This window comes from Pseudomonas sp. HN2-3 (assembly GCF_020691745.1).
GTDB lineage: Bacteria > Pseudomonadota > Gammaproteobacteria > Pseudomonadales > Pseudomonadaceae > Aquipseudomonas > Aquipseudomonas capeferrum.
Window position 1 is genome coordinate 4,836,147 of record NZ_CP085704.1, and the last position, 114,082, is coordinate 4,950,228.

The following is a 114,082-nucleotide window of genomic DNA, read 5'->3' on the forward strand; positions in this document are numbered from 1 at the left end:
CATGATCAGCAGCTCGCCGCAACCGGCCAACCTCGACTACCTCAATGCCTACACCGACCAGTTCACGCCGCTGTTCAAAGCCTTCCCCGAGTACTACTCGTCGTTTCAGATCAACGGCTTCAACGGTGTGCAGAGCGGCATCGGCGGCTTCCTGCTCAAGCCGTGGAACGAGCGCGAACGTACGCAGATGGAGCTGCTGCCGCTGGTGCAGGCCAAGCTTGAGGAAATCGGCGGCCTGCAGATCTTCGGCTTCAACCTGCCGTCGCTGCCCGGCACCGGTGAGGGCCTGCCGTTCCAGTTCGTGATCAACACCGCCGGGGATTATCCGGCACTGCTGGAAGTGGCCCAGCGCATCAAGGCGCGCGCCCAAGCGTCAGGCAAGTTCGCCTTCCTCGACATCGACTTGGCCTTCGACAAACCTGAGGTGGTGGTCGATATCGACCGCGCCAAAGCGGCGCAGATGGGGGTTTCGATGGACACCCTGGGCGGCACGCTGGCGACCTTGCTGGGCGAGGCGGAAATCAACCGTTTCACCCTGGAGGGCCGCAGCTACAAGGTGATTGCCCAGGTCGAGCGGCCGTACCGCGACAACCCCGGCTGGCTGAACAACTACTACGTGAAGAATGACCAGGGCCAGTTGCTGCCCCTGTCGACCCTGATTACCCTCAGCGACCGCGCCCGCCCGCGCCAGCTCAACCAGTTTCAGCAGTTGAACTCGGCGATCATCCAGGGCGTGCCCATGGTCAGCCTGGGCGAGGCCCTGCAGACCGTGCAGGCCATCGCCCGCGAAGAGGCCCCGGAAGGTTTTGCCTTCGATTATGCCGGGGTGGCACGCCAATACGTCCAGGAAGGCAGCGCCCTGTGGGTGACCTTCGGCCTGGCGCTGGCGATCATCTTCCTGGTGCTGGCCGCGCAATTCGAGAGCTTCCGTGACCCCTTGGTGATTCTGGTGACGGTGCCGTTGTCGATCTGCGGTGCGCTGCTGCCGCTGTTCCTAGGTATCTCCAGCATGAACATCTACACCCAGGTGGGGTTGGTGACCCTGATCGGGCTGATCAGCAAGCACGGTATTCTGATCGTCGAGTTCGCCAACCAGTTGCGCGAAGAAAAAGGCTTGAGCGTGCGCGAGGCGATCGAGGAAGCGGCAGCCATTCGCCTGCGGCCGGTGCTGATGACCACCGCGGCAATGGTGTTCGGCATGGTGCCGTTGATCCTGGCAACCGGTGCGGGGGCGGTGAGCCGGTTCGATATTGGGACGGTGATTGCGACCGGGATGTCGATCGGGACGCTGTTTACCTTGTTTGTGCTGCCTTGCATCTACACCTTGCTGGCACACAAGACGCAAGCCAAGGAAACATCGATCGCCTGAAGCGGCCCCACAAAAAAACCAGAGGCCCCGCGATACGGGGCCTCTGGCTTTTTACACTCAACCAGGGTTCAGCCGAACGGCCGCAACCCCTGACGCAAGCCGAACAGGAACAGCAACAGGTCCTGATCTGGCTTGGCCTGCGCTTGCTGCTTTGCCACCCGCGGCAATGCGCACTGGTCCGCCATCTCGGCCTTGCTGAACACCATCGGCTTCGGCTCTTCCCAGGCGGCCACCGCCACGGTGGTCACGGCCAACCCGGCGACCAGGAACAAAGCTCGAGCGATTTCTAGTTTCATTGCTCTAACCCTTTGACAACGCTGCCAAACGCCATCTGGTAAAAGTAGAGCAATGTTTTCCATTCCGCATCATTCAACGACGAGTGGCGGCGCAGCTGACGCAGGTCGTTACCGGCCGCACGCTGGCAGCTGATACGCCGCCGGCACTTCTCCAGGTCCAGCAGGGCGACTTCGACCCGCGCCTGTTCGCCCTCGCCGATGACCTTGATGAAGACATGCTTGCCATACAGGCAGCCGTGTTGCCAATGCCCCAGGTGCATGCGCGCCAGGTTATCGGCCAGGTCCTTGAGCATGCGCTCATGCACCACCTGCGGATAACGCTCGCGGGCACCCTCGGCATGCCAGGTGTCGAGTTCGATAAAGCCATCCAGCGCTTCGCTGACCAGCAGCGCCCGCCATTGATGATCGGCATCGCGCTCGGCACCACAAAAGACGATGCGCGGTACACGCACACCCAATTGCTCGAAGCTGTTGAGCGCATCGAGTTCACGCAATACGGTCGGCCGGCCAAAAGGGTGCAGCAAGCTGCGGTAGATGTGCCCGACCTGGCGCTTGGCATACAGCAGTTTGCCGCTGGCGTCGTTGAGGCGCTGCACGCCACTCTCGCCACCCCGCCGCTGGTTGGGTTCCTCGACCCACTCACCCTGCTGGCGCCAGTAAAAATCGAACCGCGATTCCCCGTTCCGGGCTACAGCCATCAAACACTACCCCTTGCGCAATACATAGACTCGCCACATGGCATAGAACGGCAGGAAGTCCAAGCGTTCCTGAATTCTGAAGCCGGCTGCCTTGAATTCTTCTTCGACCGTATCCGCTGGTAACACGAAACGGTTCTGGTAATTGTCCTGCTCAGTCTTGGCGCTACGGCGCTGCTCGAGCTTTTTCCGGCGCCAAGCCTTGAAGTTGCCATCAACCCACAGCGACAGGATCACACTATCACGGCTAACCCGTTGAAATTCCGAAAGAATCGTCTTTCTGTGGGCGGCTTCGCCAATGTGGTGGAACAACCGCATGCAAAAAATGCTGTCGACCGAATTGTCCGGCAGGTCGATGGCGAACGCTGACGTCTGCAAGGGCCGTACCCGTGCGACTACCTCTGGCGGTTGCGCGGCACAGGCTGTCTCGATCATCGCCTCGGAGTTGTCGGCACCGATGATCACCCGGTTGGGTTTTTCCGCCAGCAGCGGCCAGAAGCGCCCCGCACCGCAGGGCAGGTCCAGCACCAGGCCCGGCTCACCGGCCAAGGCCAGGGCGCGACGCGCCAACTGCTCGTCACGTTTGTGGGAAAGGCGACGTGCCAGGCCATCCTGATGCTTGAGAAAATATTCGCGCGCGTGTTCTTGGTCGTATTTTTCGGAAAATTCAAGCTTGATGGGGCTACGCATTGGGCATCTCCTGACTCCAGTACGCCCACTTTAGGAAAGCAAGCGTTGGAATCAGGTTATGCCAATGTGAAAAAAGTGTTAGTCCTTTCGGGAGGTATTACCAAACATTACCCAATGAGCGACGAAGGGTCACCCACCTCCACACTTTTGCTGAGGTCCACCTGGAAGCGGCAGCCGTGCGGCAAGGTCGATGTCAGGGTGACCCGCCAGCCCTGGTCGTCACAGATGCGCTGCACCAGTGACAGGCCCAAGCCCAGCCCTTCGCCCCGCCGTTCGGCGCCGCGCACGAAGGGTTTGAACATCGCCTCGCGCTGCTCTTCCGGAATGCCTACACCACTGTCTTCCACGCTGAACCCATTGGCTTCAAGGCTCAGGCGAATGTAACCGCTGTCGGTGTAGTGCGCGGCGTTACGCAGCAGGTTGCCCATCACCGACTGCAGGAAGGTAGCGTTGTACAGCACCGGGCTGGCGCTGACTCGACCATCGAAATAGAGGGTGAGCCCTTTCTGCTCGATGGTATCGCGCCACACGCCGGTGAGTTCGTCGGCCACCTCGCGCAGGGTTGCCTTCGAGGCCACGGCGCCCTCGTCGCGCTGGGCACGGGCCAGCATCAGGAAGGTCTTGACCAGTTCGCGCATCTCCTCGGTAGCCCGGGCGACCCGCTCGACCTGGCTGCGCGCACGCGGGTCCAGTGTCTGGTTTTCCATCAGCAGTTCGCACGACGTGGCCAGCACCATCAACGGCGTGCGCAGTTCGTGGCTGACGTCGCTGGTGAACAGCCGCTCGCGGGTCAAGGCATCGCGCAGACGGCCCAGCGTGTCGTCGAAGGCAACGGCCAACTGGCCGACTTCGTCTGCCGCATAATCGGGCGCCAAGGGCGGCGCCAGGCCGAGCAGCTGGTCACGATGGCGTACCTGACGCGCCAGGCGGATCACCGGCGCCATCACCCTGCGCGCCACCAGCCAGCCAAGGATGACGGCCAGCACCAGGCTGAGCAGAAAGCCCACGACCACCACAGCAAACAGCACGCGCTCGCGCTCTTCGAAATCGCTCTGATCCTGCAATAACACATAACGGCGACCGTCGACGATCTCGACCATCGCGTGGTACGACAGCTGATCGCGAAACACCTCATGGAAGCCGCTGTCGAGATGACGCAAGTCTTTGGGCAACTCGAAATCATCACGCCCGCCGCTGAAATAGAACAGCTGGTCAGGGCGCGGTCGATGGCTCCAGTCGCTCACACTGTCCATGCGCAACAGGCGCTGCAGGTCGCCCCCCAGCACCGTGGAAATCAGCCGCTCTTCAACCAGGTGCACGGTGGCGACGATGCCGAAGGCGAAGGCCCCGGCGACCAGCGCGCTCATTAACGCAAAGGCGATGATGATGCGCTGGGCAAGGCTTTGCTTAAACTCCATCGCGGCCCTCGGCGAGGCGATAGCCGACGCCATGGACGGTATGCAGCAGCGGTTTTTCGAACGGTTTGTCGATCACCTGGCGCAACTGGTGCACATGGCTGCGCAGGCTGTCGCTGTCTGGGCAGTCGTCGCCCCACAGGGCTTCTTCCAGTACCTCGCGACGCAGCACGTGCGGGCTTTTCTGCATCAGCACGGCAAGCAGCTTGAGGCCGACCGGGTTGAGCTTGAGCAGGCGCCCCTGACGCGTGACTTCGAGGGTGTCGAGGTCGTAGCTGAGGTCGGCGACCTGCAAGGTGCGGCGGCCTCCGCCCTGGGCGCGGCGCAGCACCGCTTCGATGCGGGCGGCCAGCTCCGACAGGGCAAAGGGCTTGAGCAGGTAATCGTCGGCCCCGGAGCGGAAGCCTTGCAGGCGGTCGTCCAGTTGATCGCGGGCGGTGAGCATGATCACCGGGGTGTCACGCCGGGCGTCTTCGCGCAGGCGCTTGCACAGGGTGTAGCCATCGATGCCGGGCAGCATGATGTCGAGCACGATCAGGTCGTAATGCTCGGTGGCCGCCAGGTGCAAACCTGACAGGCCGTCCTGGGCGCAGTCGACGGTGTAGCCTTTCATGCCCAGGTAATCAGCCAGGTTGGCAAGGATATCGCGGTTGTCTTCAACCAATAGAATGCGCATCGGGGTCTCCTGTGCGGCGCTTCGCTGTGGTGCGCGGCAGGCGCAGCTTAAGGCCAATGCCTGCACTGTGCCACCCCCAGGCGAAATTCGCCGCCGTTGACAGTTTTTTCACTGATCCTTCACGGACACAGGATAGCGGCCACTCGATAATGCCCGATCTTTTTTGCGCCCTGGAGTCGTCATGCACGAACGTAGCCGCCCTCGCCCGATCAACCTCTGGGTGTACCTGGGCATCCCGCTGGTGACGGCAGTGGCCTTGGTCCTGCTTGAGCTGACCTCGGTCGACATGGACGTGGCCAACCTGTTCTTCGACCCGGCCGCCGGGCAATTCATCGGGCGCCACAGCTACTGGCTGGAGAACGTGCTGCATGACGGGGTCAAGCAGGCGGTGATCCTGCTGGGCTTGCTGGCGTTGCTGACATTTGCCCTGAGTTTCTTCTGGAAACGCTTGTTTGGCTGGCGCCGAGAACTGGGCTGCCTGGTGCTGGCGTTGAGTTTGTCCACAGCGTTCGTCACACCGCTTAAAAAGGTCACCCAGGTACAGTGCCCGTGGAGCCTGAGCCAGTTCGGCGGCAAGGAAACCTACAGCAAGCTGCTGGAGGCGCGGCCCGCTACCGACAAGCCCGGGCTGTGCTGGCCAGGCGGGCATGCCGCGACCGGTTTTTGCCTGTTTGCGCTGTTCTTCGCGCTGCGCGACCGTCGCCCGCGCCTGGCCCGGGTGGCATTGGTGGTAGCAGTGGTGGCCGGTTCAGTGTTGTCGGTTGGGCGGATGATGCAGGGCGCCCACTTTCTGTCGCACAACGTGTGGACCGCGGTGTTCTGCTGGTTGATCGGGTTGGGCTCGTACTACCTGGTTCTGTATCGGCGGGGCATGGTCGAGGCGCCTGCCGCTGAGCGCCGCGTTGCCTGAGTGAGGGGCCGCAGAAGAACGAAAAAGCCCCGGCTCTCGCGAGCCGGGGCTTTTTCATGCTGCTAGGGGGTAAGGCTGGCTTACATCATGCCGCCCATGCCACCCATGCCGCCCATGTCTGGCATACCGCCGCCAGCTGGAGCGTCGCTCGGAGCATCAGCAATCATGGCTTCGGTGGTGATCATCAGACCGCCAATCGAAGCAGCAGCTTGCAGTGCCGAACGGGTGACCTTGGCTGGGTCCAGGATGCCCATCTCGATCATGTCGCCGTACTCACCGGTAGCAGCGTTGTAACCGAAGTTGCCCGAACCCTGCTTGACCTTGTCGGCCACAACGCTTGGCTCGTCGCCGGCGTTGGCAGTGATCTGACGCAGCGGCGATTCAACAGCGCGACGCAGCAGTGCGATACCGACGTTCTGGTCTTCGTTGTCACCTTTGAGGTCAACGATAGCGTTCAGAGCACGTACCAGGGCAACACCACCGCCAGGCACCACGCCTTCTTCAACGGCTGCACGGGTAGCGTGCAGGGCGTCTTCAACGCGTGCTTTCTTCTCTTTCATCTCGACTTCGGTGCCAGCACCGACCTTGATCACGGCAACACCGCCAGCCAGTTTGGCCAGACGCTCTTGCAGCTTCTCACGGTCGTAGTCCGAGGAAGTCTCTTCGATCTGGGCACGGATCTGCTTGACGCGTGCTTCGATCTCGGTGTCGGCGCCAGCGCCGTCGATGATGGTGGTGTTTTCCTTGGACAGGATGACGCGCTTGGCGTTACCCAGGTGCTCCAGGGTAGCGGTTTCCAGGGACAGGCCGATTTCTTCGGAGATGACCTGGCCGCCGGTCAGGACAGCGATGTCCTGCAGCATGGCCTTGCGACGGTCGCCGAAGCCCGGTGCCTTGACCGCAGCAACCTTGACGATGCCGCGCATGTTGTTGACTACCAGGGTAGCCAGCGCTTCGCCTTCAACGTCTTCTGCAACGATCAGCAGCGGACGGCCGGCTTTGGCAACGGCTTCCAGTACTGGCAGCAGCTCGCGGATGTTGGAGATCTTCTTGTCGACCAGCAGCAGCAGCGGGCCTTCCAGCTCGGCAACCATGGTGTCCGGCTTGTTGACGAAGTACGGCGACAGGTAGCCACGGTCGAACTGCATGCCTTCAACGACAGACAGTTCGTTTTCCAGGCCCGAGCCTTCTTCAACGGTGATCACGCCTTCTTTACCGACTTTTTCCATGGCTTCGGCGATGATTTCACCGATGGAGCTGTCGGAGTTGGCGGAGATGGTGCCTACCTGAGCGATGGCCTTGGAGTCGGCGCATGGCTTGGACAGGTTTTTCAGCTCGGCGACGACAGCGGCGGTAGCCTTGTCGATACCGCGCTTCAGGTCCATCGGGTTCATGCCGGCAGCGACGGCTTTCAGGCCTTCGTTGACGATGGACTGAGCCAGAACGGTAGCGGTGGTGGTGCCGTCACCGGCTGCATCGTTGGCCTTGGAAGCGACTTCCTTGACCAGCTGGGCGCCCATGTTCTCGAACGCGTCTTTCAGCTCGATCTCTTTGGCAACGGAAACGCCGTCCTTGGTGATGGTCGGTGCGCCGAAGCTCTTGGCCAGGACCACGTTGCGGCCTTTCGGGCCCAGGGTCGCTTTTACCGCGTCAGCCAGAACGTTGACACCAACCAGCATTTTCTTACGGGCGGAATCGCCGAATTTTACGTCTTTAGCAGCCATGATCGTTTAATCCTTGAAATGCTTTGGAATAACGGGAAGTCGGGGAAATCAGCCTTCGATAACGGCGAGAATCTCGTTCTCGGCCATTACCAGCAGGTCTTCGCCATCGACTTTCACGGTGTTGCTGCCCGAGTAAGGGCCGAAAACCACTTTGTCACCCACTTTCACGGCCAGCGCACGCACTTCGCCATTTTCCAGGATGCGACCGGTGCCGACGGCAACAATTTCGCCGCGGTTAGGTTTTTCAGCGGCCGAACCCGGCAGGACGATACCGCCAGCGGTTTTCGATTCTTCTTCGCTGCGACGGATGACTACGCGGTCATGCAGAGGACGAAGCTTCATTGTCGATCTCTCCCAAATTGTGGTTTTCATCGGCCGGTATCGACACCGGCGGGTTGATGCGGTCCGGCGTTGCCGGGGGTGGCCCGCGCAGGGCGGACCACCTGAGTCATGTCTGGTGTTGCCACCAGAAACCTTGCGGTGACCCATACATGAGGCCGCCATATGCAATTACAAGGCTTGATACGTAAAAATTTTCATCAAAGGCATAACGTGAAAACAACAGGGGCCGCGAAGCGGCCCCGGCAGGTTACTTGTCGCGACGCTCGTATTCGCCCTCGATCACATTCGGCCGGTGGCCGGCGTCACGAGGCGGCTGCGCCTGGAACGGATCGTCCTGAAACGCCCGCTGGCGCAGGGCCTGCTCCTCGGCACGCTGGCGCATCTTGCGCGCGGCCAGGTGACGGGTGAATGGCAACAGGCAAATCAGGCCCAGCACGTCACTGATGAAGCCCGGCAGCAACAGCAGGCCGCCACCCACCGCCATCATCAAACCCTGGAACATGTCCTCAGCGGGCAGTTCGCCGCGCTGCAGGCTTTCACGGGCACGCAGTGCGGTGGCCAGCCCGGCCACCCGCATAACCAGCACACCCAGCGCGGAACCGGCGATGATCAGCAGCAGTGCGGGGAAAAACCCGATCGCCGCGCTGACCTTGACGAAGACGAACAGCTCCAGCACAGGAAACAGCAAAAACAGCAGTAGAAAAGCACGCATCAAAGATTCCTCGACGGAAGAGAACCTCCCAATAAGACCTCAGATGGATGCGCAAGCTTCCAATTTCAACCCTCGACTTCAGCCGCAACCGGCCACTGGTCGGCGTGCGCCAGCAAAACCAGGGCTTCGCGCACTTGTGTCGGCGTATTGCATGGGCTCGGGAACGCCAGCCAATGGACCGCCTGGCCAATGCGCAGGTGCATGCCCTCGCTGTCGATACCGACCATGTGCGCAGGCACAGAGCGTGGCAGCTCGGTCAGTTGGACGTAGTGGGCAATGGCCTTGGCGTGATCGCTGTTCATATGCTCGATCATGCTCGCTTCGGCCTTGCCGGCGAATGGGTTGGCCAAGGTCACCTGGTCAAGCCAGTGGATGGCGCCAAAACCACCGATGTAGCGGTGACGCACCGGCTGCAACACCCAGAAGTCGAAGTCGTGGGCCTTGTGGTAGTTGCCGGCGTCGGGGAAGTAGCGGTAATAGCGCTCGGCGGCGGCTTCGATGGCAGCTTCGTCCACCAGCTTGTGCGCCTCGGCCATGACCGTCAGGCGGCCGACTGCCTGAACATCCTCTGCTTCACGTTCACCAACCAGCAGCGAGCACTTGGGGTCTTTTTGCAGGTTGTGGGTGTGTTGGGCAATGCGGCTGATAAGGATTAGCGGGTTGCCCTGTGCATCCAGGCAATACGGCACGACCGAGCCGAACGGGAAGCCGGGCATGGACTTGGAGTGGGTCGAGAGCACGCCGCGGTATTCCTTGAGCAGCAGTTCCCGGGCGGGGCGGATGGCATTGGTACTCACGAAGGGCGCTCCTGGCAGCGGACTGGATGGGTGACAAGATAAGCATTATCACCCGCCGCCGCCACAGGAGCCGCTGACGCCTACACGGATCGCGTCTTTACCAGGTCACGCCAAAGCCTGCGGTGTAACGGGTTTTGTCCAGGTCACTGTCACGTGTACCGCTGATGATGTCCTTCTCTGCCTTGAGGTTGAGCGAGGCCCATTCGGTGACCTTGTAGCGCAAGCCGATTTCGGCATCCAGCGAGTAGTTGGCCACGCTGCCCAGCGGCTTGGCGACTTCGCCATTGGTGAACAGCTGCACATTCTTGCCGATCAGGTAGCGGGTGTAGTCCCACTTGACCGCCGCGGCATAGAAGTTGTCCTTGGCGCCGTCCTGGTATTCGAAGTCGGTACGGTTGATCAGCGAACCCAGCGAGAACGCGCCCAGCTCGTCGTCCCAGAACTGGTAGCCCGGGCCGGTACCCACGGTGCGCTGGCGGGCCAGGTCCTCGATGCGGTCGCGCTTGTACTCCATGCGGCCCTGCCAGAACCACTTCTCGGTAATGAAGCGGTCAAGGGCGTACTCGGCACTCCAGTTGTCGGTGGTGGTGACGTCGTCCTTGGTCTCGCGGTTGTACTCGCCCTCGGCGTTGTGGCGCCAGCGGCCATGGCGGGCGGTGGTCTTGAAGCTGACGTCGTAGTCGTCGGTGTCATTCTCGGCACGCTTGTAGTCCAGGGCGACGTCGACGTTGCCTTTCCAGACCAGGTCCTCGACCACCGGCTTGGGCTTCATGATCTGCTCGATGCTGGCCAGGTCGACGGTCTTGGGCGCCTCGCCGTTGGCCAGGGTGACCTTGCCGGCTTCGGCGGCTTTCAACGACTTGGCCCGCTCACCGCTGTAGGCATCCTGCTTGACCAGCATTTCCTGGTCGCTTTCCAGGGTCTGGACTTCTTTCCAGTCCAGCGCGATAGACCCGCCATAGGGGGTCTCCAGCAGCAGCTTGCCGCCATCGAAGACTTTGATCTTGCCGCTCAGGCGGTCACCGTTCTTCATCCACACGGTGTCGGCAAACGCGGGCGCGGTGCACAGGGAGGCAGCTAACAGGCACAACAGGGATCTAGAATACATAGGCGGACTACGGGTTCGATTCGTCGAAAAAGCCGGGCATTATCCAGATACGGACAACCAGAGCAAGGAAAGACCGAGCACATGCCGTTGAGTTCAACTCGCATTTGCCTCGCCGCTGGTCCGGTTTCATCCACAAGCCACGGGGTCACTGATGTCTGAGGCATACGGGCACACACTGGAAACACCACAAGCCCGACGAACGGCGCTGTATTCGGTGCTCGGGCAAGTGCCCGCGGGCAAGGTGGTCAGCTACGGCCAGCTTGCCGAGCTAGCCGGCCTTGGCCGCGCGGCACGTTGGGTTGGGCGCACCCTCGGGCAACTGCCAGGCGATACCCGCCTGCCCTGGCACCGGGTACTCGGTGCGGGCGGGCGCCTGAGCCTGGCATTGGGCACGCCGTCAGGCGACGAACAACGGGCGCGGTTGCGCGCAGAAGGCGTGAATGTAACCAATAATCGTGTGGATATGACGCGCCATGGCTGGCGCCCGATGGAGCACAGCGGTTAGAGTGCGCGCTTTGTTTTCGAAAACTTGAGGCAGATGTTGGCCCATGCCCCGTAAAACCTGGCGCGCTGCGCTTGCTGCCTATGCCAGCCCGTCAACCCTGGTACTGCTGCTGCTCGGCTTTGCCGCCGGCCTGCCCTACATGCTGGTGTTCTCGACCCTTTCGGTATGGCTGCGCGAAGCCGGTGTGGCCCGTGAGACCATTGGTTACGCGAGCCTGATCGGCCTGGCCTATGCCTTCAAATGGGTCTGGTCGCCGCTGCTCGATCAATGGCGCCTGCCACTGCTTGGTGGCCTGGGGCGCCGCCGCTCATGGCTGCTGCTGTCCCAGGCGCTGGTGGTGGTCGGGTTGGTCGGCATGAGCCTGTGCGACCCGCAGCAACACCTGTCGTGGCTGATTGCCATGGCCGTTCTCGTGGCGTTTGCCTCGGCTACCCAGGACATCGCCGTCGATGCCTATCGCCTGGAAATTGCCGATGACCAGCGTCAGGCCGCCCTCGCCGCCAGCTACATGGCCGGCTACCGGGTAGCGGCCCTGCTGGCCACGGCAGGCGCGCTGTTCTTCGCCGAATGGTTCGGCTCCACCGGGTTCAGCTACCTGCACAAGGCCTGGGCCGGCACCTACATCATGTTCGCCCTGCTGATGCTGCCCGCGCTGTTCACCACCCTGGTCATGCGTGAACCCTCGGTGCCGCTGCGTACCCAGCTGTCGGCGGCGCGTTATGGCCTGGTCCACCAGCTGGCGTCGGTATTCGTGCTGATCTTGCTGTTGGTGTCGGTGCCTGCCAGCTTCACCCAACTGTTCAATACCGACTGGGCCAGCGTGATCTTCGGTGACGCCACCCCACTGGACCTGCTGCTGGAAGACCGCGCCTTCCTGCGCCTGATTCTGTACGTGCTGCTGACCTGGGCGTGCCTGTCGACCATGGGCCGTCGCGGCCTTGCCCCGGTGCTGACCCCGGTCAACGACTTCATTGCCCGCTACCGCTGGCAGGCCCTGCTGCTGCTGGGGCTGATCGCCACCTATCGCATGTCGGACACGGTCATGGGCGTGATGGCCAACGTGTTCTATATCGACATGGGCTTCACCAAGGACCAGATCGCCAGCGTCAGCAAGATCTTCGGCCTGATCATGACCTTGGTCGGTGCCGGTGTCGGCGGCCTGCTGATCGTGCGTTTCGGCATCATGCCGATCCTGTTCATCGGTGGCGTGGCCTCGGCGGCGACCAACATTCTGTTCCTGATGCTGGCCGACATGGGCCCGAACCTGGACATGCTGGTGGTCACCATCTCGCTGGACAACTTCAGCTCCGGCATGGCCACCTCGGCGTTCGTCGCCTACCTGTCTAGCCTGACCAACCTGAAGTTTTCGGCCACCCAGTACGCGCTGCTCAGCTCGATCATGCTGTTGCTGCCACGGCTGATCGGCGGCTACTCGGGGGTCATGGTGGAGAAGTTCGGTTACCACGACTTCTTCCTGATCACTGCCCTGCTGGGCGTGCCGACGCTGATTCTGATCGCCCTGCAGTGGCGTCAGGAAGCCGGGCCCGGCAAACCGGTGCCCGAGGAGAACCCAGCGGCCGAACGGCCCTGAGGGTACCTCGCCGCCTGTACCGGCCTCTTCGCGGGTGAACCCGCGCCCGCAGAGGCGGTACAGGCGACGAATGCTACTGGGCTACGGCGCCTTCCCCAGACCGCCCACCCACAACGAACCACAACGGCCAGAGCGCCAGCGCCCCCGCCACACTGGCCGCCAAGGCAAAGTGCAGCAAACTGGCACCCGCCCCGATCATCGCCATGACTGCCCCGCCCAGGCCCAGCAAGGCAATGGTGATCATCCCCAGCATGGCCGAGACCAGCCCTTTGCTCTGATCGCTGGCAAACAGCGTCATGCGGTACAGCACGGCGTTGGCCACCCCCAGCCCCAGGGCATACAGCGACATGCCGGCCACCACGCTGGTCACGCTTGGCCAGTACCAAGTCGCCAGCACCATCAGCGACAGGCCCGCCAGGTAGGGCCACAATGCGCCACGCACCAGGGCTGGCAGCGAGTAACGGTCGGCAATACGGTTGATGATCAGGTTGCCGAGAATCAGCCCGCCAAACACCGGCAGCTGCCATAGCGCATATTCCATCGTGCTCAACCCTTCGTCATGGATGAGCAGCACCGGCGACAGGCCGATCCAGCCAATCAAGGGCAGGCCGACCAAGCCCAGGGCGGCGCTACCGGCGACAAAGCGACGGTTGGCCAGCAGCTGGCCGTAGCCAGACAACAACGGCAGCAAATGGATCGGCGTAAAGGGCAGCCGCGAACCGTCGCGCCGCTCCACGCCCAGTGTTTCCGGCATCAACCGGTACAACAGCACCCAGGCCAGCACCGCACCGATGGCAAAGGCCACGAACAGCCAGCGCCAGTCCAGCCATTGCAGCAGCAAGGTGCCCACCAGGGGGCCGAGCAGCGGCGACAGCAGGGCAATGTTGGCCAGCAAGGCCATCATGCGTACTGCGTCGGCTTCGCTGAACGCCTCGTTCAAGGCCGGGTAGCTGACCGTGACGACAAAGCCCAGGCCAATGCCCTGCAACAGGCGCAGCAGGTTGAACAGGCCAATATCGTGCACCCAGAACGTCGCCAGGCACGCCACGCCGAAGAACACGCAACCGCCCAACAGCAGCGGGCGGCGGCCGTAGCGGTCGGCCAGGGGGCCAATCAACCACTGCAGCACCACGCCACCGAGCAGGTACAGGTTCAGGGCGTGGGGGATGTATTCGGGGCTGGCATCGAGGTCGCCGACCACCACGGGCATGGCCGGCATCACAGCATCGCTGGCCAGGTAGGTGAGCAACTCGAACAGGGCCAGGGTCAGGCCGAACAACAGGGCTCGGAGGGGGGTGATGTACAGCAGTGGTTTCATGGTGAATTTCAGCGGGAACAGGTGGGGTCAGCCTGTATGCCAGAAATGGCAGGGCTTGGCTGTGAACAAGTGTAATAGGCGCGGAAAAAGCTGGGGCCGCTGCACGCCCCAGCCTTGAAGCGTTGCTTACTGCGTGGCCGTCTCCTGCACCACACGAATCACCCGCTGCGGAAACGGAATGTCGATACCCTCGGCCTTCAACCGGTCACGGGCATGCTCGTTGAGCATGAACATCACATCCCAGTAGTCCGAGGTCTTGGTCCAGATGCGCAGCGACACGGTGATCGAGCTGTCGCCCAGCGTCGAAATCACTGCCTGCGGCGCCGGGTCGGCCAGCACACGTGGGTCCTGGGCCAGTTCCAGCAGCACATTACGCGCCTTTTGCAGGTCGGCGTCGTAATCCACGCCCACGTCGAATACCACCTTGCGGGTCGGCTGGCGGTTGGTGTTGGTGATGATGCCGTTGGACAAGCTGCCGTTGGGCATGATCACCGTCTTGTTGTCACCCGTGCGCAGCACGGTGTGGAAGATCTGAATGCTGTCCACGGTGCCACTGACACCCTGCGCCTCGATCCAGTCACCAATGCGGAACGGGCGGAACATCAAGATCAGCACGCCACCGGCGAAATTCGCCAGGCTGCCCTGCAAGGCCAGGCCGATGGCCAGGCCCGCGGCACCGATAGCGGCGACGAAGGAGGTGGTCTCGATGCCGATCATCGACGCCACGCTGACGAACAGCAGAATCTTCAGGATGATATTGGCCAGGGTGCTGATGAACCCCTGCAGCGCCAGGTCGGCGTTGCGCAGGCCGACCAGCTTGCCCAGGCGCGCGCTGAGCTTGTTGACGATCCACCAGCCGATGGCCAGGGTCAGCAACGCCAGGCACACCCGGCTGCCGTATTCCATGATCAAGGGGATCCAGGTCTGCGATTGGCGGACCAGCTGATCGACTTCAGCGTTCAAATCCATGTTCATCTCCTGATGCCGAACGGCATGTGCACGGTAAAACTGGCCGCGGGCATTTCCGCGGCCACGGCCCCCATGGACATCATTGCGCCATCGAGGTTCCTGGCAACGCCCCGATCAATCGCGGAAGTTGTTGAACTGCAGCGGCATGTCGAATTCCTTGGCGCGCAGGGCGGCGATCGCCTCTTGCAGGTCGTCACGCTTCTTGCCGGTGACACGCACCTGCTCACCCTGGATGGCGGCCTGAACCTTGAGCTTGGCATCCTTGATGTGAGCGACGATCTTCTTCGCCAGCTCCTTGTCGATGCCCTCGCGGAATTTGGCTTCCTGTTTCATTTCCTTGCCGGACGGGTAGGCGTCCTTGGTTTCCAGGCATTTGACGTCGATCTTGCGCTTGACCAGCGCACCGCGCAGGATCTCGATCATCGCCTCGAGCTGGAATTCGGCTTCGGCGGTCAGCAGCACGGTCTGGTCCTTGTCCTTGAACTCGAAGTTGCCCTTGCCCTTGAGGTCATAACGGCGGTCGAGTTCCTTGACGGCGTTGTCTACAGCGTTCTGCACTTCGTGCTTGTCCAGTTCCGATACCACGTCGAACGAAGGCATGGTTTTTCTCCAAAAATAAAAGCGCGCTCGGCCTGAAGATGGAGCACGCTGAGTTAGACGGTTAAAATGCGGACTCATTATAACGGGTTGCGAAACGCATATGAGCAGCACCTGGCATATTCTCGGCGCGGGTAGCCTGGGCAGCCTCTGGGCTTGCCGCCTGGCGCGCGCGGGCAAGGCGGTACGCTTGATCCTGCGCGACGCGCAACGACTGCAGGCCTATCAGCAGGTAGGCGGCCTGACGTTGCACGAACAGGACACCGCCAACCACTACGCGATCCCCGCCGAAACCGCCGAGGGCGACGGCCCGATCCACCGGCTGCTGGTGGCCTGCAAGGCGTATGACGCCGCACCGGCCATCGCGCGCCTGGCCCCCAGGCTGGCCGACGGCGCCGAGCTGGTGCTGCTGCAGAACGGCCTCGGCAGCCAGGACGAAGTCGCCGACCAGGTCCCCCATGCCCGTTGCATCTTCGCCTCCAGTACCGAAGGGGCTTTTCGCGAGGACGACTGGCAAGTGCGCTTCGCCGGCCATGGCTTCAACTGGCTGGGTGACCCGCTGACGCCGGCGCTCCCGGAATGGTTCGATGACCTGCACGACGCCGGCATCCCGGCCGAATGGACCGTGGATATCCTCACCCGCCTGTGGCGCAAGCTGGCGCTCAATTGCGCGATCAACCCGCTGACGGTGCTGCACGAGTGCCGCAACGGCGGCCTGCTGGAGCACCTGGGCGAAGTGACTGCCCTGTGCGACGAGCTGGCCGAACTGCTGCGTCGCTGTGGCCAACCCCAGGCTGCCGAGGACCTGGACGAAGAAGTGCAACGGGTGATCCTCGCCACCGCCGCCAACTACTCTTCCATGTATCAGGACGTGCGAGCCGGGCGGCGAACCGAGGTCCATTACCTGCTCGGCCACGCCTGCCGCGCTGCCGATCGCCATGGCCTGCAGCTACCGCAGCTGGAACGCCTGCACCGGCGCCTGGTCGATAACCTGCAGGCACGTGGCTTACCCAGCGCCTGACGCTGGCCCTTTCAACCGGAGACGGACATTGCCTTGCCCATGACCCTGCGCCAACGCCTGGAAAACCTCCCGGTCGGGCAAAAGCTGCTGGCGGCCCTGCTGGTGCTGTTGGTGACCATTCTGCTGGTGGCCAACCTGACCTTCATCAGCGCCGCCTACTGGATCACCCAGGAAAGCATGGCGCCGCAGGCCCTGCAGACCATCGGCCGGCTGGTGTCCAACCCACAGCTGGCGACCCGGGCAGGCGACACCCCGGAAACCGCCAGCGCCCTGCTCAAAGAGCTGGACAGCTACACGCCATTACGCGCGGCGGCGGTGTACGGCGGCGATGGCCGCATGCTGGCACAACTCCAGCACGGCGAACCGTTGGCACTGCCCAGGCGCTTTCGCGACATCGACGGCTGGCGCCTGATGGAGTTTCGCAGCACGCAGCTGATACGTATCCCGCGCGACGCCAACCCACCCGCACACCTGCTACTGGTGGCCAGCAGCGAACTGCCCACCGCCTTCTACACCGGCACGCTCAGCGCCAGCCTGGGCATCCTGGTGTTCAGTATCCTGCTGTGGATCGTCGTGGCCCGGCAAATCAAGCGCTTGATCACCCAGCCGATCAACCAGCTCGAAGAACTCAGCCGCCAGGTCACCCGCGAAGAGAGCTACGCCCTGCGTGCCCGGCGCGGCAACGACGACGAAATCGGCAGCCTGGCCGAGGCGTTCAATACCATGCTCTCGCGCATCGAAGCCCGCGAGCAGCAGCTCAAGCGCACCCGCGATGAATTCCAGACCGCCTATGACCAAGCCCAGGGCCTGGCCGAAGAAACGCGTCACACCAACCGCAAGCTGGAGCTGGAAGTCCAGGTGCGCAGCAAGATCGAGAAAAAGCTCACAGGCTTTCAGAATTACCTCAACAGCATCATCGACTCCATGCCCTCGGCCCTGATCGCCCTCGACGAGCAGCTCTACGTCACCCAGTGGAACCACGAGGCGACCGTGCTCTCCGGGACGCCGCTGGACGAGGCCCTGAACCAGCCGATCTTCATCGCCTTCGAGCCGCTCAAGCCGTTCTTGCCGCAGCTCAAGGAAACCGTGGAAAAACACCGGGTGGCGAAAATCGAGCGCGTCACCTGGCCCAAGGGCGATGAACTGCGCCACTACGCCCTGACCTTCTATCCACTGATGGGCGGTGGCGGCCGCGGGGTGGTGATCCGGATCGACGACATCACCCAGCGCCTGTCCCTGGAAGAGATGATGGTGCAGTCAGAGAAAATGCTCTCGGTAGGTGGCTTGGCCGCCGGCATGGCCCACGAGATCAACAACCCGCTGGGGGCCATTTTGCATAATGTGCAGAATATCCGTCGGCGCCTGTCACCGGAGTTACCGCGCAACCAGGAGCAGGCCGAAGAGCTGGGCATCGACCTGCCCACCGTCAACCGCTACCTGGACAGCCGCGAAGTACCGCAGCTGCTCGACGGGATTCAGCAGGCCGGTGCGCGGGCCGCCAAGATCGTCACCCACATGCTCAGTTTCAGCCGCCGCAGCAATCGCCAGCTGGCACCTTGCGACCTGCCGGCACTGATCGACCAGGCCTTGGAGATCGCCAGCAACGACTTCGACCTGGCCATCGGTTTCGACTTCAAGGGCCAGGCCATCGTGCGCCAGTTCGACCCACACCTCGGGCCGGTGCCGTGCACCGCCAACGAGCTGGAACAGGTGCTGCTCAACCTGCTGAAAAACGCTGCCCAGGCCATTCACCTGCGCCCGCAAGCCAGCGAGCCTGGGCGCATCACCCTGCGCACCCGGCTCAACCCGCCCTGGGCCGAAATCCAAGTCGAGGACAACGGCGTGGGCATGCCCGAAGCCGTGCGCAAGCGCACCTTCGAGCCGTTTTTCACCACCAAGGAGATCGGCCAGGGCACCGGCCTGGGCCTTTCGGTCTCGTATTTCATCATCACCAACAACCACAAGGGGCAGATGGAGGTGCAGTCCACGCCCGGCCAGGGCACGTGCTTCACCCTGCGCCTGCCCCTCGGCCAGCCGGCAGCGACGGCACCGAACACCACGGAGGCATGACATGGGCTACCGCCTGTCGAAGATCTACACCCGCACTGGCGACCAGGGCGAAACCGGCCTGGGCGACGGCCGTCGGGTGCCCAAGGACCACCCACGCATTGAAGCGATTGGCGAGGTGGACAGCCTCAACAGCCAGCTGGGGCTGCTGCTGGCAGGGCTAAATGAGCAAGGGCTGGCTGAGGTCAGCGAGGTACTGGCGCCTTGTCAGCACCGCTTGTTCGACCTCGGTGGCGAACTGGCGATGCCCAGTTACCAAGCCTTGAACCTGGCCGAAGTGCAGCGGCTGGAAGCGGCAATCGATGTATGGAACGAGGAGCTGGGGCCGCTGAAGAACTTCATCCTGCCCAGTGGCTCGGCCTTGGTGGCGCAGGCGCATGTGTGCCGTTGCCTGGCGCGCAGCGCAGAGCGCCGCTGCCAGCAGTTGAACGCAGTGGAACCACTGGAGGGGGTGGGGTTGGCGTATATCAATCGGCTGTCGGATCTATTGTTCGTGGCAGCGCGGATCATTGGCCGCCGGCAGGGGGTTGCCGAGGTGCTGTGGCAACCCGCAGAAAAGCCTCAAGGCTGAGAGCGCCAGGGCAGGGCAAGCCCACTCCCACAGGTACTGCGCGATCCTCGTGTGGGAGCGGGCTTGCCCCGCGAATGGGCCGCAAAGCGGCCCCAGTACTGGCGACTCAAATCTCAGGCCAGAACGCCCGAATCCCGGCAACGCCTTGCGCGCCGAATTCCCAAGCGCGCTCACGCTCACCCGGCCCGACACCACCCAGCAAGAACACCGGCCGGCTGAAGCCCGCAATCAACCGTTGCGCCTCATCCCAGCCCAGCGGCACGGCCTCAGGGTGCGTCTGCGTCGCCTGCACCGGTGACAGGGTGACGAAGTCGACCCCCATCTGTTCCGCCAGGGCCAGCTCTTCTGCACTGTGGCAGGACGCCGCCAACCAACGGTGCTCAGGGAATGGCCGCCCCTTGGCCGCATACTTGCGCAGCTGTGCGGCCGTCAGGTGCCAACCCGCAGACGGGAAATCGCCCAGCCACTCCAGCGGCCCCTTGAGCATCAGTTGGGCCTTGCCGCCACACAAGCCAACCGCATCCACCGCCACGTCGCGGTACTTGGGGTCGTACATGTCCGGCGCGCGCAACTGAATCAGGCGTATGCCGCTGGCGACCGCCTTCTGGATGCCCTTGAGCATCTCAGGCACTTCAAGGCCATCGGGGGTGATCAGATACTGGTCCGGCAGGCGCGCGGCGGCGACAATCGGCTTGTTGGCCTCGGGGAAGTCGTACTGCGGCAGTTCGCGGGGTGTTACCCAGGCCAACGGCTGGCCCTCGGCACCATGGGGCTCGCCGGTGAATGCCTCGACCTCGCGAACATCCAGCAACACCTGCTTGTCCGGGTAATCGTGGCTGACCTTGATCAGCGCCCGTGAACGGGTCACTTCGATACCCAGCTCCTCACGAAGCTCGCGGGCCAGCGCCGCTTCGACGCTCTCGCCCTCTTCCACCTTGCCGCCCGGGAATTCCCAAAGGCCGCCCTGGTGCTGGGTATCAGCTCGTCGCGCGATAAGAATGCGGCCATCGGCGCCGCGGATCACTGCGGCCACTACATGAATACGTTTCACCCTGCGCGCTCCGCCAGGCCAGCCTGTTGCCAAGCCTTGAAGGCCGGCCACTGGTAAATGGTCTCGATGTACGTTGCCGCCTCTGCAGGCACCTCAACGCGGTAGGTGCGCAAGCGCACAGCCACCGGGGCGAAGTAGGCGTCGGCCAAGGTCGGCTTGCCGAACAGGAACGGCCCACTGTCTTTGGCAACCAAGCGGCACTCGGACCACAGCGCGACGATACGGTCGATATCGACCTGCACGTCCAGCGGCACGTTCTCCAGGGCTTCATCACGGGCCAGGTCGAACGGCATCGCCCCGCGCAGGGCGAAGAAGCCACTGTGCATCTGCGCGCAGGCCGAACGGGCCTGAGCACGGGCAGCGACATCGGCAGGCCACAGCTGGGCCTCTGGGTGGCGTTCGTTGAGGTATTCGGCGATAGCCAGCGAGTCGGCGATCACACCGTGCTCGGTCTTGAGCAATGGCACCTTGCCGGTGGCCGAGTAAGCGAGCAGGCGTTGGCGGGTGTCGGGCTGGTTGAGTTTGATCAGGGTTTCTTCGTAGGCAACGCCAGCCAGCTCAAGGGCCAGGGCGCCGCGTAGCGACCAGGAGGAATGCAACTTGTCGCCGATGATCAGGTGGTAGCTCATGGTTCGGCTCCATTTGTCTGGGGTTATGGGGCCGCATGCGGCCCCACATGCATCAGGTGCGGTATTCGGCGTTGATCTTCACGTACTCGTGGGACAGGTCGGTGGTCCAGATGGTTTCGCTACACGCACCGCGGCCCAGCTCGATGCGGATGGTGATCTCTTCCTGGGCCATTACCGCCGAACCCTGTGCCTCGGTATAGCTAGGGCTACGGCCGCCCTGGCTGGCGATGCAGACGTTGTCCAGGTAGACGTCGATCAGGCTGACATCCAGCGCCGGCACGCCGGCACGGCCAACGGCCGCCAGGATGCGGCCCCAGTTGGGGTCGGAGGCGAACAGCGCGGTCTTGATCAGCGGCGAGTGAGCCACGGCGTAACCGACGTCCAGGCATTCCTGATGGTTACCCCCGCCGTTGACCTGCACGGTGACGAACTTGGTGGCGCCTTCGCCGTCACGGACGATGGCCTGGGCCACGTCCATGCACACTTCGAATACGGCCTTTTTCAGGGCTTCGAACAGCGCACCGCTGGCTTCGGTGACTTCCGGCAGGTTGGCCTTGCCGGTGGCGATCAGCATGCAGCAGTCGTTGGTCGAGGTGTCGCCATCGATGGTGATGCGGTTGAACGACTTGTTGGCGCCATCGAGCATCAGGTCCTTGAGCACTTGGGGTGCGACCTTGGCGTCGGTGGCGATGTAGCCGAGCATGGTGGCCATGTTCGGGCGGATCATGCCGGCGCCTTTGCTGATGCCGGTAACGGTGACGGTCACGCCATCGTGCTGGAACTGGCGGCTGGCACCCTTGGGCACGGTGTCGGTGGTCATGATGCCGGTGGCGGCTTCAGCCCAGTTGTTTTCCGACAGGTCGTCCAGGGCGGCCTGCAGGGCGCCTTCGATCTTCTCGACTGGCAGCGGCTCGCCGATCACACCGGTGGAAAATGGCAGTACCGACTCGGCCGGCACGCCGGTCAGCTCGGCGAGCTTGGCGCAGGTGCGCTCGGCAGCGGCCAGGCCAGGTGCACCGGTACCGGCGTTGGCGTTGCCGGTGTTGGTCAGCAGGTAACGCACAGTGCCCTGAACGCGCTGCTTGGAGAGGATAACCGGAGCGGCGCAAAAGGCGTTGAGGGTGAACACGCCAGCGACGCTGGAGCCTTCGGCACAGCGCATGACCACCACATCCTTGCGCCCAGGGCGCTTGATGCCGGCAGAAGCGATGCCGAGTTCAAAACCCGGAACCGGGTGCAGGGTGGGCAAAGGACCAAGACCAACAGCCATTAGAGCGCTCCTAGATAAAACGGTTAATGTCGAAAAACGGGGGCGCTTTGCGCCCCATCGCGACACAAGGCCGCTCCTACAGAGGCCGCGCCAATCCGTAGACGAGCGCGGTACCTGTAGGAGCGGCCTTGTGTCGCGAAAGGGCCGCAAAGCGGCCCCAGGCTTTTACAAGAGTCAGATCAGATCACTCGATCTGCCCATGGCAATGCTTGAACTTCTTGCCCGAACCGCACCAGCATGGCTCGTTGCGACCCAGCTTCTGGTCGTTGCGCACCGGAGCCGTGGCCACAGCCACTTCGGCGCCCTCTTCACTCAGCTGCTCGCTTTCAAGGCCTGGCGCAGGGGCATGCTGGAACTGCATGCGGCTGGCCAGTTCTTCGGCCTCGCGGCGCAGGCGGGCTTCTTCTTCGATCGGGTCTTCGCGGCGCACCTGAACGTGCGACAGCACGCGGATGGTGTCGCGCTTGATCGACTCGAGCAGCTCCTGGAACAGCGTGAACGACTCGCGCTTGTACTCCTGCTTCGGGTTCTTCTGCGCATAACCGCGCAGGTGAATGCCGTGGCGCAGGTGGTCCATGGTCGACAGGTGGTCTTTCCACAGGTCGTCCAGCACACGCAGCAGAATCTGCTTCTCGAAGGTACGCAGGGCGTCGATGCCGGCCTGGTCTTCCTTCTCGGTGTAGGCGCTGGTGATCTCGCTCAGCAGCTTCTCTCGCAGGGTCTCTTCGTAGAGGTGATCGTCCTCGTCGAGCCATTGCTGGATCGGCAGCTTCATGGCGAAATCGCTCGCCAGCGAGGCTTCCAGGCCGGCCACGTCCCACTGCTCGGGCAGCGATTGCGGCGGGATGTGTTGGCTGATGGTAGCGTCCAGCACTTCCTTGCGGAATTCGGCGATGGTATCGCCAATGTTCTCGGCCGCCAGCAAGCTGTTGCGCATGTGGTAGATCACCTTGCGCTGCTCGTTGGCCACGTCGTCGTATTCGAGCAGCTGTTTGCGGATGTCGAAGTTGCGGCCTTCGACCTTGCGCTGGGCTTTCTCGATGGCGTTGGTGACCATGCGGTGCTCGATCGCCTCGCCGGACTGCATGCCCAGTGCCTTCATGAAGTTCTTCACCCGATCGGAGGCGAAGATACGCATCAGGCTGTCTTCGAGCGACAGGTAGAAGCGGCTGGAACCCGGGTCACCCTGACGGCCGGAACGGCCACGCAGCTGGTTGTCGATACGGCGCGACTCGTGACGCTCGGAGGCAATCACATGCAGGCCACCCGACTCGATGACCTGCTGGTGGCGCTTCTGCCAGTCGGCCTTGATCTGCGCGATCTGTTCGGCGGTCGGGCTGTCCAGGGCGGCCACTTCGGCTTCCCAGTTACCGCCCAGCAGGATGTCGGTACCACGGCCAGCCATGTTGGTGGCGATGGTCAACGCGCCCGGAGCACCCGCCTGGGCGATGATCTCGGCTTCCTTCTCGTGGTACTTGGCGTTCAGTACCTTGTGCTCGATACCTTCCTTGAGCAGCAGGTTCGACATGTGCTCGGAAGTTTCGATGGTCGCGGTACCCACCAGCACCGGGCGACCCAGGGTCATGCTTTCTTTGATGTCGGCGATGATCGCGGCGTATTTCTCGTCGGCGGTCAGGTACACCAGGTCGTTGAAGTCCTTGCGCGCCAGCGGCTTGTTCGGCGGGATCACCATCACGTTGAGGCCGTAGATCGACTGGAACTCGAACGCTTCGGTGTCGGCGGTACCGGTCATGCCGGACAGCTTGGTGTAAAGGCGGAAGTAGTTCTGGAAGGTGGTCGAAGCCAGGGTCTGGCTCTCGGCCTGAATGTTCAGGTTCTCTTTCGCTTCGATGGCCTGGTGCAGGCCTTCGGACAGACGACGACCGGGCATGGTACGGCCGGTGTGCTCGTCGATCAGCAGGACCTGGCCGTCCTGGACGATGTATTCGACGTTGCGGTGGAACAGCTTGTGCGCGCGCAGGCCAGCGTAGACGTGGGTCAGCAGGCCCAGGTTGTGTGCCGAGTAGAGGCTCTCGCCCTCGGCCAGCAGGCCGGCCTGGGTGAGCATCTCTTCGATGAACTGGTGACCCGCTTCGTTGAGCTCGACCTGGCGGCTCTTCTCGTCGATGGAGAAGTGGCCTTCCTGGGTGACCTGGCCCTCGACTTCCTCGATGTGCTGGGTCAGACGCGGGATCAGACGGTTGATCTCGATGTACAGCTTGGAGCTGTCTTCGGCCTGCCCGGAAATGATCAGCGGGGTACGGGCTTCGTCGATGAGGATCGAGTCGACTTCATCGATGACCGAGAAGTTGAGTTCACGCTGGAACTTCTCTTCCTGGCTGAACGCCATGTTGTCGCGCAGGTAGTCGAAACCGAATTCGTTGTTGGTGCCGTAGGTGATGTCGGAGGCGTAGGCAGCGCGCTTTTCTTCCGGCGGCTGGAAAGCCGAGACGATGCCCACGGACAGACCGAGGAACTCGTACAAGGGGCGCATCCAGTTGGCGTCACGGCGGGCCAGGTAGTCGTTGACGGTCACCACGTGCACGCCCTTGCCGGACAATGCGTTGAGGTAGACGGCCAAGGTACCGACCAAGGTCTTGCCTTCACCGGTGCGCATTTCTGCGATCATGCCCTCGTGCAGGGTCATGCCGCCGATCAGCTGCACGTCGAAGTGGCGCATGCCCATCACACGCTTGCCGGCCTCACGGGCCACGGCGAAGGCTTCGGGCAGCAGTTGGTCCAGTGTCTCGCCTTTGGCCAAGCGTTCCTTGAACTCTGCGGTCTTGCCCCGCAGTTGCTCATCGGAGAGGGCCACCATCTTCTCTTCGAAGGCATTGACGATAGTCACCGTCTTGAGCATGCGTTTGACTTCACGCTCATTCTTGCTTCCAAAAAGTTTCTTTAACAAAGGCGCAAACATATCGGCAGGATCTTCCACACGTAGGGATGGAGGGCGGCCCCATGAGTCGCCCGTGCAGCCCTAAGGCCGCATGCGAACGAGCATTCTACCCGGAAACGATGGTGAGGAAAGTGGTGGATTTCCACGATGCTGGTACAGCGTTTTGGCAGGGGCGTTTCTTAGATAGGGGCATTTTCCCTGAGTTCAAGGCTGAGAAAGATGAAACGTATCGAGAATAGCTCGTATCCGGTGTTTATCGGCGAAGCGGCCAGCGCAGGCAATCGATAACCCCGCATCTGTTAGACTGCCGATCTTGTAACTTCATACGTACCCGCATGGCCTATAAACCCTCCCCCGCCCAGCTTCCCTCGGCACTGTTGCGCCAGGTCCGTCCGCTGCGCCTGCTGTTGAACCAGGCCGAACGCCTGGAACACCTGCAGCGCCTGCTGGAAAGCCAGCTGCAGCCGGCCGCCCGCGAGCATTGCCACGTTGCCTCCTGGCGTGACGGTACCTTGTTGCTGGTGGTGACGGACGGCCATTGGGCCACCCGCCTGCGCTATCAGCAGAAACGCCTGATGCGGGAGTTGCAAGCCATGGAAGCGTTCGGCAACCTGCGGCGCATCCTGTACAAGGTGCAACCGCCGCTGGTGCCCACCAAGCGTGGCGGGCATGCCACCGAGCTGTCGAGCAATGCCGCCGAAAGCCTTCGCGATACCGCCGAGGGGATTACCGACCCCAAGCTGCGCGCCGCGCTAGAGCGCCTGGCGTCGCATGGACCTAGCAAAGCACCTTCGCGCACCTGATATTTTTGCCAGTTTGCCGTCTCCACGGGGTGCAATACGCTCGCCTGATCACCCCCCAGGAGAGACCAGCATGAATACAGACTATTTTCACCTTGCCACGTTCGAGTCACCCTCAACCGACCCCTGGGGTGACTGGAAAGCGGACTCCAACGGCGCCACCCTCGGTATTTACCAAGAAGAAGATGGCAACCACTTCGTAGCCTTTGCCCCCGCTATTTCTTTTCCACACGGCCCCGTTCTATTCAAAGAACTGCAAGGGCTGGAACCCGACCGTGAATATTGCCTCTCCCTGCGCACACGGCAGCAATGGGCAAACCAGGCTGTGCCTGTGCTCACCTGGAAACTGGGTGATGAGCAGATCGCTGCCCCCATCGAAGTCACTACTTCCGAGTGGATTACGCTGCACTGGCGTTTCAAGGCGTCCCAAGCCGTCGAGACGCTGAAGCTTGAAGTAAGGGAGCGAATTGGCGACCCTTCGCATGCCAGGGGCAACCTGGCCATCGATGACATTCGCATCTACCCCTCCCGGTTCGAGGAAGACTTCAACGACCGGCCGCAAGAATTGATTCAACCCGGCGGGCAGTTGGCACTCAACACCATGCTCGTCACATTGCTGCCCACCAGTTCAGGGCCGGCGGGCATCTACAGATACAATTCCGACGAACCTGGCATGCGCGAAAAACAAGCGCTGGGCTTGAGCATCGGCAAAGACATGCGCCAGTACCTAAGCATTGATCTGCCAGGTGAATTCACCTCAATCCGTTTCGCCTGGACCTGGCTTCAAAAAGACGCAACGGTCCAGTACCTGGACCAGTCGGGCGCCACGCTGGACAGCAGAACAATTTATGCAAACGCAGGGCGCGATCAATGGGTTGAATACCAAGCGGAGAACGAAAGCCAAGCGGTTTCCCGTATCGAACTAACGTACAGCGATTACTCTTTCCTCGACTTTTTCACGCTGCAGCGCCGGTAAAGCAGGTATAAAAAAGGCCACCCGAAGGTGGCCTTAATGAACTAGAGAGTGTTCGAACTTACACGGCCGCAACAGGGCGCATGTACGAGATCGGTGCCGTGCTGGCATCTTCGAAAGTGACCACTTCCCAGGCATCGGTTTCAGCAATGAGCTTGCGCAGCAGCTGATTGTTCAGCGCGTGCCCGGACTTGTAGCCCTTGAACTCGCCAATCAGGCTGTTGCCCAGCAGGTAGAGGTCGCCAATGGCGTCGAGAATCTTGTGCTTGACGAATTCGTCTTCATAACGAAGGCCGTCTTCGTTCAGCACGCCAGTCTCATCTACCACGATGGCGTTTTCGACACTGCCGCCCAACGCAAGGTTATGCTTGCGCAGGTACTCGATGTCCCGCATGAAACCGAAGGTGCGGGCACGGCTGACTTCTTTCACGAACGACGTGCTGGAGAAATCCACACTGGCGCTCTGGGTCCGGCCGCTGACGACCGGGTGATCGAAGTCGATCTCGAAGCTCACCTTGAACCCTTCGAAAGGCAGGAAGGTGGCGCGCTTGTCGCCCTCCTCCACTGTCACTTCGCGCAGGATGCGGATGAACTGTTTGGGTGCGTCCTGTTCTTCCAGGCCGGCAGACTGAATCAGGAATACAAAGGGTCCGGCGCTGCCATCCATGATCGGCACTTCCGAGGCGGAGAGCTCGACGTAGGCGTTATCGATGCCCAGGCCCGCCATGGCGGAGAGCAGGTGCTCGACCGTATCGACCTTGACGTCACCGTTGACCAGCGTCGTCGACATGGTTGTCTCGCCGACGTTGGCCGCGCGCGCCGGGATTTCGACCACAGGGTCGAGATCGGCGCGGCGGAAGACGATGCCGGTGTCAACAGGTGCAGGCTTCAGGGTCAGGTATACCTTCTCCCCGGAGTGCAGGCCGACACCTGTGGCACGGATGGTATTCTTCAGGGTGCGTTGTTTAATCATGGCATTGGCCGCTTCAGCGCAAATTGCGAACAGGTATCAACAAAGGCTGAGGATGATAACAGACCCAACCTTTGCTGAATACCAATCACCTTTATACCCCTGATAAATTCCATTAATCAGCCTGACGACGCAGGAAAGCCGGGATATCGAGGTAGTCCAGGTCATCCTGAGGGTTCAGTTTAGCTGCCGCAGCGGCACCTGCATGGGCCTGGTTGCGCATGACAGTCGGGCGCTCCAGGTCACGGTAGTTGACCGCAGGCTGCTCCTGGCGAACCGGTGCCGGGTTGGACGCTTCGTACGCCTGCTGAGCGGTCTGCAGGGTGTTGTCCACTACCTTGACCGGCTTCTCGATGCGCGCGCCCAGGCCAGTGGCGACCACGGTCACGTGCAGCTCATCGCGCATGTCCGGATCGATCACGGTGCCAACCTTGACCATCGCGTGGTCGGAGGCGAAGGCTTCGATGATGCTACCCACGTCGGAGTACTCACCCAGCGACAGGTCAGGGCCGGCGGTGATGTTCACCAGGATGCCACGGGCGCCCTGCAGGTTGACGTCTTCCAGCAACGGGTTGCGGATCGCCGCCTCGGTCGCTTCACGCGCACGGTTCGGGCCGCTGGCGCAGCCAGTACCCATCATGGCCATGCCCATCTCGCCCATCACGGTGCGCACGTCGGCGAAGTCGACGTTGATCATGCCAGGGCGCTTGATGATGTCGGAAATACCGCGCACGGCACCGGCCAGTACGTCGTCAGCCTTGGCGAAGGCGGACAGCAGGCTGGCATCCTTGCCCAGGATGGTCAGCAGCTTCTCGTTGGGGATGGTGATCAGCGAGTCGACGCTCTCGGCCAGCATGCGGATGCCTTCATCGGCGATCTGCATACGTTTGCGGCCTTCGAACGGGAACGGACGGGTCACCACGGCAACGGTGAGGATGCCCATTTCCTTCGCCACTTCGGCGATGATCGGGGCTGCACCGGTACCGGTACCGCCACCCATGCCGGTGGTGATGAACACCATGTTGGTGCCCTGCAGCACCTCGGCAATGCGCTCACGGTCTTCCAGCGCGGCCTGACGGCCGACTTCCGGATTGGCACCCGCACCCAGGCCTTTGGTCACGCCAGTGCCCAATTGCAGGATGGTGCGCGCGCCAATGCTTTTCAGCGCCTGGGCATCGGTGTTGGCGCAGATGAATTCCACGCCTTCGATGCTGCTCTTGACCATGTGGTTGACGGCGTTGCCACCACCACCACCTACGCCGATCACCTTGATGACCGGACTTTGCGGGACGTTGTCTACGAGCTCGAACATTTTCCCTCTCCTTACAGTTCTCTAGTTGTCGCGCCTACCACTACTGCTTTGAAACTTAGAAATTGCCCTGGACCCAGCGCTTGAATCGCTCAAGCACTGGAGCCTTCGGTTCATCGCCATAGCTGTTGCTGCTGCTGTTGCTGTTACCGGTCAGGATCAAGTCCTCGGACTGCTTGAGCAGGCCGTAGGTGAGCAGGCCCACGCCGGTGGAATAGATCGGGTTGCGTACCACGTCGCTCAGCCCCCGAACGCTATGCGGTACGCCCAGGCGTACCGGCATGTGGAAGATTTCTTCGGCCAGTTCCACGGCGCCTTCCATTTTCGCGGTGCCGCCGGTGAGGACGATGCCGGCCGGCACCAAATCCTCGTAGCCGCTGCGGCGCAGTTCGGCCTGGATCAGGGTGAAGAGCTCGTCGTAACGCGGCTCCACCACCTCGGCCAGGGCCTGGCGCGACAGCTCGCGCGGTGGCCGGTCACCCACGCTCGGCACCTTGATGGTTTCGCCGGCGCCGGCAAGCTTGGCCAGGGCGCAGGCGTAGCGGATCTTGATTTCCTCGGCGTACTGGGTCGGTGTACGCAGGGCCATGGCGATGTCGTTAGTGACCTGGTCGCCGGCAATCGGGATGACTGCGGTGTGACGGATCGCACCTTCGGTGAAGATGGCGATATCGGTGGTGCCACCGCCGATGTCCACCAGGCACACGCCGAGCTCTTTTTCGTCGTCGGTCAGTACCGAGTAGGCCGACGCCAGTTGCTCGAGGATGATGTCGTCGATTTCCAGGCCGCAACGGCGCACACACTTCTCGATGTTCTGCGCCGCGTTGACCGCACAGGTGACCACGTGGACCTTGGCTTCCAGGCGCACGCCGGACATGCCCAGTGGCTCGCGCACGCCTTCCTGGTTGTCGATGACGTAGTCCTGCGGCAGGGTGTGCAGTACGCGCTGGTCAGCTGGAATGGCCACGGCCTGGGCAGCGTCGAGCACGCGCTCGAGGTCGGCAACACTGACCTCACGGTCGCGGATGGCGACAATGCCGTGGGAGTTCAGGCTGCGAATGTGGTTGCCTGCTACGCCGACGAACGCCGAGTGGATACGGCAGCCGGCCATCAGCTGCGCTTCTTCCACCGCGCGCTGGATCGACTGCACAGTCGACTCGATGTTCACCACCACGCCTTTTTTCAGGCCGCGGGACGGATGGGTGCCGATCCCGACAATCTCCAGGGTGCCGTCTTCGCCCACTTCGCCCACCAGCGCCACCACCTTGGAGGTGCCAATGTCCAGCCCGACGATCATTTTGCCGCTATGCGCGTTTGCCATGGTCCTGCCTCTCTCTAATTCTTCGCAACGGCGGGTTGGGCCGTCGTCGGTGCAATCGGTTCCCGCCAACCAACGGCAAGTCCGTTGGCGTATCGCAGATCGATGCGGGCGATGTTGGTGATCTGCTCTTTAAGCGTCTTGTCGTAAATGGCAATGAAACGGCGCATCTTCTCCACCAGATGGTCGCGCCCCAGTAGCAGTTCGATGCCTGGGCCGGTGCTGCCCGCACCGGTAGTCAGGAACCAGCTGCCGCGCTCGCGAAGCTCCAGGCGAGCGATGGAAAAGCCCATGGGGCGCAGCATCTGGCTCAAAACCTGATACTGCTGCATGACTTGCTGCTGAGCACGCTGCGGCCCGAACAGCTGCGGCAGGTGCTCATAGTTGGCCAGTTCGCGCGGGGTGAAGGCCTGGCCCTGGTTGTTGAGCAAGGCCTCGTCACCCCAGCGCGCCACTGGCAGCTGTTCTTCCAGGCGGATCACCACCTCGTCCGGCCACACGCGCCGGACCTCGGCATGGGCGATCCACGGCATCTGCTCGAGCTCCGCACGCATCGCCGGCAGGTCGACGCTGAAGAAGCTCGCCGCCATGAACGGGGCGATACGCTGCTGCACCGCCTGCTGGCTGATGTAGCTGAGGTCGCCCTGCACGGCGATCCGGGTGATCGGCCGGTCGGCATAAGGCATCAGGCGAATGGCGCCTTCATAGGCGCCGAAGCCTGCCGCGACCAGCAGCACCGGCCAGAGCAGGCGCTTGAGTCCACTGAAGTTGGCCTTGGGCAGGCGCGCCGACATGGGCTCGTTGGCCACCATTCGGCTGGCACCGCGCGGCACCGGCTTGCTACGGCCGGTGGCGGGTTGCTGATGACGTAACATCGCGCCTTGCATGGCTGTTAACCTCGCGTCTCGACGCTGGCAGCCAGGATCGCCAGCACCAGTTGCTGGAAGTCCAGGCCGGCCGCGCGGGCCGCCATGGGCACCAGGCTATGATCAGTCATGCCGGGTGCGGTGTTGACTTCGAGCAGCCAGAACCGGCCCTGCTCGTCCTGCATCACGTCCAACCGCCCCCAGCCTTCGATGCCGATGGCATCGCAGGCGCGCGCGGTCAGGTCGATCAGTTCCTGTTCCTTGACGCTGTCCAGGCCGCACGGAATGCGGTACTGGGTGTCGTTGGCGATGTACTTGGCGTCGTAGTCGTAGAACACGTGCGGCGTACCCAGGGCGATCGGCGGCAGCACCTGGCCACGCAGCACCGCAATGGTGAACTCCGGGCCGTGGATCCACTGCTCGACCAGAACCTGGGAATCGTATTTGGCGGCGTCCTGCCAGGCGGCGATCAATTCCTGCTCGCTGTTCACCTTGGCCATGCCGATGCTAGAGCCCTCATGGGCAGGTTTGACGATAAGCGGGAAGCCCAGTTCCGTACTGGCCACCACACAATCGCTTTCGCTGGCCAAAACCGCGTGGCGCGGGGTCGGAATACCCAGGCTCTGCCACACCTGCTTGGTGCGCAGCTTGTCCATGGCCAGGGCCGAAGCGAGGATACCGCTGCCGGTGTAAGGGATGCCCAGGCACTCGAGCAGGCCCTGCATGCTGCCGTCCTCACCGCCACGGCCGTGGAGGATGATGAACGCGCGGTCGATCTTCTCGCGTTGCAGGCGGTCGAGCAGGTCGTCGCCCACATCGATGGCGACCACGTCGACACCGGCGCTGGTCAAGGCCTCGATCACGGCGGCGCCGGACTTGAGCGAGACTTCACGCTCGGCGCTCTTGCCGCCGTAGAGCACGGCGACGCGGCCGAACGCCTTGACGTCCAGGGTCGAGTGCAGTGTGTCGTAGGCGCTGGTCATTTCGACTTCTCCTGCTTGGCGCCAGCGAACAGCGGGCTTTTCATCAATTGCGGGGCAAGGCCACCGACATCACCGGCGCCCTGGCAAAGCAGGATGTCGCCCGCGCGCAGCAGTGGCTGCACCAGCGGGGCGAGCTCGGCGCCACGCTCGATGTAGATCGGGTCCAGCTTGCCGCGCTGACGGATGCTGTGGCACAGCTGACGGCTGTCCGCCCCGGGGATCGGTTCTTCGCCGGCCGGGTAGACCTCCATCAACAGCAACACGTTGGCGTCGCCCAGTACCTGCACGAAGTCGTCGTAGAGGTCGCGGGTGCGGCTGTAACGGTGCGGCTGGTAGACGATGACCAGGCGACGGCTCGGCCAGCCACCGCGCACGGCCTTGATGACTGCGGCGACTTCGGTCGGGTGGTGGCCGTAGTCGTCGACCAGCATCACGCTGCCACCGTCTACCGGCAGCTCGCCGTAGACCTGGAAGCGTCGGCCGACACCCTGGAAGCCGGACAGCCCCTGGACGATGGCCTCGTCGCTGATGCCTTCGTCCGTGGCGATGGCAATGGTTGCCAGGGCATTGAGCACATTGTGGTTGCCGGGCATGTTCACCGACACCTCCAGCGGCTCGCAGTCACGGCGCAGCACGGTGAAATGCGTCTGCATGCCCTGCTGGCGCACGTTGATGGCGCGGATATCCGCCTCTTCGCTGAAGCCGTAGGTGACCGTCGGGCGTTTGACCTGCGGCAGGATCTCGCGCACCACCGGGTCGTCCAGGCACATCACCGCCAAACCGTAGAACGGCAGGTTGTGCAGGAACTCGACGAAGGTTTTCTTCAGTTTGTTGAAGTCGCCTTCGTAGGTCGCCATGTGGTCGGCGTCGATGTTGGTGACCACGGCGACCATCGGCTGCAGGTGCAGGAAGCTGGCGTCGCTCTCGTCCGCTTCGGCGATCAGGTAGCGGCTGGTGCCCAGTTGAGCGTTGGTACCGGCCGCAGTCAGGCGCCCACCGATGACGAAGGTCGGGTCCAGGCCACCGGCGGCGAACACCGAGGCCAGCAGGCTGGTGGTGGTGGTCTTGCCGTGGGTACCGGCGACCGCCACGCCGTGGCGGTAGCGCATCAGCTCGGCAAGCATCTCGGCACGCGGCACCACCGGAATACGCCGCTCGAGGGCGGTGGCGACTTCCGGGTTGGCCGGGTTGATCGCGCTGGACACTACCAGCACATCGGCGGCGACTGCGTTCTCGGCACGGTGGCCGACGAAGATCTCGGCGCCAAACGACTCCAGGCGCTCGGTGACCGGCGACGCCTTGAGGTCGGAGCCGGACACTTCATAGCCCAGGTTCAGCAGCACTTCGGCGATGCCGCACATACCGACGCCGCCGATACCGACGAAGTGAATACGGCGGATACGGCCCATCTTCGGCTGGGGAATGGCTTTCTGGCTTTCAACCATGGGCCACCTCCAGGCAGATATCGACCACGGTGCTGGTTGCAGCAGGTTTGGCCAGGCGCCGTGCGGTGCCAGCCATGGTGTTGAGTTTCTCGGGTTGCATCAGCACCTCGTTCAGGCGTTCAGCGAGCTGCGCTGCGCCAGTTGTCGCTTGTGGCATCAGGAAGGCCGCGCCCTCCCGAGCCAGATATTGGGCGTTGTAGGTCTGGTGGTCGTCGATCGCATGGGGCAACGGCACCAGCATCGAAGGCAGGCCCGCCGCCGCGAGTTCGCTGACGGTCAGGGCACCGGCCCGGCATACCACCATGTCGGCCCAGCCATAGGCTTGGGCCATGTCCGTGATGAAAGGCTCTACCTGAGCCTCGACGCCGACCTCGTGATAACGCTCGGCGGTGATCGGCGCGTGTTGCTTGCCAGCCTGGTGGAACACCTCTGGCCGCAGCGCCGCAGACACTTCGGACAGGGCCTTAGGCAACAATTTGTTCAATGGTTCCGCACCCAGGCTGCCGCCCATTACCAACAGGCGAGCACGGCGCTCGGAAAGGGGCGCACGTTGTGCATCCATGAACAACTCTGTGCGTACCGGATTGCCGGTGGTACGCAGCTTGTCATTGGCCTGGAACGTGCCCGGGAAAGCTTCGCAGACCCGCGCCGAGAGTGGCACCAGCAGCCGATTGGCGGTACCCGCACGGGCGTTCTGCTCGTGGATCACCAGCGGCACACCGCACAGCCGCGCGGCCACACCGCCGGGCCCGGTCACATAGCCGCCGAAGCCCAGCACACACACCGGCTTGAGCTGACGAATGATGCGCCGTGCCTGCAGCACGGCCTTGACCAGGGTGAACGGCGCCTTGAGCAACGACAGCTTGCCCTTGCCGCGCAGGCCGCTGACCTGGATCAGGTGCAACGGCAGACCAGCCTGGGGCACCAGTTCGTTCTCGATGCCTTTCGGCGTGCCCAGCCAGTGCACGCTGTAACCGCGTGCCTGGAACTCGCGAGCGCAGGCCAGGGCCGGGAACACGTGGCCCCCGGTGCCGCCTGCCATGATCAGTACGTTCTTGCCGTCAGCGGCCATGACTGGTCTCCTCGGCAAAATCGCTTTCGTTGAATTCGTGTTCCTCGCTGCCCAGGTGCGTGCGGCTCTCCCACTCGATACGCAGCAGCAACCCCACGCAGGCACAGCAGATCACCAGCGAGCTGCCCCCGTAGCTGAGGAACGGCAAGGTCAGGCCCTTGGTCGGCAGCAGGCCGACGTTCACCCCGATGTTGATCAGGAACTGGCCGATCCACAGGAAGGCCAGGCCGAACGCCATGTAGGCGGCAAAGAACTGCTTGGCTTTTTCGGCCCACAGGCCGATGTAAAGAGCGCGCACGGTGACGAAGACGAACAGCGCGATGGTGACCAGCGAGCCGACCACGCCGAGCTCTTCGGCCAGCACCGAGAACACGAAGTCGGTGTGCGCCTCGGGCAAGTAGAACTGCTTCTGCACGCTGTTGCCCAGGCCAACGCCCAGCCACTCGCCGCGACCAAAGGCAATCAGCGCCTGGGTCAGCTGGTAGCCCGAGCCGAACTGGTCGGACCATGGGTCGGTAAAGGTGATCAGGCGCGCCATTCGATACGGCTGCGCCTGCACCAGGACAAACACCGCGACCACCGCCAGCACCACCATCAGGCTGAAGCGGAACAACCCCACCCCGCCGAGGAACAGCATGGCCGCCGCAGCGCCCATCATCACCACGGTGGCGCCGAAGTCTGGCTCCATCAGCAGCAGGCCGGCCATTGGCAGCAGCACGATGAAAGGTTTGAAGAAGCCCATCCAGCTCTCGCGCACTTCGGTCTGCCGGCGCACCAGGTAGCCGGCCAGGTAGATGACCACGAAGACCTTGGCAATTTCCGAAGGCTGGACGTTGAAGAAGCTGAAGCCGATCCAGCGCATGGAACCGTTCACTTCGCGGCCGATGCCGGGCACCAGCACCAGCACCAGCAAGCCGAAGGCGCCCAGCAGCATCATGAAGCCCATGCGCTGCCAGGTGGCGATCGGTACCAGCATGGTGGCGCCGCAGGCGAACAGGCCGATGGCCACGTACACCAGGTGGCGGAACATGTGGTAAAGCGGGTTGCCCGACTGCACCGCAGCCACTTCCGAAGAGGCCGAGGTGATCATCACCAGGCCCAAGCCCAGCAATGCCAGGCAACCGGCGAGCATCGCGAAGTCGAGGTCGATGCCACGGCCGCTGATCAGCGGCGACGGGTACGGCTTGAAGATGCCCAGGATCATGCCAGCCCTCCCGCCGCTTGGGCGAACAGCCGCCCGCGTTCTTCAAAGTTCTTGAACATGTCGAGGCTGGCGCAGGCTGGCGACAACAGCACCGCATCGCCCGGCTGAGCCAAGGCGGCGCACTGCTCGACGGCCTCATCCAGGGTCTTGACCCGGACCTGCTGCACACCTTCACCCAGTGTTTCGGCCAGGCGCTCGGCATCACGGCCCAGCAGCACCACTGCACGGCAGAAGCGCGCCACCGGTGCACGCAGCGCTGCGAAATCGGCACCTTTGCCGTCGCCGCCGGCAATCAGCACCAGCTTGCCGGTGATGTCCGCGCCCAGGCCTTCGATGGCGGCCAGCGCGGCCCCCACGTTGGTGGCCTTGGAATCGTCGTACCAGTTGACGCCATTGCGCTCGCGAACCCACTGGCAACGATGGGCCAGGCCACCAAATTCACGCAGGGCTTCGAGCATCGGCGCAAACGGCAAGCCGGCCGCATGGCCGAGGGCCAGGGCTGCGAGGGCATTGCTCTGGTTGTGCGCGCCACGCACTTTCAGTTCGCGAACCGGCATCAGGCTCTGGAATTCGAAGGCCAGGTACTTCTCGCCATCGACCTCGCGCAGGCCAAAGGCCTTGAAGTCGGGCGGGTTCAGACCAAAGCTCCAGCACGGCCGGCCTTCCACCGGCAATGGCCGGCTCAGGGCGTCCTGGCGGTTCACCACAACCTGGTGGGCGCCCCGGAAGATCCGGTGCTTGGCCAGGTGATAGGCCGGCAGGCCGCTGTAGCGGTCCATGTGGTCTTCGCTGACGTTCAGCACGGTGGCCACTTCGGCATTGAGCTGGTCGGTGGTTTCCAGCTGGAAGCTGGACAGCTCCAGCACATACAGCTCCACCTCATCCCCGAGCAAGTCGAGGGCCGGCGTACCGAGGTTGCCGCCAACGGCCACACGCTTGCCCGCCTTGGCAGCCATTTCACCGACCAAGGTGGTGACGGTGCTTTTGGCGTTGGAGCCGCTGATGGCGATGATCGGCGCCTTGGCATGGCGGGCGAACAGCTCGATGTCACCCGACAGGGCCACACCGCGCGCCGCGGCCTGCTGCAGCGCCGGGGTAGACAACGCCAGGCCCGGGCTCACGTACAGCTCATTGGCGCGGCAGAGGAAGTCCACGTCCAGCTTGCCACAGCGCACTTCCACCTGCGGGTAATCACGGCGCAGGGTGTCCAGTTCCGGCGGTTGCTCGCGGGTGTCGGCGACCGCAAAGGCAATGCCCCGGCTCGCCAGGAAGCGAACCAGGGACATGCCGCTCTTGCCGAGGCCGACAACGATGCGGAATTGGTCGGAAGCGATCAGTGACACGCTCATCTACCTCAGTTTCAGGGTTGCAAGGCCGACCAGCACCAGAATCACGGTGATGATCCAGAAACGGACGATCACCCGTGGTTCAGGCCAGCCCTTGAGTTCAAAGTGGTGGTGAATCGGCGCCATGCGGAACACGCGCTTGCCGGTCAACTTGAAGGAGGCGACCTGGATCACCACCGACAGGGTTTCCATGACGAATACGCCACCCATGATGAACAGTACGATTTCCTGGCGGACGATCACCGCGATGGTGCCCAGCGCGGCGCCCAGCGCCAGGGCACCGACGTCGCCCATGAAGACCTGGGCCGGGTAAGTGTTGAACCACAGGAAGCCCAGGCCCGCACCGATCAGCGCGCCGCAGAACACGATCAGCTCGCCCGAACCCGGCACATACGGGATCAGCAGGTATTCGGCGAACTTCACGTTGCCCGACAGGTAGCAGAAGATACCCAGGGCACCGCCCACCATGACCGTTGGCATGATGGCCAGGCCGTCGAGGCCGTCGGTGAGGTTGACCGCGTTGCTCGAACCGACGATCACGAAGTAGGTCAGGACGACGAAGCCGATGCCCAGCGGAATGGTGACATCCTTGATGAACGGCACGATCAGCGTGGTCTCGACGCTGGTCGGGGCGGTCTTGTAAAGGAAGATCGCCGCAGCCAGGCCGAACACCGACTGCCAGAAGTACTTCCAGCGGCTAGGCAAGCCACGGGAGTTCTTCTCGATCACCTTGCGGTAGTCGTCGACCCAACCGATGGCGCCAAACGCCAGGGTGACGATCAGCACGACCCACACGTAGCGGTTGGACAGGTCGGCCCACAGCAGGGTGCTGATCGCGATGGCCGACAGGATCAGCGCGCCGCCCATGGTCGGGGTGCCGGATTTGGACAGGTGCGATTGCGGGCCGTCATTACGGACGGCTTGACCGATCTGGCGAATCTGCAGGGTACGGATCATCCACGGGCCCAGCCACAGCGCCAGCGACAACGCAGTCAGTACACCGAGAATCCCGCGCAGGGACAGGTACTGGAAGACCGCGAAGCCTTTATGGAACTGTTGCAGATACTCAGCCAACAGCAGCAGCATTAATGTTTCTCCCCGCTGGCACCGCACAATGCCGCCACGACGTTTTCCATCGCAGCGCTGCGCGAGCCCTTGATCAAGATAGTGGTGTCACTGGCATTTTCGGCGCGAACCGCGTCGATCAGCTCAGCTTGAGTAGCGAAATGACGGCCATTGGCGCCGAACGCCTTGACCGCGTGTGTCATGTTGGAACCCACAGCGTACAGGGCATCGACCTTGCCACGCGCATAGTCACCCACCTGACGGTGGCCTTCCTCCGCCCATTGACCCAATTCGCCGATATCCCCAAGCACCAGGACGGTGCGTCCGGAAAAGCCGGCGAGTATATCAATGGCCGCGCACATCGAGGTGGGATTTGCGTTGTAACTGTCGTCGATTACCCGCACACCGTTCGGCGCGATCTGCGCCACGGTGCGGCCCTTGACCGGTTGCACGGCATTCAGGCCAGCGGCAATGCCGCTCAGGCTCAGACCGACGGCGTGGGCAGCCGCCGCGGCGGCCAGTGCGTTGCTGACGTTGTGCTCGCCCAGTACGTTGAGTTGCACCGCAACCGAGTCCCCGGCGCCATGCAGCGTGAAGGACGGGCAGCCACGCGCATCGCGATCGATGCCAGTGGCGTAGAAGTCGGCGCGGCCATCGTTGCGGGCGAAACTGATGACCCTGTGCGCACCGGCACGCGCCTTCCAGATGGCAAAAGCCTTGTCGTCCAGATTGAGGATGGCCGTGCCGCCCTCGCCCAGGCCTTCGAGGATCTCGCCCTTGGCCTCGACGATTTTCTCCGGGCCGCCGAACTCGCCGACATGGGCAGTACCGGCGTTATTGATGACCACCACGTGCGGCTGGGTCAGGCCGACGGTGTAGCGGATCTCGCCAATGCGCGAAGCGCCCAGCTCGATCACCGCAGCGCTGTGCTCCGGGGCGATTTCCAGCAGGGTCAGCGGGGCACCGAGGTCATTGTTCAGGTTGCCACGGGTGGCATGCACCAGGCCACGGGTACGCAGGATGCTGGCCAGCATCTCCTTGACCGTGGTCTTGCCGCTGGAACCGGTGATGGCCACGACCGGCTTGTCGAACGCGGCGCGATTCAAGGCACCCAGTTGCCCCAGCGCGACACGGCAGTCCTTGACCACCAGCTGCGGCAGGTCGACATCGGCCACTTCACGCTCGACCAGCGCCGCTACGGCACCTTTTTCCTTTACATCGGCCAGGTAATCGTGGCCATCGAAACGCGGGCCTGTCAGGGCGACGAACAGTTGCCCGGCACTGACGCTGCGGCTGTCGATGCTGACGCCGCCGAAGCTGGCGTCGGCACCCACCACGCGAGCACTCATTGCCGTGGTCAGCTGACTGAGTGTCATGGGCTTAAGCATGTGGAGCCTCCCAGGCTGCAAGTGCCTTCTCGGCTTCGACCAGATCGGAGAAATCGTGGCGCTCGCCACGGATCTCCTGGTAATCCTCATGGCCCTTGCCGGCCAGGACGATGACGTCATCGGCGGCGGCAGTGGCGATCAAGTGGGCAATGGCTTCGCCGCGGCCAGCGACGAACTCGACGTGCTCCGGCTTGGCAAAGCCAGGGCGGATATCGTCGAAGATCCGCAGCGGGTCTTCGCTGCGCGGGTTGTCATCGGTGACCAGCACGCGGTCAGCCAGGCGCTCGGCCACTTCAGCCATCAGCGGGCGCTTGCCACGGTCACGGTCGCCACCGCAGCCGAACAGGCACAGCAACTTGCCGTGTGCGTGCGGGCGCAGGGCCTCGAGTACTTTTTCCAAGGCATCCGGCGTGTGGGCGTAGTCGACCACCACCAGCGGTTTGTCGCCGCCGCCCAGGCGCTGCATGCGGCCAACCGGCCCTTGCAACTGGGGAGTGACCTTGAGGATTTCGTCCAGCGAATAATCCAGTGCCAGCAGCGTTGCCACTGCCGCGAGCATGTTGCTCAGGTTGAAACGGCCAAGCAGTTGGCTGCGCAAGGTGCGCTCACCCTGGGCGCTCACGAGGATTGCGCGCACGCCATCGTCATCGAACGTGGCTTCACGGCAATACAACGAAGCCTCCGGATTCTCCAGGCTATAGCTGAGCAGCCGGGTCTCGATATGATCGGTACTCGGACGACGGGCATAGGCCGCCGCCAGGCGGCGACCAAAGTCGTCATCCAGGTTGACCACCTGGCAACGCAGGCTGCGCCAGGCGAACAGCTTGGCCTTGGCGGCCTCATAGGCCTCCATGCTGCCGTGGTAATCCAGGTGATCGCGGGACAGGTTGGTCATTACCGCGATATCGAACTCCAGCGCAGCGACACGCCCCTGCTCCAAGGCATGCGAGGACACCTCCATCGCCACGGCCTTGGCGCCGCCCTTTTTCAGGTCGTACAGCGTCGACTGCACCGCGATCGGGTCTGGCGTGGTCAGGCGGCCGCTCTGCAGCTCACCATAGAAACCGGTACCCAACGTGCCGATCAGGCCGCAACGCTGGCCCAGCACATCAAGCGCCTGGGCCACCAGTTGCGTGACACTGGTCTTGCCGTTGGTGCCGGTCACCCCGACCAGGTTCAACTGACGGCTTGGCTCGCCATAGAAGCGACCGGCGATATCCGACAGCTGGGCGATCAGCCCCTTGACCGGAATCAGCGGCATCTCGGTGATCGGCAACACGGTCGCGCCCTGCTCTTCATAGGCAACCGCGGCGGCGCCACGGGCCAGTGCGTCGGCGATATGGTCACGGCCATCGACCTTGGCACCCGGCACAGCCAGGAACAGATCACCCGGGCGCACGGCACGGCTATCCAGGGTCAGCTCACGGATCAGCGGGTCGCGGCTGGCGTGGGCGAAAAGCTTGCTCAGTGGCATTGTCATCATCCACGCCCTCCCTTGGCGTCTGCTGCATTGACTTGTGGTTGTGCGGTTGCTGGCGGCGGCAGGTTGTCTGGCGGCACGTTCATCAAACGCAAGGTGCCCGACATGACCTTGCTGAACACAGGCGCCGATACCAGGCCACCGAAGTAGCCGCCCTTGCTCGGTTCGTCGATGACCACGACGATCGCGTAACGCGGGTCGCTCATCGGGCCGAAGCCTGCGAACAGCGAGCGGTAGGCGTTCTCGGTGTAGCCCTTGGAGCCAACGGTCGCCTTACGCGCCGTACCCGACTTGCCACCCACGTGATAGAACGGCACCTGGGCACGGAACACCCCGCGCGGCGCCTCGATCACTTGCTGCAGCATGCCCTGGACGGTTTCGGCAGTTTCTTTCGGAATCGCCTGAACGGCCTCGGGTGCCTTGTCCACCTTGAGGATCGACAGCGGCACCATCTTGCCGTCGTTGGCCAGCGCCGCGTAGGCATGCACCAATTGCAACGCAGTAACCGACACGCCATAGCCGTAGGACAGGGTCGCGGTCTCGGCCTTGCGCCACTCACGGTGGTTAGGCAGATTGCCCACCCGCTCGCCCGGGAAGCCCAGGCCAGTGTATTGCCCCAGGCCGACCTGGGACATGACCCGGTAGATGGCCTCGCCGCCGATATCGAAGGCGATCTTGCTCATGCCGACGTTACTGGAGTTGATCAGGATGCCGGTCAGGTCGAGGATCGGGCCCTCGCTGCGGGAAACGTCCTTGATCGTGTAGCGACCGATCTGCAGGCTGCCCGGGTAGACCTCGACCTTGTCGGTGATCTTCCAGCGCCCGCTCTGCAGCGCCGCACTCATGGAAATCGGCTTCACGGTCGAGCCGGGTTCGAACACGTCAATGATCGCCCGGTTGCGCATCGCGGCAGGGAACATGCTGCGGCGGTTGTTCGGGTTGTAGGTCGGCTGGTTGACCATGGCCAGCACTTCGCCAGTTTTGACGTCCATGATCACCAGGCTGCCGGCCTTGGCTTCCTGTTCGGCGATGGCGTTGCGCAGCTCACGGGTGGCCAGGTATTGCAGGCGCAGGTCTATCGACAACGCCAAGGTCTTACCGGCCTTGGCGTTTTTGGTTACCTGAATGTCCTTGATCAGCCGGCCACGCCGGTCCTTGATCACCTGTCGCTTGCCGGGCACGCCGGCCAGCCATTCGTCATAGGCCAGCTCTACCCCTTCACGCCCGTGGTCATCGAGGTCGGTGAAGCCGACCATGTGCGCGGTGACATCACCGGCGGGATAGAAGCGGCGGAACTCTTCCAGGCCATAGACACCCGGCACTTTCAGGTCGAGCACATGCTGACCCTGCTCCGGGGTCAGGCCGCGGACCAGGTAGATGAATTCTTTGCTGGCCTGCTGGGTCAGGCGCTCGGTCAGTTGCTGGGGGTTCTGCCCAAGGGCGGCTGCCAGTTGCGGCCAGCGTTCTTTGGACGCCTGCATTTCCTTGGGGTTGGCCCACAAGGTGGTAACCGGAGTGCTGACCGCCAGCGGCTCACCGTTGCGGTCAGTGATCAGGCCACGGTGCGCCGGGATGGGAATATGGCGCAGGCTGCGCGCATCGCCCTGCCCCTTGAGGAAGTCACGGTCGACCACCTGCAGGTCGATGATGCGCCAGCAGATGGCACCGACCATCAACGCCAGCAAGCCGATCACCACCCGGAAGCGCCAGGGGTAGAGTGCGCCTTCGAGCTTCATCATGGCGCCACCATCCGCACTTCGTCGGCTGCGGGCACGCGCATTTTCAGCTGCTCGGACGCCAGGCTCTCGATGCGGCTGGACGCCGTCCAGGTGCTCTGCTCAAGGATCAGACGCCCCCACTCGGCCTGCGCCTTGTCGCGCTCGCTCAACTCGCCGTACAGGGTGTTGAGCAACTGACGGTTCCAGTGGGCGCTGTAAGACACGGCGATGGCCGAAACCAGAACACCGACGAACAGCAGAAGCATCAGGAAGCTTCCGCCTGGCAATGGCTTGGCAAACAGCCTGCTCACCGCAGTTTCTCCGCCACCCGCATCACGGCGCTGCGCGACCGCGGGTTGGCCTTGAGCTCGGCCTCGGAAGCGAATTGCGCCTTGCCGATGAGCTTGATCTTGGGTTCGAAGGCCTTGTGCTGTACCGGCAGGTTGCGCGGCAGGTTGTCTGCCTCGCCCTTGACCAGCTTGCGCATGAACAGCTTGACGATGCGGTCTTCGAGCGAGTGGAAGCTAATGACGACCAGGCGGCCGCCAACTTCCAGCGACTCGAGCGCCGCGTCAAGGCCGGTTTCGAGGTCACCCAGTTCGTTGTTGACGTGGATGCGCAGGCCCTGGAAGGCGCGGGTGGCGGGGTTCTTGCCCTTCTCCCAGGCCGGGTTGGCGACCTTGAGCACTTCGGCAAGGTCGGCGGTACGGGTGAACGGCTGCTTTTCGCGACGTTCCACCACGGCACGCGCCATACGCCCGGAAAAACGCTCCTCGCCGTATTCCTTGAACACGCGGGCGATTTCCTCGACCGGCGCGCTGGCGATGAACTCGGCGGCGCTGACCCCGATACCGGGGTTCATGCGCATGTCCAGCGGGCCGTCATTGAGGAAGCTGAAGCCACGCTCTGGGTCATCCAACTGCGGCGATGATACCCCCAGGTCGAGCAGCACACCGCTGACCTTGCCGGCCATGCCGCGCTCAGCCACTTCCGCGCCGAGCTCGGCAAAGCTGCGCTGCACAATGACAAAGCGGCCGTCTTCGGCCGCCAGCGCTTGCCCTGTGGCAATCGCTTGTGGGTCTTTGTCGAAGCCCAGCAGCCGCCCTTGCGGCCCAAGCTTGCTGAGAATCAGACGGCTGTGTCCGCCCCGGCCGAAGGTACCGTCCAGATAGCAACCGTCGGCGCGCAGGGCCAATGCCTCGACAGCTTCGTCGAGCAGGACGGTAATGTGGTTGAAGCCGCTATCTATGGTCACAGGATCAGGTCACGCAATTCGTCGGGCATGGCGCCCGGTTGTTGAATAGCTGCAAGGTCGGCTGCCGAAACCGTGTTCCAGGCATCTTCATCCCACAGCTGGAATTTGTTCAGTTGCCCCACCAGCATCGCCTTCTTGTCGAGCTTGGCGTACTCACGCAGACGGGGCGGAACCAGGAAGCGCCCACTGCCATCGAGCTCCAGGTCAACCGCATTGCCGATCAGCAAACGCTGCAGGCGGCGGTTTTCCTCACGCAATGACGGCAAGGCACGCAACTTGGCTTCTATCTGTTCCCACTCATCGAGGGGGTAAACACACAAGCAGGGGTCTACAGCGTCGATGGTCACGATCAGCTGGCCATTGCAGCGCGAATCGAGCTCGTCGCGGTACCGACTCGGCATGGCGAGACGGCCTTTGGCATCGAGGCTGACGGCGTTGGCTCCGCGGAACACGGCTGCGATTCCCCACAATGGTAGCTTTTTTGTGCCAGAAAACCCACTTCATCCCACTTTCTGCCACTTGCGCACACTATAGGAATCCGCCCGCCGCACCGTCAAGGCACGTTCATAAGGAAAAGCCTTACAGGACCGAGATTTAGCGCGATAAAGGAATGTGGAAGGACTTCAGGGAGGAAAAAAACACGAGAAAAATCAAACCCACGCAAGCGAATGGAGTTCGAAGTTAAAGTGATTTATTAAGAGTAAGATTTTTTCGGTATTACCAGAGTGCGCCTGCTATCGATTCAAGCAGGGAGGGAGAGGTGGAGAGTCGATCTGTAAGCCGGGTTTTGTCGAGGACAGTCATTCCTCTACGACGGCCATCACTGGACGCCTCTAGCAACCTACCCGGTTCCGACGCGGGCCACGCCTAATGGAACCCTATTTGGTCTTGCTCCGAGTGGGGTTTACCTAGCCACGAACTGTTGCCAGCCGTGCGGTGCGCTCTTACCGCACCTTTTCACCCTTACCGGCACCGAAGTGCTTAGGCGGTTATTTTCTGTGGCACTTTCCGTAGGCTCGCGCCTCCCAGGCGTTACCTGGCACTCTGCCCTATGGAGCCCGGACTTTCCTCCCCCTGCTGTTTCGCAACAAAAGCTGCGGAACAAAAACAGGCAGCGACTGTCCGATCGACTCTCCGCCGACAAGATTAACGGTACACGCGGTCAAGAACAAGCGATACCGCAAACTATATCAAATGGCCACTACTCTGCTTTCTGCTTTTCCAGGGCAAGTTGATACAACAGGTTCTTGCGTACACCGGTAATTTCCGCCGCAAGTGCCGCCGCCCGTTTGAGCGGCAACTCTGCCAACAGCAAGTCCAGTACCCGCTGCGCTTCGGTACTGATCGCCTGCTCGCCCTCGGGCGCGCTCCAGCCACCGACCAACACCACGCACTCGCCACGCTGCTGATTGCTGTCGCCCGCGACAAACGCCCGCAGCTCGGCCAACGGCAAGCCCTTGAGGGTCTCGAAGGTTTTGGTCAGCTCGCGCGCCAGCAACGCCGGGCGTTCGCCACCGAACACCGCCTCCATGTCCTCCAGGCACTCGAGGATACGGTGAGGGGCCTCGTAGAAGATCAGCGTGCGTGGCTCTTCCTTGACCTGCTCCAGCCGCGCACGGCGCCCCGCCGTCTTGGCTGGCAAAAAGCCTTCAAAGATGAAACGGTCAGAGGGCAGGCCCGCCGCCGACAGCGCGGCAATCAGCGCGCATGCACCCGGTACCGGCACCACACTCACCCCCGCCGCCCGCGCCTGACGCACCAGGTGGTAGCCAGGGTCGGAAATCAACGGTGTGCCGGCGTCGGAAACCAGCGCGACATTGTCGCCGGCCAACAACCGGGTCAGGAACCGACCGCCCTCGTCGCGCTCGTTGTGCTCATGGCACGCCGCCAGCGGCGTGTCGATACCGAAATGCTGCAGCAGACGGATCGAGTGGCGCGTGTCCTCGGCCGCGATCAGGGCGACATCCGCCAGCACCTTCAGCGCCCTGGCGCTCATGTCGTCGAGGTTGCCGATGGGCGTTGCGACCACATACAGCGTACCCACGGTGGATTTCGAAGCCCCTGCCACATCAGTCACTGCGCACACCTGCCTTTCGGATCAAAGGCGCCATTGTAGCCCGACCACCCGTAACAGGGCGCAAAGAACTTCGCAGGCGTTCATCGGCCAGCGACCTATAGTGAAGGATCAGCATCAGCAAGATCGCGCCCCGGCCAGTGCTTGGGTACAATTGCCGGCCAACTTGATCGAGTAACAGGACCTTTACATGATCGCTTGCCTGCGGCTGCTCTCAGCCCTCTGCCTCGCTACCCTGCTGGCAGCCTGCGCCAGCTCGCCCTCATCCAGCCTGGGCGAGCTGCCACGCACCCCGGACGCCAGCATCGAGCAACTGCTCGAAAAGGCCGCCTCCAGCAAGTCTGCGGAAGATGCCGCCCTGCTGCGCCTGAGCGCCGCAGACCTGGCGTACAAGCAGAAGGACTACCCGCGCGCCGCACGCATTCTCGAGCAGGTCCCGATGGACACGCTCAAGCCCGCACAGCAAGTGTTCGCCAGCACCCTGGGCGCCGAGCTGGCCATGAGCCGCAACCAGCCCAAGGCGGCCCTCACCGCTCTGTCGCACCCTAGCCTGCAGCGTGTCGCCGAGCTGCCGGCAGAACAGCAGGTACGCACCTACAGCGTCCACGCCGCCGCCCTCGAAGCCGACGACCAGGCCCTGGCCGCAGCCCAGCAGCGCGTGTTGCTTGCCCCGCTGCTCAGCGGCCAGGCCGCCAGCGCCAACAACGACTCGATCTGGGCGCTGGTCGCCGCGCTGCCGTCAGAACAGCTGCAGCAGCCAGTCAACGACCCGGTACTCGCCGGCTGGACCAGCCTGGCCCTGGCCGTGAAAACCGCCGGCACCCTGGAGCAACAGCAAGCCGCCATCGACACCTGGCGCCAGCAGCACCCGGACCACCCTGCCGCCCAGCAACTGCCGGTGGCGCTGGCCAAGCTCAAGGAGCTGGCCAGCCAGCCATTGACCAAGATTGCCCTGCTGCTGCCCCAGGAAGGCCCATTGGCAGGCGTCGCACGCGCACTGCGTGATGGCTTCATGGCCGCCCACTTCCAGGCTCAGCAGTCTGGCCAGCCGGCCCCCGCCGTGCAGGTATACGACAGCTCCCGCATCACCTCGGTTGACGACTTCTACCGCCAGGCCCAGGCCGATGGCGTGCAACTGGTAGTCGGCCCACTGGAAAAACCCCTGGTGAAAAAGCTCGCTGCCAATGCGCAACTGCCAATCACCACGCTTGCCCTGAACTACGCAGACGCCGGCCAGACAGCCCCGCCGCAGCTCTTCCAGTTCGGCCTCGCTGCCGAGGATGAAGCGCGCGAAGTCGCACGTCGCGCCCGCGCCGACGGCATGGTCCGCGCCGTCGCGCTGGTACCCAGCGGCGAGTGGGGTGACCGTGTGCTCGCCGCCTTCCGCAAAGACTGGGAAAGCAACGGCGGCACCCTGCTCGCCGCCGAACGCATCGCGCAGCCCGTCGCCCTGGCCCAGCAGATTGCCGACCTGTTCCAGCTGCGCCAGAGCGAAGGCCGCGCCAAGAGCCTGCAGAGCACCGTGGGCGGCAACATCGCCGCGCAGCCATCGCGCCGTCAGGACATCGACTTCATCTTCCTCGCCTCGACGCCGCAACAGGCCCAGCAGATCAAGCCGACCCTGAACTTCCAGTACGCCGGCGACGTACCGGTCTATGCAACCTCGAACCTGTACAGCGCCAGCGGTGACGTCAACCAGTACAACGACATGAACGGCATCCGCTTCTGCGAAACACCGTGGCTGCTCGACACCAGCAACAGCCTGCGCCAGCAGGTGGTGCAGCAATGGCCGCAAGCCGCCGGCAGCCTCGGCCGCCTGTACGCCATGGGCGTGGATGCCTACAGCCTGGCACCGCGCCTGGGCCAACTGAAAGCCCTGCCGGACAACCGCGTACAAGGGCTTTCGGGCAGCCTCAGCATGAACGCCAACCAGCGTATCGAGCGCCAGCTGCCTTGGGCCGAGTTCTCTGGCGGCCAGGTCAAGCGCCTGCCAGACACCGCCCGTTGATGCCAGACGCATCGCCCTCCCAGGCCGGTCAGGCAGCCGAAAACCAAGCCCTTGAGTTCCTTCAAGGGCAAGGCCTCAGGCTGCTGACGCGCAATTGGCGATGCAAAGGCGGTGAGCTTGATCTGGTCATGCTCGACGCCGATACAGTAGTATTCGTCGAAGTCCGCTACCGGTTGCACGCGAGCTTCGGTGGCGCCCTCGGCAGTATCGACGGGCGCAAGCAGAAACGGCTGGTGCTGGCTGCCAGCCTTTTCCTGCAAAAGGAGCCGCGCTGGGCCGCACAACCCTGCCGCTTCGACGTTGTCGCCCTGCAGGGCAGCCACCATGCAGGCAGACCGCTTCAATGGCTGAAAAACGCCTTCGAATGCTGAACCCACTTCGTATTTTTTGCTCTATGTTTCGCGGGCTGGTCTTTGTTGCGCGCCGCGCCGGCCACCGCCCCACTTAAGGTCACCAGATGGACATGCAATCCCGAATTCGCCGGCTGTTCCAGGCCAGCATCGATACCAAGCAACAGGCAATGGACATCCTGGCACCGCACATCGAGCAGGCCAGCCTGGTCATGGTCAATGCGCTTCTCAACGAGGGCAAGATGCTCGCTTGCGGCAACGGCGGCTCGGCCGGCGATGCCCAGCACTTCTCGTCGGAGCTGCTCAACCGCTTCGAGCGCGAGCGCCCGAGCCTGCCGGCCATAGCACTGACCACCGACAGCTCGACGCTGACCTCGATCGCCAATGACTACAGCTACAACGAAGTCTTTTCCAAGCAGATCCGCGCCCTGGGCCAGCCCGGCGATGTACTGCTGGCGATTTCCACCAGCGGCAACTCGGCCAACGTGATTCAAGCGATCCAGGCCGCACATGATCGCGAAATGATTGTCGTAGCATTGACCGGGCGTGACGGCGGCGGCATGGCTTCGCTGCTGCTGCCCGAGGACGTGGAAATCCGCGTGCCTTCGACGGTCACCGCACGTATCCAGGAAGTCCACCTGCTGGCGATCCACTGCCTGTGCGATCTGATCGACAGCCAATTGTTCGGGAGTGAAGAATGACCCCTATGCGCCTCGGCCTGATGGCCCTGACCCTGTGCCTGAGCGTCACCGGCTGCAGCTCGGTGCTGACCTCGACCCGTAACTCGCCCATCGAGGACGATCGCGGCACGCGCACCATCGGCAGCAAGATCGATGACTCGCTGATCGAAACCAAGGCTGCGGTCAATATTTCCAAAGCCAGCCCAGACCTCGACAAGGGCTCGCACATCGTTGTCAGCAGCTACAACGGCATCGTCCTGCTTGCCGGCCAGACCCCTCGCGCCGAGCTCAAGAGCCTGGCCGAGCAAACGGCTGGCCAGGTGCAGCGCGTGAAGAAGGTGCACAACGAACTGCAGGTGATGCAGCCCTCCTCCATCCTGGCGCGCAACAACGACGCCTGGCTCACCACCAAGATCAAGACGCAGATGCTGACTGACAACGCCGTGCCAAGCTCGCGCATCAAGGTGATTACCGAGAACGGTATCGTCTACCTGCTCGGCCTGGTGACCCAACAGGAGGCCAATGCTGCCACCGGCGTGGTACAGAGCGTGTCGGGCGTGCAGAAGATCGTCAAACTGTTCGAGTACATCGACTGATTGACGGGCTGCCTGAACCGGCCTCTTCGCGGTTGACCCGCGAAGGGCCGGCACAGGCAGCAACGTTGCTCCAATCCTTCCAGATACCCAGGAAACACCGCATGAAAAAGCTTTTGCTGCCCGCCCTGCTGTTTGGCACCTTCGCCACCCTGGCTGGCTGCTCCACCCCAAGCCTGATCACCCTCAACGACGGCCGTGAAATGCAGGCTGTCGACGCTCCGAAGTTCGAAAAGGACTCCGGTTTCTACGAATTCCAGCAACTCGACGGCAAGCGCACCCGCATCAACAAAGACCAGGTACGCACCATCAGCGACCTGTAATCGCAGGCGCGCTGCAAATAAAAAGGCGATCCGGTTGGATCGCCTTTTTTGTTACTTGACCACTTTCAGGCTTGGCCGCCCCGTCGGGCGCGGCGGCTGGCCACCGCCTTCTGGCGGGCCATCATCATCCGGCTCGACATCGTCGTCTTCAAGCTCCTCGCCTTCCATCAGCGACGGCTCCAGCTCGAAGACCATGCCCTGGCCGTTCTCACGGGCGTAGATACCGAGGATCGCGCCAATCGGCACGTACAGCGTGTGGGCAACACCACCGAAGCGGCCCTCGAAGCTCACTGCCTCGTTATCCATGTGCAGGCTGCGCACGGCACTGGGCGAGATATTCAGGACAATCTGACCATCACTGGCAAAACCTTGAGGCACCTGGACTGCCGGATACTCGGCATTGACCAGCATATGGGGCGTGCAATCGTTGTCGACGATCCACTCATACAGTGCTCGAACCAGATAGGGGCGACTGGAGTTCATCAACAGCTCCTTAAAGCTTGCGCATTTCACGTTCAACGGAGGACAGGCTCGCCAGGAAAGGCTCGCGGGCGAACTGTCGCTCCATGTAATCCAGCAGCGGCTTGGCTTGCCGCGGCAATTCGATACCCATTACCGGCAAACGCCAGAGTATGGGCAATAGACAACAGTCGACCAGGCTTTGCTCATCACTCATGAAGCAGGCGAACTCACCGAACAGCGGCGACACCCCCGTCAGACTCTCACGCAACGCCTTGCGCGCTTCGGCGCGGGCAGCATCGCTGTTGCGCACGTCGAGCACCGTATCGGCCAGGGCACACCAGTCACGCTGGATGCGATGCATGAGCAGGCGGCTGTTGCCACGCGCCACAGGGTACACCGGCATCAAGGGCGGATGCGGATAACGCTCTTCGAGGTACTCCATCACCACGGTCGACTCATACAACGCCAGGTCGCGGTCGACCAGGGTCGGCACGCTCGCATAGGGGTTAACCTCGACCAGCTTGGGCGGCAGGCGGCCAGGGTCGACGTCGATGATCTGCACACTGATGCCTTTCTCGGCAAGCACGAGGCGTACCCGATGAGAATAGTGATCAGTGGGGTCGGAATAGCAGGCTAACCTGTTGGTTGCGCCCATGTAGCGCCTCCTCGTACGGGATGCTCGTAACACTCAAAATGAAAACGCGCCCGGGGCACCCTGGCAAACCTGCCAGAGCCCCCCGGGCGCGTTCAACTACCAGAAATTACTGCGTGATCAGTGCACGTCCTTCCAGTATTCACGCTTGAGCAAATAGGCGAATACGAAGAAGAAAGCCAGGTACAGCAACACGTAGGTACCGATGCGCTGGCTTTCCAGTTTGACCGGGTTGGCCGAATAGGCCAGGAAGGTCACCAGGTTCTTGACCTTCTCGTCGAACTGCTCGGTCGTCAGGGTACCGGAATTCGGCGTGATGGTCAGCTGGTCACACGCTTCATGGGTCAGCGGGCTGCCCGTCAGCGGGTCAAACTGCTTCTTGCCATCGACTACGCTCTGTACCTGCTTGCAGCCAACCACCTGGTTGCCCTGTAGACCAACCAGCACGTTGGGCATGCCAACGTTAGGGAACACCTTGTTGTTCACCCCATAAGGGCGCGACGGGTCCTCATAGAAGCTGCGCAGGTAAGTGTACAGCCAGTCTGTGCCACGCACCCGGGCAACCAGGGTCAGGTCGGGCGGCGCAGCGCCGAACCAGGTCTTGGCGTCGTTGGGGCGCATGCCGATCTGCATGTGGTCGCCGATCTTGGCACCGGTGAAGACCAGATTCTCGAGCATCAGCTCGTGCGGGATACCCAGGTCGTCGGCCACCCGCTCGTAGCGCTGGAACTTGGCACTGTGGCAACCCATGCAATAGTTGGCAAAGGTTCGCGCGCCATCCTGCATGGCTGCCTTGTCGGTCAGGTCGATGTCGACCTTGTCCAGCTCCAGGCCATGTTCTGCGGCGAAGGAAAAGGCAGGCATCACGGCCAGCAAAAATACTGCAATCAACTTTTTCATCAGCCAGTCACCCTTTCCGGAACCGGTTTGGTCTTCTCGAGCCTTGTGTAGAACGGCATCAGCAGGAAGTAGGCGAAGTACAACACCGTGCACACCTGCGACAGCAAGGTGCGGCCAGGCGTCGGCGCCAGCACGCCCAGCACACCGAGGATGACGAAGGACACGCAGAACACCAGCAGGAAGAGCTTGCTGATCCAGCCCTTGTAGCGCATGGAGCGCACCGGGCTGCGGTCGAGCCAAGGCAGCACGAACAACACGGCGATCGCGGCCCCCATGGCGATTACGCCCATCAGTTTGTCAGGCACCGCACGCAAGATCGCGTAGAACGGCGTGAAGTACCACACCGGTGCGATGTGCTCCGGCGTCTTGAACGCGTTCGCCTGCTCGAAGTTCGGTTTTTCCAGGAAGTAACCGCCCATTTCCGGGAAGAAGAACACCACGGCACAGAACACGAAGAGGAACACCACCACGCCGACAATGTCCTTGACGGTGTAGTACGGGTGGAACGGGATACCGTCCAGCGGAATACCGTTTTCGTCCTTTTTCTTCTTGATGTCGACGCCATCGGGGTTGTTCGAACCCACTTCGTGCAAGGCCAGGATGTGCAGCACCACCAGGCCAAGGATGACGATCGGCAGGGCAACCACATGCAGGGCGAAGAAGCGGTTCAGGGTGATGCCGGAGATCAGGTAGTCACCGCGAATCCACTGGGTGAGGTCATCGCCGATCACCGGGATGGCGCCGAACAGCGAGATGATCACCTGGGCACCCCAGTACGACATCTGCCCCCACGGCAGCAGATAACCCATGAAGGCCTCTGCCATCAGCGCCAGGTAGATCAGCATGCCGAACAGCCAGACCAGCTCACGCGGCTTCTGATAGGAGCCATAGAGCAGGCCGCGGAACATGTGCAGGTAGACCACGATGAAGAACGCCGAAGCACCGGTGGAGTGCAGGTAGCGCAGGATCCAGCCATATTCGACGTCACGCATGATGTACTCGACCGAGGCGAAGGCCTCTTCCGCCGAGGGCGTGAAGCTCATGGTCAGCCACACACCGGTCACGATCTGATTGACCAGCACCAGCAACGCCAGGGAGCCGAAGAAATACAGGAAGTTGAAGTTCTTGGGCGCGTAATACTTGCTCAGGTGGTCTTCCCACATCTTGGTGGCGGGGAAGCGCGCATCAATCCAGTCCATGAACTTGCTCATCATGCGTTCTCCTGATCGACGCCGATGACAATGATGTCGTCCGACTCATAAGAGTGCGGGGGCACTGGCAGGTTGAGAGGCGCCGGCTGCGACTTGTAGACACGGCCAGCCAGGTCGTAGTGTGAACCGTGGCAAGGGCAGAAATAGCCACCCACCCATTTCGGACCGAGGTCGGCGGGCGCCACTTCCGGGCGGAACGTCGGCGAGCAACCCAGGTGGGTACACAGGCCGACGAGAATGAGTATTTCCGGTTTGATCGAGCGAACCTGCGGGTCAACGTAGGTCGGCTGCACCGAGGCCTTCGACTCGGGGTCGGACAGGTCTGCGGTGATTTTCTTGAGGTTCCCGAGAATTTCTTCCGTTCGCCGTACGATGAACACAGGCTGGCCACGCCACTCGGCCACCATCTGCTGCCCGGCCTCGACCTTGGCAATATTGACCTTCACCGGTGCACCTGCGGCTTTCGCCTTGGCACTGGGAAACCATGACCCCACGAACGGTACCGCAGCCCCCACTGCCCCCGCCGCCCCGACCACAGAGGTCGCGGCTACGAGGAAGCGGCGCCGGCCTGCGTTGACGCCGTCATTACTCATTCAGTCCTCTCCCATCAGCTTGCTTGGCCTGTTGAATCAGGCCTGTACTTAGGTAATGTCTGTGGCACTAAAAATTGGCCGCCATGGTAAGAAACAAATCCACACACTGACAAGGTGATTACCCACTTACGGGCTACAACCCTCGCTTTGCTTGATCTGCGTCTATGCGGTAAGCCGTCACGGACATGCTGACAGGTTAGTTCAAGACATAAAAAAAGCCCGGTTCCAAAGGAACCGGGCTTTTTCGACTGCCGAAGCGGTATTAACGCTTGGAGTACTGAGGACGCTTACGCGCTTTACGCAGACCCACTTTCTTACGCTCAACTTCACGAGCGTCGCGGGTGACGTAGCCAGCACGACGCAGAGCGGCACGCAGGGTTTCGTCGTATTGCATCAGAGCGCGGGTGATACCGTGACGGATCGCACCGGCTTGACCGCTGACACCACCACCAGCAACGGTGACGTAGATGTCGAACTTCTCAACAGTCTCGGTCAGTTCCAGCGGCTGGCGAACAACCATGCGAGCGGTTTCGCGGCCGAAGAACACGTCCAGAGAACGGTTGTTGATGGAGATGTTACCAGTACCCGGACGCAGGAAAACGCGAGCGGTTGCGGTCTTGCGACGGCCAGTGCCGTAATTTTGAGTCGCCGACATAATGAACTATCCCGTTAGATCTTCAGTTCTTGAGGCTGCTGAGCAGTGTGTGGGTGAGCAGCACCCGCGTACACTTTCAGCTTACGGTACATGTCGCGACCCAGCGGGTTCTTCGGCAGCATGCCTTTGACCGCGGTTTCGATAACACGCTCAGGGGCCTTGGCGATCAACTTCTCGAAGTTGATTTCCTTGATACCGCCTGGGAAGCCGGAGTGGGAGTAGTACATTTTGTCGGAAGACTTGGCGCCAGTCACACGGATTTGCTCGGCGTTGATGACGACGATGTAGTCGCCGGTGTCAACGTGAGGGGTGTATTCTGGTTTGTGTTTGCCACGCAGACGGCTAGCGATTTCGGTAGCCAGACGACCCAGGGTCTGGCCAGCGGCGTCGACTACGAACCACTCGCGCTTTACTGTTTCCGGTTTAGCAGTAAAAGTTTTCATTCTCTAAAGCCTCAGAGGCCGCCCAGCGAAAAATAGACGGCGAATCTTACTGGATAGTGCACAGCTTGCCAAGGGCAAGCGCGCAGCCGAACACAGACGCTTTTGGGGGCTCGGGTCGGGCACGCCCATGTTCGACGGGGTTCTTCCTGCGTGGTGGTGCATCACTCCCTCCACACGGAGAGGGTCCGAATTATCCAGATTGCGCGAAAAATTTCAACCTGCTTTTATGGGCTTCTTTGCCAAGGAGAGACTTCCCGATGGAATACCGCCAGCTCGGTCGTACCGATCTCAACGTCAGCGCCCTGTGCCTGGGCACCATGACCTGGGGTGAGCAGAACGTTCAGGACCAGGCCTTTGAGCAGATCGCCATGGCCAAGGCCGCCGGGGTCAACTTCATCGACACCGCCGAGATGTACCCGGTGCCGCCCCGCCCCGAGACCTACGCCGCCACCGAGCGCATCATCGGCAACTGGTTCCGCCAGCATGGCGATCGCGACGACTGGATCCTGGCCAGTAAGGTCGCCGGGCCCGGCAACGGCATCAGCCACATCCGCGATGGCCAACTCAAGCACAACCGCCAGCACATCGTTGCGGCACTGGACGAGAGTCTCAAGCGCCTGCAGACCGACCGCATCGACCTGTACCAGTTGCACTGGCCCGAGCGCAGCACCAACTTCTTCGGCAAGCTGGGCTACCAGCACCTGAGCACAGACCTGTTCACCCCACTGGAAGAAACCCTCGAAGTGCTCGACGAGCAGGTGCGCGCGGGCAAGATCCGCCACATCGGGCTGTCCAACGAAACGCCGTGGGGCACCATGAAGTTTCTGCACCTGGCAGAAACCCGCGGCTGGCCGCGCGCGGTGTCGATCCAGAACCCGTACAACCTGCTCAACCGCAGCTTCGAGGTCGGCCTTGCGGAAATCGCGATCCGCGAGCAGTGCGGGCTGCTGGCCTACTCGCCGCTGGCATTCGGCATGCTCTCGGGCAAGTACGAGAACGGGGCCAGGCCAGAGAACGGCCGCCTGACCCTGTTCAGCCGCTTCGCCCGCTACTCCAACCCACAGACCGTGGCGGCCTGCAGCCGCTATGTGCAACTGGCCCAGGCGCATGGCCTGGACCCGGCGCAGATGGCCTTGGCCTTCGTCACACGGCAACCCTTCGTGACCAGCAATATCATCGGCGCGACCGACCTGGTGCAGTTGCAGAGCAACCTCAAGAGCCTGGAACTGAACCTGGGCGATGAACTGCTGGCGGCGATCGAAGCGATTCATCAGGACCAGCCCAACCCGGCGCCTTGATCAAAGCGACAAGCAGCGAGCTTCAAGCTGCAAGACAGAGCGGGTGTGTACTGGCCTGTTTTTCTTGGAGCTTGTCGCTTGAAGCTTGCAGCTGGACAAAAAACATAAGACGATTCAGCCGGTGATTGACCACTCTACCCTATAAGAACAATGACAAATGATGTTTACCCAACCCACCGCTTCACTGCGGCGCGTCAGCATCCTGGCCATTGACAAGGTGTTCGCTTCGACCTTGATGCAAGCCAAGGATTTCTTCCACCTCGCCAGCCTGCGTTACAGCAAGCAGCTGGGCCTGGGCTTGCAGCCCATGTTCGAAATTGGCCTGGTGAGCCCGGACGGCCAGCCCGTGGACAGCTTCAGCAATGTCCAACTGCCGGTCGACGGCGGCCTGAACGATGCCGATATCATCATCCTCCCGGCGTTCTGGGACGATTTCGACAACCTCATGCAGCGTTATCCACAGGTATTGCCGTGGTTGCGCGAACAACATGCCCGCGGCGCCGTGCTATGCGCCGAAGCCAGCGGTGTATTCTGGTTGGCCGAATCCGGCCTGCTCGATGGCAAGGAAGCGACAACCTACTGGCGCTTTTTCGCCAACTTCGCCGAGCGCTTTCCGAACATACGGCTGAACCAGGACAAGCACCTGACGGATGCCGACAACATCTACTGCGCCGGCGGTGCCACCTCGGCCTGCGACCTGTACATCTATCTGATCGAGCGCTTCTGCGGGGCCAACGTGGCCCGTGCCGTGGCCCGCGATATCCTCTACGAAGTGCAGCGCAACTACACCCCGGGGCGCATGGGCTTTGGTGGGCAGAAGCTGCACCAGGACCTGATCATCCTGCAGATCCAGCATTGGCTGGAAGAGCACTTCGCCGACAAGTTCCGCTTCGAAGACGTTGCCCGCAACCATGGCATGAGCATTCGCAACTTCATGCGCCGCTTCCAGGGTGCGACGGGCGACAAGCCGCTGCATTACCTGCAACGGTTACGCATCGAGACGGCCAAGGGGTTGTTGTCGAGCACGCGCAAGAGCATCAAGACCATCAGCTACGAGGTCGGCTACGACGATGCTAGCTTCTTTGCCCGCTTGTTCCGCCAGCATACCGAACTGTCGCCGAACCAGTACCGGCAGCAGTTCATGCAGGAAGCCTGAAAGGCTTCCTGAGCGGCAAGCTACAAGCTGCAAGCGGCAAGAAAAAGCCAGAGCAACATGCGGTTTGCCCTGGCTTTTTCTTGCCGCTTGAACCTCGAAGCTTGCCGCTGCCTTTAGGGCTTGTGCGCGCGCGACAGGAACTCGTGTGACTGCATTTCCAGCAACCGGCTCAAGGTACGCTGGAACTCGAAGCTCAGCCGGCCACCGGTGTACAGGTCCTTCAGCTCCACCTCGGCCGAGATGATCAGCTTGACGTTACGGTCGTAGAATTCGTCGACCATGTTGATGAACCGACGGGCGATGTCATCGGTGGCAACGCCCATCTGCTCGACATTGCTCAGCAGAACGGCATGGAAGATCTTGCCCAGCTCGATGTAGTCGTTCTGGCTGCGCGGCCCGTCGCACAGGGCACGGAAGTCGAACCAGGCGACGTCGTCGCAGGTGCGCAGGGCATTGATCGGGCGGTTCTCGATCATCAGCACGTCGTTCTCGACGGCCTGGGTGCACTCCGGCGTCAACGCCTTGAAGCTTGCACGCATGCTCTGGTGCGCGGCGTCATCGAGCGGGAAGTGGAACAGTTCGGCCTGCTCCAGGTGACGCAGGCGGTAGTCGACGCCGCTGTCGACGTTCACCACGTCGGTGTACTGCTTGATCATGGCGATGGCCGGCAGGAAGCGCGCACGCTGCAGGCCGTCCTTGTACAGGCCGTCCGGCACGATGTTGGAGGTCGCCACCAAGGACACGCCGTTCTTGAACAGCTCTTCCATCAGGGTGCCGAGGATCATCGCATCGGTAATGTCGGAGACGAAGAATTCGTCGAAGCAGATCACCCTGGCTTCGTCGCTGAAGCGCTTGGCAATGAGGGTCAGCGGGTTCTTCTCGCCCTTGAGGGTTTTCATCTCCTCGTGCACACGCTTCATGAAGCGGTGGAAGTGCGTGCGCATCTTCTGCTTGAACGGCAGCGCCTCGTAGAAGGTGTCGACCAGGTAGGTCTTGCCACGGCCCACGCCGCCCCAGAAGTACAGGCCCTTGACCGGCGTCTGCTCCTTCTTGCCGAACAACTTGCCGAACATGCCCGGCTTGTTGTTCTGCGCCTGGACCAGGTCGTCGTAGAGGCGCTGCAGGTGACGCACCGCAGTCTCCTGCGCCGCATCATGGAAGAAGTCGGGACGTTTCAGATCTGCTTGATATCGTTCTAGGGGCGTCATGATTTCGTTAGCGAGGCAACAAAAAACGGGCCGTCACTGTAGCGACAGACCCGCTTGATGGCAATCATACATACGGCCATTGTCTCTCAGGCCGCATGCTCAACCGCTCCTACAGTGGATAGCTTCAGTCCTGCTGCGGCGCCAGCGCCTCGTGCAGGCTTTGAACGGCAGCATCACGGGCTTCGGCGCTTGCGAACTGCGGCCCGTCGGCAACCTGCTCGCCGTTCAGCCACAGGCTGAAGCCCAGGCCTTCGACACGCACATCGGCCTCGCCGCCTTGCTGCAACTGCTTGCTCACAGCGCCCGCACTCTTGCCGTCGGCGAAGCTGCGCGACAACAGCAGTTGCTCGCCATCGGCGGCCAGCAGGCGGAAGCGGAAGCTGCCGTCCTCATCGCGGAAGCTGACGAAGCGCGCGCTCTTGGCTGCCTTTTTCTTGACTTCGGTGCCGGCCTGCACGCTGCTGCGGAACGAGCGCAGGCCAACGGCCTCGCGCAGTTGCTCGAGGAACGGCGTGGCGGTCTTGCGGGCCTTGGCGGCGCCGGCCAGGAGGATGTCTTCCAGGTCCGAGGGGCGCGAAATCAGTTGGTGGTAGTGATCACGCTTCTCGGCCAGTTGCCCGTCCAGCAGCTGGAACAGGCGCTGCTTGGCTTCACCCCAACCCAGGCCCTGCAGCAGCGCTTCGCGGAACTCGGCGCATTGTGCCGGCGTCGAGAACGCCTGGAACAAGGTGAACAGGTGGGCGTTGTCCGGGTCTTTCGCTTCACCAGGTGCACGCGAGTCGGTGACGATGCGCGAGATGGCGTCTTTCATGTCCTTGGCGCTGGTGAACAACGGGATGGTGTTGTCGTAGCTCTTGGACATCTTGCGACCATCCAGGCCCGGCAGGGTCGCCACGCTCTCCTCGATCACCGCCTCAGGCAGGGCGAAGAAGTCTTTGCCCTGGCCGAACAGGTGGTTGAAGCGCTGGCCGATGTCACGCGCCATTTCCACGTGCTGTATCTGGTCACGGCCAACCGGCACCTTGTGGGCGTTGAACATCAGGATGTCGGCGGCCATCAGCACCGGGTAGCTGTACAGGCCCATGGTCACGCCAGCATCCGGGTCTTCGCCGGTTTCCAGGTTCTTGTCCACCGAGGCCTTGTAGGCATGCGCCCGGTTGAGCAGGCCCTTGGCCGCGACGCAGGTCAGCAGCCAGGTCAACTCGGGGATTTCGGGGATATCGGACTGGCGGTAGAAGGTCACCTTGTCCGGATCGAGGCCACCGGCCAGCCAGGTCGCGGCGATTTCCAGGCGCGAGCGCTGGATGCGCTGCGGGTCGTCGCACTTGATGAGGGCGTGGTAGTCGGCCAGGAAGTAGAACGAATCGGCACCGGGTTGCTGGCTGGCGCGGATCGCCGGGCGGATGGCGCCGGCGTAATTGCCCAGATGCGGGGTGCCGGTGGTGGTGATACCGGTAAGGATGCGCGTGGTCATGGGTGTTCGCTTATTCAGGCTTGGCTCAATTCGAAAGGCGCGGCAGCAGCAGATCCTTCAGATCGGTCAGCTTGCCATGGAAGAAGTGTCCGCATTCTGCCACTTTCAGCAGCTCGTGGGGGCGCGACAGGGCGTCAGACCATTCGTAAACCAACTGCGGATCGACGACTTCGTCGCTGTCAGGCTGTACCAGCGTGATCGGGCAGCGCTGCGGCAGCGGGTATTCACTCGTCAGGCGCATCACCGCCGGGGCGATCATGAACAGATGCTGCAGCTCAACGCCTGCGCTTTCCAGGCGCCCTGCCAGGCCGGTGGCGACAAAGCCACCGAACGAGAAGCCCATCAGCACCATGGGCAGCCCTGGGTGCTTGGCCTGCAGCCAAGCCGCGGCAGCCTCGGCGTCGGCCACCTCGCCAGCGCCCATGTCGTGGCTGCCGGCACTCTGACCCACGCCACGGTAGTTGAAGCGCAGGGTCACGTAACCGGCGTCACGCGCCGTGCGTTGCAGGGTTGAAACCACCTTGTTGAGCATGGTGCCGCCCTGGACCGGGTTGGGGTGGCAGATCAGCACCGCGCCGCGGGCGTCGGCCACATCCAGGTACAAGGCTTCCAACTGGCCGCAAGGGCCGTCGATGAACAAAGGGGTTTCGCGGACAAGCAAGGCACTACTCCGTGACCTCGGGAAGGGTCGATTCGTCTAGGTGAGGAATTCTGTTCTGATTTGCGATCGCTCGCGGTATACAGCGCAGGTCTGAGCCGTTAACGTAAAGCAAAGCCGTTTATAGAGGAAGGACTCGTGGAACTCTCGCTCCTTGTTTGGTTGTTGCCGACCCTGGCCCTGGTCATCGGCGTGGTGGTTGGTTTCGTCGTGGCCCGCCTGCTGCCCAATGCCGCGCCTAGCAGCACGCAACGTCAGCTGGACGACATCCAGCAGCGTTTCGACAGCTACCAGAACGAAGTGGTCACCCACTTCAACAGCACCGCCGTACTGGTCAAGAAACTGACCCAGAGCTACCAGGATGTCCAGGATCACCTGGCCGATGGCGCCAACACCCTGGCCCTCGACGACGTGACCCGCCAACGCCTGCTGGCCGCCCTGCACTCCGAAGCGGCCCAGGGCCCTCGTGACCGGCTTACCCCGCCGAAGGACACGGCCGAAGTGCCACGCGACTACGCGCCAAAAACGCCGAACTCGCCGGGCATGCTCGATGAGAGCTACGGGCTCAAGCGTTGATGCGCTGAAATGAAACAAGGCCTCGCGAGAGGCCTTTTTCTTGTATCCATTTTTTGGAACAACGATGAAAAAACCTGACGAGGCAGTAATGCTGTTCACTTAAGTTCGCCGGGGGCCGCTCTGCGGCCCTTTCGCGGCACAAGGCCGCGCCTACAGTATCCGCGTGAGCCCCGTGAATATTGGCTTACGCGGACGCTGTAGGAGCGGCCTTGTGCCGCGATGGGCTGCGCAGCAGCCCTAAGTGAACAGCATTTTGCCGAGGCAGGTTTTTTCATTTCTGCTCAAGGCTTGCGCCACGGCTGACCGTCCTCATCGTCGTCACCACCGCCACGGCGAATGTCCAGCCTGTAGTGCACTGTTGTCTTCATGGAGATACTCCTTCAAAGATGCGCTGGCCAGATGACCAACGCAGTGAGGATGCTCTTGAGCTAAAGACCAAGGCACAGGGCACAGCTTCCGCCGCCCTCATGCCGCCTGGGTACAGACACGAAGCGCCTGCTCGACATCAGCGATCAGGTCTTCTATATCCTCCAACCCTACCGACAACCGCACCAACCCTTCCGAAATGCCATGGTGCGCACGCTCCTTCGGCGTATAGCTGGAATGGGTCATGCTCGCCGGGTGCTGTGCCAACGACTCGGCATCGCCCAGGCTCACCGCCCGCGCGAACAGCTGCAAGGCATTCATGAACCGCCGCCCCGCTTCGATCCCGCCCTTGAGCTCGAACGCAATCATGCCGCCCGGCAGGCGCATCTGGCGCTGGGCCAGCGCGTGCTGGGCAAACGATGGCAGCCCTGGGTAGTGAATAAGCTCGACCTGCGGCTGGCTCGCGATAAACTCCGCCACTTGCTGGGCGTTGGCGCAATGGCGGTCCATGCGCAGGGCCAGGGTCTTGATCCCGCGCATCAACAGCGACGCATCGTGCGGCGACAGCACTGCACCGGTCATGTCTTTCAGCCCTTCCAGGCGTATCCGGTCGATCAGTGCCTTGCGCCCGACCACCAGGCCGGCAGTGATATCCCCATGGCCGCTGAGGTACTTGGTCGCCGAATGCACCACCAGGTCGGCGCCCATTTCCAGCGGCCGCTGCAAATAAGGGGTGCAGTAAGTGTTGTCGACCACGATATGCAAGTCATGCCCGCGCGCAGCATCGGCCACCGCTGCGATATCGACCAGTTGCATGTTGGGGTTGGCCGGGGTTTCGAAGTAGATCATCCGTGTTTTGCTGGTAATTGCCGCCTTGAGTGCCTTGATATCGTTGAGGTCGACGTGATGGATCTTCACCCCGAACTCGCCGATGCCATGGTGCAGGAAGGCGAACGTACAGCCATACAGCGTACGCCCGACGATCAGCTCATCGCCCGGCCGTAGCAGGGTCCATATCGTCGAAGTGATGGCCCCCATGCCCGACGCCAACGCCAGCCCCGCCTCGCCCCCCTCCAGTGATGCCATGCGCTGTTCCAGCAAAGCCAGCGTCGGGTTGGAGATGCGGCTGTAGAAGTGCCCCGCCTCTTCCCCGGCAAAGCAGGCAGCGCCGTATTCGACGGTGGGGAAGGCATAGGTGGCGGTCTGGTACACCGGCGGCACCAATGCGCCACCGTGTGACTGCGGGTCATAGCCATGGTGGATGGCCCGCGTGGAAAAACCGGTGTTGTTATGGGAGTCGCGCATGGCAACAGCCTCTTGTGGTTTGTTATAAGCTTATGCCACCGAGCTGCCTGAATTTTTCCAAAATTGCCCACGCAAACGCGCACTTTTTGGAACAAAAACAACAATTATCCGATCAGGAGGGCAAAACATGCCTTCGAGCCTCGACCGCACCGACCGCGCCCTGCTTGCCGCCCTGCAGGACAACGCCCGCCTAACCGTTTCCGAACTTGCCGACCAGGTGGCGCTGACCACCTCGCCCTGTTGGCGGCGGGTCAAGCTGCTGGAAGATAACGGTTACATCACCGGGTATCAGGCCATTCTTTCCCCCAAGTCGCTGGGGTTTGGGGTGACCGCCTTTGTCAGCATCATGATGGATTCGCATACCAAGGACATGGCGCTGGCGTTTGAAAAACGGTTGATGGAGATACCAGAGATTGTGGCGTGCCATAACATTTCGGGACGGTATGACTTCCTGCTGGAAATACTGGCGCGGGACCTTGAGTCGTTTGGGGAATTTACCCGGGAAGTGCTGCAACGGCTGCCGGGGGTGAAGGAGATCTATTCGAGCTTTTCTTATAAAGCGGTGAAGGAAAGACGGGTTATTCCAGTCTCAGAAAAACACATATAAGTTGGACTAGGCCGTTGTTCATCCAAATAACAAGGATTGCGTATTACTCGTAAGAAGATCGGGCGAAGGCGACAAAGTTTCCTGCCTTCGGTTTTTAGATAAACTGTCCCGCCTGCATGGCTTGATTAGGAGGGCGCAATACCCCACCCGAACCAAGGAACGGCTGATAGCTTATTTTTCGATACTTACCCCTTCCCATTACACACATCAGGTCTATTGACACACATGGCCCGCTTATTAAGCGATCCACGACCATGATGGCTATATAACGAGCACAATAACACGTAGAACTGCTCCCCCACTAAAGCTGGAAAAAATCCCTACAAACTAAAGCGAAATCCCCTTCACCTATTAGCCCAGATCAATCTTGAAAAACCAGCCATAATTCAAGCTCAGAAAGACATCCACGAGGACCCAAAAAGACCAGCCCATACTGAAACACTTAATTTCCCCACCAAAATAACAACTTTCGCGCACGCAAATATACGCCATGAAAAAGCTAGCCATCATAATTCTAATTGTTCTTAACGGATGCACCCACGAGATGCCTATATTATTCCCTGACAAACAAGACATCCATTTCAAATGCGATATGGACCCGTACAAGCAGGGTTGCGAGCGCCAGATGGATTACCAAGAGCACTTTCGATGGATGAATAACATAAAAAAGAAAAACAGCCAGGATGATGACTTGGAGCACGCACCCTAAAAGAGTGGCGCGCCGCCAACGATAAACCAGGATTTAAAGCAGCGTGAATATAATACCCTACTCCTGCGGGGTGTTACTTCTTATAACCCATTATAGACGAAGCTCAGCAGGTGGCCACGCACTGCCTATGTCGCCGACCAACAAGCATTCAGCCAGATTAACTTTGGCCTTCACCCTCTTGCCCCCCAAACGGCATATGAAGCGTATAAATGCCCCCAACATTTACGATTACAGAAATCTCCTACAGCTCAACAGAAAAGCGGCTAAAACACTCGCAGATCCCCAATGGAAAAAGTTGCGCTAGGATAAAAACCGAAAAAACAGCCAGGCATGCATGTACCAAAGCGGGGTTGATGGGCTGCTTTATCAGTCAGCGGTTTATACCGTCACCGGCTCCATGCAGGGGTGCAATCTCGTCTTGAACACAGGTCGCTCAACCCAGGTGGAAGCACTGAGCTATCAACCTCTCATGCAGGCGCTGCTGTCTAACGGTGAAACGGCCGTTGAATTCCTGGACAGCCTAGGTGTAGTGCTGGAGTAAACGTACAAGAAGCCTTGTAGACAGCCCCGGCTTTCACTGCCCCGCCGTCAAGGCATTCACATAGTCACGCGTGATGACCCTCAGGGCCACACTGTCATCCAACAATTCGAACCGTGGCACTTCATTGCTTGGCTCCCCTGGGTCTGAGTAATCCATTTTGCCGACCAGGTGCTGAACCAGAAAATTCATGGCTTCAAGGTCGGCAGGGTCTACCTCTAGCGCTTTGATCAGCCTTGCAACAACTGCCCGTGGCTTGTTATTGGCAAACTGAAACGATGGGTAGAATTTTCTGCGGTTACCGGAATTTGTGTACGCAAGCAGATTTCCAGCTTTTGTCTTCTGGCTCAGTGCCTGCTTTGTAATGCCCAGTATTTCGCAGGCCGCCTTGGCGTCCAGTAACTCGCAACGACCGTCGACCCGCTCGAACGCACGCGCGTTCATCCTGGACACGGCTTCCTGGTTGCGCGTTGCGATACTGCGTTTAGTCTCAACCTCTACCTTGGCAAGCGCCGCGAATGCTTTTTCGTCCGTAAGGGCCACAGCTTTCAGCACCACCGCTTCCGAAGCACGAGCAAGGTGCTCCTCAAAGCGCTCACGCAATGCGGCCTTCGCAGCTTCGATACGACCGATTTCCGGATGGAGTACTTCATGTGTGGTTGTCCCCTGTGCCAACAGACTAGACCGGCCCTTGAAGAGCTATCAACTTGTCAACTTGTCAACTTGTCAACTTGTCTATCCGTCAAGTCGCTAACTGATCGCCGTGCGTGTGCTTTAATCACAGCCATAAAAAAACCCGCCGAAGCGGGTTTTTTCATGCAGCTTCAGCGCTTAGATCGCGCCGCGCTGACGCAGCACATCCAGCACCTGCTTCACGCCTTCATCGACGCTGGTAGCCTGGGTATCAATCACCAGGTCAGCATCCAGCGGTACATCGAACGGGAAGCTCTCGCCCGGGATGTTGTCGCCACCGGCCGCATACAGGCCCTGCGGGTCGCGCTCGCGGCAGGCGATAGGCGAGGCCTGGACGTAAACGGTCACCAGGCGCTCCTTGCCGATCAGCGCCTTGGCCTGTTCGCGGCCTTCGGCATCCGGGGCAACGAACGCAGCCAGGGTCAGCATGCCGGCTTCGTTGAACTGGCGCGCCACATGGGCGGCACGGCGCCAGTTTTCGGTACGGCCGGCGCGGTCCTGTGGCAGGCCCTTGTTCAGGTCGTGGCGCAGGTTCTGGCCATCGAGCACGTAAACAGCACGGCCCATGTCGAACAGCTTGCGCTCCACGGCATAAGCCAAGGTGCTCTTGCCAGCGCCGGACAAGCCGCTGAACAGCACGGTGGCCGGCTGCTGGCCGAAGCGCAGGGCGCGCTCTTCGGTGGAAACGTGGGCCTGCTTGCCGTGCTGGCCGGTGCTGCCGTGTGGCAGTACTGGCGGCGCGATGATCATGCCGGCGCCGACGGTGCCGTTGGTCAGGCGGTCGATGACGATGAACGCACCGGTGGTGCGGTTGCTGTCATAGCCGTCCAGCGCGATGGCGCTGTCCAGGGACACCTTGACCCGACCGATCTCGTTCAGTTGCAGCGCACTGGCAGCGTCTTTTTCGAGGGTGTTCACATCGACCTTGTGGGTGATGCTGGCGATCGAGCCCGGCACATAGCTGGTGGCGCGCTTGATGTCGTATTTCTTGCCCGGGAGCATCGGCTCTTCAGCCATCCACACCAGCATCGCGTCAAATTGGTCGGTTACCGGCGGCACATTGTCGGCATGCACCAGCAGGTCGCCACGGGAGATGTCGATCTCGTCTTCCATGGTCAGGGTCACGGCCTGGCCTGGGCCGGCGTTTTCCAGCTCACCTTCGTAGGTGACGATGGACTTGACCCGGCTGCTCTTGCCCGACGGCAGCACGACAATTTCATCACCCTTGTGCACCACGCCGCTGGCGAGGGTGCCGGCGAAACCGCGGAAGTTCAGGTTAGGGCGGTTGACGTACTGCACCGGGAAGCGCAAGTCGGTGAAGTTGCGGTCGGCCGCCACTTCCACGGTCTCGAGGATTTCCATCAGCGCAGGGCCGGTGTACCACGGCGAACGCTCGCTGCGGTTGACCACGTTGTCGCCCTTGAGCGCCGACATCGGCACGAAGTGCAGGCTGCTCGGCGTCAGGTTGATAGCATCGGCGAACTTCAGGTAGTCGGCCTTGATTTCTTCGAAGACGCCCTCGTCGAAACCTTTGAGGTCCATCTTGTTGACCGCGACGACGATGTGCTTGATGCCCAGCAACGAGGCGATGTAGCTGTGGCGACGGGTCTGGGTCTGCACGCCATAGCGGGCATCGACCAGGATGATCGCCAGGTCACAGGTGGACGCACCGGTGGCCATGTTACGGGTGTACTGCTCGTGGCCCGGGGTGTCGGCAATGATGAACTTGCGCTTGGCGGTGGAGAAGTAGCGGTAGGCGACATCGATGGTGATGCCCTGCTCGCGCTCGGCCTGCAGGCCGTCGACCAGCAGCGCCAGGTCGACTTCTTCGCCGGTGGTGCCGGACTTCTTCGAATCACGGGTGATGGCTTCGAGGTGGTCCTCGTAGATCATCTTCGAGTCGTGCAGCAGGCGCCCGATCAGGGTGCTCTTGCCGTCGTCGACGTTGCCGCAGGTCAGGAAACGCAGCAGTTCCTTGCGCTCGTGCTGGGCCAGGTAGGCGAGGATGTCCTCGCTGATCAGATCAGATTGGTGACTCATTGCATTCAAGCTCCAAGCTGTAAGCTTCAAGCAGCAAGCTTGTCGGCGTACAGCTAGTTAGAAATTTTGTTGATCAACCCTGCAAGCATTCTGGAGAGCTCACGGGTTTCAGTAATCCAGTCGTTGGCCAATTCAGAAGGCAAGTAACCCATTTCACCGGCAATTATCAGTTGAGCCCGCAACTCTGCGCAGGACGCCTTCGCCACGCTTAGGAACCACGTCTTCTCCCGCGGCCCTCTGCGCTCCATCCCTTCGGCAATGTTGGAAGGGACTGAAACCGCTGCACGGGTGATGTGAGATCTGAATCCAAAATCCCGGCAGTCGGCAAATGCCTGATACATCACAACGGCTAAATTTTTACTTCTCTGCCAAACCAGCAACTTCTCAAAATCCACTGCAGACACTCCCTGTGCGCCCGCAGTGCAGGCGGCAGTCCACAAAAATCAGAAGCTACTCGTTCTGCTTCTGTCTTGCAGCTTGCCGCTTGTAACTTGAAGCTTAGAAATAGCCTTGGCGTTTCTTGTCTTCCATGGAGCCGGCGCCATCGTGGTCGATGACACGGCCCTGGCGTTCGGACGTACGGGTCAGGAGCATTTCCTGAATGATGTCCGTCAGGGTCTCGGCTTCCGACTCGACAGCGCCCGTCAACGGGTAGCAACCGAGGGTACGGAAACGCACCTTCTTCTTGACGATGCGGGCTTTCTCTTCCTCGGAGAGGTGCTCGAGAATGCGCTCGTCGTCGATCATGATCAGGGTGCCATTCTTCTCGATCACTTCACGCTCGGCGGCGAAGTACAGCGGCACGATCGGGATGCCTTCGAGGTAGATGTACTGCCAGATGTCCAGCTCGGTCCAGTTCGACAGCGGGAAGACGCGGATCGACTCGCCCTTGTTGACCTTGCCGTTGTACACGTTCCACAGCTCGGGGCGCTGGTTTTTCGGGTCCCAGCGGTGCTTGCTGTCACGGAACGAGTAGACGCGCTCCTTGGCCCGGGACTTTTCTTCGTCACGGCGGGCACCACCGAAGGCGGCGTCGAAACCATGCTTGTCCAGCGCCTGCTTGAGGCCTTGGGTTTTCATGATGTCGGTGTGCTTGGAGCTGCCATGGGTGAAGGGGTTGATGCCCTGCGCCACACCCTCGGGGTTGACGTGGGTGATCAGTTCCAGGCCCATTTCCTCGACCATCTTGTCGCGGAAGCTGTACATCTCCTGGAATTTCCACTGGGTGTCGACGTGCATCACCGGGAACGGCAGCTTGCCCGGGAAGAAGGCCTTGCGCGCCAGGTGCAGCATCACGGCGGAATCCTTGCCGATCGAGTACAGCATCACCGGGTTGTCGAACTCGGCGGCCACCTCGCGGATGATGTGGATGCTCTCCGCCTCCAGCTGTTTCAAGTGCGTCAGTTTGTCGACCATGGCTACTCACGAAAAACGATCTTATGGACGGCCTGCGGGCCGTGTTCGAGCGAGCCACTTTATCACAGCGGCTGCTTCTATTTAGGAGGCGGGCTAGATCGAAACAATCTAACGATATGACTGGGGGTTTGGGGGAAATGGGGCCGCTTTGCGGCCCTTCGCGGGCAAGACCGCTTAGATAGGGTTGGGGCAATCGATGAACAGGTGTTCTACGGCAAACCGCCGTGCCAGGTAATCGCCGAGTGCCTGTACGCCATAGCGCTCAGTGGCATGGTGCCCGGCGGCAATGAAGCTGATGCCGTTTTCGCGGGCACTGTGGTAGGTCTGCTCCGACGCTTCGCCACTGATGAACAGGTCGACACCGGCGGCAATCGCGGTATCGATATAGCCCTGCCCGCCCCCCGTGCACCAACCGACCCGGCGAATCATCTGCTCGCCTTCGACCAGCAACGGCTCGCGCCCCATCACCTCTTGCACCCGTCGGGCAAAATCGCGCGCCGTGATCGGTTCGGCCAGCGAACCGACCAACCCGACCACTTTTGGGTTTTCAGGGTCCAGTGGCCCCTCCACGGTAATGTCCAGCTGGCGCGCCAACTGCACGTTGTTGCCCACCTCCGGGTGCACGTCCAGCGGCAGGTGAAACGCCAGCAGGCTGATGTCGTGCTTGAGCAGGGTCTTCAGGCGCCGCTGCTTGATACCCGTGATGCAAGGGTTCTCGCCCTTCCAGAAGTAACCATGGTGAACCAGCACCAAGTCAGCCTCGGCCTCGACGGCGGCATCCAGCAACGCCTGGCTGGCTGTGACGCCGCTGACGATGCGGCTGACCTGCGGGCGGCCCTCGACCTGCAGCCCGTTGGGGCAATAATCCTGGATCTTCGCGCTGCCCAGGTAGCGCTCGGCTTCCTCGACCAGGGTGTTCAGAGCGACGGCCATGAAAATCTCCTCGAAATCTGCGTTTTTGCCGGGTTCAACACCCGTATACTGGCCGCCATTATGAGCCGTCGCCGGCCTTGGGGAAACCGGCGGCAGCCGCATGAGGGCGGGCCAGACAAGCCATCGCCGATCAGCGGTTTCAGGTGTATGATCGCGCGCGCTCGCGCCCCGTGGCGCGGCTACTTGGCTCCCGCCCTACTCCCAGGATTCGTTCATGTTCAAGGCTCTGCGTTACTTTGGCTGGCCCCTGCTCACCGGTGTGCTGATCGCCATGCTGATCATCCAGCGCTTCCCGCAATGGGTCGGCCTGCCAAGCCAGGACGTCAACCTGCAGCAGGCACCGCAAACCTCGCGGATCATGCAGGGCCCGGTGTCGTACGCCGACGCCGTGACCCTGGCCGCGCCGGCGGTGGTCAACCTGTACACCACCAAGGTGGTGAACAAGAGCGCCCACCCGCTGTTCGAAGACCCGCAGTTCCGCCGTTTCTTCGGCGACAACCTGCCCAAGCAGAAGCGCTGGGAATCGAGCCTGGGTTCGGCGGTGATCATGAGCCCCGAGGGCTACCTGCTGACCAACAACCACGTCACCAGTGGCGCCGACCAGATCGTGGTGGCGCTCAAGGATGGCCGCGAGACCTTGGCCCGGGTGATCGGCAGCGACCCGGAAACCGACCTTGCGGTGCTGAAGATCGACCTCAAAAGCCTGCCGGCCATCACTATCGGCCGCTCCGACAACATCCACATCGGCGACGTGTCGCTGGCCATCGGCAACCCCTTTGGCGTCGGCCAGACCGTGACCATGGGTATCATCAGCGCCACCGGCCGCAACCAGCTGGGCCTGAACAACTACGAAGACTTCATCCAGACCGACGCGGCGATCAACCCCGGCAACTCCGGTGGCGCACTGGTCGATGCCAACGGCAACCTGATCGGCATCAACACGGCCATTTTCTCCAAGTCCGGTGGCTCCCAGGGCATCGGCTTCGCCATCCCGGTGAAACTAGCATTGGAGGTGATGAAGTCGATCGTCGAGCACGGCCAGGTGATTCGTGGCTGGCTGGGCATCGAAGTGCAGCCGCTGAGCCAGGAGCTGGCCGAATCGTTCGGCATGCAGGACCGGCCGGGTATTGTCGTGGCGGGGATCTTCCGCGAAGGGCCGGCGCAAAAAGCCGGTTTGCAGTTGGGTGACGTGATCATGAGCATCAACGGCGAGCCGGCCGGTGACGGGCGCAAGTCGATGAACCAGGTGGCGCGGATCAAGCCCAATGAGAAGATCACCATCGAGGTGATGCGCAACGGGCAGCAACTGAAGCTGATTGCCGAGGTGGGGCTGCGGCCGCCGCCTGCGCCGGCTGCCAATCCGGAAGAGAAGTAAAGCTGCATGGAGCCGCCCCGGTGGGGCGGCCCCCTGGTTTCATCAATGCAGGATCTGGCTCAGGAACAACTTGGTCCGGTCACTGCGCGGCCGGTCGAAGAACTCATCCGGGGCCGCCTGCTCCACGATTTCCCCCTTGTCCATGAAGATCACCCGGTTCGCCACGGTGCGGGCAAAGCCCATCTCGTGGGTCACGCACAGCATGGTCATGCCATCCTCGGCCAGGCCCACCATGGTATCGAGCACTTCCTTGACCATCTCCGGGTCCAGCGCCGAAGTCGGCTCGTCGAACAGCATGATCTTCGGCTTCATGCACAGCGCCCGGGCAATCGCCACGCGCTGCTGCTGCCCGCCAGACAACTGCCCCGGGTACTTGTGCGCCTGCTCCGGAATACGCACCCGCTCCAGATAATGCATGGCGATTTCCTCGGCCTTGCGCCGTGGCATCTTGCGCACCCACATCGGCGCCAGCGTGCAGTTCTCCAGGATGCTCAGGTGCGGGAACAGGTTGAAGTGCTGGAACACCATGCCCACCTCACGGCGGATCGCCTCGATCTGCTTGAGGTCGTTGGTCAGCTCGACGCCATCGACGACGATGCGCCCCTGCTGATGTTCCTCCAGGCGGTTGAGGCAACGAATGGTCGTCGACTTGCCCGACCCGGACGGCCCGCACAGAACGATGCGCTCGCCTTGGCGCACATTCAGGTTGATGTCCTTGAGCACGTGGAACTGGCCGTACCATTTGTTCACACCCTGCATCTGGATGATGCCTTCGGGGCCAGCAGGCTGCTTGATCGCTTCACTCATTTCGAAACTCCTAACGCTTGTGGCCAGTGTCCAGCTTGCGCTCCAGATGCATGGAGTAGCGGGACATACCGAAACAGAAAATCCAGAACACCAGGGCGGCAAACACATAACCCTCGGTCGCCATGCCCAGCCAGGCCGGGTCGGCTGCGGCCTGCTTGACGCTGTTGAGCAGGTCGAACAGGCCGATGATGATCACCAGGCTGGTGTCCTTGAACAGGGCGATGAAGGTGTTGACGATGCCGGGGATCACCAGCTTCAGCGCCTGGGGCAAAATCACCAGCCCCATCGCACGCCAGTAGCCCAGGCCCATGGCCGCAGCCGCTTCGTATTGCCCCTTGGGGATGGCCTGCAGGCCGCCACGCACCACCTCGGCGATGTACGCCGACTGGAACAGGATCACGCCGATCATCGCCCGCAGCAGCTTGTCGAAGCTCATGCCCTCAGGCAGGAACAGCGGCAGCATCACCGACGACATGAACAGCACGGTGATCAACGGTACGCCACGCCAGAACTCGATGAAGGTCACGCACACCACCTTCACCGCCGGCATCCTGGAGCGCCGCCCCAATGCCAGCAAAATGCCCAGCGGCAACGCACCGACGATACCCACCGTGGCGATCACCAAGGTCAGCATCAGCCCGCCCCACTGGCTGGTCGGCACGCTTTCCAGGCCCAGGTAGCCGCCATGCAGCAGCGTGTAGGCAAGGACCGGGTACAGCACCAGGAAGCCCAGGCCATACACGGCCTTGCGCGGGAAGCGCTTGATGAACAGCGGCGCGGCGCCAAGTACCGCCAGCCACACGGTCAGGTCTACGCGCCAGCGCAGTTCCGCCGGGTAGTAGCCGTACATGAACTGGCCGAAGCGCTGCTGGATGAACACCCAGCAGGCGCCCTCCTTGGTGCAATCGGCGCGGGTGGTGCCGACCCAGTTGGCGTCGATCAACGCCCACTGCACCAGCGGCGGCACGATCAGCCACACCAGGTACACGGCGAACAACGTCAGCAGGGTGTTGAGCCAGCTGGAGAACAGGTTGGCCCGCATCCATGCGAGCACGCCGACGGTTTTTACCGGTGGCGGCATGTCAGGTTTGAAAACATGAGCATTCACGGGCGTATCCTCACCGCTCGATCAGCGCAATGCGCTTGTTGTACCAGTTCATCAGCAGCGAAATGCTGATGCTGATGGCGAGATAGACACTCATGGTGATGGCAATCACCTCGATGGCCTGGCCGGTCTGATTAAGCACGGTACCGGCGAACAGCGAGACCATCTCCGGGTAGCCGATACCGGCCGCCAGCGACGAGTTCTTCGCCAGGTTCAGGTACTGGCTGGTCAGTGGCGGAATGATCACCCGCAGTGCCTGGGGGATGATCACCTTGCGCAGGGTCGGGCCCTCGCGCAGGCCAAGCGAACGCGCAGCTTCGGTCTGGCCATGGCTGACCGAACGGATGCCCGAGCGCACGATTTCGGCGATGAACGCCGCGGTATAGATGGTCAGCGCCAGGGTCAGGGCCAGCAGTTCGGGAATCAGCACCCAGCCGCCAACGAAGTTGAAACCCTTGAGCTGCGGCACTTCCCAGTGCACCGGGCTGCCGAACAGCAATACGCACAGACCGGGGATGACGACCAGCAGCGCCAGCCCTGCCCAGAACTTGTGGAACGGCTTGCCGGTCTCGTTGAAGCGTTTGTTGGCATAGCGCACCATCGCCACCGTGGCCACGATCGCCAGCCCCAAGGCAACGGTAAACGGCCAGAAGCCCTCGGCCATCGAGGCACCGGGCATGTTCAGCCCGCGGTTGCTGATGAAGAACATGTCGTCGAGGTTGATGCTGCCCCGCGGTCCTGGCAGGGTCAGAAACACCGCGAAGTACCAGAACAGGATCTGCAACAACGGCGGAATGTTGCGGAAGGTCTCCACATACACGGTCGCCAGCTTGTTGATCATCCAGTTGGGTGACAGCCGCGCCACGCCGATGATGAACCCCAGGATCGTCGCCAGGATGACGCCGATGAAGGTGACCAGCAGGGTGTTGAGCAGGCCGATGACGAACACCCGCGCGTAGCTGTCGGATTCCACATAAGGGATCAGGTGCTGGGCGATGCCGAAGCCGGCACTGCGGTCGAGGAAGTCGAAGCCGGAGGTAATGCCCCGGTGCTGCAGGTTGGTTTGCGTGTTGTGAAACAGGTACCAGCCCAGGCCCACCACGAACAGGATCGTGAGGATCTGGAACAGCCACGCGCGCACACGTGGATCACTCAGGGATAGCCCCTTTTGTGCGCCGATTCGATTTTGCATGAAGTGCCCCGGAAAGTAGGGATTCGAACAGCCTGCGACGGCGGAATGCCGCCGCAGGGTGCAACCATCAGCGCACAGGTGGCGCGTACTGGATGCCGCCGTTGTTCCACAGGGCGTTCATGCCACGGTCGATCTTCAGGTCGGTGCTCTGGCCCAGGTTCTTCTCGAACACTTCGCCATAGTTGCCGACTTGCTTGACGATCTGGACTACCCAGTCTTTGGGCAGCTTGAGGTCTTTGCCGTACTCGCCGTCAGCGCCGAGCAGGCGGGCGTTGTCCGGGTTCTTGGTGGACTTGGCCTCGGCTTCGACGGTTTTCGAAGTGATACCAGCCTCTTCGGCATTGATCATGGCGAACAGGGTCCACTTGACGATGCTGAACCACTCTTCGTCGCCCTTGCGCACCACCGGGCCCAGCGGTTCCTTGGAGATGGTTTCCGGCAGCACCACGTAGTCGGCCGGCGCGGCCAGCTTGGAGCGCTGGGCGAACAGCTGCGACTTGTCCGAGGTCAGCACGTCGCAACGGCCCGACTCCAGCGACTTGGCGCTTTCGTCGGAGGTATCGAAGGTGATCGGGGTGTACTTGAGGTTATTGGCGCGGAAGTAGTCGGACACGTTCAGTTCGGTGGTGGTACCGGCCTGGATGCAGATGGTCGCGCCGTCGAGCTCCTTGGCGCTGGATACCCCCAGCTTCTTGTTGACCAGGAAACCGACGCCGTCATAGTAGGTGACACCGGCAAACACCAGGCCCATGCCGGCATCGCGCGAACTGGTCCAGGTGGTGTTGCGCGACAGCACGTCGACTTCGCCGGACTGCAGCGCGGTGAAGCGTTCCTTGGCGTTGAGCTGGCTGAACTTGACCTTGGTCGCATCGCCGAACACGGCGGCGGCCACGGCGCGGCAGACATCGGCGTCGATACCGACGATCTTGCCTTGCGCATCAGGTACCGAGAAGCCTGGAAGACCGTCGCTCACGCCACACTGGACGAAACCCTTCTTCTTTACCGCATCAAGCGTGGCGCCGGCCTGGGCGGTAGTCACGGCGCCCAGCGCAGCGGCAGCGGTCAGGACTGCCAGGGTGGTTTTCAACATCTTCATTCACAACCTCCAAATCGCTCTTGTTGTACCGAGCCGGAATTGCACCGCACCCTTTTGAGGCGTATCCGACCCGTGTTGGCTTGTTATTGGGTCAATTGGCGCAATGGGCTGTTCTATGACAGCCTTCGCTTGCAAAGGGTGTTACCGTCACGGCCTGACCCTTGCATCGTATGATTCGTAGCAAAGGGCGTACCACAGTTGGCGGCTAAAGCGTTTAAGCGCACGTCAAGTAGGCAAAGTTGTATCGTTGCGACATTATTTTTCCGACAATCATTTGCAGCGCCTTCTTTTTAAGCACGCCATAACAAGACCCGCACATTTTCGGAGCAGTCATGACCAACCCGCTGATTCTCGAACCGCAGAAAACCGCCGACGCCTGTGTGATCTGGTTGCACGGCCTGGGCGCCGACCGTTACGACTTCCTACCGGTTGCCGAATTCATGCAGGAACGACTGCTCAGCACCCGCTTCATCATGCCCCAGGCCCCCACCCGCCCCGTGACCATCAACGGCGGCTATGCCATGCCCAGCTGGTACGACATCAAGGCCATGACCCCGGCACGCGCCATCGACGAGGCGCAGCTGGAGGAATCGGCCGAGCAGGTCATCGCCCTGATCAAGGCAGAACAGGCCAAGGGCATCAACCTGGCGCGGATTTTCCTGGCCGGCTTCTCCCAGGGCGGCGCGGTGGTGCTGCACACGGCCTATATAAAGTGGCAGGAAGCCCTGGGCGGCGTGATCGCCCTGTCCACCTATGCCCCGACCTTCTCCGACGCCCATGAACTGAGCGCCTGCCAGCAACGCACCCCGGCCCTGTGCCTGCATGGTGTGCATGACCCAGTGGTGATCCCCTCGATGGGCCGCACCGCGCTCGAGTACCTTAATACCTGGGGTGTCGCCGCCCGCTGGCACGAGTACCCGATGGAACACGAAGTGGTGGTCGAAGAGCTGGGCGACATCCATGACTGGTTGAGCAAGCAGCTGCAATAAGCCTGATCGCCTGTAGTTGTGGGTGTATTCCGCTACGCCGCGTCGGGTTCTTGCTTTACACTGCCCGGCGTACATTCCTTAACCAGTTGATGAGACGATCGTGCTCAAGGCACTCAAAAAAATATTCGGCAAAGGAGACGCCGCGCCCCAGGCCGTCGATCCCGCTGCCAGCGTGAAAACGCCCGAGCCTGCGCCCGCTGCTGTGGCTCAGCCCCAGCCTCAGCCAGCGCCCCAGCCGGCCCCACAACGCGCCGACACCAGCCAACAGGCCCAAGCGCCTGCCGCTGTCGACAACCCGGCCAAGGACAAACCGCGTCGCGAACGCAAGCCCAAGCCAAAGCCACAGGCCAGCCTGTGGAAGCTGGAAGACTTCGTGGTCGAGCCGCAGGAAGGTAAAACCCGCTTCCACGACTTCAAGCTGTCCAACGAAGTGATGCACGCGATCCACGACCTGGGCTTCCCCTACTGCACGCCGATCCAGGCGCAGGTATTGGGTTACACCCTGCGTGGCCAGGACGCGATCGGCCGCGCCCAGACCGGCACCGGCAAGACCGCAGCGTTTTTGATCTCGATCATTTCCCAGCTGCAGCAGACGCCGCCGCCCAAGGAACGCTACATGGGCGAACCGCGCGCGCTGATCATCGCGCCGACCCGCGAACTGGTGGTGCAGATTGCCAAGGACGCCGCAGCCCTGACCAAATACACCGGCCTGAACGTCATGAGTTTTGTCGGCGGCATGGACTTCGACAAGCAGCTCAAGGCCCTGGAAGCACGCCATTGCGACATTCTGGTTGCCACCCCGGGCCGCCTGCTGGACTTCAATCAGCGCGGTGAAGTGCACCTGGACATGGTCGAGGTGATGGTACTGGACGAAGCCGACCGCATGCTCGACATGGGCTTTATCCCGCAGGTGCGCCAGATCATTCGCCAGACCCCGCCGAAAAGCGAACGCCAGACCCTGCTGTTCTCCGCCACCTTCACCGAAGACGTGATGAACCTGGCCAAACAGTGGACCACCGACCCGGCCATCGTCGAGATCGAACCGGAAAACGTGGCCAGCGAAACCGTCGAGCAGCACGTGTACGCGGTGGCTGGCAGCGACAAGTACAAGCTGCTGTACAACCTGGTGACCCAGAACAAGTGGGAACGGGTGATGGTGTTTGCCAACCGCAAGGACGAGGTGCGGCGCATCGAAGAAAAGCTGGTGCGCGATGGCATCAACGCTGCGCAACTGTCGGGCGATGTGCCACAGCACAAGCGCATTCGCACCCTGGAAAGCTTCCGCGAAGGCCGGATTACCGTGCTGGTGGCCACTGACGTGGCGGGCCGTGGTATTCACATCGATGGCATCAGCCACGTGATCAACTTCACCCTGCCCGAAGATGCCGATGACTACGTGCACCGCATCGGCCGTACTGGCCGTGCCGGGACCAGTGGTGTGTCGATCAGCTTTGCCGGTGAGGACGATTCCTACCAGTTGCCAGCGATCGAAGAACTGCTGGGGCGCAAGATCAAGTGCGAGATGCCGCCTGATGAGCTGTTGACGCCGGTACCACGCAAGCACCACTGATTGCCCGAATGCTGACGCCGCCCCTGTAGGAGCGGCCTTGTGTCGCGATAGGGCCGCGCAGCGGCCCCAAAATTTCAGCTTTGATGCAGAGATTGCTGGGGCCGCTGCGCGGCCCTATCGCGACACAAGGCCGCTCCTACAGGGAATCGGCGCAACCTTGCCTACCAGCGCCCCGCCGCTTCCTGGTCACTCTGCTTGCCTTCCACCCAGCGCGGTCCTTCCTGGGTGTTTTCCTTCTTCCAGAACGGCGCCCGGGTCTTCAGGTAGTCCATGATGAAGTTGCAGGCATCGAACGCCGCCTGCCGATGGGCACTGGCCACGCCGACGAAAACGATCGGCTCACCGGGCTCAAGCGCACCAATGCGGTGCAACACGTCGACCTTGAGCAACGGCCAGCGCTGCTCGGCTTCGACCACGATCTTGGCCAAGGCCTTCTCGGTCATCCCCGGATAGTGTTCCAGGAACATCCCCGCCACGTCCCGACCATCGTTGAAGTCCCGCACATAGCCGACGAACCCCACCACCGCGCCAACACCGACATTCGCGGCATGCATGGCATTGACCTCGAAACCTGGGTCAAACGCTTCTGGCTGCACTCGCACCGTCATGTTCAGCCTCCGGTCACTGGCGGGAAGAACGCCACTTCATCGCCCTCCGCCAGCGGCTCATCAAGTTTGCACAGCTCTTCGTTGCGCGCGCACATCAGGTTCTGCTCAGCCAGCAACGCATACTGCTCGCCTTTGGCCACCAGCGCCTTGCGCACATCGTCGACTACCGCGAAGTCGCCTTCCAGGCGCTCGGCGTCGAGCCCGAGCAACTCCCGGTAACGGGCGAAATACATCACCTTGACCTTGATCATGCGCCCACCTTGTAGTGGCCGCTCTTGCCGCCGAGTTTTTCCAGCAGGCGCACCTGCTCGATCACCATGCCTTTGTCCACAGCCTTGCACATGTCGTAGATCGTCAGCGCGGCAACGCTGGCAGCGGTCAGTGCTTCCATCTCGACACCGGTCTGCCCGGCCAGCTTGCAGCGGGCAACGATACGCACCGCGTCCTGGCCTTCGGCGCTGAGCTCGACCTTGACGCTGGTCAGCATCAGCGGATGGCACAGCGGAATCAGGTCGCTGGTCTTCTTCGCCGCCTGGATGCCGGCGATACGCGCCACGGCGAACACATCGCCCTTGGGGTGCTCGCCATCGACGATCATCTGCAAGGTCTGCGGCAACATGCGCACCCGCGCCTCGGCAATGGCCTCTCGCTCGGTCACGGCCTTTTCAGTGACGTCGACCATGTTGGCCCGCCCCTGGGAATCAAGATGTGTCAGCACTGCTCTGCTCCTGTGAAGGGAACAAAGAGTGTAAACCCGTGGGTCAGGTTTGAGCAGCGGAATGTACTGTCAGTGGTGGCCTCTTCGCGGGGCAAGCCCGCTTCCACAGGTTCACCACTCGATTCCAGATCAGTGAAGGCCCCGCGAAGAGGCCGGGCGGCTCGCCGCCCGGCTCGAAGGGTTACAGATGCGACTCGGCGTACTCGGCCAGCACCGACCGCGGCACACCCTGCAGGGTGATGTGCACGCCATGGGGGAAGTCCTTAAAGCGCTCGGTCAGGTAGGTCAGGCCCGAGCTGGTCGCGGACAGGTAGGGGGTGTCGATCTGCGCCAGGTTGCCCAGGCAGACCACCTTGGAACCCGAGCCGGCACGGGTGATGATGGTTTTCATCTGGTGCGGCGTGAGGTTCTGGCATTCATCGATCAGGATCAGGCTCTGCTGGAAGCTGCGACCGCGAATGTAGTTCAGCGACTTGAACTGCAGTGGCACCCGTTCAAGGATGTACTCGACGCTGCCATGGGTGCTCTCGTCATCCATGTGCAAGGCTTCGAGGTTGTCGGTGATGGCGCCCAGCCAAGGCTCCATCTTCTCCGCTTCGGTGCCCGGCAAGAAGCCGATCTCCTGGTCCAGCCCCTGCACGCTGCGGGTGGCGATGATGCGCCGGTAGCGCTTGCTGACCATGGTCTGTTCAATGGCCGCCGCCAGGGCCAGGATGGTTTTGCCGGAGCCGGCGGCGCCGGTCAGGTTGACCAGGTGGATATCCGGGTCGAGCAGGGCGAACAGCGCCAGGCTCTGATGGATGTCTCGCGGTTTCAGGCCCCAGGCTTCCTGGTGCAACAGGGGTTCCTGATGCAGGTCGAGCAGCAGCAGTTCATCGCTGCGGATGCCCTTGATCCAGCCGACGAAACCTTGCTCATCGATGATGAATTCGTTGACGTGCACGGCCGGCAGGTTGTCGATCAGCTGTACCCGATGCCAGGTGCGGCCCCGCTCCTGACGGGTGTCGACCTTGCTGACCCGGTCCCAGAACGAGCCGGTGACCGAGTGATAGCCCTTGGACAACAGCGACACGTCATCGACCAGCTGGTCGGTGCTGTAGTCCTCGGCCGCGATGCCACAGGCGCGCGCCTTCAGGCGCATGTTGATGTCTTTGGTGACCAGCACCACGTCAAGGTCGGTGCGCTTGGCCCGCAGTTCCAGCAACTGGTTGATGATGATGTTGTCGTTGAGGTTTTCCGGCAGCAGCCGGTTCGGTTCGTTGCGCGGGCTCATCAGGATCGACAAGAAGCCTTTGGGCCCACTCTTGCCACGCTGGATCGGTACCCCCTGTTCGACATCGCTGGGCGAGGCGTCACCCAGGGTCTGGTCGATCAGGCGGATGGCCTGGCGACATTCGGCGGCGATGGTCTGCTTGCCGGTCTTGAGCTTGTCGAGTTCCTCCAGCACCGTCATCGGCAGGGCGACGTGGTGCTCCTCGAAGTTGAGCAATGCGTTGGGGTCGTGAATCAGGACGTTGGTATCGAGCACATACAGGATTGGCTTGCTGGAGGAAGGGTTGCGTCCTTGGTCATCCATACTCGGTCACCTTATGTCGAAGCCACACGGCGCGGTCTGCTGCGCCGCAGAGTGACTGCCGGTCTTCCCGTATCCGCGTTGCTACGGGCGGGAAGCGAACCTGACACGGTGGATGACGCCACCTGTGCTGCAGGGATCGGCTGTCTGGTTTCTTCATACCGCATAAACCATGACTAGAAAAAGTATTTTTACGTGTCGGTGAAGTTTATTTTTCCGAATGACAATCAGGGGTTGGCGAGGGGGCAAGGCGGGTCTACAGTCAAATATTAGTCCCCCTGTCGAGCCTGGCCGTAGGCGTGGCAGTCCTCCCAACCGATGCCGCTCTGTGCGGTATTTTGCAGCAACCATTGCACCGCCGGCTGGGCTTTGGGCAGGCTGTCATGGAACTGGATCACGCCCTTGCGCCACAGCAGCATCAAGGACAGCACCCGTTGCGCCGAAGCCTCAGCGCTCAGCGCGCCATCATCCTGGGCATCGATATCCCATAACGACACGCGCAACTGCTGGCTGGCCATGAAGGCTTCGCCATCGGCCCGGCGCTGGCCATAAGGCGGGCGGAACAGCGGCACGTACTGCTCGGGCAGGTCAGCCTGCACCCGTGCCTGGCTGCGCCGCAGCGAGTCCTGCCAAGCCGTCCACTGCGCATGGGAGCGATATTCCCAGCCCTGGATACCCACGCATTGCCCACGATAGAGCTGGCGCAGTGCATTCGCCGCACCGGCATCGCGGCGCTGCTGCAGGCGGTTGCCAAGCACAAAGAACGTGCCCTCGAGCTTCTGCCTGCGCAGGTAGGCGGCAAGCGTGTCGGTATTCCCCCCATCAGGGCCGGGGCCGCCGACGAAGGTCAGCAAGAACATGCGATCGTTGAGCTCATCGCCATTGCGTTCACGGCTGGACAGGCGCTCGACCTCGCTGCTGGTTTGCCCCAGCAGCGCTGCCTTGCGCAGCTGCTCGTCCAGGTAACGGACATGGAACTGGTGGCTAGGCTCGACCCAACCGGTGTAGAACGTGCCGACATCAGCGGCAAACGTGGCCGCCTGGGTGCGCAATTCTGCCATCGAAGTAACCGGGTAGCAGAACGAGGCATCTTGCGCGCAGCTGCGCTGGGCCTGTTGATAACCCTGCCACAAGCGCTGCCACATGCGCGCCCGCACCAGGCGCACCTTCTGCAGGTTGACCTGCCGCAGGCCCAACCGCGCCGCCAGTGCGCCATCGTCGAGCAGCTCGCTCTCGTGCAGCACCTGGGCGAACGACAGGATCTCCGCGCGCGACGCGACATCGAACAGCGCCGGGCTGTCCAGCTGCTCGGGCCACAGGCTGCGGTCCAGGCTCACCTGGGGCGAAGGGGCGGCCTGCACGGCCAGGCTCAACAGCGCGGCCAGCAGGGCCGATGCAATGCGCACGGTGGGAAGCTCCGCAACAGCAAAACGCGCACTATAGCGCCTGGCATGCCGATGGTCTGTGACTATCGTCGGCATAGTTTGGACTTGCCTGCCCCAGCCCGTAGAATCGCGCCAACGATTCCAGGAGCCGACCCGATGCTGACGGTGATTTCCCCCGCCAAGACCCTCGATTACGACACCCCGCCGGTGACCGAACGTTTCACCCTGCCCCAGTACCTGGACGACTCCCAGGAACTGATCGTGCAACTGCGCGAGCTGTCGCCCGCCCAGATCAGCGAACTGATGCACCTGTCCGACAAGCTCGCCGGCCTCAATGCCGCCCGCTTCGGCAGTTGGACCCCAGACTTCACCCCGGCCAACGCCAAGCAGGCGCTGCTGGCGTTCAAAGGCGATGTGTACACCGGCCTCGATGCGCAAAGCCTTGGCGAAGATGACTTCAGCTATGCCCAGGGCCACCTGCGCATGCTCTCTGGCCTGTATGGCCTGCTCCGCCCGCTCGACCTCATGCAGCCTTATCGGCTGGAAATGGGCACCAAGCTGGCCAACGCCCGCGGCAAGGACCTGTATGCCTTCTGGGGCACGCGCATCAGCGAATGGCTGAACCAGGCCCTGGCCGACCAGGGTGACGACGTGCTGCTGAACCTGGCCAGTAACGAGTACTTCAGTGCGGTGAAACGCAGCGCCTTGAAGGCCCGGGTGATCAACGTCGACTTCAAGGACTTCAAGAACGGCCAGTACAAGATCATCAGTTTCTATGCCAAGAAAGCCCGGGGCATGATGAGCCGCTTCGTGATCGAGCAGCGCATCAACGACCCGGAGCAGCTCAAAGCATTTGATGTGCAGGGCTACTACTACAGTGCCGAGCAGTCCAAGCCTGATCACCTGGTGTTCCTGCGCGACCACCCTGCCGAGTGATTTGATGAGGGCCTCTTCGCGGGCTTGTTCGCGATGAGGCCAGCTGCAACACCCCTCCCCAGCCCTGCAACAGGGCAGGCTTCATATCGCCACCAAGCCATGTTTATGACGCCAAAAAACCAACGAACCCACCTTTATCGCCAAACGCCATAAGACCGTTCGTACCTTTTCTGACGAATTTTGAAAAATATTTTTCGATACTGGCATAAAAACATCCCCCCTCAGTCTCGCCCTTTATATACCGGGACGAAACTGCCCGGTGCTATCAGAATGAAACTATTTGCCACTGAAGAATTATTTAGAAATCTTTCATCGGTGCAGAATCCACCCAGGAACTTCTGCTACGCCCAATCGCTCATAGTGCCGTAACGATTTTCCTGCCTACGGGCTGTGAGAAATGACTTACAGATGACAACGGCAGGTATCCACTACCGGCCCCGGCAACTTCGACAGGAATAACGGGCTCCCCCCGACAGCCCTGTCCAAGCAGGAGAGACGCGCCCTTACAATTCGTCCTAGTGGTTGATTTCAAAGGATTTATCCACTTGAAAAAACAAGCACAGCAGTGCGCCAAGTAGCGCATTGCAATAAAGACGGCTGAAGACCAAGGCACGTTTTTTAATAATGGCTTTTGACTGCCAAGTTTGAGCGCATAACTTTTCGCGCTCCGGATTAATTTTGCCTGCGCTCGGCGAAGTGTGCATTCGCCATGGACCCGTGCGCCCGGAAACTGATGTTGATCAACCTGGCCCGGCTCTTCCTGAAGAGCTGGCGTGATAAACACACATGAGGTGATAGCGATGCGTATCAGCATCTTTGGTTTGGGTTATGTAGGTGCGGTCTGTGCAGGCTGCCTGACGGCGCGAGGCCATGAAGTGATTGGCGTGGACGTGTCCAGCACCAAGATCGACCTGATCAACCAGGGCAAGTCGCCCATCGTCGAACCTGGCCTGGAAGCACTGCTGCAACAAGGCATCGCCAATGGCCGCCTGCGCGGCACCACCGACTTCGCCGAGGCCATCCGCGCCAGCGATGTGTCGATGATCTGCGTCGGTACGCCGAGCAAGAAGAACGGCGACCTGGGCCTTGAGTACATCGAATCGGTGTGCCGCGAAATCGGCTACGTATTGCGTGACACAACCCGCCGCCACACCATCGTGGTACGCAGCACCGTGCTGCCAGGTACCGTCAAGAATGTGGTGATCCCGATTCTGGAAGATTGCTCGGGCAAAAAAGCTGGGGTCGACTTCGGCGTTGCGGTAAACCCTGAGTTCCTCCGCGAGAGCACCGCGATCAAAGACTACGACCAGCCACCGATGACCGTCATCGGCGAACTGGACAGCGCCAGCGGCGACGTACTGCAAAGCCTGTACGAAGAGCTCGACGCACCGATCATCCGCAAGCCGATCGAAGTGGCCGAGATGATCAAGTACACCTGCAACGTGTGGCACGCCACCAAGGTCACCTTCGCCAACGAAATCGGCAACATCGCCAAGGCCGTAGGTGTCGATGGCCGCGACGTGATGGACGTGGTCTGCCAGGACAAGGTGCTGAACCTGTCCCAGTACTACATGCGCCCAGGCTTTGCCTTCGGCGGCTCGTGCCTGCCCAAGGACGTGCGCGCCCTCACCTACCGCGCCGCCAGCCTCGACGTGCGAGCGCCACTGCTCGATTCGCTGATGCTCAGCAACGAGTCGCAAGTGCAAAACGCCTTCGAGCTGATCGAAGCCCACGACAAGCGCAAGGTCGCCCTGCTCGGCCTGAGCTTCAAGGCCGGCACCGACGACCTGCGCGAAAGCCCGCTGGTGGAACTGGCCGAGCGCCTGATCGGCAAGGGCTACCAGCTGGACATCTACGACGAGAACGTCCAGTACGCCCGTGTCCACGGCGCCAACAAAGACTACATCGAGTCGAAGATCCCCCACGTATCAAAGCTGCTCAACGCCGACTTCCAGCAGGTCATCGACAACGCCGACATCATCGTCCTGGGCAACCGTGACGAGCAGTTCCGCGCCCTGGCCCAGCAAGCACCCGCTGGCAAGCAGGTGATTGACCTGGTCGGCTTCATGAACAACGCCACGTGCAGCACCAGCCGTACCGAAGGCATCTGCTGGTAACACCCCTGGCCGGGCAGCGCGGGTACTCCTTACCCACCAAGCGCTGCCCTTCCTTCCCTGATTTCGCGACGGATGCTGAACATGCAAAGGCTCCAGACAGTGCTGTTGCAGTGCGCCGGATGGCTGCTCTACATGAGCCTGCTCATGCTGATCGCCCTGGCCCTGCCCGCCGATATCTTCGACTCGCAGTCGAAGCACTTCATCTTCCTGGTCGGCGCAGTCGGCATCTGGCGCTACTCCATGGGCGCCACCCATTTCATCCGCGGCATGATCTTCCTCTACGCCGTCTACCCGTACCTGCGCCGCAAGGTGCAGAAACTGGGCAAGGCCGCGGACCCGTCCCATGTGTACCTGATGGTCACCAGTTTTCGTATCGATGCGCTGACCACCGCACAGGTGTACAGCTCGGTGATCCGCGAAGCCATCAACTGCGGCTTCCCCACCACCGTGGTCTGCTCGCTGGTGGAGATGTCGGACGAACTGCTGGTGAAAAGCCTATGGGCCAAATACAACCCGCCAGAGCACGTCAAGCTGGACATCGTGCGCATCGCCGGCACCGGCAAGCGTGACGGCCTGGCCTATGGTTTTCGCGCCATCTCGCGGATGCTCCCGGACGAAAACGCCGTGGTGGCCGTGATCGATGGCGACACCGTGCTGGCCGATGGCGTGGTATGCAAGACCGTGCCCTGGTTCAAGCTCTACCCCAATGTCGGTGGCCTGACCACCAACGAATTCTGCGAAGTCCGCGGCGGCTACATCATGAGCGAGTGGCACAAGCTGCGCTTCGCCCAGCGCCACATCAACATGTGCTCGATGGCCCTGTCCAAGCGCGTGCTGACCATGACCGGGCGCATGTCGATGTTCCGCGCAAGCGTGGTGACCAACCCCGAGTTCATCGCCGACGTCGAAAGCGACTCGCTGATGCACTGGCGCCTGGGCCGCTTCAAGTTCCTCACCGGTGATGACAAGTCCAGCTGGTTCAGCCTGATGCGCCTTGGCTACGACACCTTCTACGTGCCGGATGCCGCGATCAACACGGTCGAGCACCCGCCAGAAAAAAGCTTCCTCAAGGCCAGCCGCAAGCTGATGTACCGCTGGTACGGCAACAACCTGCGGCAGAACTCGCGCGCGCTGGGCCTGGGCCTGCAGCGCCTGGGGCTGTTCACCAGCATCGTCCTGTTCGACCAGCGCGTGTCGATGTGGACCAGCCTGCTGGGCCTGACCGTGGCGGTGATCGCCAGCCTCAAGTTCGGCCTCGGCTTCTTGCTGGTGTACCTGCTGTGGATCGGCATCACCCGCCTGATCCTGACCGTGATGCTGCTGTGCTCGGGGCACAAGGTCGGGCCGGCCTATCCGCTGATTCTTTATTACAACCAGATCGTCGGCGCGATGATGAAGATCTACGTGTTCTTCCGCCTCGACAAGCAGTCCTGGACTCGCCAGCCCACTGCCCTCAAGCGTGACCTCGCCAGCTTTCAACAATGGTTCAACACCTGGTCCTCGCGGACCATGACCTTCTCGGCGGCCAGCATCTTCGTTGCTGTGCTGTTCATGGTCGTGTGAGCCCAACCGGATCGGATCTAACAGGAACAAACCACCATGAATACCGCCGTGAACGTCAACGTCGTGCATGAGTCCGAAGCCCAGCGCCAACACGCCCGGGTGCGCATTCCAGCCAAGCTGCGCTTCCTGGATACCCAGCGCCAAACCCACGAAGTGAAGGTCGATGACCTGTCCGCCGGTGGCCTGAGCTTCCACAGCAAACAGCCACTGTCGGTGGGTGATGTGCTGCGCGGGCGTCTGCAGTTCGTGGTCGACAACCTGGGCCTGTCGATCGACATCGAGTTCCAGGTGCGCTCCTTCAACCCGAGCAATGGCCGTACCGGCGCGCAGTTCCAGAACCTCGAACCGCGCGACATCGCCACCCTGCGCCACATCATCACCAGCCATCTGTCGGGCGAACTGATCAGCATCGGCGATGTGCTCAGCACGCTGCAGCGCGACAACTTCACCAAGGCGCGCAAACAGAAGGATGGCGGCAGCGGCCTGACCGCCTTCGGTCGCCTCAAGGCGGTCGGCGTGACCCTGGGTGTGTTCGTGGTCGGTGTGGCCGCCTTCGGCTTCGTGGCCAAGTCGCTGTACGGCATGTACTTCGTCAGCCACGCCGAAGCCGGCGTGGTCGCGGTGCCCACCACCAGCGTCACCATGCCCCGCGACGGCACCGTGAACAGCCTGGTCGAAAGCGGTGGCCTGGTGGTCAAGGGCGCGCCGTTGGCAAGCTTCAGCACCAGCATGCTGGACATGCTCAAGGGCCACCTGGACGACTCGCAACTGGAGCCGGCCAAGGTCGAGGAGCTGTTCGGCAAGCAACTCTCCGGCACCCTCACCAGCCCCTGCGATTGCGTGGTTGCCCGGCAACTGGTGGACGACGGCCAGTACGCCGCCAAGGGCCAGCCGATCTTCCAGTTGATCCCTCGCACCAGCAACCCGATGGTCGAGGCCCGCTTCAGCTACCGCCAGTTCGACGAGGTCAAGCCAGGTACCCGGGTCAACTTCCAGGTGGCCGGCGAAGACGAAGTGCGCACTGGCCAGATCGTCAGCAGCGCCAGCCTCGACAACGAGAACCTGGCCGCCGACATCCGCGTGCAGATCAAGCCTGACAGCGGCCTGCCGGCCGAACTGGCCGGGCGCCCGGCCTCGGTCAGCAGCGACCGTGGCCCGTCGCTCAACTGGCTGATCGACAAAGCCGCGGCCCGTGGGCTGTAAGAGGATCCAGCGATGATTCCCCATAAGAAAAGCGCAAGCCTGGGCCTCTGTGCCCTGGCCGCGGCCATCGCCCTGGCCGGCTGTGCCGGCCTGCCCGACCAGCGTCTGGCCAACGAAGCCCTCAAGCGCGGCGACACCGCCCTGGCTGAACGCAACTACAAGGCCCTGGCCGACCTGGGCTACAGCGACGCGCAAGTGGGCCTGGCCGACATCAAGGTGGCCACCCGTGACCCGGCGCAAATCCAGCAAGCCGAGGCCACCTACCGCGCTGCGGCCGCCACCTCGCCACGGGCCCAGGCGCGCCTTGGCCGCCTGCTGGTGGCCAAGCCCGACAGCACCCAGGCAGAACGCGAAGAGGCCGAAAGCCTGCTCAAGCACGCCGCCCAACAGGGTGAAAACAACACCCTGATCCCGCTGGCGATGCTTTACCTGCAATACCCGCAGAGCTTCCCCAACGTCAACGCGCAGCAGCAGATCGACCAGTGGCGCGCGGCCGGCAACCCCGAGGCGGGCCTGGCCCAGGTGCTGCTGTATCGCACCCAGGGCACCTACGACCAGCACCTGGGCGAGGTCGAACGCATCTGCAAGGCCGCCCTGAACACCACCGACATCTGCTACGTCGAACTGGCCACCGTTTACCAGAAGCGCGGCCAGGCCGACCAGCAAGCCGCACTGCTGGGCCAGCTGAAGTCCGCCTATGCCCGTGGCGCCGTCCCGGCCACCCGGGTCGACAGCGTCGCCCGCGTGCTGGCCGACCGCAGCCTCGGCCAGACCGACGAAAAGACCGCCAAGGACCTGCTCGAACATGTGGCCCCGGCCAACCCGGCCTCGTGGGTCAACCTGGCGCAACTGGTCTACGACTTCCCCGAACTGGGCGATACCGACCAGCTCATGGCCTACATCGACAAAGGCCGCGAAGCCGAACAGCCGCGCGCCGAACTGTTGCTGGGCCGCCTCTACTACGAAGGCAAGACACTGCCGGCCGATGCTGCAAAGGCCGAACAGCACCTGCAGGCCGCTGCCGACGCCGGCGAAATCAGCGCCCATTACTACCTGGGCCAGCTGTACCGCCGCGGCTACCTGGGCAATGTCGAGCCGCAGAAAGCCGTCGACCACCTGCTGACTGCCGCCCGTGGCGGCCAGAACAGCGCCGACTATGCCTTGGCCCAGCTGTTCAGCGAAGGCCATGGCATCCGCAGCGAGCCGACCAACGCCTGGGTGTTCGCCCAGCTGTCGCAGCTAAACCCGACGCCACAGTCCAGCGAGCTGCTGCAGCAACTCGACCAGCAACTCTCGCCTGACCAGCGCAGCCAGGCCCAACGCCTGCTGGCGCAGGAGAAGCAGGCACGCGGCAGCATGAGCCAAGGCGCCAACAGCACCCTGGCCCTCGAAGCCTTGCAAGACGACGAAAAAGAAGTAGACGGTGAGGACTCGCTATGACGCTCAATCCCTTCGTGAAAGCCGGCATTGGCCTGAGCTTCGCCCTGCTGTGGTCCTGCCCGACCCTGGCCGACATGACCGCCGAGAAAAACTTCGGCCTGGACGTGAAAATCACCGGTCAATCGGAAGATGACCGCGACCTGGGCACTCGCCCTGGTGGCGACGTCAACGGCCTGGGCCTCGACCTGCGCCCATGGGTGTACGGCGAGCGTGGCAACTGGAGCGCCTATGCCATGGGCCAGGCCGTTGCCGCCACCGACACCATCGAAACCGACACCCTGCGCCAGAACGATGACGGCACCACCACCGACACCGGCGACGACAGCCGCAAGCCAGACAAAAACTACCTGGCCATGCGCGAGTTCTGGGTCGGCTACAGCGGCCTCACCGCCTACCCGGGCGAGCAGCTGCGCTTCGGCCGCCAGCGCCTGCGCAGCGACGACGGCATGTGGCGCGACACCAACATCGAAGCGCTGAACTGGTCCTTCGACACCACCTTGCTCAAGGCTGACCTGGGCGTGGCCCAGCGCTTCAGCGAATACCGCACCGACCTCACCGAGCTGGCCCCGGAAGACAAGGACCGCACGCACATCTATGGCAACGTCGCCACGCAGTGGACGCCTGGCCATTGGGTTGGCGTACGCGCCCACCACACCCACGACAGCGGCAGCCTGAAAAACCCCGGCGAGACGGTCGATGCGCTGGACAAGACCCGCACCGGCGACCTCACCTGGCTGGGCCTTGAGGCCAACAGCGACGCCTACAACTGGCGCAACGATCACACCGTCAACTACTGGGGCAGCCTGACCTGGCTGACCGGTGATCGCGACACCCTGAGCAGCCAGGCCGTAGGCGACGAGCAGGTGGCTACCGGCAAGCAGAGCGGCGACGTCAACGCCTGGGCCACCGACCTCGGCATCCGCCTGCGCCTGGACCCCAACTGGCAAGTCGGCGCGGCCTATGCCCGTGGCAGCGGCGGCGGTGGCGACGACGGTTCGAACAACTTCGAGCAGACCGGCCTTGAGAGCAACCGTTCCAACTTCACCGGTACCCGCTCGCGCGTGCACCGCTTCGGCGAAGCCTTCCGCGGCGAGCTGGGTAACCTGCAGGCAGCCACTTTATTTGCCTCCTGGCAGCTGCGCGATGACTACGACGCCAGCTTCATCTACCACAAGTTCTGGCGCGTCGATGGCCAGCAGAACATTGGCTCCAGCGGCATCAATGCTGCGGTCAACGACAACGGCGTCAGCCGCCCGCTGGTCAACGGCGAGAAAGACCTCGGCCAGGAAATGGACGTGGTCGTGACCAAGTACTTCAAGCAGGGCCTGCTGCCCGCTTCAATGAGCCAGGCCATTGACGAACCGTCCGCCCTGGTGCGCTTGCGTGCCGGTGTATTCAAGCCGGGCGATGCCTATGGCAAGGAAGCGGACTCGTACATGCACCGTGCCTTCGTCGACGTGATCTGGCGCTTCTGAGGCCGGTAGAGGATTTGTTGCCATGACCCTTCACCCACACCTACGTCACAGCCTGTTGGCCAGCGCCTTGCTGCTGGCCTCAGGCCTTGCCGTCGCCGCAGAACCCACGGCAGTCGCCAAGGAACTGCAGCAGGCCAAGACCTACACCATCTCTGCCGCACCGGTCGAACCGCTGCACATGGACCCGCCCAAGCTGCCCGACCTCACCGGCTTCACCGCCGAGGCCGTGCAGAAAAAGATCGACCGCAGCCACAAGGGCAAGGTCAGCGTGCGCCGCATGCTGCAAGAAGTGTCGCTCAAGGAATTCATCGGCGGTGACAACAAGGCCGCCGAGTGGGTGCAGCGTCAGCATGGCATCCCGCAGGCGATTTTCGTCGACGACGGCCATGTCGACCTGGTCGAGTTGAGCAAGCAGGTACCCAAGCAGTACCTGCGCGAAGTCGAGCCGGGCGTGTACCTGTCGCGCCTGCCGATCGTGGTGGGGCACAAGGGCATCCTAGAGATCGACGGCAAGGTCAAGCAACTGCGCCTTTCCCAGGAAGGCGGCGCGTTCCTGGTCAACGACGGCAAGCTGTTCGTCACCGACACCCAGGTCACCGGCTGGCGCGAGAAGGACAACGGCCCGGCCACCTTCCGCTCGCCCAAGGAGTTCCGCCCGTTCCTGTTGTCGTGGGGCGGTACCGAGACCTACATCGTCAATACCAAAATGGCCAGCTTCGGCTACGCCAAGTCCAAGTCCTACGGTGTGAGCATCTCGCAGTACACGCCGAACATGTCCAAGCAGATGGGCCGCGCCGAACCTACCGGCTGGATCATCGGCTCGGAGTTCAGCGACATGTGGTACGGCTTCTACTGCTACGAGACCCAGGACTTTGTGGTCAAGGACAACACCTACCGCGACAACATCGTCTACGGCATCGACCCGCACGACCGTTCGCACCGCCTGATCATCGCCGGCAACACCGTGTACGGCACCAAGAAGAAGCACGGCATCATCGTCTCGCGTGAGGTCAACGACAGCTGGATCATCAACAACAAGAGCTACGACAACAAGCTCTCGGGCGTGGTGATCGACCGTAACAGCGTCAACAACCTGATCGCCTACAACGAGATCTACCGCAACCACACCGACGGCATCACCTTGTACGAAAGCGGCGACAACCTGATCTGGGGCAACAAGCTGATCAACAACCGCCGCCACGGCATCCGCGTGCGCAACAGCGTGAACATCCGCCTGTACGAAAACGTTGCCATGGCCAACGGCCTGGTCGGTGTGTACGGGCACATCAAGGACCTCTCCGACACCGACCGCGACATCGCCCTCGACCCGTTCGACACCAAGGTGTCGCTGATCGTGGTCGGCGGTGAACTGGCGGCCAACGGCTCCGGGCCGCTGTCGATCGACTCGCCGCTGTCGGTCGAGCTGTACAAGGTTTCCATGCTCGCGCCGCGCAAGGCCAACGGCATCAGCCTCAACGGCATCCTCGGCGAGCGCCAGGACGAAATCCTCGACCTACTGGTGCGCCAGCAAAAGGCTGTGCTGATCGACCCGGTCGAACGCCAGACCGAAATGATCGATTAAGGAAGCCCAGACCATGACTCCACACCTGATGAAACTGCTGGGCCTGTCCGCCGCCCTCCTGGCGATCAGCCAGGGCGTGCGCGCCGACGAGGTGAAAGCCCCGACGTTCAGCGCCGAACCCTGCTGCCAGCTGTGCCCCGAGGCGCACGACGCCAGCCGCTACACCACCCGCTACCAGCAGAACTTCACCACGCTGGTGCAGGCCCAGGGCGACTGGCTGTTCCGTACCCGCGAAGACCTGCGCACCGAGTTCACCACCACGCCCGCCGGCTACAAACGCCTGCAGCAGGTGCACGACGCGTTCAAGAAACGTGGCGTGGAACTGGTCGTGGTCTACCAGCCGACCCGTGGCCTGGTGAACCGCAACATGCTCAAGCCCGAAGAAAAGGCCGCCTTCGACTACCAGAAGGCCCTGAGCAACTACCAAGCCATGCTCAAGCGCTTCGCCGGCATGGGCTACAACGTCCCCGACCTGTCGCCGCTGACCAACGAGCAACTGGCCGCCGCCGACCAGGGCAAGGACTTCTACTTCCGCGGCGACCAGCACTGGACGCCATATGGCGCCGAGCGCGCCGCCAAGATCGTGGCCGATACCGTGCACCACATGCCGGCTTTTGAAGGCATCCCGCGCAAGGAATTCGAAACCCACAAATCTGGGCGCATGGGCAAGACCGGCACCCTGCACAACGTCGCCGGCCAGCTCTGCGGCACCAGCTACGCCGTGCAGTACATGGACCAGTTCGCCACCGAGCCGAAAGGCGCCAGCGGCGGCGACGACCTGTTCGGCGACGGCGGCAATGCGCAGATCACCCTGGTCGGTACCAGCCACAGCGGCAAGAACTACAACTTCTCGGGCTTCCTCGAGCAGTACATCGGCGCCGACGTGCTCAACGTCGCCTTCCCTGGCGGTGGCCTGGAAGGTTCGATGATCCAGTACCTGGGCAGCGAGGAATTCCAGAACAACCCACCGAAGATCCTCATCTGGGAATTCTCGCCGCTGTATCGCCTGGACCAGGAAACCATCTGGCGGCAGATCCTCGGCCTGCTCGACGACGGTTGCGACGCGCGCCCGGCCCTGATGAGCGCCAGCAGCACACTCAAGCCTGGCAAGAACGAGCTGATGGTCAACGGCAAGGGCGGCGTGATCAAAGACCTGATCAACCGCAACCTGCAGATGGACGTCAAGTTCGAAGACCCTTCGGTCAAGGTGCTGCAAGCGACCCTCTGGTACCTCAATGGCCGCCACGAGGACATCAAGCTGGAGAAGCCGGAAACCTCCGACACCGACGGCCGCTTCGTCTTCCAGATGCGCGAGGACGAGGACTGGGCCAACCAGAACCTGCTGGCCTTCGAGATCCAGGGGCCGGAAAACGGCACCCAGAAGGTCGAGGCCAAACTCTGCAAACGCAACAACTTCGCCGTGCCTGCGCACACCGCGCAAGCCGGCCAGTGAGGCGACCATGACCACGTTCAAGCACATCTTCAGCCCCGCCCTGCTCGCCCTGGCCCTGGTCGGCGGCGCCGCGCATGCCGCGCTGGTGCCCCCTCAGGGCTACTACGAGGGGATCGAAAAGCTCAAGACCAGCGACGGCAAGTTCCGCTGCGAAGCGGCGCCCAAGCCTTACACCGGCGCGCTGCAGTTTCGCAGCAAGTACGAAGGCTCGGACAAGGCACGGGCGACCCTGAACCTGGACTCGGAACAGGCCTTCCGCGATTCCACCAAAGACATCACCACGCTTGAGCGCGGCGTCGCCAAGATGGTCAACCAGTACATGCGTGATGGCCGCCCGGCGCAGCTCGACTGCACCCTGACCTGGCTGGGGGCCTGGGCACGCGCCGATGCGCTGCTGTCCACCGACTACAACCACACCGGCAAGTCGATGCGCAAATGGGCGCTGGGCAGCATGAGCGGCTCATGGCTGCGCCTGAAGTTCTCCAATTCTCAGCCCCTGGCCGCGCACCAGACCGAAGCCGAGCAGATCGAGCGCTGGTTCGCCCGCCTGGCCGAACAGACCGTGCGTGACTGGAGCGACCTGCCGCTGGAGAAGATCAACAACCACAGCTACTGGGCCGCCTGGTCGGTGATGGCCACCGCCGTGGCCACCGACCGCCGCGACCTGTTCGACTGGGCCGTGAAGGAATACAAGGTCGGCGCCAACCAGATCGACGACCAGGGCTTCTTGCCCAATGAAGTCAAGCGCAAGCAGCGCGCCCTGGCCTACCACAACTACGCCCTGCCGCCGCTGGCGATGATCGCAAGCTTCGCCAAGGCCAACGGTGTGGACCTGCGCAGCGAGAACAACTTCGCCCTGCAGCGCCTGGGCGAAGGCGTGCTGGCCGGCGCCCGCGACCCGCGCCATTTCGCAGAGCGCGCAGGTGAAAAACAGGACATGAAAGACCTCAAGGTCGACAGCAAGTACGCCTGGCTCGAGCCCTGGTGCGCGCTGTACCAGTGCGTGGGCGACACGCTTGAGCGCAAGCACGGCATGCAGCCATTCGACAGCTTCAGGCTGGGCGGCAACCTGACCCGGGTCTATGACCCGAGCGCGGCTTCGAAGAAGTAACACCCCTGTCGGGGGTGATCTGTGTGGGAGCGGGCTTGCCCCGCGAAGGCGTCAGCAGCGACAACGCCTTTGCCCTTTCGGGCCTCTTCGCGGGACAAGCCCGCTCCCACAGGAAATGAGTTGCTCTCCAGTCATGAACTGGGGGGTTTGGGGGGCGCTTTGCCCTGGATGCTGTGAACAAATTAGGAGAACCGGGATGGTCTTCTCGTCCAACGTGTTCCTGTTCCTGTTCTTGCCGATCTTCCTCGGCCTGTACTACTTGAGCGGGCAACGCTATCGCAACTTGCTGTTGCTGGTCGCCAGCTACATCTTCTATGCCTGGTGGCGCGTGGACTTCCTCGCCCTGTTCGCCGGCGTGACCCTGTGGAACTACTGGATCGGCCTTAAAGTCGGCGCAGCAGGCGTACGCACCAAGCCGGCGCAGCGCTGGCTGCTGCTGGGCGTGGGCGTCGACCTGGCGATCCTCGGCTATTTCAAGTACGCCAACTTCGGCGTCGACAGCCTCAACGCGATCGTCAGCTCGTTTGGCCTGGAGCCGTTCATCCTCACCCACGTGCTGCTGCCGATCGGTATCTCGTTCTACATCTTCGAGTCGATCAGCTACATCATCGACGTGTACCGCGGCGACACCCCGGCCACCCGCAACCTGATCGACTTCGCAGCGTTCGTGGCAATCTTCCCGCACCTGATCGCCGGCCCCGTGCTGCGCTTCAAGGACCTGGTCGACCAGTTCAACAACCGTACCCACACCCTGGACAAGTTCTCCGAAGGCTGCACCCGCTTCATGCAGGGCTTCATCAAGAAAGTGTTCATCGCCGACACCCTGGCAGTGGTCGCCGACCATTGCTTCGCCCTGCAGAACCCGACCACCGGCGACGCCTGGCTGGGCGCCCTGGCCTATACCGCGCAGCTGTACTTCGACTTCTCCGGCTACAGCGACATGGCCATCGGCCTGGGCCTGATGATGGGCTTCCGCTTCATGGAGAACTTCAAGCAGCCGTACATCAGCCAGTCGATCACCGAGTTCTGGCGCCGCTGGCACATCAGCCTGTCGACCTGGCTGCGCGACTACCTGTACATCACCCTGGGCGGCAACCGCAAAGGCACCTTCAATACCTACCGCAACCTGTTCCTGACCATGCTGCTGGGCGGGCTGTGGCACGGCGCCAACTTCACCTACATCATCTGGGGCGCCTGGCACGGCATGTGGCTGGCCATCGAGCGGGCGCTGGGCCTCGACACCAACCCGCAGCGCTTCAACCCGGTCAAGTGGGCGTTCACCTTCCTGCTGGTGGTGGTTGGCTGGGTGATCTTCCGGGCCGAGAACCTGCACGTGGCCGGCCGCATGTACGGCGCCATGTTCAGCTTTGGTGAATGGCAGCTGTCGGAGCTCAACCGCGCCCAGCTCACCGGGTTGCAAGTAGCCACCCTGATCATCGCCTACCTCACCTTGGCGTACTTCGGCCTGCGCGACTTCTACCGCAATGCCAAGCCGACGCCGCAGGCGACCCCGGTGCAGATCAACGCCGACGGCTCGATTGGCCTGGACTGGACCCGGGTGATGACCCGCGTCCTGATCCTGCTGCTGTTCGTGGCCTCGATCCTCAAGCTTTCGGCGCAGAGCTACTCGCCGTTCCTTTACTTCCAGTTCTGAGGTTGATGACCATGACCCGGACATTACGCATTACCTATTCGCTGTCGTTCCTCGGCCTGCTGGTCGGCATGGGCGCCTGGTCCACTGGCGGCCTGGACAGCTTCCAGCGCACCGCCCAGATGACCTTGCTCAACGGCAAGCTGGCCAAGGCCGCCGAGACCCACTACGACGAGCAGTTCCCGATCAAGCGCCTGGGCACCAACCTCTGGGCGGCACTGGACTTCAAGCTGTTCAACGAAGGGCGCCCAGGCGTGGTGCTGGGCCGCGACCAATGGCTGTTCAGCGATGAAGAGTTCAAACCCACCGCCGGTGCCGAGCAACTGATGCAGGAAAACCTGGCGCTTATCCGTGGCGTGCGCGACACCCTGCAGCAGCATGGCAGCCAGCTGGTGCTGGCGATCGTGCCGGCCAAGGCGCGGGTCTACTCGGAGTATGTGGGCAAGGAGCTGCCAGCCAGCCTGCATGACGACCTGTACAACCAGTTTCATGCCCAGGCCCGCCAGGCCAACGTGTTCGCCCCGGACCTGATGGCGCCCCTGGAGCAGGCCAAGGCCCGTGGCCAGGTATTCCTGCGCACCGACACCCACTGGACGCCGATGGGCGCCGAAGTCGCCGCACAGGCGCTGGCCGAAGCGGTCAGCCGCCAGAGCTTGCTCAATGGTGACCCCCAGGCCTTCATCACCGAAGCCGGCAGTACCGCGCCGTACAAGGGCGACCTGACCAACTTCCTGCCACTCGACCCGCTGTTCAGCAACCTGTTGCCGGCGCCGGACAACCTGCAGCAACGCACAACACGCCCAGCCGAAACCGAAGGCGAGGCGGGCGATGCGCTGTTCGCCGACAGCCAGATTCCGGTCGCACTGGTAGGCACCAGCTACAGCGCCAACCCGCACTGGAACTTCCTCGGTGCCCTGCAGCAAGCCCTGCACAGCGACGTCGCCAACTACGCCGAAGACGGCCATGGCCCGCTGCTGCCGATGCTCAAGTACCTGCAAAGCGATGCTTTCAAAAATGCCGCGCCACAAGTGGTGGTGTGGGAATTCCCCGAACGTTATCTGCCCATGAAAAACGACCTCAGCAGCTTTGATCCGCAGTGGATCGCGCAACTGAAAAACACCCGTAAATCCGAAGAAAACCTGGCCCTGTCGTCCACCCGGACGAACCACTGATCGATAGAGAGGAACACGCACATGACTACCAAAACTTCCATTGCCAAAGCCCTCACCCTCGCGGCCGGCCTTTCCCTTGCTTCGATGCAGGCCTTCGCCGGCGCCGATGCCGCGCTGTATGGCCCGACCGCGCCGAAAGGCTCGACCTTCGTGCGCCTGTACAACGCTGCCAGCGCCCCGGCCGCCGCCTCGGTCGGCAATACCCAGATCAAACAAGTCGGCGCCCAGGCCAGCAGCGACTTCAGCTTCCTGCCCGGTGGCGACTACACAGCCCAGGTCGGCGGCAAGAGCGTCCCGGTCAAACTGGCCTCGGACAAGTACTACACCCTGGTCAACAGCGGCAGCGGCAACCCGCAACTGATCGAAGAGCCACCGTTCAAGAACAAGCAGAAAGCCCTGGTACGCGTCCAGAACCTCAGCGACCAGTCGCTGACCCTGAAGACCGCCGATGGCAAGACCGAAGTGGTCACCCCGGTAGCAGCCAAAGGCCGTGGCGAGCGTGAGATCAACCCGGTCAAGGTCAACCTCGCCCTGTATGCAGGTGACAAGAAAGTCAGCGACGTCAAACCCGTCGCCCTGGAGCGCGGCGAAGCTGCCGTGCTGTACGTCACCGGCTCGGGCAGCAGCCTGTCGCCGGTCTGGGTCACCCGCCCAGTGTCCACCAACTGATCCCCTGCCTCGTTAACGACCTTATTGGAGAAACATCATGATCCCGGTAATTCTTTCTGGTGGTAGCGGTTCGCGTCTGTGGCCTCTGTCGCGCAAGCAGTTCCCCAAGCAGTTCCTGGCCCTGACCGGTGAACACACGCTGTTCCAGCAAACCATCCAGCGCCTGGTGTTCGAAGGCATGGATGCGCCGATCGTGGTCTGCAACAAGGACCACAAGTTCATCGTCCAGGAGCAGCTCGGCGCGTTGAAACTTGAAACCCAGGCCATCCTGATGGAGCCGTTCGGCCGCAACACGGCGCCCGCCGTGGCGATGACCGCGATGAAGCTGGTCAGCGAAGGCCGCGACGACTTGATGCTGGTGCTGCCTGCCGACCACGTGATCGACGATCAGAAAGCCCTGCAGCGCGCCCTGGCCCTGGCCACCGTGGCCGCCGAGCGTGGCGAGATGGTGCTGTTCGGCGTGCCGGCGACCAAGCCTGAGACCGGCTATGGCTACATCCGCTCCAGCCAGGACGCACTGCTGCCAGAAGGCGTGGCGCGGGTTGCGCAGTTCGTCGAAAAACCCGATGAAAAACGCGCCGCCGAGTTCGTCAAGGCCGGTGGCTACTTCTGGAACAGCGGCATGTTCCTGTTCCGCGCCAGCCGTTTCCTCGAAGAGCTGAAAAAGCACGACGCCGACATCTACGACACCTGTGTGCTGGCCTTGGAACGCAGCCAGGAAGAAGACGATGTGTTGAGCATCGACGAAGCCACCTTCGCCTGCTGCCCGGACAACTCCATCGACTATGCGGTGATGGAGAAGACCCAGCGTGCCTGCGTGGTGCCGATGTCGGCCGGCTGGAGCGACGTGGGCTGCTGGTCGTCGCTGTGGGAAGTGCACGACAAGGACGACAACGGCAACGTCACCAAAGGCGATGTGGTGGTGCAGGACAGCCGCAACTGCATGATCCATGGCAATGGCAAGCTGGTGTCGGTGATCGGCCTCGAGAACATCGTCGTGGTCGAGACCAAGGACGCCATGATGATTGCCCACAAGGACAAGGTCCAAGGCGTCAAGCAGATGGTCAAGACCCTGGACGAGCAGGGCCGCAGCGAGACTCAGAACCACCTGGAAGTGTACCGCCCATGGGGCTCGTACGACTCGGTGGACATGGGCGGCCGCTTCCAGGTCAAGCACATCACCGTCAAGCCGGGCGCCAGCCTGTCGCTGCAGATGCACCACCACCGCGCCGAGCACTGGATCGTGGTGTCCGGCACTGCCGAAGTGACGTGCGACGAGAACGTGTTCCTGCTGACCGAGAACCAGTCGACCTACATCCCGATCGCCTCGATCCACCGCCTGCGCAACCCAGGCAAGATCCCACTGGAGATCATCGAAGTGCAGTCTGGCAGCTACCTGGGCGAGGATGATATCGAGCGCTTCGAGGACGTCTACGGGCGCACCTCGACGCCGGTCGAGCGTGGTGTTTCGGTGAAAACCATCGCGCAGTAAGTGAAACCCCGGGGCCGCACCTGCAAAGATCACACGATCCGGTAGGAGCGGCCTTGTGTCGCGAAAGGAGGGCAAAGCCCTCCCGCTTTTGAGCCCTCCCCCATTTCAAGCTACGATGGTCAGACCCCGCGCAACCAAGGTCTGCAAGCCCCATGATCATCGGTGCCTTCCTCATCCTCACCTGGCTGGTGCTGCTGCTGCGCTACCCGGCCAAAGCCCTGCCGATATCCCTGGCCGCTGTCTGCGGCCTGGGCCTGGTCGCCCTGTTCGTCGCCTGGCAAGACACCCGCGAAGCCACGCAACTGGCACGCCTGGACCTGCGCCTGAGCTACGCCCCTGACAAGTGCCCCGCCGACCGCGCGCTGCACGTGCACATGAAAAACGGCAACAAAGTCCCGCTCACCGAGCTGCGATGGCGCGTGGGCGCGTATGCGCCGGGCGATACCGTCAACCTTGCCGAAAACACCTACAGCGCGCCGCGTTATCGCGGGCCGGGTGAGCTGCAACCGGGTGCCGAATGGAACGATTGCCTGCCGGTACCGCCTCTGCGTTCCGGCTACCGGGCACAGACGCTGGAGTTTCGTGCCGAGCGTCTGCAAGGTACATTTGCCAATTGACGCATTGCTGCCTCGCGAAGAGGCCGGCGCAGGCCACACACAATTCCCAGACCCAAGGCCCTCCCCATGCCCACCGTCCTGATCACCGGTTGTTCCAGCGGCATCGGCCGCGCCCTGGCCAACGCCTTCCGCGATGCCGGCCACGAGGTCTGGGCCACCGCCCGCAAGCCTGAAGACGTCGAGCAGTTGTCCGCTGCCGGCTTCACCGCCCGGCAACTGGACGTCAATGACAGCGATGCCCTGACGCAACTGGCCGATGAGCTGCAAGCGCGCCACGCCAGCCTCGACATCCTGATCAACAACGCCGGCTACGGCGCCATGGGCCCGCTGCTCGACGGCGGCGTAGACGCCATGCGCCAGCAATTCGAAACCAACGTATTCGCCGTGGTCGGCGTGACCCGCGCGCTGTTCCCGCTGCTGCGTCGCGCACGCGGGCTGGTGGTGAACATCGGCAGCGTTTCCGGGGTGCTGGTCACGCCGTTCGCCGGTGCCTATTGCGCCTCCAAGGCCGCGGTCAACGCCCTGAGCGATGCCCTGCGCCTGGAGCTGGCGCCGTTTGGCATTCGGGTGATGGAAGTGCAACCGGGGGCGATCGCCTCGCAGTTCGCCAGCAATGCCCAGCGCCAGGCCGAGCAGGTACTGGCGGCGGATTCACCGTGGTGGCCGCTGCGCGAGTACGTCCAGGCACGCGCCCGGGCGTCGCAGGACCGGCCGACGCCGGCAGCGGTGTTTGCCCAAGGGGTGCTGGCGGCTACGCGCAAAACGGCGGTGCCTGCGGTGGTGAGGTTGGGCAATGGCAGCACAGCGTTGCCGCTGATCGCCAGGCTGTTGCCGCGGCGGCTGCTGGGCTGGGTGTTGCGCAAGCGGTTCGGGCTGCTGCGTCCGCTTTGATGTTTGGCCAGCACAGCCAGCGCAACCGTCATACCTTTTTCGACGGCTGAGTATCAAACGCCTGCCAGCCCCCGCCCAGCGCCTTGTACAACCCCACCAAGGCCTGGGAAACCGCTGCCGAGCTGTCGATCCACTGCTCTTCGCTGGCCAGCAACGCACCCTGTACCGTCAGCACATTGAGAAAGTCCACCGCCCCTTCCACATACTGGCGCTGGGCAGTCTCCAGGGCGATGCGGTTCTGCCGCACCGCCTCGGCCAGGTGGTCGCGGCGCAACTGGCTGGCGTTGTACAGGCGCAGCACATCGTCGATCTCGTGCCAGGCACCGAGCACCACCTTGCGGTAGTTGAGCGCCGCTTCCTGCTGCTGCGCCTCGCGCAACTCCAGCGTGCCTTTAAGCCGCCCCCCTTCGAAGATCGGCAACGACAGTTGCGGGCCGAAGGCGAAGCGGCGCGAGTCCCAGCCGCCGAAGTCGGACAGCTGCATGGCCTGGAACCCCATGCTGCCCGACAGCCGAATGCTCGGGTAGAAGTCGGCCTTGGCCACGCCGATGCTGGCGGTTGCCGCGTGCAACCGCGCCTCGGCCTGGCGAATGTCCGGGCGGCGCTCAGCCAACTCGGACGGCAAGCCGATGGCGAACTGCTGTTGCGGCGCGGGCAGTTCACCGCCTTCAAGCAGCTGCGCCTGCAGGCTGCGTGGCGGTTCGGCCGCGAGCAGGCTGAGGGCGTTGATCAGGTCGTCGCGGCGGGCCTCCAGGCTGGGCAGGCGGGCTTCGATCGAAGCGACCTGGGCACTGGCTTGGGCCACGTCGAGGCGGGTGGCGACACCTTCGGCCTGGCGGTTTTCAGACAGCTTCAAGCTGTGCTGCGCCACCTTCAGGTTGTCACGGGTGACATCGAGCGTGTGCTGTACCGCACGCAATTGAATGTAGTTGCCGGCGGTTTCCGACAGCAGCGCCAGCAGCACGCCACGGCGGTCGTTCTCGGCCACTTCGACCGTCGCATCGGCAGCCTCGACCTGGCGCCGCACGCGGCCCCAGAGGTCCAGCTCCCAACCCGCGACCAGGTCACCCTGCCACAGGTTGAAGGCAGACTTACCGGCATGGCCAGAGGGGTCGCTCAGCCCTTCGGCGCTGTTGCGAGCACGGCTGTAGCCCGCGTTCACATCCACCGAAGGCGCTTCGTCCGCCGCCACCGTACTGCGCAGGGCACGGCTTTGCAGCAGGCGTGCACTGGCCATCTGCAGGTCCAGGTTGCGTTCGGAGACCTGCTGGATCAGCGCGCTGAGGCGGGCATCGTGAAAGGTTTCCCACCAGCGCAGCTCCAGCGGCTCGGCTTGCGGCTGGCTTGCTGCGGCCTCGCCTTGCAGCGCCGCCCACTGTTGCGGGGCCTGGCTGGCGGGGCGCTGGAAGTCCGGCCCCAGGGTGCAGCCGGCCATGAGCACAGCCAGCAACAACGGGCTCAAGCGTAATGCTGGCTTCATCGCGCGCTCACCTCTTTGCCCTCGAGCTTGTCGCCACGGGTATCGATGGTGGCTTCCACCGACATGCCCACGCGCAGCCGTGCAAGCAGCGCCTGGCCGTCATCGAAGACGATCTTCACCGGAATGCGCTGCACCACCTTGGTGAAGTTACCGGTGGCATTGTCGGGTTTGACGGCGGCAAAGGTGACCCCGGTGGCCGGCGCAATACTCTCGACATGGCCCTTGAGTTGCTCGCCAGAGAAGGTGTCGACCGTGATGCTCACCGGTTGGCCAGGCTGCACGTGGGTCAGCTGGGTTTCCTGGAAGTTGCCGACCACATAGGCCTGCTGCAACGGCACCACCGACAACAGGCGAGCACCCGGGTTGACATAGGCGCCCACGCGCAAGGCACGCTCACCGACCATGCCGTCCACCGGTGCGGTGATGCGCGTGTAGGACAGGTCCAGCTGGGCCTTTTCCAGCCCGGCTTCAGCACGCTTGAGCTGGCCATCGGCGCTGGCCACCTGGGCGGTGAGGATATCCACCTGTTTGCGTGTCGCCAGCAAGGCCGCCTGGGTATTGGCCAGGCGCGCGCGGGCCTGGTCGACCCCACTGCGCGCTTGCTGCGCGTTCTGCACGGTGCCGGCGCCCTGCTCGGCCAGGCGGCTGTAGCGGTTGACTTCATGATCGGCGAAGGCGGTTTCGGCCTGAGCCGCTTTTACCGCGGCCTCGGCCTGGGCGATCAGTGCCGCCTGGCGCTCCAGCGTGGCGCGGGCGTCGGCGCTCTGCGCCTTGGCCACCAGCAATTGCGCCTGGGCAGCGTCGAGCGCGGCCTGGTAGTCGCGGGCATCGATGGTCGCCAGCAACTGGCCGGCCTTGACCTGCTGGTTGTCCTCGACCAGCACCTCTTTGATAAAGCCTGCGACTTTGGGCGCGACCACGGTGTAGTCGGCGATCACGTAGGCGTCGTTGGTGCGCTGGCGGTGGTCACTGCCAAACATCCAGGGGCCGACGATGCCGGCCAGCACGGCCACGGCGAGCACCGAGCCGATGATGATTGTCTTGCGGTTGTTGGTCATCTCAAGTTCTCGAATTCATTCACGGGCTCAAGCCACCGCACGCGGCGGGAAGATCCGGGTAGGCACGAAGGGGATCAGGCAGATCAAAGCGACGGCGATGCAGGCCATCACCAGGTACTGGTCGGCCGAGGTCAGTACCTGGGCCTGTTCATGAATGCGTCGGGCAAGGCCGGTGGCGCTGCCATCGATCAACGGCGCGTTGCCCAGGCTGTCGACCAGGTGGTTGGAATGAAAATGCCGGCGCACGGTGCCCAGGGCATCCAGCAGGCCACCGGCAATCACCGCCGACAGCCCTTTGACCGTGTTGAACCAGGCCGAGGCGAACGGGCCCTCCTGCGGGGTCATGCCATTGGTGGAAAGCATCAGCAACGGCAACACCGCCATCGGCTGGCCAAACACCTGCAGCAGGTAGAAGGGGTAGAAATCGCCGCGAATCCATTCGGAGGTCAACAGGCTGCAGCCCACGCACGACACCGCCAGCATGCCAAGCCCGATCGCCAGCACCCAGCGGCAATCCACCACGCGCAGGTTGCACAGCGCTGCCGTGAGCGGCAGGGCGATGAGTTGCGGCATGGCCACCAGCATCATCAGCGGGCTGGTCTGCGCCGGGCGGTAGCCCTGGATCTGCGCCAGGTAGGCTGACGGGATGGTGCCCACGCCAGACAACACAACCAACACGCCGGCCAGGGTCAACAAGGCAAAACTCAGGTTGCGCCGCGAGAGCATGCGCAGCTGGAAGAACGGCAGCGGCTCGGACCATTCGTTGTACATGAACAGCACCAGCAACAGCAGGCCGCCCCCCAGCAGCCAGCAGATCAGCGGCGAGTCGAACCAGCCCCAGCGGTCACCCAGCGACAAGCCGAGGACGATGCAACTGATGGCCGGCAGGCCAAGCAGCACGCCACGCCAGTCGAGCTGCTTGAAGCGTTCGAGGCGCAGTGGGTCTTGCGGCAGGCCCCAGCCGACACAAGCCATGGCCAGCAGCGACGGCAGGATGATCTGCCAGAACGCCCACTGCCAGCCGACATACTCGGTCCACAGGCCTGCCAGCGGCGTGCCGAGGTTCGGCCCGAAGGTGGCGGTCAGGGCATAGCAGGCCAGGCCATAGACCTTGATGCCCGGTGGCAGAAAGCGCAGCGCGACGCTCATCAGCATCGGCGGCAAGGCGCCAGAGGCGAAACCCTGCAGCACCCGCAGCAGCATCAGGCTGTGCAGGTTGGGGGCGAAGGGTTGCAGCAGGCCCAGCACGGCGAACAGGCCGACGGCAGACAGGGTGAAGCGGCGCAGCGAAAAGGTCGTGGCGAGCCAGGGTGCGAAGGCCATCGCCGAGACCGAAGCCGCGCTGTACACGGCCAACAGCCAGGCGCCCTCGTCGGCACCGATGCCCATGGCGCCACGGATGTCGTTGAGGGAAATCTTGGTCACTGCCTCGTTGAGGCCGGCGCACAACACCGCCAGCAACACGCCGAACAGCCCCACCACCACCTGCAGGCCGAACGCCGACTGCGCAGGGGCGGCCGGCGCAGGGGCGGCGGCCAACGCAGCAGAAGGCGCGGTCAGGGAACTCATGGGATACATCTCCAGCAACAATTTTAGGGCTGGAGCAAGTCTAAGAAGATCGAATGCTGACGAAAACTGACTTGTTGGCAGCTTTATATTGCGTCAGACGCAATTGATGGTGCGCTCACGGGTCCAACCGGCCACACGCCCTCAAGGTCTGGCGCAGCCACCGATGCGCTGGGTCGTTGTCGAACCGCGGGTGCCAGGCCTGCATTACATTGACTTTTGCCAGCGGCACCGGGATCTCGAACGAGCGCAAGGGCAGCTTCAAGCGCTGCACGCTGTTGAGGATATTGGCCGGTATCGGCAGGATCAGGTCCGAATCCGGCAACGAGAACATCGCCGAGTGGAAGCTGGTGGTGATCAGCGCCACGCGCCGCTCCACCTTGTGCTGGGCCAACGCCTCATCGATCGGCCCATTGGCCCGGCCGCGGCGCGACACACTGATCTGCGGGTAGACGGCAAAACGCTCAGGAGTGATCGGGGCGTCGAAGATCGGGTGCCCCACACGCGCCAGGCCCACGAAGTAGGTGTTGAACAGGCTCTGCACTTTGATTTCCGGGCCCAGTTCGATGGCCGAGCTGATGATCAGGTCGATGTGCCCGTTGCGCAGCACCGCATCATCGTCGCCACTGCCCTCCGGCACGAAACGCAGCACCGTGCGCGGCGCCTGGGCCAGCATCATGCGCAGCAACTGGGCACCGTACAGGGCAATGAACAGGTCGTTGGTGCGGATGTTGAAGGCACGGTCCAGGTTCACCAGGTCGACATCGTCGCGGCTGCGAAACACCTGCCCAGCCTGCTCCACCAGGCCATGCACCTGCTCGCGCAAGGCCAGCGCACGGGGGGTGGGCACCAGGCCACGGCCGGCGCGTACCAGAATCGGGTCACCCAGGGCATCGCGAATGCGCCCCAAGGTGCGGCTCATGGCCGCCGGGCTCAGGTTCATGCGCTGCGCCGCGCCCACCACACTGCCTTCGTCAAGCAAGGCGTCGAGGGCGACGAGCAGGTTCATGTCCGGGAGTTGCATGGCCGTTTTCCGTTACAGCTGTGGGAAAGGCGATGGTAGCAGGTTGGTTGATTGCATCAGACGCAATGCGCTCTTGCGTGGTGGGGCATTTATTTGCTGGGCATGTTCGGCCATAAATGGGTTATTGGCAGGTCCGGCCCTTTCGCGGGGCAAGCCCGCTCCCACAGTTTACTCCACAGCGTTTGGGCATTTTGGGAGTCCAGTGGGAACGGGCTTGCCCCGCGAAAGGGCCGGACCTGCAAGCACATCACTCAGCCTCAGCCAAGGATCCCCATGCCCAGCACCGTCTTGATTGCCATCGATGCCTCCCCTGCTGCTGCCGCCCTGCTCACCCTCGCCCGCCGCTACTGCCGCCCTGACGAACATGAACTGCACGTGCTGTTGGCCATCGACACCACCTTTACCGTGCACGACCAACCTGCGCCCTATACCGCCGAGGAACTGGAGGAATACCCGGCTGCCTGCGAGGAGCAGCACTTGGGCGAAAGCGCCGTGGCGGATGCCGTGCGTGTGTTGCAAAAGGCGGGTTTTGCCAGCCAAGGGGCCATGGTGGCCGGGCAGCCGGTGGAGGTTATCGTTGGCCAGGCGCAGGAGCTGGGGTGCGAGTTGATCATCATGGGGCACCGGCATTTGTCGCGATTGGGGCGGTTGCTGGATCCGTCGATCAGCGCGAAGGTGATTGACCGGGTCGAGGTGCCGGTATTGGTGGGGGTTGCGGGGTAGAGATTGGGGTGAGCCTGCGAGGGTTCGCCTTGAGTTTTGCAGCGCCCATGAGATCGAGCGCCGCGCGGGCGGCGCTCGATCTCATGGGCGCCAGAAGGGTTGCGGCGAACACTGGGGCAAACACCTCACTCCTCCCCCGGCTTCACCACCACCGTACAGGTCGTCCCCGCCGCCAGCAAAAACCCTTCTGGCACTTCATCAATGTGAATCCGCACAGGCACCCGCTGCGCCAGCCGCACCCAGTTGAAGGTGGGGTTCACGTCAGCAATCAGCTCGCGGCTCTGCGGGTTGTCGCGATCATAAATACCGCGCGCGATGCTCTCCACATGCCCGGTGATGCGCTCGCCGCTCATCATCTGCAACTCGGCCCGATCACCTACCTTTACATGCGGCAGCTTGGTCTCTTCGAAAAAGCCGTAGACCCAGAATGAGTGCTCATCGACCACCGCCATCACCGCCTCACCGGTGCGCGCATAGTCGCCCTTGTGAATGTTCAGGTTGGTCACGTAGCCATCCACCGTGGCCACGATATGCGTGCGCTTGAGGTTCAGCTCGGCCGCCGCCAGCTCGGCCAGGGCCTGTTGATAATCCGCCTGGGCCGAGTTGGCGATGTTGCTGGCGTCGTCGCGGTTTTCCTTGGAGATCACCAGGTTGTCCATGTCGGCCCGGCGCTTGGCGTTGACCTTGCGCATCTCCCAGGTGGCCTTGCGCGAGGCGACCAGGGCCTTGGCCTGGTCGACGGCCAGCTGATAGTGCTCAGGGTCGATCTGGATCAGCAGGTCGCCCTTCTTCACCCGCTGGTTGTCCTTGACCGGCACACCCACCACATAGCCCGGCACGTCGGCGGCGACGTTGATGATGTCGGCACGCACACGGCCGTCGCGGGTCCATGGCGTGGTCATGTAGTGCAGCCACAACTGGCGGCCGATCGCCACGGCAGCCACCAGCACAAGCAGGGTGGCGATCAGGCTGAAGAACTTTTTCATCGAAGGTTTCTCACCAGTAGACAGACAGCGCCAGGGCGCCGAAAAGGCAGACGAACAGGCTCAGGCGCAGCAGCGCCGGGTGCCAGAAGAAGCGGTAGCCGTCATGGCTGGCGATGAAGCGGTCCAGGCCCCAGGCCAGGCCCAGGGCGAACAGGAACATCAGGGTCATGGTGGGCATGTACACGCCATGGAAGGCGATCTCACGGGGCATGATTTCACGGGGCATTGTGCAATCCTTTCGCCGGTGCCAGCGGCGACTGAGGGTCCAGCAGGGAAGAACGGATGAAGTGCAGGTAGCTTTGCGCGCGGCGCAGCACCGAGGTGTCGAAGTGCCGGGCGAACGGCTCATCGGTGGCTTGCACGCGGCTGATGGCATGGTCCACCGCCACCAGGGCGCGCTCGTGGTTGCTGACGCTGGGCTGCAGGAACAAGCGCGCCAGCGCCCGGCCCATGACGCGAATGGCCTGACGCCACGGCTGGGATTCGGCATACGCCGGATGGATCGGCGCGCGGGCCTGCTCCTTGCGCAGTTCGATGATGGCGTGGCCGACCTCCAGCACGGTGAACATCCAGCCCATCAGCTCGCTCTGCACCTGCGGTTTGCCGGCCGCCAGGCCATAGGCCTGGTGCAGCAGGTCGCGGGTGCGGCTCTCGAAGGCCGAGCCCAGGCCTCGCAAGCGGCCGCTGATGGCGAACAGCACCTGCTCGCGCAGCTCCTGCTCCAGCCGGCTCCACAGCCAGCGGCTGTTGGGCGGCAGGATGATCGCCCCGGCTGCGGCGCAGACGAACATGCCGATGACCATGCCGATGTAATCGTTGATGAAGGTGTAGGGGTCGTAGACGGTCAGGTTGTTCGGCACCGAACCGATGGCGAAAAACACCAGCAAACCGACGCCGTAACCGGCATAGGCAGGCCGCGACGAGAGGAACGCCCCAAGCACGAAGACCGGCGCCAGGACCATGCACAGCAGCGGGAAGCCGTCGATCCAGGGGAATACGAAGAACGTCTCGAAGAAGCCGACAAAGGCCCCGATCGCCGTGCCGCAGGCCATCTGGAACGACATGCGCTTGGGGTTCGGCGAAGCCGCCGACAAGCCCACGGTGACCGTGGCGATCAGCGTCATCATGCCGCCGCTGGGCCAGTCGCTGAGCAACCAGTAGCTGCCCAACAGCAACAGCACCGCCGAAGCGCGCACACCGGCCGCCAGTGACACCAGCCAGCTGGTCTGCGCCACATAGGGCTCGTCCCACTGCTCGCGCTGATGCGTGTGCGCGGCCAGCGAGGCATGGGTCTCGGCATAGCTGTACATCTCGTCGACGAAGCGGTAGAGCAGCTCGAAAGCGGTATGGAAGTCGAGCAGGTCGGACTCGCTGGGGTCGGTCTGCTGGTACTCGGTGCGCAGCCCACGCACCTGGGCTTGCAGGCCCTCTTTATAGGCGGCCAGCTCCAACGTCAGGCGCAGCGCGTCCGAGTCGGTCAAGGCGCGGCCCACGTAGGGTTCAAGCAACGCGACCAAGGTGTTCAGGCCGGGCTCGATGGCGCTGACGATCTGCAATGGGCCACGTGCGCGCAGGCGTTCGAGCAACCGGTGCAGGGCGTTGAAGCGCGTGGTGATGGCCATGAATTCGCTGTTCATGCGCACCAGCCGGCCAGAGCGCCTGCGCATGTGCGGGTCTTCGAAGGCGGTGACGTTACGCAGGCTCTCCAGGCCCACGGCCTCGGCAACGAAGCGCACGTTGCTGGTTTCGAAACGGTCACGCTGGCTGTCGCCACGCAAGGCTTCGACCACCACCCCGGCAAACACGCCGAAGCGCTGGTACAGGGCGTTGCGCATGGCCGCGCTGGCCGACTGCGGCAAAATCGCGGCGCTGACAAAGGTTGAAACGAGAATTCCCAGGGCGATCTCCAGCACCCGCCACACAGCAGCCATGAAGGCCTGGTCGGGGTGTTGCAGTACCGGCAAGCCGATCATCGCTGCGGTGTAGCCGGCCAGCACGAAACCATAGGCACGGAAGGTGCGGTAGCGCATGGCGCCCGCCGAGCACAGGCCGACCCACAGGGCCAGGCTGGGCAGGAACAGCTCGGTGTTCTGCGGGAAGATGGCGATCAGCGCAACCATCATCGCCGAACCTGCCAGGGTGCCGAGCACCCGGTAGAAGCTCTTGGCGAACACGTGCCCGCTTTGCGGCTGCATGACGATGAACACGGTGATCATCGCCGTGCGCGGCTGCGGCAGTTCCAGGCGCATGGCCAGCCACAGGGTGATGAAGGCGGCAGCCAGCACCTTGAAGATGTAGACCCAGGTCACACCATCGGTGCGCGCCCAGGCAAAGAAGCCCCGGCGCCACTCCAGGCTCTGCAGCCAGCGCACGGGCAGACTGGAAGTGCTCATTCGGCGTTATCCGGCTGCTTGTCGAAAACGGCCAGGGTGGCCGGGGTTTTCGGCGCAGCCTGGCGCCCTGGCTGCGGCACGTCCTGGCCCGCTTGCAGGCCGCCACCCAGGGCTGTGACCAGCTCGGCATGGGCGACCAGGCGGGCGGCCTGCACCTGCTGCTGCACCTGCTGCTGACGGAACAGCAAGGTTTGCGCGTTGAGCACATTCAGGTAGTCGGTCAGGCCACGCTGGAAGGCGACCATGGCGATGTCGTAGGTCTTCTGCGCGGCGGCGACCGATTCGGCGGCGAAGTGCGACTGTTCTTTCATCGACTCACGGCGGATCAGCTGGTCGGAGATGTTTTTCAGCGCTCCGATCACGGTCTGGTTGTAACGCGCCACGGCCATGTCGTAGCCCGCCGAAGCGACGCCCAGCTGCGAGCGCAGGCGGCCACCGTCGAAGATCGGCAGGCTGATGGCCGGGCCGACGTTGTAGTTGAACTTGCGCCCGGTGAGAAACTCCAGCGGGCCGCCGCCGGTGGCCATGAAGCCCAGGCTGCCGACCAGGTCGACATTGGGGAAGAAGCCGGCATGCGCCACGTCGATGCCGCGGGCTTGCGCGGCCACCTGCCAACGGCTGGCCACCACGTCCGGGCGCTGGCCCACCAGTTCGGCGGGCAGTGCCGAGGGCAGCTTCAGCGGGTCGCCGAGGGTCAGGCTCGGGCGCTCGATCTGCGCGCCGTCGCCCGGCCCCGTGCCGGCCAAGGCGGCCAGCTGGTTGCGGGTCAGGGCGATGTCTTCGTTGAGGCTGTCGAGCTGGCGATGGGTTTCCGGCAGCGGCGCTTGCGCCTGGCTGACTTCGAAATGGGTACCGATGCCCGCGTCCAGCCGGCGCTTGGCCAGGGCCAGAATCTGCTCTTGCTGCTCGAGCTCGGCCTTGACGATATCGCGCTGGGCAAAATGCAGGCTCAGTTGAATGTAGGCACGCACCACGTTGCTCTGCAGTTCGAGCTGCGCCTGGCGGGCCTCGGCCACGCTCATGTGCGCCTGGTCGACGGCCTGTTCACTGGCATTGCGTTCGCGGCCCCAGAGGTCGAGGGCATAGCTGAAACCGAGGGCGGCGTTGTTGTCCCAGGTATTGGCGCCCGACAGCGCGCCAGGGCCGTAGAACTGGTCCTCAGGCCAATTGTGGCGCTTGAGTGACGCCTGGCCGTTGGCCTGCAGTTTTTCCGCCGACTCGACCACACCGGCCATGGCCTTGGCCTCGCGCACCCGCGCCATGGCCATGGCCAGGTTGGGGCTGCCTTCGACGGCCAGTGCAACCCAGCGGTTCAGCTGCGGGTCGCGGTAGGCCTGCCACCACTGCTGGTCGGGCCAGTGCGCGTCAGTGGCGGCTTCGCGTATCGCCGCGTCGGTCGTCAGGGTGTTGGCGTGCAACGTCTTGCTTTGCGGGGCGATGCCCCAGGTTCCGATACAGCCGCTCAAGGTGAGGCTAAGGGCACAGGCACTGAACACTTGAAGCGTTCTGATGATGCGACGCGGCACAGCTGCGATTTCCCGAGGAAGAGGTGGAGGGGCCGAGCAATTCTAGGGGGCCGCAGGACTGGCGATAAGCGCATATTCCTGCGAATCTTTGTTACCAAACGCGCGATAATCAGCCTTTGGTCGAAGGTAACTTTTAATAACTTCGTCGTTACTTCGTGACACAATTTTGTCCTCTACCTTGAGAGCGACCCATGGACACCCTGCAAAATATGCGTGCTTTCAGTTGCGTAGCCCAACTTGGCAGCTTCACGGCTGCGGCGGCGCAGCTGGATACGACCACCGCGAACGTGTCGCGGGCGGTCTCCAATCTGGAAGCCCATCTGCAAACACGGCTGCTCAACCGCACCACCCGCCGCATCGCGTTGACCGAGGCTGGCAAGCGCTACCTGATGCGCTGCGAACAGATTCTTACCTACGTTGAAGAAGCCGAAGCCGAGGCCAGCGACGCCCATGCCCGCCCGGCCGGGCAGTTGAAGGTTCACTCGATGACGGGGGTCGGCCAGCACTTTGTGGTCGATGCCATCGCCCGCTATCGCGAATCGCACCCGGACGTGACCTTCGACCTGACCATGGCCAACCGCGTGCCGGACCTGCTCGACGAAGGCTACGACGTATCCATTGTGCTGGCCACCGAGCTGCCGGACTCGGGCTTCGTGTCGCAGCGCCTGGGCATCACCTACAGCATCGTCTGCGCCTCGCCCGCCTACATCGCGCGCAACGGCATCGCGCATAAGCCTGCCGACCTGCTCAAGCACGCCTGCCTGCGCATGGTCAGCCCAGTGATTCCGCTGGAAAAGTGGCTGTTCGACGGCCCTGAAGGCCAGGAAATGGTCAACATCAGCACCTCGCCGTTCCAGGTGAACACGGCCGACGCCATGAAAACCGCAATCCGCAGCGGCATGGGGGTGGGCGTGCTGCCGATCTATTCGGCCATCGAGGGCCTGCGTGATGGCAGCCTGGTACGGGTGCTGCCCGAGTACCGGTTGCAGGAGCTGAACCTGTACGCCATCTACCCGTCGCGCCAGTACCTGGATGCCAAGATCAAGACCTGGGTCGAGTACCTGCGCAACTCGCTGCCGGAAATTCTTGCAGCCCATGAGGCAGACCTGAAAACCCATCAGGTGCTGATCGCCAACTGAAAGCAGCTGCAAGCCATAAGCTTCAAGCCGCAAGAAAAAGCAGATCGTCGCAAGCGTGGCTT

Annotated in this window: 105 protein-coding genes and 1 other RNA gene (1 of these 106 running past the window's edge); 38 read left to right on the top strand and 68 right to left on the bottom strand. The window is 62.5% G+C overall.

The features are described 5' to 3' along the window. A protein-coding gene (locus LJX93_RS21915; protein WP_047582693.1) for a multidrug efflux RND transporter permease subunit crosses the window boundary here: on the top strand, window positions 1-1,369 show its 3' portion. Its footprint begins 1,676 nt before the window's first position; 1,369 of the gene's 3,045 nt are visible here — the last part of the coding sequence; its start codon lies beyond the left edge, outside the window; its stop codon occupies window positions 1,367-1,369. Window positions 1,370-1,437: 68 nt separating this feature from the next. On the opposite strand, the gene LJX93_RS21920 is transcribed toward LJX93_RS21915, so the two are convergent. From LJX93_RS21920 to colR, 5 genes are all read right to left on the bottom strand, one after another. Continuing rightward, window positions 1,438-1,665 (bottom strand): hypothetical protein, encoded by a 228-nt coding sequence (locus LJX93_RS21920; protein ID WP_033702804.1) that lies wholly within the window; start codon window positions 1,663-1,665, stop codon window positions 1,438-1,440. Next, on the bottom strand, window positions 1,662-2,363 hold the full coding sequence (locus LJX93_RS21925) for a lipopolysaccharide kinase InaA family protein (RefSeq protein WP_033702805.1): 702 nt from the start codon (window positions 2,361-2,363) through the stop codon (window positions 1,662-1,664). The genes LJX93_RS21920 and LJX93_RS21925 overlap by 4 nt, the downstream gene beginning before the upstream one ends. Before the next feature lie 6 nt (window positions 2,364-2,369). Continuing rightward, window positions 2,370-3,050 (bottom strand): class I SAM-dependent methyltransferase, encoded by a 681-nt coding sequence (locus LJX93_RS21930; RefSeq protein ID WP_033702806.1) that lies wholly within the window; start codon window positions 3,048-3,050, stop codon window positions 2,370-2,372. Between the two features lie 107 nt (window positions 3,051-3,157). Then, window positions 3,158-4,468: a sensor histidine kinase gene (locus tag LJX93_RS21935; protein WP_033702807.1), complete on the bottom strand. Its 1,311-nt coding sequence runs from the start codon at window positions 4,466-4,468 to the stop codon at window positions 3,158-3,160. Beyond that, the gene (colR, locus tag LJX93_RS21940; protein ID WP_003255215.1) at window positions 4,458-5,141 is read right to left on the bottom strand and encodes a two-component system response regulator ColR; all 684 of its coding nucleotides are present in this window, start codon (window positions 5,139-5,141) and stop codon (window positions 4,458-4,460) included. Before colR ends, LJX93_RS21935 begins: the two co-directional genes overlap by 11 nt. 181 nt (window positions 5,142-5,322) lie before the next feature. On the opposite strand from colR, the gene LJX93_RS21945 reads away from it, so the two are divergent. Further along, a complete protein-coding gene (locus LJX93_RS21945; protein ID WP_033702808.1) occupies window positions 5,323-6,051 on the top strand; it encodes a phosphatase PAP2 family protein in 729 nt (242 codons plus the stop codon). 80 nt (window positions 6,052-6,131) lie between these two features. Here LJX93_RS21945 and groL read toward each other — a convergent pair whose 3' ends face one another. The 5 genes from groL to LJX93_RS21970 all read right to left on the bottom strand — a co-directional run bounded on the left by groL (window position 6,132) and on the right by LJX93_RS21970 (window position 10,734). After that, complete coding sequence (gene groL / locus LJX93_RS21950; RefSeq protein ID WP_033702809.1) at window positions 6,132-7,775, bottom strand: chaperonin GroEL; 1,644 nt, start codon at window positions 7,773-7,775, stop codon at window positions 6,132-6,134. Between the two features lie 48 nt (window positions 7,776-7,823). Further along, window positions 7,824-8,117, bottom strand: a complete 294-nt coding sequence (locus tag LJX93_RS21955; protein WP_033702810.1) for a co-chaperone GroES — start codon at window positions 8,115-8,117, stop codon at window positions 7,824-7,826. A 247-nt stretch (window positions 8,118-8,364) separates the two neighbouring features. Beyond that, complete coding sequence (locus tag LJX93_RS21960) at window positions 8,365-8,829, bottom strand: FxsA family protein (RefSeq protein WP_033702811.1); 465 nt, start codon at window positions 8,827-8,829, stop codon at window positions 8,365-8,367. Between the two features lie 65 nt (window positions 8,830-8,894). Continuing rightward, window positions 8,895-9,626, bottom strand: a complete 732-nt coding sequence (locus LJX93_RS21965; RefSeq protein WP_033702812.1) for a HugZ family protein — start codon at window positions 9,624-9,626, stop codon at window positions 8,895-8,897. Between the two features lie 97 nt (window positions 9,627-9,723). Continuing rightward, entirely contained in the window at window positions 9,724-10,734 is a 1,011-nt protein-coding gene (locus tag LJX93_RS21970; protein ID WP_033702813.1) for a DUF481 domain-containing protein, read from the bottom strand. 151 nt (window positions 10,735-10,885) lie between these two features. Between LJX93_RS21970 and LJX93_RS21975 the strand changes: the two genes are divergently transcribed. Next, complete coding sequence (locus tag LJX93_RS21975; protein ID WP_033702814.1) at window positions 10,886-11,239, top strand: MGMT family protein; 354 nt, start codon at window positions 10,886-10,888, stop codon at window positions 11,237-11,239. Between the two features lie 43 nt (window positions 11,240-11,282). Continuing rightward, window positions 11,283-12,830: an AmpG family muropeptide MFS transporter gene (locus tag LJX93_RS21980; protein WP_033702815.1), complete on the top strand. Its 1,548-nt coding sequence runs from the start codon at window positions 11,283-11,285 to the stop codon at window positions 12,828-12,830. 73 nt (window positions 12,831-12,903) lie between these two features. Here the strand turns inward: LJX93_RS21980 and LJX93_RS21985 are convergent, their stop codons facing one another. The 3 genes from LJX93_RS21985 to LJX93_RS21995 form a co-directional block, all read right to left on the bottom strand. Continuing rightward, a complete protein-coding gene (locus LJX93_RS21985; protein WP_033702816.1) occupies window positions 12,904-14,148 on the bottom strand; it encodes an MFS transporter in 1,245 nt (414 codons plus the stop codon). Between the two features lie 126 nt (window positions 14,149-14,274). Next, window positions 14,275-15,117: a mechanosensitive ion channel family protein gene (locus LJX93_RS21990; RefSeq protein WP_033702817.1), complete on the bottom strand. Its 843-nt coding sequence runs from the start codon at window positions 15,115-15,117 to the stop codon at window positions 14,275-14,277. A 114-nt stretch (window positions 15,118-15,231) separates the two neighbouring features. Then, window positions 15,232-15,717: a YajQ family cyclic di-GMP-binding protein gene (locus tag LJX93_RS21995; protein ID WP_033702818.1), complete on the bottom strand. Its 486-nt coding sequence runs from the start codon at window positions 15,715-15,717 to the stop codon at window positions 15,232-15,234. Window positions 15,718-15,817: 100 nt separating this feature from the next. Between LJX93_RS21995 and LJX93_RS22000 the strand changes: the two genes are divergently transcribed. The 3 genes from LJX93_RS22000 to LJX93_RS22010 are packed head-to-tail and all read left to right on the top strand — an operon-like array spanning window position 15,818 to window position 19,373. Further along, the gene (locus tag LJX93_RS22000) at window positions 15,818-16,735 is read left to right on the top strand and encodes a putative 2-dehydropantoate 2-reductase (protein WP_033702819.1); all 918 of its coding nucleotides are present in this window, start codon (window positions 15,818-15,820) and stop codon (window positions 16,733-16,735) included. A 39-nt stretch (window positions 16,736-16,774) separates the two neighbouring features. Beyond that, window positions 16,775-18,805, top strand: coding sequence for an ATP-binding protein (locus tag LJX93_RS22005; protein ID WP_227696416.1), 2,031 nt, complete (start codon window positions 16,775-16,777; stop codon window positions 18,803-18,805). Window position 18,806: 1 nt separating this feature from the next. Continuing rightward, window positions 18,807-19,373 carry a cob(I)yrinic acid a,c-diamide adenosyltransferase gene (locus LJX93_RS22010; protein ID WP_033702821.1) on the top strand — a complete coding sequence of 189 codons (567 nt, stop codon included), beginning with the start codon at window positions 18,807-18,809 and terminating at the stop codon, window positions 19,371-19,373. A 106-nt stretch (window positions 19,374-19,479) separates the two neighbouring features. Here the strand turns inward: LJX93_RS22010 and LJX93_RS22015 are convergent, their stop codons facing one another. The 4 genes from LJX93_RS22015 to secA form a co-directional block, all read right to left on the bottom strand. Beyond that, window positions 19,480-20,424 carry a Nudix family hydrolase gene (locus tag LJX93_RS22015; RefSeq protein ID WP_033702822.1) on the bottom strand — a complete coding sequence of 315 codons (945 nt, stop codon included), beginning with the start codon at window positions 20,422-20,424 and terminating at the stop codon, window positions 19,480-19,482. Then, window positions 20,421-21,053: a glutathione S-transferase family protein gene (locus tag LJX93_RS22020; protein WP_033702823.1), complete on the bottom strand. Its 633-nt coding sequence runs from the start codon at window positions 21,051-21,053 to the stop codon at window positions 20,421-20,423. The genes LJX93_RS22015 and LJX93_RS22020 overlap by 4 nt, the downstream gene beginning before the upstream one ends. A gap of 52 nt (window positions 21,054-21,105) precedes the next feature. Further along, complete coding sequence (gene argJ / locus LJX93_RS22025) at window positions 21,106-22,323, bottom strand: bifunctional glutamate N-acetyltransferase/amino-acid acetyltransferase ArgJ (RefSeq protein ID WP_227696417.1); 1,218 nt, start codon at window positions 22,321-22,323, stop codon at window positions 21,106-21,108. 184 nt (window positions 22,324-22,507) lie between these two features. After that, window positions 22,508-25,243: a preprotein translocase subunit SecA gene (gene secA, locus LJX93_RS22030; RefSeq protein ID WP_033702825.1), complete on the bottom strand. Its 2,736-nt coding sequence runs from the start codon at window positions 25,241-25,243 to the stop codon at window positions 22,508-22,510. Between the two features lie 314 nt (window positions 25,244-25,557). Here secA and LJX93_RS22035 point away from each other — a divergent pair, with 314 nt between their 5' ends. Beyond that, entirely contained in the window at window positions 25,558-26,025 is a 468-nt protein-coding gene (locus tag LJX93_RS22035; protein ID WP_033702827.1) for a DUF721 domain-containing protein, read from the top strand. Window positions 26,026-26,095: 70 nt separating this feature from the next. Continuing rightward, window positions 26,096-26,998 carry a hypothetical protein gene (locus LJX93_RS22040; RefSeq protein ID WP_227696418.1) on the top strand — a complete coding sequence of 301 codons (903 nt, stop codon included), beginning with the start codon at window positions 26,096-26,098 and terminating at the stop codon, window positions 26,996-26,998. A 58-nt stretch (window positions 26,999-27,056) separates the two neighbouring features. Here the strand turns inward: LJX93_RS22040 and lpxC are convergent, their stop codons facing one another. The 18 genes from lpxC to rsmI all read right to left on the bottom strand — a co-directional run bounded on the left by lpxC (window position 27,057) and on the right by rsmI (window position 46,410). Then, the gene (lpxC, locus tag LJX93_RS22045) at window positions 27,057-27,968 is read right to left on the bottom strand and encodes a UDP-3-O-acyl-N-acetylglucosamine deacetylase (protein WP_033702829.1); all 912 of its coding nucleotides are present in this window, start codon (window positions 27,966-27,968) and stop codon (window positions 27,057-27,059) included. Between the two features lie 112 nt (window positions 27,969-28,080). Then, a complete protein-coding gene (gene ftsZ / locus LJX93_RS22050) occupies window positions 28,081-29,277 on the bottom strand; it encodes a cell division protein FtsZ (protein ID WP_016488958.1) in 1,197 nt (398 codons plus the stop codon). A gap of 55 nt (window positions 29,278-29,332) precedes the next feature. Then, the gene (gene ftsA, locus LJX93_RS22055; RefSeq protein WP_033702830.1) at window positions 29,333-30,595 is read right to left on the bottom strand and encodes a cell division protein FtsA; all 1,263 of its coding nucleotides are present in this window, start codon (window positions 30,593-30,595) and stop codon (window positions 29,333-29,335) included. 14 nt (window positions 30,596-30,609) lie between these two features. Next, the gene (locus LJX93_RS22060; RefSeq protein WP_033702831.1) at window positions 30,610-31,479 is read right to left on the bottom strand and encodes a cell division protein FtsQ/DivIB; all 870 of its coding nucleotides are present in this window, start codon (window positions 31,477-31,479) and stop codon (window positions 30,610-30,612) included. Window positions 31,480-31,484: 5 nt separating this feature from the next. Beyond that, on the bottom strand, window positions 31,485-32,441 hold the full coding sequence (locus LJX93_RS22065; RefSeq protein WP_047582683.1) for a D-alanine--D-alanine ligase: 957 nt from the start codon (window positions 32,439-32,441) through the stop codon (window positions 31,485-31,487). Next, the gene (gene murC / locus LJX93_RS22070; protein WP_033702833.1) at window positions 32,438-33,886 is read right to left on the bottom strand and encodes a UDP-N-acetylmuramate--L-alanine ligase; all 1,449 of its coding nucleotides are present in this window, start codon (window positions 33,884-33,886) and stop codon (window positions 32,438-32,440) included. Before murC ends, LJX93_RS22065 begins: the two co-directional genes overlap by 4 nt. Next, window positions 33,879-34,958 carry an undecaprenyldiphospho-muramoylpentapeptide beta-N-acetylglucosaminyltransferase gene (murG, locus tag LJX93_RS22075; protein ID WP_033702834.1) on the bottom strand — a complete coding sequence of 360 codons (1,080 nt, stop codon included), beginning with the start codon at window positions 34,956-34,958 and terminating at the stop codon, window positions 33,879-33,881. The genes murC and murG overlap by 8 nt, the downstream gene beginning before the upstream one ends. Next, window positions 34,948-36,162, bottom strand: a complete 1,215-nt coding sequence (ftsW, locus tag LJX93_RS22080; protein ID WP_033702835.1) for a putative lipid II flippase FtsW — start codon at window positions 36,160-36,162, stop codon at window positions 34,948-34,950. The genes murG and ftsW overlap by 11 nt, the downstream gene beginning before the upstream one ends. Further along, on the bottom strand, window positions 36,159-37,505 hold the full coding sequence (murD, locus tag LJX93_RS22085; protein WP_227696419.1) for a UDP-N-acetylmuramoyl-L-alanine--D-glutamate ligase: 1,347 nt from the start codon (window positions 37,503-37,505) through the stop codon (window positions 36,159-36,161). The genes ftsW and murD overlap by 4 nt, the downstream gene beginning before the upstream one ends. A gap of 6 nt (window positions 37,506-37,511) precedes the next feature. Then, entirely contained in the window at window positions 37,512-38,594 is a 1,083-nt protein-coding gene (mraY, locus tag LJX93_RS22090; protein WP_033702836.1) for a phospho-N-acetylmuramoyl-pentapeptide-transferase, read from the bottom strand. Further along, on the bottom strand, window positions 38,594-39,961 hold the full coding sequence (locus LJX93_RS22095; RefSeq protein WP_033702837.1) for a UDP-N-acetylmuramoyl-tripeptide--D-alanyl-D-alanine ligase: 1,368 nt from the start codon (window positions 39,959-39,961) through the stop codon (window positions 38,594-38,596). Before LJX93_RS22095 ends, mraY begins: the two co-directional genes overlap by 1 nt. Continuing rightward, on the bottom strand, window positions 39,954-41,444 hold the full coding sequence (locus LJX93_RS22100) for a UDP-N-acetylmuramoyl-L-alanyl-D-glutamate--2,6-diaminopimelate ligase (RefSeq protein WP_186659704.1): 1,491 nt from the start codon (window positions 41,442-41,444) through the stop codon (window positions 39,954-39,956). The genes LJX93_RS22095 and LJX93_RS22100 overlap by 8 nt, the downstream gene beginning before the upstream one ends. Then, window positions 41,441-43,177 (bottom strand): peptidoglycan D,D-transpeptidase FtsI family protein, encoded by a 1,737-nt coding sequence (locus tag LJX93_RS22105; RefSeq protein WP_162181164.1) that lies wholly within the window; start codon window positions 43,175-43,177, stop codon window positions 41,441-41,443. Before LJX93_RS22105 ends, LJX93_RS22100 begins: the two co-directional genes overlap by 4 nt. Then, the gene (ftsL, locus tag LJX93_RS22110) at window positions 43,177-43,470 is read right to left on the bottom strand and encodes a cell division protein FtsL (protein ID WP_033702839.1); all 294 of its coding nucleotides are present in this window, start codon (window positions 43,468-43,470) and stop codon (window positions 43,177-43,179) included. Before ftsL ends, LJX93_RS22105 begins: the two co-directional genes overlap by 1 nt. Then, entirely contained in the window at window positions 43,467-44,414 is a 948-nt protein-coding gene (gene rsmH / locus LJX93_RS22115) for a 16S rRNA (cytosine(1402)-N(4))-methyltransferase RsmH (protein WP_033702840.1), read from the bottom strand. Before rsmH ends, ftsL begins: the two co-directional genes overlap by 4 nt. After that, entirely contained in the window at window positions 44,411-44,866 is a 456-nt protein-coding gene (gene mraZ / locus LJX93_RS22120; RefSeq protein ID WP_019439042.1) for a division/cell wall cluster transcriptional repressor MraZ, read from the bottom strand. Before mraZ ends, rsmH begins: the two co-directional genes overlap by 4 nt. A gap of 308 nt (window positions 44,867-45,174) precedes the next feature. After that, window positions 45,175-45,548: RNase P RNA component class A (rnpB, locus tag LJX93_RS22125), an RNA gene on the bottom strand. A 67-nt stretch (window positions 45,549-45,615) separates the two neighbouring features. Next, the gene (gene rsmI, locus LJX93_RS22130) at window positions 45,616-46,410 is read right to left on the bottom strand and encodes a 16S rRNA (cytidine(1402)-2'-O)-methyltransferase (protein WP_241380731.1); all 795 of its coding nucleotides are present in this window, start codon (window positions 46,408-46,410) and stop codon (window positions 45,616-45,618) included. A 268-nt stretch (window positions 46,411-46,678) separates the two neighbouring features. Between rsmI and LJX93_RS22135 the strand changes: the two genes are divergently transcribed. From LJX93_RS22135 to LJX93_RS22155, 5 genes are all read left to right on the top strand, one after another. After that, a complete protein-coding gene (locus tag LJX93_RS22135; protein ID WP_227696420.1) occupies window positions 46,679-48,496 on the top strand; it encodes a penicillin-binding protein activator in 1,818 nt (605 codons plus the stop codon). Further along, window positions 48,496-48,867 carry a YraN family protein gene (locus LJX93_RS22140; RefSeq protein WP_033702843.1) on the top strand — a complete coding sequence of 124 codons (372 nt, stop codon included), beginning with the start codon at window positions 48,496-48,498 and terminating at the stop codon, window positions 48,865-48,867. Before LJX93_RS22135 ends, LJX93_RS22140 begins: the two co-directional genes overlap by 1 nt. Before the next feature lie 86 nt (window positions 48,868-48,953). After that, the gene (locus LJX93_RS22145) at window positions 48,954-49,547 is read left to right on the top strand and encodes a phosphoheptose isomerase (protein WP_012274070.1); all 594 of its coding nucleotides are present in this window, start codon (window positions 48,954-48,956) and stop codon (window positions 49,545-49,547) included. Further along, complete coding sequence (locus tag LJX93_RS22150) at window positions 49,544-50,122, top strand: BON domain-containing protein (RefSeq protein WP_033702844.1); 579 nt, start codon at window positions 49,544-49,546, stop codon at window positions 50,120-50,122. Before LJX93_RS22145 ends, LJX93_RS22150 begins: the two co-directional genes overlap by 4 nt. 101 nt (window positions 50,123-50,223) lie before the next feature. Beyond that, entirely contained in the window at window positions 50,224-50,442 is a 219-nt protein-coding gene (locus LJX93_RS22155) for a YgdI/YgdR family lipoprotein (RefSeq protein ID WP_047582670.1), read from the top strand. A 51-nt stretch (window positions 50,443-50,493) separates the two neighbouring features. Here LJX93_RS22155 and LJX93_RS22160 read toward each other — a convergent pair whose 3' ends face one another. The 7 genes from LJX93_RS22160 to rplM all read right to left on the bottom strand — a co-directional run bounded on the left by LJX93_RS22160 (window position 50,494) and on the right by rplM (window position 55,358). Then, on the bottom strand, window positions 50,494-50,925 hold the full coding sequence (locus LJX93_RS22160) for a ClpXP protease specificity-enhancing factor (RefSeq protein WP_033702846.1): 432 nt from the start codon (window positions 50,923-50,925) through the stop codon (window positions 50,494-50,496). Between the two features lie 10 nt (window positions 50,926-50,935). Next, window positions 50,936-51,559: a glutathione S-transferase N-terminal domain-containing protein gene (locus tag LJX93_RS22165; protein WP_047582668.1), complete on the bottom strand. Its 624-nt coding sequence runs from the start codon at window positions 51,557-51,559 to the stop codon at window positions 50,936-50,938. A 117-nt stretch (window positions 51,560-51,676) separates the two neighbouring features. After that, window positions 51,677-52,456 (bottom strand): cytochrome c1, encoded by a 780-nt coding sequence (locus LJX93_RS22170; protein WP_033702848.1) that lies wholly within the window; start codon window positions 52,454-52,456, stop codon window positions 51,677-51,679. Further along, window positions 52,456-53,667, bottom strand: a complete 1,212-nt coding sequence (locus LJX93_RS22175) for a cytochrome b (protein WP_033702849.1) — start codon at window positions 53,665-53,667, stop codon at window positions 52,456-52,458. The genes LJX93_RS22170 and LJX93_RS22175 overlap by 1 nt, the downstream gene beginning before the upstream one ends. After that, entirely contained in the window at window positions 53,667-54,260 is a 594-nt protein-coding gene (gene petA / locus LJX93_RS22180) for a ubiquinol-cytochrome c reductase iron-sulfur subunit (RefSeq protein WP_027593998.1), read from the bottom strand. The genes LJX93_RS22175 and petA overlap by 1 nt, the downstream gene beginning before the upstream one ends. 262 nt (window positions 54,261-54,522) lie before the next feature. After that, the gene (gene rpsI, locus LJX93_RS22185; RefSeq protein ID WP_033702850.1) at window positions 54,523-54,915 is read right to left on the bottom strand and encodes a 30S ribosomal protein S9; all 393 of its coding nucleotides are present in this window, start codon (window positions 54,913-54,915) and stop codon (window positions 54,523-54,525) included. 14 nt (window positions 54,916-54,929) lie between these two features. Next, complete coding sequence (gene rplM, locus LJX93_RS22190) at window positions 54,930-55,358, bottom strand: 50S ribosomal protein L13 (RefSeq protein WP_008097538.1); 429 nt, start codon at window positions 55,356-55,358, stop codon at window positions 54,930-54,932. Between the two features lie 257 nt (window positions 55,359-55,615). Here rplM and LJX93_RS22195 point away from each other — a divergent pair, with 257 nt between their 5' ends. Both LJX93_RS22195 and LJX93_RS22200 read left to right on the top strand, forming a co-directional pair. After that, window positions 55,616-56,656 carry an NADP(H)-dependent aldo-keto reductase gene (locus tag LJX93_RS22195; RefSeq protein WP_033702851.1) on the top strand — a complete coding sequence of 347 codons (1,041 nt, stop codon included), beginning with the start codon at window positions 55,616-55,618 and terminating at the stop codon, window positions 56,654-56,656. A 235-nt stretch (window positions 56,657-56,891) separates the two neighbouring features. Then, window positions 56,892-57,812 (top strand): GlxA family transcriptional regulator, encoded by a 921-nt coding sequence (locus LJX93_RS22200; protein WP_077068765.1) that lies wholly within the window; start codon window positions 56,892-56,894, stop codon window positions 57,810-57,812. Window positions 57,813-57,925: 113 nt separating this feature from the next. Here LJX93_RS22200 and zapE read toward each other — a convergent pair whose 3' ends face one another. The 3 genes from zapE to LJX93_RS22215 form a co-directional block, all read right to left on the bottom strand. Further along, entirely contained in the window at window positions 57,926-59,020 is a 1,095-nt protein-coding gene (zapE, locus tag LJX93_RS22205) for a cell division protein ZapE (RefSeq protein WP_033702852.1), read from the bottom strand. Between the two features lie 124 nt (window positions 59,021-59,144). After that, window positions 59,145-60,494: a tryptophan--tRNA ligase gene (locus LJX93_RS22210; RefSeq protein ID WP_033702853.1), complete on the bottom strand. Its 1,350-nt coding sequence runs from the start codon at window positions 60,492-60,494 to the stop codon at window positions 59,145-59,147. Between the two features lie 25 nt (window positions 60,495-60,519). After that, a complete protein-coding gene (locus LJX93_RS22215; RefSeq protein ID WP_033702854.1) occupies window positions 60,520-61,155 on the bottom strand; it encodes an alpha/beta hydrolase in 636 nt (211 codons plus the stop codon). Between the two features lie 135 nt (window positions 61,156-61,290). Here LJX93_RS22215 and LJX93_RS22220 point away from each other — a divergent pair, with 135 nt between their 5' ends. After that, a complete protein-coding gene (locus tag LJX93_RS22220; RefSeq protein ID WP_027593992.1) occupies window positions 61,291-61,728 on the top strand; it encodes a YhcB family protein in 438 nt (145 codons plus the stop codon). 465 nt (window positions 61,729-62,193) lie between these two features. On the opposite strand, the gene LJX93_RS22225 is transcribed toward LJX93_RS22220, so the two are convergent. Further along, entirely contained in the window at window positions 62,194-63,399 is a 1,206-nt protein-coding gene (locus LJX93_RS22225; RefSeq protein WP_033702855.1) for a methionine gamma-lyase, read from the bottom strand. Between the two features lie 127 nt (window positions 63,400-63,526). Here LJX93_RS22225 and LJX93_RS22230 point away from each other — a divergent pair, with 127 nt between their 5' ends. Further along, window positions 63,527-64,006: an Lrp/AsnC family transcriptional regulator gene (locus LJX93_RS22230; protein WP_027595326.1), complete on the top strand. Its 480-nt coding sequence runs from the start codon at window positions 63,527-63,529 to the stop codon at window positions 64,004-64,006. A gap of 1,283 nt (window positions 64,007-65,289) precedes the next feature. Here the strand turns inward: LJX93_RS22230 and LJX93_RS22235 are convergent. From LJX93_RS22235 to LJX93_RS22255, 5 genes are all read right to left on the bottom strand, one after another. Further along, window positions 65,290-65,928: a hypothetical protein gene (locus LJX93_RS22235; RefSeq protein WP_227696421.1), complete on the bottom strand. Its 639-nt coding sequence runs from the start codon at window positions 65,926-65,928 to the stop codon at window positions 65,290-65,292. A 156-nt stretch (window positions 65,929-66,084) separates the two neighbouring features. Then, window positions 66,085-67,986 (bottom strand): sulfate adenylyltransferase subunit CysN, encoded by a 1,902-nt coding sequence (gene cysN, locus LJX93_RS22240; RefSeq protein ID WP_033702857.1) that lies wholly within the window; start codon window positions 67,984-67,986, stop codon window positions 66,085-66,087. Between the two features lie 53 nt (window positions 67,987-68,039). Beyond that, entirely contained in the window at window positions 68,040-68,381 is a 342-nt protein-coding gene (locus LJX93_RS22245) for a four helix bundle protein (protein ID WP_033702858.1), read from the bottom strand. Between the two features lie 103 nt (window positions 68,382-68,484). Continuing rightward, the gene (gene cysD, locus LJX93_RS22250) at window positions 68,485-69,402 is read right to left on the bottom strand and encodes a sulfate adenylyltransferase subunit CysD (protein ID WP_003251799.1); all 918 of its coding nucleotides are present in this window, start codon (window positions 69,400-69,402) and stop codon (window positions 68,485-68,487) included. A 174-nt stretch (window positions 69,403-69,576) separates the two neighbouring features. After that, window positions 69,577-70,335, bottom strand: a complete 759-nt coding sequence (locus tag LJX93_RS22255) for a Nif3-like dinuclear metal center hexameric protein (RefSeq protein ID WP_047582657.1) — start codon at window positions 70,333-70,335, stop codon at window positions 69,577-69,579. A 214-nt stretch (window positions 70,336-70,549) separates the two neighbouring features. Between LJX93_RS22255 and algW the strand changes: the two genes are divergently transcribed. Beyond that, window positions 70,550-71,710 carry a Do family serine endopeptidase AlgW gene (gene algW / locus LJX93_RS22260; RefSeq protein ID WP_033702860.1) on the top strand — a complete coding sequence of 387 codons (1,161 nt, stop codon included), beginning with the start codon at window positions 70,550-70,552 and terminating at the stop codon, window positions 71,708-71,710. Between the two features lie 42 nt (window positions 71,711-71,752). Here the strand turns inward: algW and LJX93_RS22265 are convergent, their stop codons facing one another. The 4 genes from LJX93_RS22265 to LJX93_RS22280 all read right to left on the bottom strand — a co-directional run bounded on the left by LJX93_RS22265 (window position 71,753) and on the right by LJX93_RS22280 (window position 75,910). Beyond that, window positions 71,753-72,517, bottom strand: a complete 765-nt coding sequence (locus tag LJX93_RS22265) for an amino acid ABC transporter ATP-binding protein (protein ID WP_033702861.1) — start codon at window positions 72,515-72,517, stop codon at window positions 71,753-71,755. A 10-nt stretch (window positions 72,518-72,527) separates the two neighbouring features. Next, the gene (locus tag LJX93_RS22270; protein ID WP_033702862.1) at window positions 72,528-73,625 is read right to left on the bottom strand and encodes an amino acid ABC transporter permease; all 1,098 of its coding nucleotides are present in this window, start codon (window positions 73,623-73,625) and stop codon (window positions 72,528-72,530) included. A 10-nt stretch (window positions 73,626-73,635) separates the two neighbouring features. Then, a complete protein-coding gene (locus tag LJX93_RS22275; RefSeq protein WP_033702863.1) occupies window positions 73,636-74,814 on the bottom strand; it encodes an amino acid ABC transporter permease in 1,179 nt (392 codons plus the stop codon). Window positions 74,815-74,881: 67 nt separating this feature from the next. Then, window positions 74,882-75,910 (bottom strand): amino acid ABC transporter substrate-binding protein, encoded by a 1,029-nt coding sequence (locus LJX93_RS22280; protein WP_033702864.1) that lies wholly within the window; start codon window positions 75,908-75,910, stop codon window positions 74,882-74,884. A gap of 332 nt (window positions 75,911-76,242) precedes the next feature. Here LJX93_RS22280 and LJX93_RS22285 point away from each other — a divergent pair, with 332 nt between their 5' ends. Together LJX93_RS22285 and rhlB are read left to right on the top strand one after the other, a co-directional pair. After that, a complete protein-coding gene (locus tag LJX93_RS22285; RefSeq protein ID WP_227696422.1) occupies window positions 76,243-76,899 on the top strand; it encodes an alpha/beta hydrolase in 657 nt (218 codons plus the stop codon). 100 nt (window positions 76,900-76,999) lie between these two features. Next, window positions 77,000-78,469: an ATP-dependent RNA helicase RhlB gene (rhlB, locus tag LJX93_RS22290; protein ID WP_033702866.1), complete on the top strand. Its 1,470-nt coding sequence runs from the start codon at window positions 77,000-77,002 to the stop codon at window positions 78,467-78,469. Window positions 78,470-78,630: 161 nt separating this feature from the next. Here the strand turns inward: rhlB and moaE are convergent, their stop codons facing one another. The 5 genes from moaE to LJX93_RS22315 all read right to left on the bottom strand — a co-directional run bounded on the left by moaE (window position 78,631) and on the right by LJX93_RS22315 (window position 82,774). Next, window positions 78,631-79,077: a molybdopterin synthase catalytic subunit MoaE gene (moaE, locus tag LJX93_RS22295; RefSeq protein ID WP_033702867.1), complete on the bottom strand. Its 447-nt coding sequence runs from the start codon at window positions 79,075-79,077 to the stop codon at window positions 78,631-78,633. Between the two features lie 2 nt (window positions 79,078-79,079). After that, window positions 79,080-79,325 carry a molybdopterin converting factor subunit 1 gene (gene moaD / locus LJX93_RS22300; protein ID WP_033703011.1) on the bottom strand — a complete coding sequence of 82 codons (246 nt, stop codon included), beginning with the start codon at window positions 79,323-79,325 and terminating at the stop codon, window positions 79,080-79,082. Further along, window positions 79,325-79,795: a cyclic pyranopterin monophosphate synthase MoaC gene (gene moaC, locus LJX93_RS22305; RefSeq protein WP_033702868.1), complete on the bottom strand. Its 471-nt coding sequence runs from the start codon at window positions 79,793-79,795 to the stop codon at window positions 79,325-79,327. The genes moaD and moaC overlap by 1 nt, the downstream gene beginning before the upstream one ends. A 181-nt stretch (window positions 79,796-79,976) precedes the next feature. After that, window positions 79,977-81,371, bottom strand: coding sequence for a PhoH family protein (locus LJX93_RS22310; protein WP_033702869.1), 1,395 nt, complete (start codon window positions 81,369-81,371; stop codon window positions 79,977-79,979). Window positions 81,372-81,637: 266 nt separating this feature from the next. Next, window positions 81,638-82,774 carry a polysaccharide deacetylase family protein gene (locus tag LJX93_RS22315; RefSeq protein WP_033702870.1) on the bottom strand — a complete coding sequence of 379 codons (1,137 nt, stop codon included), beginning with the start codon at window positions 82,772-82,774 and terminating at the stop codon, window positions 81,638-81,640. Between the two features lie 135 nt (window positions 82,775-82,909). On the opposite strand from LJX93_RS22315, the gene yaaA reads away from it, so the two are divergent. The 15 genes from yaaA (at window position 82,910) to LJX93_RS22390 (ending at window position 102,125) form a co-directional block, all read left to right on the top strand. Next, window positions 82,910-83,689: a peroxide stress protein YaaA gene (yaaA, locus tag LJX93_RS22320; protein ID WP_033702871.1), complete on the top strand. Its 780-nt coding sequence runs from the start codon at window positions 82,910-82,912 to the stop codon at window positions 83,687-83,689. Window positions 83,690-84,489: 800 nt separating this feature from the next. Further along, entirely contained in the window at window positions 84,490-85,806 is a 1,317-nt protein-coding gene (locus LJX93_RS22325; RefSeq protein WP_095064190.1) for a nucleotide sugar dehydrogenase, read from the top strand. 81 nt (window positions 85,807-85,887) lie between these two features. Next, window positions 85,888-87,369, top strand: a complete 1,482-nt coding sequence (locus LJX93_RS22330) for a glycosyltransferase family 2 protein (protein WP_177326484.1) — start codon at window positions 85,888-85,890, stop codon at window positions 87,367-87,369. A 36-nt stretch (window positions 87,370-87,405) separates the two neighbouring features. Further along, on the top strand, window positions 87,406-88,572 hold the full coding sequence (locus LJX93_RS22335) for an alginate biosynthesis protein Alg44 (protein ID WP_033702874.1): 1,167 nt from the start codon (window positions 87,406-87,408) through the stop codon (window positions 88,570-88,572). 12 nt (window positions 88,573-88,584) lie between these two features. Beyond that, window positions 88,585-90,012: an alginate biosynthesis TPR repeat lipoprotein AlgK gene (gene algK / locus LJX93_RS22340; protein WP_227696423.1), complete on the top strand. Its 1,428-nt coding sequence runs from the start codon at window positions 88,585-88,587 to the stop codon at window positions 90,010-90,012. Then, window positions 90,009-91,487 (top strand): alginate export family protein, encoded by a 1,479-nt coding sequence (locus LJX93_RS22345; protein WP_047582654.1) that lies wholly within the window; start codon window positions 90,009-90,011, stop codon window positions 91,485-91,487. The genes algK and LJX93_RS22345 overlap by 4 nt, the downstream gene beginning before the upstream one ends. A gap of 22 nt (window positions 91,488-91,509) precedes the next feature. Beyond that, complete coding sequence (gene algG, locus LJX93_RS22350; protein WP_033702877.1) at window positions 91,510-93,069, top strand: mannuronan 5-epimerase AlgG; 1,560 nt, start codon at window positions 91,510-91,512, stop codon at window positions 93,067-93,069. A gap of 13 nt (window positions 93,070-93,082) precedes the next feature. Beyond that, complete coding sequence (locus LJX93_RS22355; RefSeq protein ID WP_047582652.1) at window positions 93,083-94,522, top strand: alginate O-acetyltransferase; 1,440 nt, start codon at window positions 93,083-93,085, stop codon at window positions 94,520-94,522. A 7-nt stretch (window positions 94,523-94,529) separates the two neighbouring features. Beyond that, the gene (locus LJX93_RS22360) at window positions 94,530-95,633 is read left to right on the top strand and encodes a mannuronate-specific alginate lyase (RefSeq protein WP_033702880.1); all 1,104 of its coding nucleotides are present in this window, start codon (window positions 94,530-94,532) and stop codon (window positions 95,631-95,633) included. 196 nt (window positions 95,634-95,829) lie between these two features. Further along, complete coding sequence (locus LJX93_RS22365) at window positions 95,830-97,287, top strand: MBOAT family O-acyltransferase (protein ID WP_033702881.1); 1,458 nt, start codon at window positions 95,830-95,832, stop codon at window positions 97,285-97,287. Between the two features lie 11 nt (window positions 97,288-97,298). Continuing rightward, window positions 97,299-98,456, top strand: coding sequence for an alginate O-acetyltransferase (locus tag LJX93_RS22370; protein WP_033702882.1), 1,158 nt, complete (start codon window positions 97,299-97,301; stop codon window positions 98,454-98,456). A gap of 21 nt (window positions 98,457-98,477) precedes the next feature. Then, on the top strand, window positions 98,478-99,125 hold the full coding sequence (locus LJX93_RS22375; RefSeq protein ID WP_027595301.1) for an alginate O-acetyltransferase AlgF: 648 nt from the start codon (window positions 98,478-98,480) through the stop codon (window positions 99,123-99,125). 37 nt (window positions 99,126-99,162) lie between these two features. Then, entirely contained in the window at window positions 99,163-100,617 is a 1,455-nt protein-coding gene (locus tag LJX93_RS22380; RefSeq protein ID WP_033702884.1) for a mannose-1-phosphate guanylyltransferase/mannose-6-phosphate isomerase, read from the top strand. Window positions 100,618-100,769: 152 nt separating this feature from the next. After that, entirely contained in the window at window positions 100,770-101,234 is a 465-nt protein-coding gene (locus tag LJX93_RS22385) for a hypothetical protein (RefSeq protein ID WP_033702885.1), read from the top strand. A gap of 66 nt (window positions 101,235-101,300) precedes the next feature. Beyond that, a complete protein-coding gene (locus tag LJX93_RS22390; protein ID WP_033702886.1) occupies window positions 101,301-102,125 on the top strand; it encodes an SDR family oxidoreductase in 825 nt (274 codons plus the stop codon). Between the two features lie 28 nt (window positions 102,126-102,153). Here the strand turns inward: LJX93_RS22390 and LJX93_RS22395 are convergent, their stop codons facing one another. The 4 genes from LJX93_RS22395 to LJX93_RS22410 all read right to left on the bottom strand — a co-directional run bounded on the left by LJX93_RS22395 (window position 102,154) and on the right by LJX93_RS22410 (window position 107,253). Next, window positions 102,154-103,605: an efflux transporter outer membrane subunit gene (locus tag LJX93_RS22395; protein ID WP_033702887.1), complete on the bottom strand. Its 1,452-nt coding sequence runs from the start codon at window positions 103,603-103,605 to the stop codon at window positions 102,154-102,156. Continuing rightward, the gene (locus LJX93_RS22400; protein WP_033702888.1) at window positions 103,602-104,663 is read right to left on the bottom strand and encodes an HlyD family secretion protein; all 1,062 of its coding nucleotides are present in this window, start codon (window positions 104,661-104,663) and stop codon (window positions 103,602-103,604) included. Before LJX93_RS22400 ends, LJX93_RS22395 begins: the two co-directional genes overlap by 4 nt. Before the next feature lie 27 nt (window positions 104,664-104,690). Next, window positions 104,691-106,232: an MFS transporter gene (locus LJX93_RS22405; RefSeq protein ID WP_033702889.1), complete on the bottom strand. Its 1,542-nt coding sequence runs from the start codon at window positions 106,230-106,232 to the stop codon at window positions 104,691-104,693. Between the two features lie 115 nt (window positions 106,233-106,347). Next, window positions 106,348-107,253 (bottom strand): LysR family transcriptional regulator, encoded by a 906-nt coding sequence (locus tag LJX93_RS22410; RefSeq protein ID WP_227696424.1) that lies wholly within the window; start codon window positions 107,251-107,253, stop codon window positions 106,348-106,350. Window positions 107,254-107,526: 273 nt separating this feature from the next. Between LJX93_RS22410 and LJX93_RS22415 the strand changes: the two genes are divergently transcribed. After that, on the top strand, window positions 107,527-107,976 hold the full coding sequence (locus LJX93_RS22415) for a universal stress protein (protein ID WP_033702891.1): 450 nt from the start codon (window positions 107,527-107,529) through the stop codon (window positions 107,974-107,976). Between the two features lie 125 nt (window positions 107,977-108,101). On the opposite strand, the gene LJX93_RS22420 is transcribed toward LJX93_RS22415, so the two are convergent. Genes LJX93_RS22420 through LJX93_RS22435 form a run of 4 tightly spaced genes read right to left on the bottom strand, consistent with a single transcriptional unit; the run spans window position 108,102 to window position 112,881 of the window. Beyond that, complete coding sequence (locus LJX93_RS22420; RefSeq protein WP_033702892.1) at window positions 108,102-108,962, bottom strand: HlyD family secretion protein; 861 nt, start codon at window positions 108,960-108,962, stop codon at window positions 108,102-108,104. Between the two features lie 10 nt (window positions 108,963-108,972). Further along, entirely contained in the window at window positions 108,973-109,173 is a 201-nt protein-coding gene (locus LJX93_RS22425) for a DUF1656 domain-containing protein (protein ID WP_027595286.1), read from the bottom strand. A gap of 4 nt (window positions 109,174-109,177) precedes the next feature. Then, on the bottom strand, window positions 109,178-111,355 hold the full coding sequence (locus LJX93_RS22430) for an FUSC family protein (RefSeq protein ID WP_227696425.1): 2,178 nt from the start codon (window positions 111,353-111,355) through the stop codon (window positions 109,178-109,180). Next, window positions 111,352-112,881, bottom strand: coding sequence for an efflux transporter outer membrane subunit (locus tag LJX93_RS22435; protein WP_227696426.1), 1,530 nt, complete (start codon window positions 112,879-112,881; stop codon window positions 111,352-111,354). The genes LJX93_RS22430 and LJX93_RS22435 overlap by 4 nt, the downstream gene beginning before the upstream one ends. A gap of 191 nt (window positions 112,882-113,072) precedes the next feature. Between LJX93_RS22435 and LJX93_RS22440 the strand changes: the two genes are divergently transcribed. Further along, window positions 113,073-114,020: a LysR family transcriptional regulator gene (locus LJX93_RS22440; RefSeq protein WP_033702895.1), complete on the top strand. Its 948-nt coding sequence runs from the start codon at window positions 113,073-113,075 to the stop codon at window positions 114,018-114,020. The last annotated feature ends 62 nt before the right edge of the window (window positions 114,021-114,082 follow it).

What these genes read in the sequence shown, in the direction of transcription:
- LJX93_RS22155 (WP_047582670.1), top strand. Translation starts at nt 50,224, where the DNA reads ATGAAAAAGCTTTTGCTGCCCGCCCTGCTGTTTGGCACCTTCGCCACC.
- LJX93_RS22140 (WP_033702843.1), top strand. Translation starts at nt 48,496, where the DNA reads ATGCCAGACGCATCGCCCTCCCAGGCCGGTCAGGCAGCCGAAAACCAA.
- LJX93_RS22430 (WP_227696425.1), bottom strand. Translation starts at nt 111,355, where the DNA reads ATGAGCACTTCCAGTCTGCCCGTGCGCTGGCTGCAGAGCCTGGAGTGG.
- LJX93_RS22325 (WP_095064190.1), top strand. Translation starts at nt 84,490, where the DNA reads ATGCGTATCAGCATCTTTGGTTTGGGTTATGTAGGTGCGGTCTGTGCA.
- LJX93_RS22400 (WP_033702888.1), bottom strand. Translation starts at nt 104,663, where the DNA reads ATGACCAACAACCGCAAGACAATCATCATCGGCTCGGTGCTCGCCGTG.
- LJX93_RS21990 (WP_033702817.1), bottom strand. Translation starts at nt 15,117, where the DNA reads ATGGATTTGAACGCTGAAGTCGATCAGCTGGTCCGCCAATCGCAGACC.
- LJX93_RS22100 (WP_186659704.1), bottom strand. Translation starts at nt 41,444, where the DNA reads ATGATGACAATGCCACTGAGCAAGCTTTTCGCCCACGCCAGCCGCGAC.
- LJX93_RS22000 (WP_033702819.1), top strand. Translation starts at nt 15,818, where the DNA reads ATGAGCAGCACCTGGCATATTCTCGGCGCGGGTAGCCTGGGCAGCCTC.
- LJX93_RS22440 (WP_033702895.1), top strand. Translation starts at nt 113,073, where the DNA reads ATGGACACCCTGCAAAATATGCGTGCTTTCAGTTGCGTAGCCCAACTT.
- LJX93_RS21925 (WP_033702805.1), bottom strand. Translation starts at nt 2,363, where the DNA reads ATGGCTGTAGCCCGGAACGGGGAATCGCGGTTCGATTTTTACTGGCGC.
- LJX93_RS21980 (WP_033702815.1), top strand. Translation starts at nt 11,283, where the DNA reads ATGCCCCGTAAAACCTGGCGCGCTGCGCTTGCTGCCTATGCCAGCCCG.
- colR (WP_003255215.1), bottom strand. Translation starts at nt 5,141, where the DNA reads ATGCGCATTCTATTGGTTGAAGACAACCGCGATATCCTTGCCAACCTG.
- LJX93_RS22410 (WP_227696424.1), bottom strand. Translation starts at nt 107,253, where the DNA reads ATGCAACTCCCGGACATGAACCTGCTCGTCGCCCTCGACGCCTTGCTT.
- LJX93_RS22405 (WP_033702889.1), bottom strand. Translation starts at nt 106,232, where the DNA reads ATGAGTTCCCTGACCGCGCCTTCTGCTGCGTTGGCCGCCGCCCCTGCG.
- LJX93_RS22280 (WP_033702864.1), bottom strand. Translation starts at nt 75,910, where the DNA reads ATGAAGATGTTGAAAACCACCCTGGCAGTCCTGACCGCTGCCGCTGCG.
- algK (WP_227696423.1), top strand. Translation starts at nt 88,585, where the DNA reads ATGATTCCCCATAAGAAAAGCGCAAGCCTGGGCCTCTGTGCCCTGGCC.
- LJX93_RS22145 (WP_012274070.1), top strand. Translation starts at nt 48,954, where the DNA reads ATGGACATGCAATCCCGAATTCGCCGGCTGTTCCAGGCCAGCATCGAT.
- ftsW (WP_033702835.1), bottom strand. Translation starts at nt 36,162, where the DNA reads ATGATCCTGGGCATCTTCAAGCCGTACCCGTCGCCGCTGATCAGCGGC.
- LJX93_RS22330 (WP_177326484.1), top strand. Translation starts at nt 85,888, where the DNA reads ATGCAAAGGCTCCAGACAGTGCTGTTGCAGTGCGCCGGATGGCTGCTC.
- LJX93_RS22160 (WP_033702846.1), bottom strand. Translation starts at nt 50,925, where the DNA reads ATGAACTCCAGTCGCCCCTATCTGGTTCGAGCACTGTATGAGTGGATC.
- LJX93_RS21945 (WP_033702808.1), top strand. Translation starts at nt 5,323, where the DNA reads ATGCACGAACGTAGCCGCCCTCGCCCGATCAACCTCTGGGTGTACCTG.
- LJX93_RS22225 (WP_033702855.1), bottom strand. Translation starts at nt 63,399, where the DNA reads ATGCGCGACTCCCATAACAACACCGGTTTTTCCACGCGGGCCATCCAC.
- LJX93_RS22065 (WP_047582683.1), bottom strand. Translation starts at nt 32,441, where the DNA reads ATGACCAGCGCCTACGACACACTGCACTCGACCCTGGACGTCAAGGCG.
- LJX93_RS22150 (WP_033702844.1), top strand. Translation starts at nt 49,544, where the DNA reads ATGACCCCTATGCGCCTCGGCCTGATGGCCCTGACCCTGTGCCTGAGC.
- cysD (WP_003251799.1), bottom strand. Translation starts at nt 69,402, where the DNA reads ATGGTCGACAAACTGACGCACTTGAAACAGCTGGAGGCGGAGAGCATC.
- argJ (WP_227696417.1), bottom strand. Translation starts at nt 22,323, where the DNA reads ATGGCTGTTGGTCTTGGTCCTTTGCCCACCCTGCACCCGGTTCCGGGT.
- murC (WP_033702833.1), bottom strand. Translation starts at nt 33,886, where the DNA reads ATGGTTGAAAGCCAGAAAGCCATTCCCCAGCCGAAGATGGGCCGTATC.
- LJX93_RS22175 (WP_033702849.1), bottom strand. Translation starts at nt 53,667, where the DNA reads ATGAGCAAGTTCATGGACTGGATTGATGCGCGCTTCCCCGCCACCAAG.
- LJX93_RS22105 (WP_162181164.1), bottom strand. Translation starts at nt 43,177, where the DNA reads ATGAAGCTCGAAGGCGCACTCTACCCCTGGCGCTTCCGGGTGGTGATC.
- LJX93_RS22355 (WP_047582652.1), top strand. Translation starts at nt 93,083, where the DNA reads ATGACTCCACACCTGATGAAACTGCTGGGCCTGTCCGCCGCCCTCCTG.
- LJX93_RS22005 (WP_227696416.1), top strand. Translation starts at nt 16,775, where the DNA reads ATGACCCTGCGCCAACGCCTGGAAAACCTCCCGGTCGGGCAAAAGCTG.
- groL (WP_033702809.1), bottom strand. Translation starts at nt 7,775, where the DNA reads ATGGCTGCTAAAGACGTAAAATTCGGCGATTCCGCCCGTAAGAAAATG.
- zapE (WP_033702852.1), bottom strand. Translation starts at nt 59,020, where the DNA reads ATGACGCCCCTAGAACGATATCAAGCAGATCTGAAACGTCCCGACTTC.
- LJX93_RS22200 (WP_077068765.1), top strand. Translation starts at nt 56,892, where the DNA reads ATGCAAGCCAAGGATTTCTTCCACCTCGCCAGCCTGCGTTACAGCAAG.
- LJX93_RS22020 (WP_033702823.1), bottom strand. Translation starts at nt 21,053, where the DNA reads ATGAGCTACCACCTGATCATCGGCGACAAGTTGCATTCCTCCTGGTCG.
- LJX93_RS22040 (WP_227696418.1), top strand. Translation starts at nt 26,096, where the DNA reads ATGAATACAGACTATTTTCACCTTGCCACGTTCGAGTCACCCTCAACC.
- LJX93_RS21975 (WP_033702814.1), top strand. Translation starts at nt 10,886, where the DNA reads ATGTCTGAGGCATACGGGCACACACTGGAAACACCACAAGCCCGACGA.
- LJX93_RS22010 (WP_033702821.1), top strand. Translation starts at nt 18,807, where the DNA reads ATGGGCTACCGCCTGTCGAAGATCTACACCCGCACTGGCGACCAGGGC.
- LJX93_RS22385 (WP_033702885.1), top strand. Translation starts at nt 100,770, where the DNA reads ATGATCATCGGTGCCTTCCTCATCCTCACCTGGCTGGTGCTGCTGCTG.
- LJX93_RS22420 (WP_033702892.1), bottom strand. Translation starts at nt 108,962, where the DNA reads ATGAAAAAGTTCTTCAGCCTGATCGCCACCCTGCTTGTGCTGGTGGCT.
- LJX93_RS22380 (WP_033702884.1), top strand. Translation starts at nt 99,163, where the DNA reads ATGATCCCGGTAATTCTTTCTGGTGGTAGCGGTTCGCGTCTGTGGCCT.
- secA (WP_033702825.1), bottom strand. Translation starts at nt 25,243, where the DNA reads ATGTTTGCGCCTTTGTTAAAGAAACTTTTTGGAAGCAAGAATGAGCGT.
- LJX93_RS22310 (WP_033702869.1), bottom strand. Translation starts at nt 81,371, where the DNA reads ATGGATGACCAAGGACGCAACCCTTCCTCCAGCAAGCCAATCCTGTAT.
- LJX93_RS22255 (WP_047582657.1), bottom strand. Translation starts at nt 70,335, where the DNA reads ATGGCCGTCGCTCTGAACACCCTGGTCGAGGAAGCCGAGCGCTACCTG.
- ftsA (WP_033702830.1), bottom strand. Translation starts at nt 30,595, where the DNA reads ATGGCAAACGCGCATAGCGGCAAAATGATCGTCGGGCTGGACATTGGC.
- rplM (WP_008097538.1), bottom strand. Translation starts at nt 55,358, where the DNA reads ATGAAAACTTTTACTGCTAAACCGGAAACAGTAAAGCGCGAGTGGTTC.
- LJX93_RS22265 (WP_033702861.1), bottom strand. Translation starts at nt 72,517, where the DNA reads ATGAGTGAAGCGATCAAGCAGCCTGCTGGCCCCGAAGGCATCATCCAG.
- LJX93_RS22195 (WP_033702851.1), top strand. Translation starts at nt 55,616, where the DNA reads ATGGAATACCGCCAGCTCGGTCGTACCGATCTCAACGTCAGCGCCCTG.
- petA (WP_027593998.1), bottom strand. Translation starts at nt 54,260, where the DNA reads ATGAGTAATGACGGCGTCAACGCAGGCCGGCGCCGCTTCCTCGTAGCC.
- LJX93_RS22285 (WP_227696422.1), top strand. Translation starts at nt 76,243, where the DNA reads ATGACCAACCCGCTGATTCTCGAACCGCAGAAAACCGCCGACGCCTGT.
- LJX93_RS22170 (WP_033702848.1), bottom strand. Translation starts at nt 52,456, where the DNA reads ATGAAAAAGTTGATTGCAGTATTTTTGCTGGCCGTGATGCCTGCCTTT.
- LJX93_RS22370 (WP_033702882.1), top strand. Translation starts at nt 97,299, where the DNA reads ATGACCCGGACATTACGCATTACCTATTCGCTGTCGTTCCTCGGCCTG.
- murG (WP_033702834.1), bottom strand. Translation starts at nt 34,958, where the DNA reads ATGGCCGCTGACGGCAAGAACGTACTGATCATGGCAGGCGGCACCGGG.
- moaE (WP_033702867.1), bottom strand. Translation starts at nt 79,077, where the DNA reads ATGACGGTGCGAGTGCAGCCAGAAGCGTTTGACCCAGGTTTCGAGGTC.
- LJX93_RS22060 (WP_033702831.1), bottom strand. Translation starts at nt 31,479, where the DNA reads ATGCAAGGCGCGATGTTACGTCATCAGCAACCCGCCACCGGCCGTAGC.
- LJX93_RS21985 (WP_033702816.1), bottom strand. Translation starts at nt 14,148, where the DNA reads ATGAAACCACTGCTGTACATCACCCCCCTCCGAGCCCTGTTGTTCGGC.
- LJX93_RS22210 (WP_033702853.1), bottom strand. Translation starts at nt 60,494, where the DNA reads ATGACCACGCGCATCCTTACCGGTATCACCACCACCGGCACCCCGCAT.
- LJX93_RS21960 (WP_033702811.1), bottom strand. Translation starts at nt 8,829, where the DNA reads ATGCGTGCTTTTCTACTGCTGTTTTTGCTGTTTCCTGTGCTGGAGCTG.
- LJX93_RS22395 (WP_033702887.1), bottom strand. Translation starts at nt 103,605, where the DNA reads ATGAAGCCAGCATTACGCTTGAGCCCGTTGTTGCTGGCTGTGCTCATG.
- LJX93_RS22345 (WP_047582654.1), top strand. Translation starts at nt 90,009, where the DNA reads ATGACGCTCAATCCCTTCGTGAAAGCCGGCATTGGCCTGAGCTTCGCC.
- rsmI (WP_241380731.1), bottom strand. Translation starts at nt 46,410, where the DNA reads ATGAGCGCCAGGGCGCTGAAGGTGCTGGCGGATGTCGCCCTGATCGCG.
- LJX93_RS22095 (WP_033702837.1), bottom strand. Translation starts at nt 39,961, where the DNA reads ATGCTTAAGCCCATGACACTCAGTCAGCTGACCACGGCAATGAGTGCT.
- LJX93_RS21955 (WP_033702810.1), bottom strand. Translation starts at nt 8,117, where the DNA reads ATGAAGCTTCGTCCTCTGCATGACCGCGTAGTCATCCGTCGCAGCGAA.
- LJX93_RS22135 (WP_227696420.1), top strand. Translation starts at nt 46,679, where the DNA reads ATGATCGCTTGCCTGCGGCTGCTCTCAGCCCTCTGCCTCGCTACCCTG.
- LJX93_RS22365 (WP_033702881.1), top strand. Translation starts at nt 95,830, where the DNA reads ATGGTCTTCTCGTCCAACGTGTTCCTGTTCCTGTTCTTGCCGATCTTC.
- rpsI (WP_033702850.1), bottom strand. Translation starts at nt 54,915, where the DNA reads ATGTCGGCGACTCAAAATTACGGCACTGGCCGTCGCAAGACCGCAACC.
- LJX93_RS22335 (WP_033702874.1), top strand. Translation starts at nt 87,406, where the DNA reads ATGAATACCGCCGTGAACGTCAACGTCGTGCATGAGTCCGAAGCCCAG.
- algG (WP_033702877.1), top strand. Translation starts at nt 91,510, where the DNA reads ATGACCCTTCACCCACACCTACGTCACAGCCTGTTGGCCAGCGCCTTG.
- LJX93_RS22230 (WP_027595326.1), top strand. Translation starts at nt 63,527, where the DNA reads ATGCCTTCGAGCCTCGACCGCACCGACCGCGCCCTGCTTGCCGCCCTG.
- LJX93_RS22425 (WP_027595286.1), bottom strand. Translation starts at nt 109,173, where the DNA reads ATGCCCCGTGAGATCGCCTTCCATGGCGTGTACATGCCCACCATGACC.
- algW (WP_033702860.1), top strand. Translation starts at nt 70,550, where the DNA reads ATGTTCAAGGCTCTGCGTTACTTTGGCTGGCCCCTGCTCACCGGTGTG.
- yaaA (WP_033702871.1), top strand. Translation starts at nt 82,910, where the DNA reads ATGCTGACGGTGATTTCCCCCGCCAAGACCCTCGATTACGACACCCCG.
- LJX93_RS22415 (WP_033702891.1), top strand. Translation starts at nt 107,527, where the DNA reads ATGCCCAGCACCGTCTTGATTGCCATCGATGCCTCCCCTGCTGCTGCC.
- LJX93_RS21970 (WP_033702813.1), bottom strand. Translation starts at nt 10,734, where the DNA reads ATGTATTCTAGATCCCTGTTGTGCCTGTTAGCTGCCTCCCTGTGCACC.
- LJX93_RS21920 (WP_033702804.1), bottom strand. Translation starts at nt 1,665, where the DNA reads ATGAAACTAGAAATCGCTCGAGCTTTGTTCCTGGTCGCCGGGTTGGCC.
- ftsZ (WP_016488958.1), bottom strand. Translation starts at nt 29,277, where the DNA reads ATGTTCGAGCTCGTAGACAACGTCCCGCAAAGTCCGGTCATCAAGGTG.
- lpxC (WP_033702829.1), bottom strand. Translation starts at nt 27,968, where the DNA reads ATGATTAAACAACGCACCCTGAAGAATACCATCCGTGCCACAGGTGTC.
- LJX93_RS21935 (WP_033702807.1), bottom strand. Translation starts at nt 4,468, where the DNA reads ATGGAGTTTAAGCAAAGCCTTGCCCAGCGCATCATCATCGCCTTTGCG.
- LJX93_RS22360 (WP_033702880.1), top strand. Translation starts at nt 94,530, where the DNA reads ATGACCACGTTCAAGCACATCTTCAGCCCCGCCCTGCTCGCCCTGGCC.
- LJX93_RS22375 (WP_027595301.1), top strand. Translation starts at nt 98,478, where the DNA reads ATGACTACCAAAACTTCCATTGCCAAAGCCCTCACCCTCGCGGCCGGC.
- LJX93_RS22390 (WP_033702886.1), top strand. Translation starts at nt 101,301, where the DNA reads ATGCCCACCGTCCTGATCACCGGTTGTTCCAGCGGCATCGGCCGCGCC.
- LJX93_RS21930 (WP_033702806.1), bottom strand. Translation starts at nt 3,050, where the DNA reads ATGCGTAGCCCCATCAAGCTTGAATTTTCCGAAAAATACGACCAAGAA.
- LJX93_RS22165 (WP_047582668.1), bottom strand. Translation starts at nt 51,559, where the DNA reads ATGGGCGCAACCAACAGGTTAGCCTGCTATTCCGACCCCACTGATCAC.
- cysN (WP_033702857.1), bottom strand. Translation starts at nt 67,986, where the DNA reads ATGAGTCACCAATCTGATCTGATCAGCGAGGACATCCTCGCCTACCTG.
- LJX93_RS21995 (WP_033702818.1), bottom strand. Translation starts at nt 15,717, where the DNA reads ATGCCTTCGTTCGACGTGGTATCGGAACTGGACAAGCACGAAGTGCAG.
- mraY (WP_033702836.1), bottom strand. Translation starts at nt 38,594, where the DNA reads ATGCTGCTGCTGTTGGCTGAGTATCTGCAACAGTTCCATAAAGGCTTC.
- LJX93_RS22275 (WP_033702863.1), bottom strand. Translation starts at nt 74,814, where the DNA reads ATGCAAAATCGAATCGGCGCACAAAAGGGGCTATCCCTGAGTGATCCA.
- LJX93_RS22035 (WP_033702827.1), top strand. Translation starts at nt 25,558, where the DNA reads ATGGCCTATAAACCCTCCCCCGCCCAGCTTCCCTCGGCACTGTTGCGC.